The sequence below is a fragment of the Paenibacillus sp. N22P23 genome (genome assembly GCF_059383735.1).
The window spans coordinates 518,034-633,376 of record NZ_JBXENT010000001.1; the positions used below are offsets into that span (position 1 = coordinate 518,034).

General features: G+C 47.5%; 113 protein-coding genes and 1 riboswitch (2 of these 114 cut by a window edge). Of the genes, 110 read left to right on the forward strand and 3 right to left on the reverse strand.

Features of this window, described 5'->3' with window-relative positions; translation table 11 throughout:
- Positions 1-1,280, reverse strand: the 5' portion of a protein-coding gene (locus tag AC506A_RS02610; RefSeq protein WP_495459426.1) for a YifB family Mg chelatase-like AAA ATPase. Its footprint begins 277 nt before the window's first position; the window shows 1,280 of its 1,557 coding nt (coding positions 1-1,280); it begins with the start codon at positions 1,278-1,280; the stop codon falls past the left edge of the window.
- A gap of 114 nt (positions 1,281-1,394) precedes the next feature.
- On the reverse strand, positions 1,395-1,862 hold the full coding sequence (locus AC506A_RS02615) for a DinB family protein (protein ID WP_495459427.1): 468 nt from the start codon (positions 1,860-1,862) through the stop codon (positions 1,395-1,397).
- 288 nt (positions 1,863-2,150) lie between these two features.
- Between AC506A_RS02615 and sucC the strand changes: the two genes are divergently transcribed.
- The 100 genes from sucC to AC506A_RS03115 all read left to right on the forward strand — a co-directional run bounded on the left by sucC (position 2,151) and on the right by AC506A_RS03115 (position 105,115).
- The gene (gene sucC / locus AC506A_RS02620) at positions 2,151-3,311 is read left to right on the forward strand and encodes an ADP-forming succinate--CoA ligase subunit beta (protein WP_495459428.1); all 1,161 of its coding nucleotides are present in this window, start codon (positions 2,151-2,153) and stop codon (positions 3,309-3,311) included.
- A 57-nt stretch (positions 3,312-3,368) separates the two neighbouring features.
- Positions 3,369-4,298: a succinate--CoA ligase subunit alpha gene (gene sucD, locus AC506A_RS02625; RefSeq protein ID WP_495459429.1), complete on the forward strand. Its 930-nt coding sequence runs from the start codon at positions 3,369-3,371 to the stop codon at positions 4,296-4,298.
- A 177-nt stretch (positions 4,299-4,475) separates the two neighbouring features.
- The gene (gene dprA / locus AC506A_RS02630; RefSeq protein ID WP_495459430.1) at positions 4,476-5,591 is read left to right on the forward strand and encodes a DNA-processing protein DprA; all 1,116 of its coding nucleotides are present in this window, start codon (positions 4,476-4,478) and stop codon (positions 5,589-5,591) included.
- Positions 5,592-5,617: 26 nt separating this feature from the next.
- On the forward strand, positions 5,618-7,720 hold the full coding sequence (gene topA, locus AC506A_RS02635; protein ID WP_495459431.1) for a type I DNA topoisomerase: 2,103 nt from the start codon (positions 5,618-5,620) through the stop codon (positions 7,718-7,720).
- Positions 7,721-7,742: 22 nt separating this feature from the next.
- Complete coding sequence (gene trmFO / locus AC506A_RS02640) at positions 7,743-9,107, forward strand: FADH(2)-oxidizing methylenetetrahydrofolate--tRNA-(uracil(54)-C(5))-methyltransferase TrmFO (protein WP_495459432.1); 1,365 nt, start codon at positions 7,743-7,745, stop codon at positions 9,105-9,107.
- A gap of 265 nt (positions 9,108-9,372) precedes the next feature.
- Positions 9,373-9,918 carry an ATP-dependent protease subunit HslV gene (hslV, locus tag AC506A_RS02645; protein ID WP_090976555.1) on the forward strand — a complete coding sequence of 182 codons (546 nt, stop codon included), beginning with the start codon at positions 9,373-9,375 and terminating at the stop codon, positions 9,916-9,918.
- Positions 9,919-9,958: 40 nt separating this feature from the next.
- Entirely contained in the window at positions 9,959-11,365 is a 1,407-nt protein-coding gene (gene hslU, locus AC506A_RS02650) for an ATP-dependent protease ATPase subunit HslU (RefSeq protein WP_495459433.1), read from the forward strand.
- Positions 11,366-11,398: 33 nt separating this feature from the next.
- Positions 11,399-12,169, forward strand: a complete 771-nt coding sequence (gene codY, locus AC506A_RS02655; protein ID WP_495459434.1) for a GTP-sensing pleiotropic transcriptional regulator CodY — start codon at positions 11,399-11,401, stop codon at positions 12,167-12,169.
- A gap of 250 nt (positions 12,170-12,419) precedes the next feature.
- Complete coding sequence (gene flgB / locus AC506A_RS02660) at positions 12,420-12,830, forward strand: flagellar basal body rod protein FlgB (RefSeq protein WP_495459435.1); 411 nt, start codon at positions 12,420-12,422, stop codon at positions 12,828-12,830.
- Between the two features lie 2 nt (positions 12,831-12,832).
- A complete protein-coding gene (gene flgC, locus AC506A_RS02665) occupies positions 12,833-13,282 on the forward strand; it encodes a flagellar basal body rod protein FlgC (protein WP_495459436.1) in 450 nt (149 codons plus the stop codon).
- Positions 13,283-13,331: 49 nt separating this feature from the next.
- Positions 13,332-13,637 (forward strand): flagellar hook-basal body complex protein FliE, encoded by a 306-nt coding sequence (gene fliE, locus AC506A_RS02670; protein WP_495460955.1) that lies wholly within the window; start codon positions 13,332-13,334, stop codon positions 13,635-13,637.
- A gap of 43 nt (positions 13,638-13,680) precedes the next feature.
- Positions 13,681-15,246: a flagellar basal-body MS-ring/collar protein FliF gene (gene fliF, locus AC506A_RS02675; protein ID WP_495459437.1), complete on the forward strand. Its 1,566-nt coding sequence runs from the start codon at positions 13,681-13,683 to the stop codon at positions 15,244-15,246.
- 20 nt (positions 15,247-15,266) lie between these two features.
- A complete protein-coding gene (gene fliG / locus AC506A_RS02680) occupies positions 15,267-16,268 on the forward strand; it encodes a flagellar motor switch protein FliG (RefSeq protein WP_495460956.1) in 1,002 nt (333 codons plus the stop codon).
- On the forward strand, positions 16,261-17,088 hold the full coding sequence (locus tag AC506A_RS02685) for a FliH/SctL family protein (RefSeq protein WP_495459438.1): 828 nt from the start codon (positions 16,261-16,263) through the stop codon (positions 17,086-17,088). The genes fliG and AC506A_RS02685 overlap by 8 nt, the downstream gene beginning before the upstream one ends.
- A complete protein-coding gene (fliI, locus tag AC506A_RS02690) occupies positions 17,078-18,412 on the forward strand; it encodes a flagellar protein export ATPase FliI (protein ID WP_495459439.1) in 1,335 nt (444 codons plus the stop codon). The genes AC506A_RS02685 and fliI overlap by 11 nt, the downstream gene beginning before the upstream one ends.
- 9 nt (positions 18,413-18,421) lie before the next feature.
- Entirely contained in the window at positions 18,422-18,868 is a 447-nt protein-coding gene (gene fliJ, locus AC506A_RS02695) for a flagellar export protein FliJ (protein ID WP_495459440.1), read from the forward strand.
- 52 nt (positions 18,869-18,920) lie between these two features.
- Positions 18,921-19,829: a MotE family protein gene (locus AC506A_RS02700; RefSeq protein WP_495459441.1), complete on the forward strand. Its 909-nt coding sequence runs from the start codon at positions 18,921-18,923 to the stop codon at positions 19,827-19,829.
- A gap of 30 nt (positions 19,830-19,859) precedes the next feature.
- Entirely contained in the window at positions 19,860-21,359 is a 1,500-nt protein-coding gene (locus AC506A_RS02705) for a flagellar hook-length control protein FliK (protein ID WP_495459442.1), read from the forward strand.
- Positions 21,360-21,415: 56 nt separating this feature from the next.
- Positions 21,416-21,874: a flagellar hook capping FlgD N-terminal domain-containing protein gene (locus AC506A_RS02710; RefSeq protein ID WP_495459443.1), complete on the forward strand. Its 459-nt coding sequence runs from the start codon at positions 21,416-21,418 to the stop codon at positions 21,872-21,874.
- The gene (locus AC506A_RS02715) at positions 21,867-22,244 is read left to right on the forward strand and encodes a TIGR02530 family flagellar biosynthesis protein (protein WP_495459444.1); all 378 of its coding nucleotides are present in this window, start codon (positions 21,867-21,869) and stop codon (positions 22,242-22,244) included. Before AC506A_RS02710 ends, AC506A_RS02715 begins: the two co-directional genes overlap by 8 nt.
- A 117-nt stretch (positions 22,245-22,361) precedes the next feature.
- Complete coding sequence (gene flgG, locus AC506A_RS02720) at positions 22,362-23,189, forward strand: flagellar basal body rod protein FlgG (RefSeq protein WP_495459445.1); 828 nt, start codon at positions 22,362-22,364, stop codon at positions 23,187-23,189.
- Between the two features lie 56 nt (positions 23,190-23,245).
- Complete coding sequence (locus AC506A_RS02725; RefSeq protein WP_495459446.1) at positions 23,246-23,473, forward strand: flagellar FlbD family protein; 228 nt, start codon at positions 23,246-23,248, stop codon at positions 23,471-23,473.
- Positions 23,470-23,952 (forward strand): flagellar basal body-associated FliL family protein, encoded by a 483-nt coding sequence (locus AC506A_RS02730; RefSeq protein WP_495459447.1) that lies wholly within the window; start codon positions 23,470-23,472, stop codon positions 23,950-23,952. The genes AC506A_RS02725 and AC506A_RS02730 overlap by 4 nt, the downstream gene beginning before the upstream one ends.
- 45 nt (positions 23,953-23,997) lie before the next feature.
- Positions 23,998-24,999 carry a flagellar motor switch protein FliM gene (gene fliM, locus AC506A_RS02735; protein WP_495459448.1) on the forward strand — a complete coding sequence of 334 codons (1,002 nt, stop codon included), beginning with the start codon at positions 23,998-24,000 and terminating at the stop codon, positions 24,997-24,999.
- Positions 24,989-26,230, forward strand: a complete 1,242-nt coding sequence (fliY, locus tag AC506A_RS02740; protein WP_495459449.1) for a flagellar motor switch phosphatase FliY — start codon at positions 24,989-24,991, stop codon at positions 26,228-26,230. Before fliM ends, fliY begins: the two co-directional genes overlap by 11 nt.
- A 20-nt stretch (positions 26,231-26,250) precedes the next feature.
- Complete coding sequence (locus tag AC506A_RS02745) at positions 26,251-26,613, forward strand: response regulator (RefSeq protein WP_090637619.1); 363 nt, start codon at positions 26,251-26,253, stop codon at positions 26,611-26,613.
- Between the two features lie 4 nt (positions 26,614-26,617).
- Positions 26,618-27,229 (forward strand): flagellar biosynthetic protein FliO, encoded by a 612-nt coding sequence (locus AC506A_RS02750; protein ID WP_495459450.1) that lies wholly within the window; start codon positions 26,618-26,620, stop codon positions 27,227-27,229.
- The gene (gene fliP, locus AC506A_RS02755) at positions 27,226-27,984 is read left to right on the forward strand and encodes a flagellar type III secretion system pore protein FliP (RefSeq protein ID WP_495459451.1); all 759 of its coding nucleotides are present in this window, start codon (positions 27,226-27,228) and stop codon (positions 27,982-27,984) included. Before AC506A_RS02750 ends, fliP begins: the two co-directional genes overlap by 4 nt.
- 24 nt (positions 27,985-28,008) lie before the next feature.
- Entirely contained in the window at positions 28,009-28,278 is a 270-nt protein-coding gene (gene fliQ / locus AC506A_RS02760; protein ID WP_495459452.1) for a flagellar biosynthesis protein FliQ, read from the forward strand.
- Between the two features lie 11 nt (positions 28,279-28,289).
- On the forward strand, positions 28,290-29,078 hold the full coding sequence (gene fliR / locus AC506A_RS02765) for a flagellar biosynthetic protein FliR (protein WP_495459453.1): 789 nt from the start codon (positions 28,290-28,292) through the stop codon (positions 29,076-29,078).
- 17 nt (positions 29,079-29,095) lie between these two features.
- A complete protein-coding gene (flhB, locus tag AC506A_RS02770; RefSeq protein ID WP_495459454.1) occupies positions 29,096-30,187 on the forward strand; it encodes a flagellar biosynthesis protein FlhB in 1,092 nt (363 codons plus the stop codon).
- 30 nt (positions 30,188-30,217) lie between these two features.
- Positions 30,218-32,251, forward strand: a complete 2,034-nt coding sequence (flhA, locus tag AC506A_RS02775; RefSeq protein ID WP_495459455.1) for a flagellar biosynthesis protein FlhA — start codon at positions 30,218-30,220, stop codon at positions 32,249-32,251.
- Positions 32,248-33,576, forward strand: a complete 1,329-nt coding sequence (flhF, locus tag AC506A_RS02780) for a flagellar biosynthesis GTPase FlhF (RefSeq protein ID WP_495459456.1) — start codon at positions 32,248-32,250, stop codon at positions 33,574-33,576. The genes flhA and flhF overlap by 4 nt, the downstream gene beginning before the upstream one ends.
- Positions 33,576-34,445 (forward strand): MinD/ParA family protein, encoded by an 870-nt coding sequence (locus tag AC506A_RS02785; protein WP_495460957.1) that lies wholly within the window; start codon positions 33,576-33,578, stop codon positions 34,443-34,445. Before flhF ends, AC506A_RS02785 begins: the two co-directional genes overlap by 1 nt.
- Positions 34,446-34,474: 29 nt before the next feature.
- A complete protein-coding gene (locus AC506A_RS02790; protein WP_495459457.1) occupies positions 34,475-35,782 on the forward strand; it encodes a protein-glutamate methylesterase/protein-glutamine glutaminase in 1,308 nt (435 codons plus the stop codon).
- A gap of 47 nt (positions 35,783-35,829) precedes the next feature.
- Positions 35,830-37,896, forward strand: a complete 2,067-nt coding sequence (locus AC506A_RS02795; protein WP_495459458.1) for a chemotaxis protein CheW — start codon at positions 35,830-35,832, stop codon at positions 37,894-37,896.
- Positions 37,897-37,910: 14 nt separating this feature from the next.
- Complete coding sequence (locus tag AC506A_RS02800) at positions 37,911-38,372, forward strand: chemotaxis protein CheW (RefSeq protein ID WP_495459459.1); 462 nt, start codon at positions 37,911-37,913, stop codon at positions 38,370-38,372.
- A 5-nt stretch (positions 38,373-38,377) separates the two neighbouring features.
- On the forward strand, positions 38,378-38,995 hold the full coding sequence (locus AC506A_RS02805) for a chemotaxis protein CheC (RefSeq protein WP_495459460.1): 618 nt from the start codon (positions 38,378-38,380) through the stop codon (positions 38,993-38,995).
- The gene (locus tag AC506A_RS02810; protein WP_475779552.1) at positions 38,992-39,486 is read left to right on the forward strand and encodes a chemotaxis protein CheD; all 495 of its coding nucleotides are present in this window, start codon (positions 38,992-38,994) and stop codon (positions 39,484-39,486) included. The genes AC506A_RS02805 and AC506A_RS02810 overlap by 4 nt, the downstream gene beginning before the upstream one ends.
- A 1-nt stretch (position 39,487) precedes the next feature.
- Positions 39,488-39,910 carry a hypothetical protein gene (locus tag AC506A_RS02815; protein WP_495459461.1) on the forward strand — a complete coding sequence of 141 codons (423 nt, stop codon included), beginning with the start codon at positions 39,488-39,490 and terminating at the stop codon, positions 39,908-39,910.
- 4 nt (positions 39,911-39,914) lie between these two features.
- Positions 39,915-40,700 (forward strand): FliA/WhiG family RNA polymerase sigma factor, encoded by a 786-nt coding sequence (locus tag AC506A_RS02820; RefSeq protein WP_091218697.1) that lies wholly within the window; start codon positions 39,915-39,917, stop codon positions 40,698-40,700.
- Positions 40,701-40,721: 21 nt separating this feature from the next.
- On the forward strand, positions 40,722-42,128 hold the full coding sequence (locus AC506A_RS02825) for a flagellar assembly protein A (RefSeq protein WP_495459462.1): 1,407 nt from the start codon (positions 40,722-40,724) through the stop codon (positions 42,126-42,128).
- Between the two features lie 48 nt (positions 42,129-42,176).
- Positions 42,177-42,500: a hypothetical protein gene (locus tag AC506A_RS02830; RefSeq protein ID WP_495459463.1), complete on the forward strand. Its 324-nt coding sequence runs from the start codon at positions 42,177-42,179 to the stop codon at positions 42,498-42,500.
- Positions 42,501-42,533: 33 nt separating this feature from the next.
- Positions 42,534-43,133 (forward strand): hypothetical protein, encoded by a 600-nt coding sequence (locus tag AC506A_RS02835; protein ID WP_495459464.1) that lies wholly within the window; start codon positions 42,534-42,536, stop codon positions 43,131-43,133.
- Positions 43,126-43,686, forward strand: coding sequence for a hypothetical protein (locus AC506A_RS02840; RefSeq protein WP_495459465.1), 561 nt, complete (start codon positions 43,126-43,128; stop codon positions 43,684-43,686). Before AC506A_RS02835 ends, AC506A_RS02840 begins: the two co-directional genes overlap by 8 nt.
- A 203-nt stretch (positions 43,687-43,889) precedes the next feature.
- On the forward strand, positions 43,890-44,588 hold the full coding sequence (gene rpsB, locus AC506A_RS02845) for a 30S ribosomal protein S2 (protein WP_090976482.1): 699 nt from the start codon (positions 43,890-43,892) through the stop codon (positions 44,586-44,588).
- 149 nt (positions 44,589-44,737) lie between these two features.
- Entirely contained in the window at positions 44,738-45,388 is a 651-nt protein-coding gene (gene tsf, locus AC506A_RS02850; protein ID WP_495459466.1) for a translation elongation factor Ts, read from the forward strand.
- Between the two features lie 115 nt (positions 45,389-45,503).
- Positions 45,504-46,235, forward strand: coding sequence for a UMP kinase (gene pyrH, locus AC506A_RS02855; RefSeq protein WP_494819061.1), 732 nt, complete (start codon positions 45,504-45,506; stop codon positions 46,233-46,235).
- On the forward strand, positions 46,235-46,789 hold the full coding sequence (gene frr, locus AC506A_RS02860) for a ribosome recycling factor (RefSeq protein WP_495459467.1): 555 nt from the start codon (positions 46,235-46,237) through the stop codon (positions 46,787-46,789). Before pyrH ends, frr begins: the two co-directional genes overlap by 1 nt.
- A gap of 72 nt (positions 46,790-46,861) precedes the next feature.
- Positions 46,862-47,629 carry an undecaprenyl pyrophosphate synthase gene (uppS, locus tag AC506A_RS02865; protein ID WP_495459468.1) on the forward strand — a complete coding sequence of 256 codons (768 nt, stop codon included), beginning with the start codon at positions 46,862-46,864 and terminating at the stop codon, positions 47,627-47,629.
- 28 nt (positions 47,630-47,657) lie between these two features.
- Entirely contained in the window at positions 47,658-48,452 is a 795-nt protein-coding gene (locus AC506A_RS02870; protein ID WP_495459469.1) for a phosphatidate cytidylyltransferase, read from the forward strand.
- A 19-nt stretch (positions 48,453-48,471) separates the two neighbouring features.
- A complete protein-coding gene (locus AC506A_RS02875) occupies positions 48,472-49,611 on the forward strand; it encodes a 1-deoxy-D-xylulose-5-phosphate reductoisomerase (RefSeq protein WP_495459470.1) in 1,140 nt (379 codons plus the stop codon).
- Positions 49,612-49,690: 79 nt separating this feature from the next.
- Positions 49,691-50,971, forward strand: a complete 1,281-nt coding sequence (gene rseP, locus AC506A_RS02880; protein WP_495459471.1) for an RIP metalloprotease RseP — start codon at positions 49,691-49,693, stop codon at positions 50,969-50,971.
- 7 nt (positions 50,972-50,978) lie between these two features.
- Positions 50,979-52,427, forward strand: coding sequence for a proline--tRNA ligase (gene proS / locus AC506A_RS02885; protein WP_495459472.1), 1,449 nt, complete (start codon positions 50,979-50,981; stop codon positions 52,425-52,427).
- 81 nt (positions 52,428-52,508) lie between these two features.
- Positions 52,509-56,816 carry a PolC-type DNA polymerase III gene (locus AC506A_RS02890; protein ID WP_495459473.1) on the forward strand — a complete coding sequence of 1,436 codons (4,308 nt, stop codon included), beginning with the start codon at positions 52,509-52,511 and terminating at the stop codon, positions 56,814-56,816.
- 605 nt (positions 56,817-57,421) lie between these two features.
- Positions 57,422-57,883 carry a ribosome maturation factor RimP gene (gene rimP, locus AC506A_RS02895; RefSeq protein WP_495459474.1) on the forward strand — a complete coding sequence of 154 codons (462 nt, stop codon included), beginning with the start codon at positions 57,422-57,424 and terminating at the stop codon, positions 57,881-57,883.
- 62 nt (positions 57,884-57,945) lie between these two features.
- Positions 57,946-59,043 carry a transcription termination factor NusA gene (gene nusA, locus AC506A_RS02900; protein ID WP_495459475.1) on the forward strand — a complete coding sequence of 366 codons (1,098 nt, stop codon included), beginning with the start codon at positions 57,946-57,948 and terminating at the stop codon, positions 59,041-59,043.
- A 26-nt stretch (positions 59,044-59,069) separates the two neighbouring features.
- The gene (rnpM, locus tag AC506A_RS02905; protein WP_495459476.1) at positions 59,070-59,387 is read left to right on the forward strand and encodes an RNase P modulator RnpM; all 318 of its coding nucleotides are present in this window, start codon (positions 59,070-59,072) and stop codon (positions 59,385-59,387) included.
- Positions 59,368-59,703: a L7Ae/L30e/S12e/Gadd45 family ribosomal protein gene (locus AC506A_RS02910; RefSeq protein WP_495459477.1), complete on the forward strand. Its 336-nt coding sequence runs from the start codon at positions 59,368-59,370 to the stop codon at positions 59,701-59,703. The genes rnpM and AC506A_RS02910 overlap by 20 nt, the downstream gene beginning before the upstream one ends.
- On the forward strand, positions 59,696-62,629 hold the full coding sequence (gene infB, locus AC506A_RS02915; protein ID WP_495459478.1) for a translation initiation factor IF-2: 2,934 nt from the start codon (positions 59,696-59,698) through the stop codon (positions 62,627-62,629). Before AC506A_RS02910 ends, infB begins: the two co-directional genes overlap by 8 nt.
- Positions 62,630-62,636: 7 nt before the next feature.
- A complete protein-coding gene (rbfA, locus tag AC506A_RS02920) occupies positions 62,637-62,990 on the forward strand; it encodes a 30S ribosome-binding factor RbfA (RefSeq protein ID WP_091218644.1) in 354 nt (117 codons plus the stop codon).
- Complete coding sequence (locus AC506A_RS02925) at positions 62,987-63,997, forward strand: DHH family phosphoesterase (protein ID WP_495459479.1); 1,011 nt, start codon at positions 62,987-62,989, stop codon at positions 63,995-63,997. Before rbfA ends, AC506A_RS02925 begins: the two co-directional genes overlap by 4 nt.
- On the forward strand, positions 63,994-64,917 hold the full coding sequence (truB, locus tag AC506A_RS02930; protein ID WP_495459480.1) for a tRNA pseudouridine(55) synthase TruB: 924 nt from the start codon (positions 63,994-63,996) through the stop codon (positions 64,915-64,917). The genes AC506A_RS02925 and truB overlap by 4 nt, the downstream gene beginning before the upstream one ends.
- Positions 64,862-65,902, forward strand: coding sequence for a bifunctional riboflavin kinase/FAD synthetase (locus AC506A_RS02935; protein ID WP_495459481.1), 1,041 nt, complete (start codon positions 64,862-64,864; stop codon positions 65,900-65,902). Before truB ends, AC506A_RS02935 begins: the two co-directional genes overlap by 56 nt.
- A gap of 167 nt (positions 65,903-66,069) precedes the next feature.
- Positions 66,070-66,339, forward strand: coding sequence for a 30S ribosomal protein S15 (gene rpsO / locus AC506A_RS02940; protein WP_090574209.1), 270 nt, complete (start codon positions 66,070-66,072; stop codon positions 66,337-66,339).
- A 241-nt stretch (positions 66,340-66,580) separates the two neighbouring features.
- Positions 66,581-68,683 carry a polyribonucleotide nucleotidyltransferase gene (gene pnp, locus AC506A_RS02945; RefSeq protein WP_495459482.1) on the forward strand — a complete coding sequence of 701 codons (2,103 nt, stop codon included), beginning with the start codon at positions 66,581-66,583 and terminating at the stop codon, positions 68,681-68,683.
- A gap of 142 nt (positions 68,684-68,825) precedes the next feature.
- The gene (locus AC506A_RS02950; protein WP_495459483.1) at positions 68,826-69,821 is read left to right on the forward strand and encodes a polysaccharide deacetylase family protein; all 996 of its coding nucleotides are present in this window, start codon (positions 68,826-68,828) and stop codon (positions 69,819-69,821) included.
- 81 nt (positions 69,822-69,902) lie between these two features.
- Entirely contained in the window at positions 69,903-71,168 is a 1,266-nt protein-coding gene (locus AC506A_RS02955; RefSeq protein ID WP_495459484.1) for a M16 family metallopeptidase, read from the forward strand.
- Positions 71,149-71,592, forward strand: coding sequence for a dUTP diphosphatase (gene dut / locus AC506A_RS02960; RefSeq protein WP_495459485.1), 444 nt, complete (start codon positions 71,149-71,151; stop codon positions 71,590-71,592). Before AC506A_RS02955 ends, dut begins: the two co-directional genes overlap by 20 nt.
- Before the next feature lie 354 nt (positions 71,593-71,946).
- Positions 71,947-72,846 carry a dipicolinate synthase subunit DpsA gene (gene dpsA, locus AC506A_RS02965; protein ID WP_495459486.1) on the forward strand — a complete coding sequence of 300 codons (900 nt, stop codon included), beginning with the start codon at positions 71,947-71,949 and terminating at the stop codon, positions 72,844-72,846.
- Complete coding sequence (locus AC506A_RS02970) at positions 72,843-73,430, forward strand: dipicolinate synthase subunit B (protein WP_090976436.1); 588 nt, start codon at positions 72,843-72,845, stop codon at positions 73,428-73,430. Before dpsA ends, AC506A_RS02970 begins: the two co-directional genes overlap by 4 nt.
- Before the next feature lie 94 nt (positions 73,431-73,524).
- The gene (locus tag AC506A_RS02975) at positions 73,525-74,565 is read left to right on the forward strand and encodes an aspartate-semialdehyde dehydrogenase (protein ID WP_495459487.1); all 1,041 of its coding nucleotides are present in this window, start codon (positions 73,525-73,527) and stop codon (positions 74,563-74,565) included.
- A gap of 79 nt (positions 74,566-74,644) precedes the next feature.
- Entirely contained in the window at positions 74,645-75,862 is a 1,218-nt protein-coding gene (dapG, locus tag AC506A_RS02980) for an aspartate kinase (protein WP_495459488.1), read from the forward strand.
- Positions 75,863-75,990: 128 nt separating this feature from the next.
- On the forward strand, positions 75,991-76,854 hold the full coding sequence (gene dapA / locus AC506A_RS02985) for a 4-hydroxy-tetrahydrodipicolinate synthase (protein WP_495459489.1): 864 nt from the start codon (positions 75,991-75,993) through the stop codon (positions 76,852-76,854).
- 377 nt (positions 76,855-77,231) lie between these two features.
- Positions 77,232-78,911, forward strand: coding sequence for a ribonuclease J (locus tag AC506A_RS02990; protein WP_495459490.1), 1,680 nt, complete (start codon positions 77,232-77,234; stop codon positions 78,909-78,911).
- A gap of 158 nt (positions 78,912-79,069) precedes the next feature.
- Entirely contained in the window at positions 79,070-79,828 is a 759-nt protein-coding gene (locus tag AC506A_RS02995; protein WP_495459491.1) for a ClpP family protease, read from the forward strand.
- The gene (locus tag AC506A_RS03000) at positions 79,825-80,049 is read left to right on the forward strand and encodes a YlzJ-like family protein (protein WP_495459492.1); all 225 of its coding nucleotides are present in this window, start codon (positions 79,825-79,827) and stop codon (positions 80,047-80,049) included. The genes AC506A_RS02995 and AC506A_RS03000 overlap by 4 nt, the downstream gene beginning before the upstream one ends.
- Positions 80,050-80,125: 76 nt before the next feature.
- A complete protein-coding gene (locus AC506A_RS03005; RefSeq protein WP_495459493.1) occupies positions 80,126-82,768 on the forward strand; it encodes an FtsK/SpoIIIE family DNA translocase in 2,643 nt (880 codons plus the stop codon).
- A 98-nt stretch (positions 82,769-82,866) separates the two neighbouring features.
- Positions 82,867-83,649 (forward strand): spore cortex-lytic enzyme, encoded by a 783-nt coding sequence (sleB, locus tag AC506A_RS03010; RefSeq protein WP_495459494.1) that lies wholly within the window; start codon positions 82,867-82,869, stop codon positions 83,647-83,649.
- Between the two features lie 129 nt (positions 83,650-83,778).
- A complete protein-coding gene (gene yfmF / locus AC506A_RS03015) occupies positions 83,779-85,059 on the forward strand; it encodes an EF-P 5-aminopentanol modification-associated protein YfmF (protein WP_495459495.1) in 1,281 nt (426 codons plus the stop codon).
- Between the two features lie 4 nt (positions 85,060-85,063).
- On the forward strand, positions 85,064-86,350 hold the full coding sequence (gene yfmH, locus AC506A_RS03020; RefSeq protein ID WP_495459496.1) for an EF-P 5-aminopentanol modification-associated protein YfmH: 1,287 nt from the start codon (positions 85,064-85,066) through the stop codon (positions 86,348-86,350).
- 14 nt (positions 86,351-86,364) lie between these two features.
- Entirely contained in the window at positions 86,365-87,096 is a 732-nt protein-coding gene (ymfI, locus tag AC506A_RS03025) for an elongation factor P 5-aminopentanone reductase (protein WP_495460958.1), read from the forward strand.
- An 88-nt stretch (positions 87,097-87,184) separates the two neighbouring features.
- Positions 87,185-87,436 (forward strand): DUF3243 domain-containing protein, encoded by a 252-nt coding sequence (locus tag AC506A_RS03030; RefSeq protein WP_495459497.1) that lies wholly within the window; start codon positions 87,185-87,187, stop codon positions 87,434-87,436.
- Between the two features lie 153 nt (positions 87,437-87,589).
- Complete coding sequence (locus tag AC506A_RS03035) at positions 87,590-88,354, forward strand: DUF3388 domain-containing protein (protein ID WP_495459498.1); 765 nt, start codon at positions 87,590-87,592, stop codon at positions 88,352-88,354.
- 20 nt (positions 88,355-88,374) lie between these two features.
- Positions 88,375-89,298, forward strand: coding sequence for a helix-turn-helix domain-containing protein (locus tag AC506A_RS03040; protein ID WP_495459499.1), 924 nt, complete (start codon positions 88,375-88,377; stop codon positions 89,296-89,298).
- A 109-nt stretch (positions 89,299-89,407) separates the two neighbouring features.
- On the forward strand, positions 89,408-89,896 hold the full coding sequence (locus tag AC506A_RS03045) for a YajQ family cyclic di-GMP-binding protein (RefSeq protein WP_495459500.1): 489 nt from the start codon (positions 89,408-89,410) through the stop codon (positions 89,894-89,896).
- Between the two features lie 137 nt (positions 89,897-90,033).
- Positions 90,034-91,362 (forward strand): 30S ribosomal protein S12 methylthiotransferase RimO, encoded by a 1,329-nt coding sequence (rimO, locus tag AC506A_RS03050; protein WP_495459501.1) that lies wholly within the window; start codon positions 90,034-90,036, stop codon positions 91,360-91,362.
- Positions 91,359-91,934: a CDP-diacylglycerol--glycerol-3-phosphate 3-phosphatidyltransferase gene (pgsA, locus tag AC506A_RS03055; RefSeq protein ID WP_494819091.1), complete on the forward strand. Its 576-nt coding sequence runs from the start codon at positions 91,359-91,361 to the stop codon at positions 91,932-91,934. Before rimO ends, pgsA begins: the two co-directional genes overlap by 4 nt.
- A 114-nt stretch (positions 91,935-92,048) precedes the next feature.
- Entirely contained in the window at positions 92,049-93,290 is a 1,242-nt protein-coding gene (locus AC506A_RS03060; protein ID WP_495459502.1) for a competence/damage-inducible protein A, read from the forward strand.
- Positions 93,291-93,512: 222 nt separating this feature from the next.
- Positions 93,513-94,571: a recombinase RecA gene (gene recA, locus AC506A_RS03065; RefSeq protein WP_495459503.1), complete on the forward strand. Its 1,059-nt coding sequence runs from the start codon at positions 93,513-93,515 to the stop codon at positions 94,569-94,571.
- A gap of 91 nt (positions 94,572-94,662) precedes the next feature.
- Entirely contained in the window at positions 94,663-95,328 is a 666-nt protein-coding gene (locus tag AC506A_RS03070; protein ID WP_495459504.1) for a RecX family transcriptional regulator, read from the forward strand.
- A gap of 180 nt (positions 95,329-95,508) precedes the next feature.
- Complete coding sequence (gene rny, locus AC506A_RS03075) at positions 95,509-97,050, forward strand: ribonuclease Y (RefSeq protein ID WP_495459505.1); 1,542 nt, start codon at positions 95,509-95,511, stop codon at positions 97,048-97,050.
- A 71-nt stretch (positions 97,051-97,121) separates the two neighbouring features.
- Positions 97,122-97,916, forward strand: coding sequence for a TIGR00282 family metallophosphoesterase (locus tag AC506A_RS03080; protein WP_495459506.1), 795 nt, complete (start codon positions 97,122-97,124; stop codon positions 97,914-97,916).
- Between the two features lie 148 nt (positions 97,917-98,064).
- Positions 98,065-98,325 carry a stage V sporulation protein S gene (locus tag AC506A_RS03085; RefSeq protein WP_028597363.1) on the forward strand — a complete coding sequence of 87 codons (261 nt, stop codon included), beginning with the start codon at positions 98,065-98,067 and terminating at the stop codon, positions 98,323-98,325.
- Between the two features lie 96 nt (positions 98,326-98,421).
- Complete coding sequence (locus AC506A_RS03090; RefSeq protein WP_495459507.1) at positions 98,422-99,372, forward strand: dipeptidase; 951 nt, start codon at positions 98,422-98,424, stop codon at positions 99,370-99,372.
- A 190-nt stretch (positions 99,373-99,562) separates the two neighbouring features.
- Entirely contained in the window at positions 99,563-101,296 is a 1,734-nt protein-coding gene (locus AC506A_RS03095; protein WP_495459508.1) for a 2-oxoacid:acceptor oxidoreductase subunit alpha, read from the forward strand.
- Between the two features lie 3 nt (positions 101,297-101,299).
- Positions 101,300-102,166, forward strand: coding sequence for a 2-oxoacid:ferredoxin oxidoreductase subunit beta (locus AC506A_RS03100; RefSeq protein ID WP_495459509.1), 867 nt, complete (start codon positions 101,300-101,302; stop codon positions 102,164-102,166).
- A gap of 99 nt (positions 102,167-102,265) precedes the next feature.
- Entirely contained in the window at positions 102,266-102,835 is a 570-nt protein-coding gene (gene pduL / locus AC506A_RS03105) for a phosphate propanoyltransferase (protein WP_495459510.1), read from the forward strand.
- Between the two features lie 173 nt (positions 102,836-103,008).
- Entirely contained in the window at positions 103,009-104,610 is a 1,602-nt protein-coding gene (gene miaB, locus AC506A_RS03110; protein ID WP_495459511.1) for a tRNA (N6-isopentenyl adenosine(37)-C2)-methylthiotransferase MiaB, read from the forward strand.
- Positions 104,611-104,632: 22 nt separating this feature from the next.
- Positions 104,633-105,115: a YlbF/YmcA family competence regulator gene (locus AC506A_RS03115; protein ID WP_495459512.1), complete on the forward strand. Its 483-nt coding sequence runs from the start codon at positions 104,633-104,635 to the stop codon at positions 105,113-105,115.
- 55 nt (positions 105,116-105,170) lie between these two features.
- Here the strand turns inward: AC506A_RS03115 and AC506A_RS03120 are convergent, their stop codons facing one another.
- Positions 105,171-106,367, reverse strand: coding sequence for an MFS transporter (locus tag AC506A_RS03120; RefSeq protein ID WP_495459513.1), 1,197 nt, complete (start codon positions 106,365-106,367; stop codon positions 105,171-105,173).
- A gap of 195 nt (positions 106,368-106,562) precedes the next feature.
- On the opposite strand from AC506A_RS03120, the gene lepB reads away from it, so the two are divergent.
- The 10 genes from lepB to cobT all read left to right on the forward strand — a co-directional run.
- Positions 106,563-107,114: a signal peptidase I gene (gene lepB, locus AC506A_RS03125; protein ID WP_495459514.1), complete on the forward strand. Its 552-nt coding sequence runs from the start codon at positions 106,563-106,565 to the stop codon at positions 107,112-107,114.
- A gap of 2 nt (positions 107,115-107,116) precedes the next feature.
- Positions 107,117-108,121, forward strand: coding sequence for a DUF4184 family protein (locus AC506A_RS03130; RefSeq protein ID WP_495459515.1), 1,005 nt, complete (start codon positions 107,117-107,119; stop codon positions 108,119-108,121).
- A gap of 72 nt (positions 108,122-108,193) precedes the next feature.
- Positions 108,194-108,535 carry a DUF3889 domain-containing protein gene (locus AC506A_RS03135; protein WP_495459516.1) on the forward strand — a complete coding sequence of 114 codons (342 nt, stop codon included), beginning with the start codon at positions 108,194-108,196 and terminating at the stop codon, positions 108,533-108,535.
- 55 nt (positions 108,536-108,590) lie between these two features.
- A complete protein-coding gene (locus AC506A_RS03140; RefSeq protein ID WP_091218220.1) occupies positions 108,591-108,902 on the forward strand; it encodes a heavy metal-binding domain-containing protein in 312 nt (103 codons plus the stop codon).
- 145 nt (positions 108,903-109,047) lie between these two features.
- On the forward strand, positions 109,048-109,356 hold the full coding sequence (locus AC506A_RS03145) for a rhodanese-like domain-containing protein (RefSeq protein ID WP_091218217.1): 309 nt from the start codon (positions 109,048-109,050) through the stop codon (positions 109,354-109,356).
- 128 nt (positions 109,357-109,484) lie between these two features.
- On the forward strand, positions 109,485-111,689 hold the full coding sequence (locus tag AC506A_RS03150) for a heavy metal translocating P-type ATPase (protein ID WP_495459517.1): 2,205 nt from the start codon (positions 109,485-109,487) through the stop codon (positions 111,687-111,689).
- Between the two features lie 65 nt (positions 111,690-111,754).
- A riboswitch (cobalamin riboswitch) is annotated at positions 111,755-111,991 on the forward strand.
- Between the two features lie 156 nt (positions 111,992-112,147).
- Entirely contained in the window at positions 112,148-113,155 is a 1,008-nt protein-coding gene (locus tag AC506A_RS03155; protein ID WP_495459518.1) for an ABC transporter substrate-binding protein, read from the forward strand.
- Position 113,156: 1 nt separating this feature from the next.
- Positions 113,157-114,197, forward strand: a complete 1,041-nt coding sequence (locus AC506A_RS03160) for a FecCD family ABC transporter permease (protein ID WP_495459519.1) — start codon at positions 113,157-113,159, stop codon at positions 114,195-114,197.
- Positions 114,194-114,997 (forward strand): ABC transporter ATP-binding protein, encoded by an 804-nt coding sequence (locus tag AC506A_RS03165; RefSeq protein WP_495459520.1) that lies wholly within the window; start codon positions 114,194-114,196, stop codon positions 114,995-114,997. Before AC506A_RS03160 ends, AC506A_RS03165 begins: the two co-directional genes overlap by 4 nt.
- Before the next feature lie 43 nt (positions 114,998-115,040).
- Positions 115,041-115,343: the start of a nicotinate-nucleotide--dimethylbenzimidazole phosphoribosyltransferase gene (gene cobT, locus AC506A_RS03170; protein WP_495459521.1), read on the forward strand. 756 nt of this gene lie beyond the right edge of the window; the window shows 303 of its 1,059 coding nt (coding positions 1-303); it begins with the start codon at positions 115,041-115,043; its stop codon lies beyond the right edge, outside the window.

Consider the following 115,343-nt stretch of genomic DNA (forward strand, 5'->3'; position numbering starts at 1 on the left):
GTTGCTTCAAGTACAATTTCTCTCATTTGAGCAGATGTCATACCGGATGTCAGACCTTCGGTCGTCGGCGGTCTGGGTACTTCAATGTGCATGTCAATGCGGTCCAGAAGCGGTCCGGAAATCTTCGCTCGGTAGCGTGCGAGTAATAAGTCACTGCACACACAGCGATGCTCGTCAGTGTCATGTCCATAGTAGCCGCACGGGCATGGATTCATGGAAGCGGCAAGTAGAAACGAAGCTGGAAAACGGAATACGGCACGTGATCTGGCTATCGTTACTTCCCGATCTTCCAGTGGCTGCCTAAGCACCTCAAGTGATGCGCGAGAAAATTCAGGCAGTTCGTCGAGAAACAGTAAGCCTCGGTGAGCAAGCGTAACTTCACCGGGTCTCGGTATAGACCCGCCTCCAATCAACCCAGCGGATGAGATTGTATGATGCGGACTGCGAAAGGGGCGCTCTCTCATTAATGATGGAATGCCGCCTGGAAGCTTGCCGGCAGCACTATAAATCTTCGTAACCTGAAGTGCTTCTTCTTCGCCTAACGGAGGCATAATGCCTGGAAGCCTTCTTGCGAGCATGGTCTTACCTGTTCCAGGAGGTCCCGAGAGAAGAACATTGTGTTTGCCAATCGCCGAAATAAGCAAAGCGCGCTTTGCATGATGCTGTCCCAGCACATCCCCATAGTCACCGTAAGAAGCCCCGTAATCTCTGGAAACAGGGGCGGAGTTCAGATCCGTATAAACATCATATCGAAGCTGCTCCCATGTACGTTCATCAGCATTCGCTTCGACCAGCTCATGCAAGTGAGAAATGGCAAACAACTGCATACCATCAATACATGCAGCTTCAGCGGCATTGGCCTTCGGCAGCAGCACTTGGGTAATGCCGCTCAATCGTGCCTGCTCAACCATCGCAAGTACGCCGGGAATTGCCCGGAGCTCACCATTTAGTGCCAGTTCCCCTAACACTAAAACATCCTGAAACAATTTGCTCTTCAACTGTCCGCTTGAGGTTAGAATGCCTGCAGCAATTGCTAGATCAAAGGCAGTGCCTTCTTTGCGAAGGTCTGCCGGTGCAAGATTTACGGTTATCCGTTCCATTGGAAAGGTGAATCCGCAGTTTTTGACAGCTGCTCGGACACGTTCAATCGATTCTCTTACTGCCGGATCAGGAAGTCCGACCACATTGACTTGGGGAAGACCATTTGAAATATCGACTTCAACGGCAATCGATTTGCCTTCCACGCCATAAACGCTGCCGCTGCAAATCTGAGTATACATAACAAAAAACACCTCCATCGTTATCGGATGAAGGTGCTTCCTCACAGGTCCGTATGTACTATTGCTCTAATTGAATCATAGCTCAGCTGCAAAACAGCTGTCAACGAGTTCGATTTAACCTGCGATAAACCGATCGATTTCATCTAAATGCTGCCGATCATGAGAGACAAAGTCCTCTAAATAATGATGTATCGTAAAAGGGTTCCCGTCGCCATCGATATAGCTCATTTCTCTCCGCTCTTCAGAGAGGGCAGTCAGAAGCTGCCATAGTGCTTCTCTGACGGACATACATTCATCAAGCAGTTGCTCTTTGCTGATCGATTCCGCATAGGCGGCGGCACGGCGATTGAAGGTATCAAAATCCGAATGTCTCAGTGTCAACGGTCTGCCTTCGACGATAGGTTGAATCGCTTCTTGCAGAAAATGTCGATCCCACAGCATAATATGTCCGATTACGGAGCGGGTGGACCATTTGTCAGGACTAAGCGGAGCGCCCCACACCTCTTCCGATAATGAACGAAGGGAGTTGGCGAAAGGGATCAGGGATTGGAATGTTGATAGTAGAGCGGAATAGGTGTTCATCCAGCGACCTCCTAAATAAATGCATATTCACAGGATACAAGAACATATGTTTGGTGTCAATAATTAGTTAAACTTAGGTAATACTAGTCAAGTAATCCTTATTTTAGCCCATACATCTCTAAGATGCGTGCATTTCATCTATTCCATATCGATATGAGATGAAACTAATATCAAAAAAGATGGCATTTCAGGCTAAAAAAATAGGAAACACATGACGAAACGTGTTACAATACTTATGGTTTTGTGTACATACGTAGGATTTGACTGCGGATAGGAGGATTTTCGTCAATGAATATCCATGAGTATCAGGGTAAACAACTGCTTAAGCAGTATGGGGTTGCCGTACCGGAAGGTAAAGTGGCGTTCTCTGTCGATGAAGCGGTGGCAGCAGCAGAAGCGCTGGGCACACCGATTGTCGTTGTAAAAGCGCAAATTCATGCAGGCGGCCGCGGTAAAGCGGGCGGCGTTAAAGTTGCCAAAAATTTGGATGAGGTTCGCACTTATGCAAGCCAAATTCTGGGCAAAGTTCTCGTAACCCACCAAACGGGTCCAGAAGGTAAAGAAGTAAAGCGCCTGCTTATCGAGCAAGGCTGCGACATCAAGAAAGAGTACTACATTGGTCTTGTTGTTGACCGCGTAACTGGACGGATCGTCATGATGGCTTCCGAAGAGGGCGGCACGGAGATCGAAGAGGTTGCTGAGCACTCGCCGGAGAAGATTTTCAAAGAAGTTATCGACCCAGCGGTCGGTCTTCAAGTATTCCAAGCGCGTAAGCTGGCATACTCCATCAACATTCCTAACGAGTTGGTCGGCAAAGCGGCTAAATTCATGCTTTCTCTGTATGCGGCATTTGTAGAGAAAGACTGCTCGATTGCAGAAATCAATCCGCTCGTCGTAACTGGCGACGGCAATGTTATGGCGCTTGACGCCAAGTTGAACTTCGATTCCAATGCTTTGTACCGTCATAAAGACATCCTGGAGCTTCGCGATTTGGATGAAGAGGATGAGAAGGAAATTCAAGCGTCCAAGTTTGATCTGAGCTACATCGCACTCGATGGCAACATCGGCTGTATGGTTAACGGCGCAGGTCTTGCAATGGCGACAATGGATATCATCAAGTACTACGGCGGCGACCCTGCCAACTTCCTAGACGTAGGGGGCGGTGCGACCAAAGAGAAAGTTACGGAAGCGTTCAAAATCATCCTCTCCGATGAGAAGGTGAAAGGCATTTTCGTTAACATTTTCGGCGGTATCATGAAATGCGATATTATCGCAGACGGTGTTATTTCAGCGGCTAAAGAGCTCGGTCTTGACCGTCCTCTTGTTGTTCGTTTGGAAGGCACTAACGTTGAACTAGGCAAGAAAATGTTGAACGAATCCGGACTAAACATCGTGGCTGCAGACTCCATGGCCGACGGTGCACAAAAAATCGTCGCGCTTGTAAAGTAAGACTTAATTGTCGCACTTTACGCGGCATACGAATTCATTTAGGGGATGTGAGTTTCGATGAGCATTTTGGTAGGCAAAAACACAAAAGTCATTACCCAGGGTATTACTGGTGCCACAGGGTTGTTTCATGCGAAGGGCGCCCTGGAATACGGTACCCAAATGGTTGGCGGAGTTACGCCGGGCAAAGGCGGAAGCAATGTTGACATTACACTAGATAACGGAACGGTAATTTCGCTTCCTGTATTCAATACAGTTGCAGATGCGGTTGCCAAAACAGGCGCTACAGCATCCGTTATTTATGTTCCGCCTGCATTCGCAGCAGACTCCATCTTGGAAGCTGTAGATGCTGAGCTAGACCTGGTTATCTGTATTACAGAAGGTATTCCGGTTATCGACATGATTAAAGTAACACGGTACATGGAAGGCCGCAAAACGCGCCTGATCGGACCGAACTGCCCTGGCGTTATTACACCGGGCGAATGTAAGATCGGCATCATGCCGGGCTACATTCATACAAAAGGCCATGTAGGCGTCGTTTCCCGCAGTGGAACGCTCACTTACGAGGCTGTACACCAGCTGACTACTCGCGGAATCGGTCAATCCTCCGCAGTTGGTATCGGCGGCGACCCTGTTAAAGGTTCTGAATTCATTGATATCCTGAACATGTTCAATGAAGATCCGGATACTTACGCTGTCATCATGATTGGTGAAATCGGCGGCTCTGCTGAAGAAGAAGCAGCGGAGTGGGTTAAAGCGAACATGAAGAAACCTGTTGTTGGCTTCATCGGCGGCGCAACTGCACCTCCGGGCAAACGGATGGGACATGCAGGGGCGATTATTTCCGGCGGTAAAGGAACAGCAGCTGAGAAAATCGCAACACTTGAGAAATGCGGCATTCGCGTAGCACCAACGCCTTCCGAAATGGGTTCTACCCTTGTCAGTGTTCTGGAAGAGCGCGGCATGCTAGACAAGTGCAAAACGCACTAACAGCTTAAGATTACTATAGCTTTAACTAAAGGTAAGCAACCTTTCGATTTGCCCTATATGGGCATTCGGAGGGTTGCTTTTTTTCATTATTCAGAATACTTGGCTTGCATTCTCCTTGCTGCGCGGTCACAATAAGATAGAATGCGAGCCGTCACTTGAAGGGACGGTGCATTATTAATGAAGGAATACATTAAAGAGCGAGAACTGCTGCTTACTTTGCATGAGACACCGGGGGTAGGCTGGCAATCGGTACGCAAGGCTGTGGCGTATGGTGAGTGGCGATTGTATGAACGGTTTTCGCCCGAAGCATGGGTTTCATCAGTCGGATTAAAGCCGGATCAGGCAAAAGCGATTTCGAATGCGTTTTCAACAGTTAAGGTGGAGGAACGTCAGGAACGAATGTCTAAGCTCGGCATTCAAGTGATTACGTGGTTCGATGAAAGCTATCCAAAGTTGTTGCGTGAAACACCGCAGCCGCCATGGGTACTTTACGCAATGGGTCGAGTTGAACTATTGAACCGGCATGCAATTGCCCTTGTAGGAACGAGAGGACCGACTGCTTATGGCCGTAAAACAGCTTTTGACCTGTCTAGAAAGCTCTCAGAGCGAGGATTGACCGTCGTTAGCGGAATGGCGAGGGGAATTGATGCTTTAGCCCACGAAGGCGCGCTGGAGGCTTTTGGAAGCACTATCGCTGTGCTGGGTACTCCTGTAGATATAATCTACCCCTCAGAGAACCGTGGACTCTACCAACATATTGTGGGCAGAGGCTTAGTGATTTCGGAGGTTTCACCTGGCACACCGTTTCATCCGGGATTGTTTCCGCTTCGGAACCGGATCATTGCAGGACTATCTCTGGGTACCGTTGTCGTAGAAGCGGCAAAGCGGAGCGGGTCATTGATCACTGCCGACCAAGCGCTTGATATGTCGCGGGATGTATTCGCCGTTCCGGGTCCGATCTCTTCACCGAAGAGTGCAGGGACAAACGGGCTGATACGTCAAGGGGCTAAACTTATCACATCTGTCCAAGATATCTTGGAGGACTATGAGGGACTGCTCTTGCAACCGGAAATAACAAAGGCGCAAGAAGGTTTAAAGTCTGAATTGCAGGTCGTGGATTTGGATGGAAATGAAGCTGTTTTACTTCATTTATTACAGGATGGTCCTCTATCAATTGACCGTCTTCATGAGCTATCATCCTTTCCTTTTGGACTTTTGCATTCAGTTCTGATAAATTTATCTATAAAACGGAAGATTGAACAGCATCCAGGTTCCATATATAGTGTAATGTAGCATGCATTGGAGAGGAGGGCGCATCAATGGCAGATTCACTTGTCATCGTCGAGTCACCGGCAAAGGCGAAAACAATCGGTAAATATCTAGGAAGCAAATTCATCGTTAAAGCATCGATGGGTCATATCCGAGATTTGCCCAAGAGCCAGATCGGTGTAGAGGTCGAAAATGATTTTAACCCCAAATATATAACGATTCGTGGAAAAGGGAGCATCCTGAAAGAATTAAAAGACGCCTCCAAAAAAGTGAAAAAAGTCTATCTAGCGGCTGACCCGGATCGCGAGGGTGAAGCGATTGCGTGGCATTTGGCGCACTATTTGGAAATTGACGAAGGCGACTCTTGCCGCGTTGTATTTAATGAGATTACGAAACAGGCCGTGAAAGACGCCTTCAAAACACCAAGACCAATTAATATGGATTTGGTAAACGCCCAGCAGGCGCGCCGGATACTGGATCGTTTGGTTGGGTATAAGATCAGCCCGCTGCTGTGGAAGAAAGTTAAGAAGGGGCTGTCTGCGGGACGGGTACAATCCGTTGCCGTGAAGCTGATCATCGATCGGGAGAACGAAATAGATGCATTTGTTCCCGAGGAATATTGGTCGATTACAGCTCAATTGAAACAAGGATCTGCAACCTTCGAAGCAAAGTATCACTCTCTCAATGGCGGCAAGCGTGAGCTAGGCAACGAAGCGGATGTTCAAGAGGTTCTGCAAGCAATGGGCACTTCCGCATTCACTGTCAATGAAGTGAAGGAAAAGGAGCGCCTGCGCAATCCTGCAGCTCCGTTTATTACAAGCTCGCTTCAACAGGAAGCAGCACGTAAGCTTGGTTTCCGCGCTTCCAAAACGATGTCAGTCGCCCAACAGCTTTATGAAGGGGTTGACCTCGGCAAGGAAGGGACTGTCGGTCTCATTACTTATATGAGAACGGACTCTACCCGTATTTCGACGATCGCACAAGAGGAAGCCAAAGCTTATATTGAAGAGAAATACGGTGCTGCTTTTGCGCCTGAACAACCTCGTGTGTATGTAAAGAAGAACAGCAACGCACAGGATGCGCACGAAGCGGTTCGTCCAACATCCGTATTGCGTGACCCTGATACCATGAAAGAATACTTGAGTCGTGATCAATTCAGGCTGTATAAGCTTGTTTGGGAGCGGTTTGTAGCCAGTCAGATGTCTTCTGCCGTGCTGGATACGATGACAGTTGATTTTAATGTCGGCAATGGCGCAGTGTTCCGTGCAGTAGGCTCGAAAGTGAAATTCCATGGTTTTATGAAAATCTATGTCGAGGGCAACGATGATGGTACGACGGACGAAGAGAAGTTTCTTCCGCCTCTGGCTGCAGGGAATGTCGTCGGAACGGAATCGGTAGAACAGAAGCAGCATTTCACTCAGCCGCCGCCGAGATATTCAGAAGCACGTCTTGTACGGATGATGGAGGAAGTGGGCATTGGACGTCCGAGTACGTATGCTCCAACGCTTGAAACGATCCAGAAGCGCGGATATGTTGCCATCGAAGAGAAGAAATTCATTCCGACGGAGCTGGGCGAGCTAGTCATTCAAATGATGGAAGAGTTCTTCCCTGAAATTCTCGATGCAGAGTTTACTGCGCACATGGAGGATGACCTTGACCATGTGGAAGACGGGAAAGAAGATTGGGTGAAAGTACTGGCTAATTTCTACTCCTCATTCGAGAAGCGACTTGAGGTTGCTGAGGACGAGATGAAGGAAGTGGAGCTGCAGGATGAAATATCCGATGAGCTCTGCGAGAAATGCGGCCGTCATTTGGTTTATAAAATGGGCCGATTCGGCAAGTTCCTAGCTTGCTCCGGATTCCCGGATTGCCGCAATACGAAGCCGATCGTCAAGGATATCGGCGTTCCATGTCCGAAATGTGCGGAAGGGAAAATTATTGAGCGCCGCAGTAAGAAGGGACGTTACTTCTACGGCTGCGATCAGTATCCTGGTTGTGACTACGTATCTTGGGATAAACCGACTACTAAGCCATGTCCGCAATGCAACAGCTTAATGGTAGAGAAGCGGAATCGCAGCGGCGCGAAGCTTGCCTGCACGCAGTGTGAATATAATGAAGAAGTACCTGATGAGCAAGAACCGGCTGAGGGTTAAGATTGAAAGGATGGTAAGTTCATTGTCAGAATTACAACGTGTGACAGTCATCGGCGCAGGGCTGGCAGGCAGCGAGGCTGCTTGGCAAATCGCTTCGCAAGGAGTGCCTGTTACGCTTTACGAGATGAGACCGGCGACGAAAACGCCGGCTCACCATACGAATAACTTTGCCGAACTGGTATGCAGCAATAGCTTACGTGCTAATGGGCTGGCAAATGCAGTCGGTGTACTTAAAGAAGAGATGCGCAGAATGAACTCCCTGATCCTTGATTGCGCGGATCGTAATGCGGTCCCTGCAGGCGGAGCGCTTGCCGTTGATCGTGACGGATTCTCCGGCGATGTGACGAGAATTTTGAAAGAGCATCCTCTTATTGATGTGCGAACAGAGGAAATGACGGAAATCCCGACTGAAGGTATTGTCTTAATAGCGACAGGACCTCTGACGGCGCCGCGCTTATCGGCCCAAATTCAAGAGCTGTTAGGTCAAGAATATTTCTATTTCTATGACGCGGCTGCTCCAATCGTGGAGAAAGATTCCATCGATATGTCGAAGGTCTATCTTGCTTCACGATATGATAAAGGTGAGGCTGCTTATCTCAACTGTCCAATGACGGAAGAAGAGTTTGAGCGTTTCCACGAAGCTCTTACAACGGCTGAGACAGCCGAAGTGAAGGAATTTGAGAAAGAGCAATATTTCGAAGGCTGTATGCCGATTGAGGTTATGGCTAGCCGTGGCAAACAAACGGTGCTCTTCGGTCCAATGAAGCCTGTTGGTCTGATGAACCCGCACACTGGCAAGCTGCCTCACGCAGTTGTTCAGCTTCGTCAAGATAATGCTGCAGGCACTCTGTACAACTTGGTTGGATTCCAGACTCATCTCAAATGGGGTGAGCAGAAGCGGGTACTATCCCTTATTCCGGGTCTGGAAAATGCGGAGTTTGTACGTTTCGGCGTCATGCATCGCAATACGTTCATCAATTCACCGAAACTGCTTCGTTCGACCTATCAAGCGATCAGTCGCGACAATTTGTTCTTTGCCGGACAAATGACCGGTGTTGAAGGGTATGTTGAATCCGCTGCTTCAGGTCTGATTGCGGGGTTGAATGCAGGTAGATTGGCTCGCGGCTTAGAACCGCTAGTCTTCCCAGCAGATACTACGCTTGGCAGTATGGCGCAGTACATTACTACGGCTGACTTCAAGCATTTCCAGCCGATGAATGCGAATTTTGGTTTATTCCCGCCGCTTGAGCAGCGTATGCGCAGCAAGAAGGATAAGAACGATGCGATTGCTAATCGCGCGTTAGACCAGCTTGCTCGCTTTAAAGAAGAACAGCTGGGCTATCCGGCAGAGCCAGCGCCCGTTGTGGCAGAACCGGTCACGGAGTAACGATACAACCAGAACAGGCAAAAGAGCAGCGGCTTCGAATGATTCCTCGGCCGCTGCTTCCTTTTTTGCATGAATATGTTTTCCAATTTGTTTTACCGTCGTTGGCGGAAACAGCTAACTTACCTTGGAAGTTTTTGCAAAACTCAAGCTATTCGAACGAAGTAGTTTAATTATCGTTATCTGAAAGAATATTTTCTTCGCGAAACTTATGCCTATCCTTACGAAGCAGTTTCGCGTATGCGAGACTTTTAGGAGGTTATTGATAATGGAAATGCAATTTCATGCGACAACGATCTGTGCGGTTCGGCATAATGGGAAAGGTGCAATTGCAGGCGACGGACAAGTTACCTTTGGCAATAGTATGGTCATGAAGCACCATGCGAAGAAAGTTCGTCGCTTGTATCGTGGGCAAGTAATTGCTGGATTTGCCGGTTCGGTAGCCGACGCGATTGCGCTCTTCGAGAAGTTTGAAGGTAAATTAGAGGAACATCACGGCAATTTACAGCGTGCTGCTGTTGAACTTGCGAAAGACTGGCGCTCTGATCGCGTGCTTCGTAAACTGGAAGCCATGATGATCGTTATGGATGCGACCGGTTTACTGCTCATTTCCGGTGGCGGGGAGATTATTGAGCCGGATGATGGCATTTTGGCGATTGGCTCAGGCGGCAGCTTTGCGCTTGCAGCAGCACGAGCTCTCTATCAGCATGCACCTCAGCTTGAGGCAAAGGATATGGTTAAATCAGCACTTGAGATCGCTGCTGATATTTGTGTATTCACGAACCGGAATATTATCGTGGAAGAAATAGGTTAATATAAGCTTTCAAAAACGGACTCATTTGGAGGGATCGGAAATGTCAAATGAAGCTATGACACCGAAGCAAATTGTGACGGAGCTTGATAAATATATTGTTGGTCAGAAGCCGGCCAAGCGTTCAGTAGCAGTAGCTCTTCGCAACCGTTACCGGAGAAGTCGTCTTGATGAAGCTATTAGGGACGAAATTGTACCGAAGAACATTCTAATGATAGGTCCTACAGGTGTTGGTAAAACGGAAATTGCAAGACGCTTAGCGAAACTTGTAAATGCACCTTTCGTTAAAGTGGAAGCGACGAAATTTACAGAGGTCGGCTATGTGGGCCGTGATGTAGAATCCATGGTACGCGACCTCGTAGAAACATCGATTCGGATGGTTAAGCAAGAAAGAACCGAGAAGGTTAAAGATAAAGCGGAGAAGCAGGCGAACGAGCGTATTGTCACGTTGCTGGTGCCGTCCGCCGCTAAACCCAAAAGCCAAAAGAATCCGCTGGAAATGCTCTTTGGCAGCACACAAGGTACGAAAGAGCCCGATGTCGAGCCTGAAGAGTCGGCATCGGTTATCGAGCGACGCAAGCAAGTAAAGGAACAACTCGCTGCCGGTAAGCTTGAGAATGAAATGATTGAAATAGAAGTAGAGGATAACTCACCGAACATGCTGGATATGCTTGCCGGGCAAGGCAATGAAGGTATGGGAATGGGTGCCAACATGCAAGAACTGTTCGGGCAGTTGATGCCGAAGAAATCGAAGAAACGGAAACTGCCTGTTAAGGAAGCTCGGAAGGCACTTATGCAGGAAGAAGCCAACAAGCTAATCGATATGGATGATGTTATAACCGAATCGGTCAGCAGGGCCGAGCAGTCCGGCATTATTTTCATAGACGAAATTGACAAAATTGCAAGCTCCTCGCGAGGCTCAGGTCCTGATGTTTCCCGGGAAGGCGTGCAGCGTGATATATTGCCAATCGTTGAAGGCTCTACTGTGATGACAAAGTATGGTCCAGTGAAGACAGACTATGTGCTGTTTATTGCTGCCGGTGCTTTTCACATGGCCAAACCATCCGATTTGATTCCGGAGCTTCAGGGTCGCTTCCCGATTCGGGTGGAATTGACGAACTTGACCTTGGAAGATTTTGTTAAGATTTTAACCGAGCCCAAAAATGCACTGACTAAACAATATACCGCACTCTTGGAAACGGAAGGCATCACGATTACTTTCTCTGAGGAAGCGATCCGCGAGCTTGCAAACATTGCGGCTGAAGTAAATCAAAACACAGAAAATATTGGCGCGCGCCGACTCCATACGATCTTGGAGAAGCTGCTTGAAGATTTATCCTTTGAAGCGCCTGAGCTCTCTCTCGAGGAACTGGTTATTACACCGGAGTATGTCCGTGAGAAATTAGGCAGCATTGCGAAAAATCGCGATTTAAGTCAATATATACTGTAAAGGACCGGTAAGGAAAGTAGGGGGCATAAGTTAATGATTTTATTAGCAAAAACAAGAACGCTTAACCGTCTGCTGCAGCGCGCGGCAGGCGGAGCGCTCAATTTCCGTGAAATGGCAGAGGTGCTCTGCACAACGATTCAATCCGACGTGTTCGTCGTAAGCCGCAAAGGTAAAGTACTGGGCTGCGCGGCAGTGGGACCATTCCAACATGAACAGCTGCGTGCACTACCAGTCGCAGATTTGCGATTTTCAATTGAAAGCAATGAACGATTCATGAATATGCAAGAAACTGTCAATAATGTCGTTCCGGATGAAGGGATTAGTGAGTCGTTCCCAATGATGGCGGGTCAGCGTAAGATGACGGTGGTTCCGATTGTCGGCGGCCGCGAACGTATCGGAACGCTGATTTTGCTGCGTAATGCGGAGCCTTTCGGTGATGATGAGTTAATTTTGGCAGAGTATGGAAGTACAATTGTGGGCATGGAGATTTTGCGTGAACGCGCAGAAGAGATTGAACACGAAGCTAGAAGCCGCACAGTTGTGGCAGTGGCTGTTGGTTCTCTCTCGTTCAGTGAACTTGAGGCCGTTGAGCATATTTTCGAAGAGTTGGATGGAAAAGAAGGGCTTCTTGTTGCATCCAAAATAGCAGATCGGGTTGGAATCACAAGGTCCGTTATCGTCAACGCACTACGGAAATTAGAGAGTGCCGGAGTGATTGAAACTCGCTCGCTGGGAATGAAAGGTACTTACATTCGAATACTAAATACCCAGCTGCTCCAAGAGCTAAAAAAGAACAAAAATTAAAATATTAGACAATTACATTACAAATTCATTCGCAAACCAGTACAATAATCCCAATTTGAGGTCCTATCTTCGACAAAGATAGGGCTTTTTTCTTATTGTAATAAATTAGGAAAGTGAGGAAGATTAACTTGACGGAAAACTTCGACACAACTCTCTCATATTTTTAATAATTCTTTGTCGAAAGAAGGAGGAATGAGAGAGAATCTGTTGAATTAAATATATTACACAAGATGGAAAGTGGGGTTTTTCAGTGAACCTGTTGAATGGCCCGGAATTCAGTCGATTACAGGGTGCTATGAATGCTGCAGAAATGCGCCAACGCATCATCTCCAACAATATAGCGAATGTAGATACGCCGAAATTCAAGCGCTCCGAGGTTGTTTTCGAACAATTGCTGGAGCAAAGCATGGGCGGTAATAACATCCAGATTTCTGGTAAAAGAACGAATGCTCGTCACATTGCTATTGGTGCTTCATCATCTGTTCCAGGAGCACGAGTGATTACGGACGAAACAAGCGTGATGAACAACGACATAAACAATGTCGACATTGATCGAGAAATGTCGCTTCTTGCTAAAAATCAATTGAACTACAATTATTACGTTCAACAGATCAATCACGAAGTGAAGATGATGCGATTAGGCATTGAAGGGAGAGTTTGAGTATGAGGTTAACTAACGGATTTGATGCCAGTGCATCAGCATTAACTGCTCAGCGGCTCCGGATGGACGTCATTTCCTCGAATATTGCGAACGCAGAAACGACGAGAGCGAATTTTGTGAATGGCCGTTACGAACCTTACAAACGCAAACTGGTCGTGCTGGAACCGACTTCTAAATCGTTCGCGGATGTGCTAAACGGACAGCTGAACGGTAAGGATTCTTCTCCTGGCGTTAAGGCATCACGTATTATAGAAGATCAGACGCCATCGAAGCTGGTATATAACCCAAGCCATCCTGATGCAGACGAGAATGGGTATGTAAAAATGCCGAACGTCGACGTACTGAAAGAGATGGTCGATATGATCTCTGCTTCTAGGTCATACGAAGCCAACGTAACCGCATTGAATGCAACAAAAGGTATGTTTATCAAAGCGCTTGAAATCGGTAAATAGACAGAGATAAAGCGGAGGGATTCCATTGATTAACCCATTGTCATTGAATATGCTTCAATCGCAAAATGTTAAACTTTTTGATTCCGGTATAGAGAAGAATGCTGCTGCTCCGGCTTCAGCTTCGGCTTCGGACATGACGAAATCGTTTAGCGATTTCCTGAAGAACGCACTGGATGGTGTCGGTGCGCAAGAAAAGAACGTACATACTATGTCTGATCAATACTTACTAGGCAATGTGGATATATCGCAAGTTATGGTCGCTTCGCAGCAGGCAGAACTTGGCTTGCAGCTCACCTCACAAGTCCGCAACAAAGTGATAGAAGCATACCAAGAGATCATGCGGATGCAAATCTAATAGCAGCACAACTGGCATTAGAGCATAACAGTGAGGTGAAATCGTGAACGAGAAATTTGCCCAGTATCGAGCTAAGGTTGCTCAATATTGGAACGCAATGGAGAAGAGACAGAAGATTTGGCTGGGAGCCTCGGTCGGCATACTTATTCTAACAATCGTATTACTAACCATGATTTTTTCAAGAGTGAGTTATGAGGTTGCGTTTCGCGATTTGGATAGTACGGACGCCGCGGCAGTCATGGAATACTTGGATACGAACACAATTCCTTACAAGCTTGAAAACGGCGGGCAAAGCATACTGGTTCCGACGGCGGATGCCGCGAAGGTTAAAATCGAAGCGGGGTCGCAGGGGATTGTTCGTAACGGTTCAATCGGACTCGACATTTTCAATGATACGAATTCCATGTTCGGTTCAACGGATCGTGAATTCGATGTGAAATTAAGAAACGCTTTGAATGGAGAAATTCAGCAGTTGCTTAACGGTATGCAAGGCGTTCAGAAGTCGAATGTTCTCGTTACGATACCGAATGAATCTCCCTTCATGACGGACGAAGAAAAGGAACAGTCTTCTGCTGCGATTACAATGGCTTTCCGTCCGGGCTATCGCCCGAGTCAGAAAGAAGTCGACGGCTACTATAACTTAGTGAAAAGCTCTATACCTAATATCAAGCTTGAGAACATTACGATCTCAAGTCCCGAAGGTGAGCTTCTTGCATCAGATGAGATCGGCGGCGCAGCTTCAGGCGGAGATTTAATTGAGACGCATTACCAGCTGCAACGCAAATTTGAGAATGATCTAAAGCGAGAGATCCAAACGTTCCTAGCACCGATGGTTGGCATGGAAGATCTGGTTGTTAATGTTTCCAGCTCACTCAATTTTGAGAAGAAGGTTTCAGATCAGAATCTCGTGAGACCATTGGAAAACAATAATGGCAACGGGATTATTGTAAGTGAATCTCAGAGTAACAAAACCGCTACAGGAGCTGGCGGGGCAGGCGGAGTAGCCGGAACCGGCGAAACAGATGTTCCTGGATATACAGCAGATCAAGGCGCTGGCGGCACTTCTGAAGAGAATAGTCGTACAACGAACTATGAATTTGATAAGATTCATAATCAAATCGAATCAGGACCATATGCCATTAAGGACTTATCTATTAGTATCGGCGTAGAGAAGAGCAAACTTAATGACGAATCGAAAAATGATATTAATAATTTCTTAATATCTCTTATTCGTTCACAACTAGTAGAATCAGGTCAAGATGTTAATGATGACGCGTTAATGGCCAAAAAGGTTTCAATCATGGCGCAAACTTTTGTCGACAATGGCAGTGCTTCTACTTCCGCTATCTTATCGACAGGTTGGTTAACCGCTATTGGACTAGCTGCTCTTGCTATAATTGGCGGACTTGGTTATGTCGTCGTAAGACGTCGCAAGCAAGCGGCTCAAGCAGAAGAACTTGCAGCAAATCAGGCGAAAGTCGAATATCCTACAATCGATTTGGAAACCGTCCAAAACGAAAGTCAAGTACGCAAGCAGCTTGAAACACTTGCCAAGCGCAAGCCAGAGGAATTTGTTAATTTGCTCCGGACTTGGCTTGTTGATGAATAGAGGTGGCCAGGGTGGCAAGGATGCATGGATTCAGTGGTCGTCAGAAAGCGGCAATATTGTTAATTTCGCTTGGACCTGAAGTTTCCGCTCAAATCTTCAAACATTTGAGAGAAGAAGAAATTGAACAGCTGACACTTGAAATTGCAAATGTTCGTAAAGTCGATACGCTGGACAAAGAAACGATATTAAATGATTTTCATCAAATCTGTGTTGCACAAGAATATATTTCACAAGGCGGTATTACCTATGCTCGTGAAATTCTGGAGAAGGCGCTTGGCGAAAGCAAGGCAATGGAGGTCATCAATCGCTTAACTGCTACATTGCAAGTTCGTCCATTCGATTTTGCCCGCAAGGCGGAAGCGAGCCAAATTCTCAACTTCATTCAGAACGAGAATTCGCAAACGATCGCATTGGTACTTTCTTACTTGCAAGCAGAGCAAGCTTCTCAGATTCTTTCTTCGTTACCGCAAGAGAAGCAAGCTGAGGTTGCTCGTCGAGTAGCGCTTATGGACAGCACTTCACCGGAAGTTATTTCGCAAGTGGAACGTATTCTCGAACAGAAGCTTTCAGCTACCGTTACTCAAGATTACACAAGTGCTGGCGGTATTGAATCAATTGTTCAAATATTAAATGGTGTCGATCGCGGTACAGAGCGTACCATCCTGGATGCACTTGAAATTCAAGATCCGGAGCTTGCAGAAGAAATCAAGAAAAGAATGTTCGTTTTTGAAGATATCGTCAATATCGACAACCGCTCGATCCAACGCATTATCCGCGATATCGAGAATGCCGATCTGCAGCTTGCGCTTAAAGTTGCGAGCGAAGAAGTTCGGGAAGCAATCTTCCGCAACATGTCCAAGCGAATGGCAGAAACGTTCAAAGATGAAATGGAATACATGGGACCTGTCCGGCTGCGTGACGTTGAGGAAGCTCAAACGCGTATCGTAGCAACAATCCGTAGACTCGAAGAGTCCGGTGAAATCATCATCGCCCGTGGTGGAGGGGATGATATCATTGTCTAAGTTGTACAAATCTTCGCATGTCATTTCCGTAGAAGATTTAAAGCGGCTTGAATGGTATAACAAGTATATTCAAACGCCTGCTTTTGACGAACATCAAAGCGAGCCTGCAGGGCCAAGTGAGGAAACACTTACCATGCGAGATCAAATTCTTGACGATGCTGAACAATTCGCTATGCAGCGCATTCAAGAGACAGGCGAGCAGATTGAGTCGATGCACGCAGAGGCTAACGCCCAAATTGACCAATGGTGGTTAGAACGTCGTCTGCAGGACGAGCAACTGATGGAACAAATCCATCATGAAGGTTTCCAGCAGGGCTACCAAGAAGGCAAGGCACAAGCCGAAGCCGATGTGCAAGCGCAATGGGAAGTGATGCTGACTGAAGCCAGATCGATTCTCGATTCTGCCTATGAAACAAAGGAACAAATCATTCAAGAAGCGGAACCGTTCGTCGTTGCGCTCAGCACGGCAATTGCAGAGAAGATCATTCAGAAGCAATTGACGATTGATCCGAATTGGTCACTTGATATTATTCGTAAGTCGCTAGAACGGCGCAGAGAGCAGGGTGTAATCACATTGTGCGTTTCCCCTTTGCAGCTAACGTTCGTACAAGCGGCACGTGAAGAATTATCACTCGTCATCGATTCTCAAGCCGAATTACAAATTGTGCCAGATGTTTCGGTCAAGGAATTCGGTTGTGTTATCCGCTCCTCCTTTGGCAGCATCGATGCACGAATTGATACACAGTTGACTGAAATAAAACGTGAACTCATCCAATTAGCACACCAAGCGGATGAACAAGGAGCAGCTGATGACTACTAATAGGTTGGATGTAGATCGCTACATTGAACATTTACGTCCAATCGATCCCGTTCGCGTCAATGGTAAAGTCACACAGGTTATCGGTTTGACCGTTGAATCCGAAGGACCTGACGCCAGTATCGGCGATGTTTGCTTAATTTATCCGGCCAAATCTACTAAACCGCTTAAAGCGGAGGTAGTCGGGTTCCGCAATAACAAAGTAATTCTAATGCCGCTTGGCGAGCTTCAATCGATTGGCCCTGGCTGCGACGTCGTTGGTACTGGTAAGCCTTTAACTGTACAGGTTGGTTCTGATCTGCTAGGTAAAGTACTAGACGGTCTCGGACAGCCGTTAGACGGTTCTTACATCTCGAGTCGAATGCCGCATCACTCTACACATAATCTGCCGAGCAACCCTCTTTCAAGACCGAGAGTAAAGGATCCTCTCAGCATTGGTGTTCGAGCGATCGATGGATTGTTAACAGTTGGGCAAGGTCAGCGCGTTGGGATATTTGCAGGCTCCGGTGTAGGGAAGAGTACACTTCTCGGGATGGTTGCAAGAAACACTTCCGCTGACGTCAACGTGATTGCACTGATCGGTGAGCGCGGTCGTGAGGTTCTTGAGTTTATGGAGAAGGATCTTGGTCCCGAAGGACTGGCTCGCTCTGTCGTAATTGTTGCAACCTCTGATCAACCGGCTTTAATTCGTATTAAAGGCGCGCTTATCGCCACGACCATTGCGGAATATTTCCGTGATCGAGGACTGAATGTAATGCTTATGATGGATTCTGTAACACGTTATGCAATGGCTCTTCGCGAAGTAGGCCTAGCCATCGGCGAACCTCCTGCAACTAGAGGCTACACGCCTTCTGTGTTTGCAAACCTGCCTAAGCTGCTGGAACGTGCTGGAACGGGTGAAAGAGGCTCAATTACTGCATTTTACACGGTTCTGGTTGATGGTGACGATATGAATGAGCCTATTGCAGACGCTGTTCGCGGTATTTTGGACGGACATATCGTGCTCAGTCGTGCTTTAGCCCATAAAGGACATTTTCCAGCAATTGACGTGCTTCAATCGATTAGCCGGGTCATGAAGGAAATTGTACCCGAAGAGCAGCAAGAGGCAGCGAATGAACTGAAACGTTTGCTCTCCATTTATAAAGATTCGGAAGACCTTATCAATATTGGGGCGTACCAACGCGGTTCAAATGAAAAAATTGATCAAGCAATCGATTCTATCGAAAATATCTGGTCCTTTACTCGTCAGAAAACGAACGAAAAGGTTGGCTACGAGGAATCAAAAGAGAGGCTCATTCGCGATTTTTATACCTCAAACGGGAGATGAACTAGCTAGATGGCACGATTTCGCTACGCCTATCAAAAAATCGTCGACTTAAAAACAAGCGAAAAATCGCAAGCAGAATGGCAACTATCCGTCGTCGTCGGTGAACTTCAGAATGAGGAGCAATCACTCCTGAAGCTTCATCAGGATCGAGCCGAATGGAGTGACCGTTTACAGCTTTCATCGAATCAAGCTGTGACGCTTTCAGAGCTGATGGTGATCCAAGAGTACATTAATTATCTGGATATTTGTATTAAACAGAAAATGATGGATATCAAGAGAGCTGAAGCTGCCGTCGAAGTGAAACGTAATGAATTGTCTGAGCGAATGAAAGACGAGAAGGTTTGGCAGAAATCGAAGGATAATGCGCGCCAGCGTTTCCAAGCCGACATGTTGCTTGTCGAGCAGAATGAGTTAGATGAAATGGCATCTGTTCGATTCATGTACGCAGTGCACTAACAGTTGAGACGTTTTGCGAATCGGGAGCCAATACCCGAGGGAGGGACTTATTTTGGCGGATTTGGATATGGAAAAGCAAGGCTACAGCGGGTTTGAACGATTTATGTTTTTTGTAACTCCGATCTTGTTTACACTCATTCTTCTTGGAGTACTGGTCACTTTATTTAATTTCGACTTGCGAAATAAGGCACTTGAAATTGGGAATACTGTTCCATTCTTAAACAAAGTGCTGCCGGAGCCTGTGTCTGATGAGAATGCATCTGTTGTGGATGAAGGGAAAATCAAAACGGAAAATACGACTGCTAAGATTAGCGAACTGCGGGCGCAATTGACTGTTAAAGAAACCGAGCTCAGCAAGGCTGTAGATGAGAAAACAAGATTATCGCAGCAGCTTAAAGATCTACAAGCTCAAGTAGAGCAGCTCAAGCAAGATGGAACGAAGAAGGCGCTTGAGGATGCCGAGTACCAGAACCAAATTAATGAGCTTGCTGCCATGTATGGCAAGATTACGCCAAGCAAAGCGGCACCAATTCTTGAAAGCATGGAAATGGATGAAGCGGTGCTCGTGTTGGACGCCATGAAACCGGATGATCGTGTTCTAGTACTTGAGAAGATGAATCCTAAGAAAGCTGCTGAAGCCACTGTTAAGTTGAAAGATGTAAAAACAGCTAAGGATCGTCAAATTGCCGCGCTGCAAGCCAGAATCAAGAAACAAGATTCCGCAGTTTCGCAACCAGAGATCGTACTTAGCAAAGCACAGCTCAACACTACTTTCTCGACAATGGATCCAGCAAGTGCAGGTGAGTTACTTCTTAAGATGGCGGATGTGAGTCCAAGTAAAGTATTACGTATTTTAAACGCTGTAGATGATGCATCCCGTTCCAAAATTATTGCGGAAATGTCGGGATTGAACAAAGATATTACAGCACAATTAGTTTCGAAACTCATGCTTGGCAAATAATGTTATTTAATAAAGGAGGTGAAAAATAAAATGCAAATGTCAGTATCAAATGCTTCATCCAGTGCCAGTGCGCCTACTTCGGTATCAGGATGTACATCTGCTGCTAAAGGGGCGGATGGCAGTGAGTTTAACCAGACTTTAGTTCAGACACTTGCTGGTAATGGAACGGGTTCTACTCCTGCTCAAACTTCAAAAGATGGAGTCGTTGTTGCACAGTTGCCATTGAATTCCCTAACAGCTCTGCTGGGGGAAAATGTATCTTCTACTGAATTACTAACTGCTATTGAAGAGCTTCTAAAGAAGCTTGATGAAGCAGACACAGAAGAGTTGGCTCAAACGACATCAGAAAGTAGTTTAAGCGACGCTTTGGCCCAGTTAGACAATTTACTGAGTATGCTATCCGGTGTGCCTGCGGCACAACCAATACTGCCGCTTACAGGAAATCAAACAACGGACAATAGCAATCAAGGCGAAAGCGAATCAAATGGTGGTAACAACCAACTGCTTAGTATCATTGCAGGATTGAATAATGGTCAAACGTTAGTGGCCAACATTCAAAGCCAGGCGGCACAAACGACTTCAGAATCTTCGAGCGTGGAGTCAGTCAATCTGGAAGAAATCTCTGTATTGAAATCAGGTTTACTGGATGCATTATCCGATTTGCGTTCACTCTTGCAAAAGCAAAAAGGGAACGCGTCAGATCGAGACCAAAATGTATTGGTTAGTAAGCAATTGATTGCAATCGAACAATTGATCAATGGGAAGAAACTTGAGTCGGCAGCCAATTTAGGCGCACAGCCATCAGATCAATCGAATGAGATCGATTCCATCCCAGCGCTGCAAACAATGCCTGTAACAAACAATCATCTTCAGCGCATGGCACACCAGTTCCTTCATGTAGGTTTGTTGAAAGCAGTAGCCAAGCCTGTAGATGAGCAGCTCGAAGCTGATTCTATGCAGACATTATCCGAGCCAAACAGTATCAATTTAGCGCTATTAGCTGGTAATCAAGAATTGCAGCGCCAAGCACTAACATCAACGAAGCAACTGGTTCAACAACCTGTTCCAATCCAGCAATTTGCTTCGACCATTCAGAAGATGGTTGTGGGTCAGTTCAATGTAACGGCAAGCAATGGCATGTCCAATGCACAATTGACGCTATTTCCTGAACATCTAGGTCAAGTAAATGTCAACCTGTCGATGCATAACGGCACATTGACTGCGCAATTCATGACAGATACTGTATCTGCAAAGGATATGCTTGAGAATCAAATGGCACAGCTTCGTTCCGCACTGCAATCACAGGGGGTACAAGTTGAGAAGCTTGAGGTAACGCAATCGTCTGTACTGCCGAACATGTTCCAAGATCGACAAGGTCAAAGCGGACAAGACAAAGGGACTTCCAAACGTCAATCCAGCGATGAAGCGATCGGTGAAATTGATTTTGATGCCGATCTGGAAGAATTAACGATGGAACAAGCGGTTGACCGTGATCTAGGCTTAGGCCGAGGCATTCATACGAGAGCATAACCATTCACGGTTATGGATGTTAACGATGAACCTATAGATCGGAGGTGACGAGAAAAATGTCCGGTGATAATATTTCTACCCGTAACGTCTGGCCTTATTACAGCGCTAGCAATGTACAAGCAGCAGCAGAGAAGAAGGCGGACACTTCCCTTGGCAAAGATGAATTTCTGCGGATTCTTGTAACCCAGTTGAAAAATCAAGATCCCATGCAGCCTTTACAGGATAAGGATTTCATCGCGCAAATGGCTCAATTCTCATCTGTCGAGCAGTTGGTAAATATGTCAGATCAGTTAACGCTGCTCCGTCAAAACCTTGGAATGGCTTCCAGCATGATCGGTAAGGAAGTTCAGTGGTATGAATATGCCGATACAGGTGAGATGCTTGCAGTAACTGGTAACGTTGATTCCATTATTATCAAAGATAAAGCGCAATACGCAAGAATCGGTGAAAAAGATATTAAACTGGATGACATCGTATCGATCGCTGATGAAGGCGGTGAAGAATCCAATGGATGATATCTTGAAGATCGGACATTTACGATTAACCGGAAATAGTCAACTTCGTAAACCGAACCAGCAAGAAAGCACCGCAGCAAGTACGGCATCGTTTAAAGAGGTGCTGGACCGCAATGTGCTTAAATTCAGCAATCACGCAGAACTACGTATGGCGCAGCGCGGTATCACTTTCAAACCTGAAACGATATCCAAAATCGTGAGCGCAATCGATCAGGCTGCTGCAAAAGGTGCGAAGGATTCGCTCGTCGTTTATCGCGACATCGCGATGATTGTCAATGTTCCAAGTCGTACTGTCATCACTGCATTGGATGGCAACTCACTCCAAGGCAATGTATTCACCCAAATCGACAGTGCAGTCATTGTTTCTTAATCGGCTGGACCTTCTTATTGGAAGCCGAAGAGTCGTGGATCGACTGAAGCGACTCGCACGATAGACTTCTTGCAAGGCAGATTAACTGTACTTACACCACTAGGAGGTTGACAATTCATGTTAAGATCAATGTACTCTGGCGTTTCCGGCATGCGTGGTTTTCAAACGAAGCTTGACGTCATCGGCAATAATATCGCGAACGTAAATACAGTAGGTTTTAAAGCAGGCCGCGTTATGTTCAAAGATATTCTAAGTCAAACGGTTTCAGGTGTAACACGTCCTGAAGAAGGAACGACTGGCGGCGTCAATGCGAAGCAGGTAGGCCTTGGTGTTGCTATTGCTTCAATTGACACGATTCACACACCTGGTAGTGCAATGACTACGAATGTTCCTACAGACGTTCGAATTGATGGTGATGGATTCTTCGCAGTTTCTCCATCGGCGGACGGTGCTGAAGCTCCTTATCTAACGCGCGCAGGAAACTTCACGCTCGATGCAGCGGGTCAGCTCGTGAATGGCGACGGCATGTTTGTATTGGATTCTAATGGTGGACCGATTGTACTAGATCCAGCTGAGGTTAAATCCTTTACGATCTCTCAAGATGGCTCGATCATTTCGGTAGGAGCAGACGGTCAAAGCCAACCATCAGGTTTCCAGCTTGGCGTCGTGAAAGTAACAAACCCGAACGGTCTTGAGAAAATCGGCGGCAACCTTTACCGGATGACGCCAAATGCGAACGTTGACGGCGAAGTAGTTATGACTACAGCTGGTGACGCTGAAGCAGGTACAGGTGCTATTATTGCGGGTCAGCTCGAAATGTCCAATGTCGATTTGACATCAGAATTTACCGAAATGATCGTTGCACAACGCGGCTTCCAAGCTAACTCACGTATCATTACGACTTCAGATGAAATTCTGCAAGAGGTTGTTGGCTTAAAACGATAGGTGAATAACCGAGGGGGAGGCTAGCCTGCCTCCCTGCTAGTTTAAGGAGGAAGCCCATGATTGCTGTGAAGCGTTTAAACGGAAAAACATTACATATTAACGCGCTCCTTATTGAGCTAGTTGAAGAAACGCCGGATACACTGATTACATTGACAACTGGAAAAAAAATATTGGTTTTGGAGAAAGCCGATGAAGTCATTGCCTCCATACAGTCGTATCTTCGCTCAATAGGCGTTTATGCGGCTTCCATTAAGAGTGAACAATCGGAGGGACCCTCGACATGAAAAAAATGCTGCCATGGCTGATTACTATTTTACTAGCCATCACACTAATTGCTATTGTAGCCGTTATTTTATACAACTCCGTAATGGGCGGCGACGACGCGAAAGACGCTGTCGGCGAAGCGGCCAACAATGCGGAAGCCGTAAAAGTAGTCAAGCTTACTGCGGATGAGCGGGTGAAATTGACCAGTGAAATTGCGGATATTAAAACAAACCTAGCGGACCCGGAATACATCGCGGTTCTGGGGCTTGCTTTTCAACTAGATGAGAAATCGACGAAAGAAGATTTCGATAAAATTAAAGACATTCAAATCAAACCTATCATTATTCGAACGCTGTCCGACATGAAGCCTGATCAAGTTAAAGGCTCTGCCGGTAAAGACGAGCTGTGCGCGAAGCTGCTGAATTTAATCAATCAGGAGCTGCCTGAAGGCAAGCTCATTAAGGTAGAGGTAACAAACTTTATCGTGACGACGCTGTAGTCAATATTTTGCAACATGACGCATTCCTTGAAGGGGGTGAAATAATTGGTTGATGTTCTGTCGCAGAACGAGATTGATGCGTTGCTCGCTGCTCTATCATCCGGTGAAATGGATGCTGAAGAATTAAAAAAGGAAGATACGCAGAAGAAAATTCGTGTCTATGAGTTCAAACGTGCGGTCCGTTTCTCCAAGGATCATATCCGAAGCTTAACTCGGATACACGAAAACTTTGCGCGATACTTGACCACCTATTTCTCAGCGCAGCTTCGTACATTCGTTCAAATTAGTGTCGTTCAAGTTGAACAGCTGCCCTATGACGAGTTTATCCGCTCCATTCCGAAGATGACCATTCTGAATATTTTCGAGGCTGAGCCTCTAGAAGGCAGAATGGTGCTTGAGGTCCATCCGAACGTTGCATACGCTATGCTGGATCGACTACTGGGCGGGCAAGGCTTAGCGCCTTCCAAGATTAACGCACTGACTGAAATTGAAACGAATATTATGGAGCGCATTTTCAGCAGAGCGTTTGAGAGTTTACAAGAAGCTTGGAAGACTATTATTGACATTTCGCCTAGGATGGAAGCACTTGAAACGAATCCGCAGTTCATGCAGATCGTTTCACCGAATGAAACAATCGCACTGATTTCGCTTAGTACGAAGATTGGTGATACAACGGGGATGATTAATTTATGTATCCCACACGTCGTAATCGAGCCAATCATGCCAAGACTTTCTGTTCACCATTGGTTCGTGTCACAGAAGAAGACAAGGGCGCCAGAGGAAGTAGAGGTCCTGAAGCAGCGCGTAAGTAAAGCTAAGCTTCCAATCGTATGTGAGCTTGGTCAGTCCAGTATATCGATTCGTGAATTTTTAGGTCTTTCGGTGGGGGATGTCATATCGCTCAGTAAACCAATAGATCAAGGGCTTGATATTAAGGTTGGGGATAAGCGGAAATTTATCGGCAGCCCAGGGTCGATTAAAGATCGTATGGCCGTTCAAATTGATGAAATCCTCACTGAAGGAGTGGAAGAAGAGTATGACGAGTAAAGATTACTTATCACAAGAAGAAATCGATGCCTTGCTGCGTCAGACTTCCGATGAGCCCGATATGCCGGAGCCATTTAACCGGGAGCAAGAATTAAATAATTATTTGAGCTCAATCGAACAGGATGCACTTGGTGAAATCGGTAATATAACATTCGGAAGTGCAGCAACAGCACTTTCGACACTGCTTGGTAGGAAAGTTGATATTACAACACCGAAAGTATCCTTGATTAGACGCAGTGAGCTTGATGATGAATTTCCAAAGCCTCATGTAGCCGTATCTGTTAGCTATGTTGATGGTTTCCAAGGAATCAATTCACTCGTCATCAAAACGAAAGATGCTCAGACCATTGCGGATCTGATGCTTGGCGGCGAAGGGAAGCTGCTTGGTTCAGAGTTGAATGAAATCCATATCAGTGCCGTGCAAGAAGCAATGAATCAAATGATGGGCTCTTCCGCTACATCGATGTCGACCATCTTCAACCGTTTTGTAAACATCTCACCACCGGGTATCGATATTCTGGATATTCATAATGGATCAGGCGTTGAGAAGCTGCCGCCGGACGATCTCTTCATTAAAGTATCGTTCCGTTTGGCGATTGGTGACTTGATCGATTCAACCATTATGCAGCTGCTGCCGATTTCTTTTGCGAAAGAGATGGTAGACACGCTCATGGGGGGCACTTCTGCTGCTGAGCCTACACCTGCTCCAGCGCCAGCGCCAATACATACGCCTGTAGCAGCTGCACCTGTATCTGTTCCGGCACCTGTGCATACGCCGCCTCCGGCTTATATACCGGAACCGCCTGCAGCTCATATGCCGCCGCCAGCTGCCTATATGCAGCCACCGATGCCGCAATATGCAGCAGCGCCGGTTGGGCCTCAAACCTATGGTGCCGCAGCGAACCGGAATGTGAATGTACAGCCTGTGCAATTCGCTAATTTTCAAGGCGCGCCGTATGTACAGACAGATGATTCAAATTTAAATTTATTACTCGACATACCGCTTAAGGTCACAGTAGAATTAGGAAGAACTCAGAAGCAAATCAAGGATATTCTTGAATTGTCACAGGGTTCAATCATTGAGCTGGACAAGCTGGCAGGGGAACCGGTTGATATTTTGGTCAATAACAAACTAATCGCCAAAGGCGAGGTTGTCGTTATTGATGAGAATTTCGGTGTTCGTGTCACTGATATCGTAAGCCAATGGGATCGTATCCAAAAATTACAATAACACCTTAGGGGGAAGAAACAATGGCAAATCGCATTTTGATCGTAGACGACGCAGCATTTATGAGAATGATGATCCGCGACATACTTACTAAAAACGGATATGAAGTTGTAGGGGAAGCACAAGACGGTGCACAAGCAATTGAGAAATATAAAGAATTGAAACCGGATCTTATTACAATGGATATCACGATGCCGGAGATGGATGGAATCGTAGCTCTGAAAGAAATCAAGAAGATTGATGGCAATGCAAAAGTTATTATGTGTTCCGCTATGGGACAACAAGCTATGGTTATTGATGCTATCCAAGCCGGTGCAAAAGACTTCATTGTTAAACCATTCCAGGCTGACCGCGTAATTGAAGCGATCAAGAAAACGCTAGGTTAATAGAATGAAGGTTTTGAAGGGTGTTCGACTTGCTGCTATGGCTGTCTCCGGCTGGCTTTTGACAGCAAGTCTTGCGTCAGCAGAGATAAGCGGTGATGAGGATAAACCGGTAATCGGAACGAGTGTCGGGTACTACATCTGGGTCATCATTGCGCTCATGCTAGTCGTCGGACTAATCATACTCGTTATTAAGTGGCTTTCCAGTCGTAATCGTGGTTGGGGGACCAATCGGGCGCTTCGTTCTCTAGGAGGCATTCCACTTGGTCAGAATAAATCGTTGCAAGTGGTTGAACTCTCCGGCAGAGTTTATGTTGTAGGTGTTGGTGAAGATATAACCCTGCTCGATAAGATCGATGATCCAGAAACGGCATCAGCTATCTTGGAAGCTATTGAACAGCAGAACGGTCGTACATGGAACACACCGACTTTGACGGATGTTATCAGTCGATTCCGTAGAAACAACAAAGCTGAAGAGCCTGCTAGCGAGCCTTGGCAATCTGCAACTTCATTCAAAGAGCTGCTCAAAAACGGGATGATGCGTCAGTCTGATCAGAAGCAGAAGGTAGAAGAGCTGCTTAAAGAGCAAAATCAAAATGATCGGTTGTTGGATGAATGAACAAAAAACTATTACTAGCGGTTGCAGCTTTTCAATTGTTCACCCTATTGTTTCACTCCCATGCCTTTGCAGAGCCGCTGCCTAATGTCAGCGTAAGTATTGGTGGTGACAGTGGCAGTGAAACTCCTGGAACAAGCGCGCTTTCCCTATTGCTGATGATTACCGTTTTAAGTGTGGCTCCGGCCATTCTCGTATTAATGACAAGCTTTACACGAATCGTCATCGTACTCGGTTTCGTTCGAACTTCCCTCGGAACGCAGCAAATGCCTCCGAATCAAGTTTTGATCGGACTTGCGATGTTTCTCACTTTCTTCATCATGTCGCCAACCTTAAGTGCAGTTAATCAAGTGGCTCTTCAACCCTATCTCAAAGGTGAATTGACTCAAACCGAAGCGCTGAGTAAAGCCGCTGTACCGATGAAGCGATTTATGATGAAGCAAACGAGAGATAAGGATTTATTGTTATTTCTGAAATATACGAAGACAGAGAAGCCGAAGTCCATTGAGGATGTTCCAATTACAATTATGGTTCCGGCTTACGCACTAAGCGAGCTTCGAACTTCCTTTCAGATGGGATTCATGATATTCATTCCGTTTCTTATTATCGACATGGTGGTCGCCAGTACGCTCATGGCGATGGGGATGATGATGCTTCCACCAGTTATGATCTCACTACCGTTTAAGATTTTACTTTTCGTTCTGGTAGATGGCTGGTATCTGATCGTCAAGTCGTTGTTATTAAGCTTTAATCCGTAGGTTCTGTCAGGAGGGAGTACAAGCATGAGTACTGACTTCATCATCGCCTTAGCTGGACAGGCTGTATATACGGTACTGAAAGCCAGTGCGCCAATGCTCTTAATCGGACTTGTAGTAGGTCTTCTCGTTAGTATTTTCCAAGCTACTACACAGATTCAGGAGCAGACACTAGCATTCGTTCCTAAGGTGGCGGCTGTGCTGCTTTCTATCTTGTTATTCGGGCCGTGGATATTGAATACGCTGGTCGATTTCACTTACAACCTGCTGAATAACTTGTATAAATACATCGGATAGGCTGTGGGTCGATGGAGTTGTTTCTTCAAGGATTCCCTATTTTTTTGCTTATTTTTTGTCGAATAACAGCGTTTTTCGTCGTAGCGCCAATTTTTTCGACTCGAAATGTGCCGAATACATTTAAATTGGGATTCTGTTTTTTTATATCACTGCTCGTTTTCTTAACTTATGGCCTCAAACAAACGATCGTCCCCGACGCTGACTATGTATTAGCGATCATTCGAGAGATTCTGGCAGGTGCCTTGCTCGGATTTGCAGCCTATCTATTTTTTACAATTGTAAATACGGCAGGAAGCTTGATTGATATGCAGATGGGCTTTGGTATGGCCAACGTTATTGACCCAATGACAGGTGTTTCTGCTCCGCTTATGGGTAACTTCAAAGGGATGATCGCAACTCTCGTTTTCTTGTCGATAAATGGTCATCATTACTTGCTTTCCGCTTTACTTCAAAGTTATGAATGGGTTCCTCTAACGAATACGCTGTTTGCCCACGTCAGTAGCGGTAGCATATCCAGTTACTTGACCGGAATGTTCGGACAAACATTTTTGCTTGCCGTTCAGATGTCAGCACCATTAGTTGTCACGATGTTCTTAACGGATGTTGGGCTTGGATTTCTTGCGCGGACAGCGCCGCAATACAATGTGTTTGTCATTGGGATCCCGATTAAGATTTTAGTCGGCTTTCTCATGTTGGCTGTTATGATGCCAGGTCTGGTCATCCTGTATGAGCACGTGTTTGAACAGATGTTCACTGCCATGCGGAAGCTATTCGACATTTTACAAGGTCCTGCAGCTTAGGTAGGAGGGCAGTATTTATGGTTAAGTATCGTTGGACGCTCGACCTACAGATGTTCAATGGTGAGAAAACAGAGCGTGCAACACCGAAGAAAAGGCAAGATGCTCGTAAGAAAGGTCAAACGGCCAAAAGCCAAGAAATTCCGGCTGCACTGATTCTATTCTTCATTTTTCTAAGTTTTATCATGATGGGTGATTACTACAAGGTTCGACTGATGCGTATTTTTGGACTGATATTAGAACAGAAGCTCTTGATGCAAGTGACGACGGAAAACATCGTTGCGTTGTTTTCTGATTTGATGCTGCAGGGCTTGATGTTACTAGCGCCAATATTTGCGATCGCTGTACTCATCGCGATATTGGGAAATTACGCACAGATCGGAATTATGTTTACCGGTGAGCCACTCTTGATGAAATTCAGTAAAATCAGTCCATTAAAAGGTTTTAAACAAATTTTCTCTATGCATTCGGTAGTCGAGTTTGTGAAAAATATTTTGAAACTGCTTCTCATTGGATTCATGGTCTATTGGATTTTACGAAGTGAGCTTGATGTCATTATGCAGCTCGCAACAGTATCGATTAGCGGAATCTTTAGCATCATTGCAAAAATAACCATAAATCTTGGCTTATATATTGGTGCCATACTAGCCGTACTAGCCATGTTTGATTACATGTACAAGCGTTACGAGCACGAGAAGAGCTTGAAGATGTCTAAGCAAGACATCAAGGACGAATATAAGAAATCTGAAGGTGATCCGCTCATTAAAGGCAAAATTCGAGAGCGGCAGCGCCGGATGGCTCTGCAACGAATGATGCAGGATGTACCTAAGGCTGACGTCGTCATTACAAATCCTACCCATTTCGCTATCGCCATTCAGTATGAAGGTTCGAAAATGGAAGCCCCTAAAGTAATCGCAAAGGGGATGGATTATGTGGCCCTTCGCATTAAAGAGGTGGCAAAGGAAAACGGCGTAATAATGATGGAAAACAGGCCGCTTGCCAGAGCGTTATACGATCGAACGGAAATCGGCGATTCGGTTCCCGTTGACCTATTCCAGGCTGTGGCTGAAGTACTGGCATATGTATATAAGATCAAAAAGAAAGTGAAATAATCTATATTTATCTACGGAGGAGGGAACGTCATGAAGGCTAGAGACCTGACCATACTAATCGGGATCATCGGCATCGTTCTTATGATGGTCATTCCGATTCCACCAGCTTTGCTTGACGTGCTCCTAATTGTGAACATTTCAATTGCGCTTATCATTTTGCTTATCGCTATGAATACGCAAGATGCATTGGAATTTTCCATATTTCCAGCATTGCTGCTCATCACAACCTTGTTTCGTTTAGCACTAAACGTTTCAACCACGCGGAATATTCTACAGCATGCACATGCCGGTAAGGTAGTTGAAACCTTTGGTAATTGGGTAGCCGGTGGTCAAATTGCAATTGGTTTCGTTGTTTTTCTAATTCTTGTTGTTGTTCAGTTCCTCGTTATCACCAAAGGCTCGGAACGTGTCGCAGAGGTTGCTGCAAGGTTCACATTGGATGCGATGCCCGGTAAACAGATGAGTATCGACGCCGACTTGAATGCTGGCCTCATAAACGAAGTACAAGCTAGAGAGCGCCGTAAAAAAATCGAACGCGAAGCTGATTTCTACGGTTCGATGGATGGTGCCAGCAAATTTGTTAAAGGGGATGCCATTGCATCCATTATCATTCTCATTATTAACCTGCTTGGCGGATTTGTAATCGGGATGTCGATTCATGGCATGAGTTTTTCGGATTCCTTACATACCTTCTCCGTTCTAACTATCGGTGATGGACTTGTCAGTCAAATTCCTGCTCTGTTGATTTCGACAGCAACAGGTTTAATTGTCACCCGTGCTGCATCTGACGGTAACTTGGCACATGATGTTACTACTCAGCTGTTTCGTTATCCGAAACTGCTCTACATTGTAGCAGGTACAATTACACTGCTCGGAGTTGGAACGCCAATCGGACCGATTGCGACTTTACCTTTTGCAGCAATCATTTCGTATGGTGCCTATCGGATGCAAAAATCGCTTTCGAAAGAGCAAGAAGCACAAGAGCTTCTTGTGGAAGAACAGGAAATTGAAGAGGTTCGAAGCCCCGAAAGTGTAATCAGCTTGCTGCAAGTTGACCCGATTGAATTTGAATTTGGTTACGGTTTGATCCCACTTGCCGATACGCAGCAGGGGGGGGATTTGCTGGATCGGATTATCATGATTCGTCGACAATGTGCACTCGAACTTGGGCTTGTCGTTCCCGTCATTCGGATTCGAGACAATATCCAACTAAAACCGAATGAATACATCATTAAGATTAAAGGTAATACGGTAGCGCGAGGAGAGCTTCTGCTCAATCACTATCTTGCGATGAGTCCTGGATTTGAAGATGAATCCGTTATCGGTATAGAGACAATAGAGCCGGCCTTCGGTTTACCGGCCATTTGGATTGATGAGGCAACAAAAGAGAGAGCTGAGCTGACAGGTTATACGGTGGTGGATCCTCCGTCTGTTGTTGCGACTCATTTGACAGAGCTGATAAAACGTCATGCGCATGAGCTGATCGGGCGCCAAGAGACGAAAGCACTTGTGGACAATGTTAGAGAGTCATACCCTACTTTGGTTGACGAACTCATTCCGTCTATTCTAAATGTCGGTGAAATCCAAAAGGTACTGTCAAAACTGCTGCGTGAGAAGGTATCCATTCGTAATATGGTAACGATTTTCGAAGCACTTGCGGATCATGGATCCTACACGAAGGATACGGATATTCTGACCGAGTATGTTCGTCAGGCACTATCTAGACAGATTACTCAGCAATTCTCCCAGAATGGGGATATGCTTCGCGTAATAACAGTTGGACCAACACTAGAGAAGAAGATTGCTGAATCGGTTCAAAGTTCTGATCAAGGCAGTTACTTGGCACTTGACCCAGTCTCGACTCAAACAATCTATCAGAAGTTGAATGAACAGGTAAACAAACAGATTCAATCCGGCAATCAGCCGATCGTGCTCGCTTCACCTACCATTCGCATGTATTTAAGACAAATCGTAGAACGTACGATGCATGATGTCCCTGTTCTATCGTATAGCGAGCTCGAGCCAAGTATTGAAGTACAAAGCATTGGAGTGGTGAATCTATGAAGGTAAAGCGTTATGTAGTAAATGCATTACCCGAAGCGCTGCCGATGATTCGCAATGATCTTGGTGTAGATGCCATAATTTTGAATACGAAAGAAATTCGAGTTGGTGGATTTCTTGGTATGTTCGGCAAGAAGCAAACCGAGGTTATTGCGGCAGTTGAGGCGGGGGGTAAAGTAGCTGCTTCTCCTAAGTTACCGGCTCGCACTCAACCGACTATGCAGCCAGTGGTTTCTCCGGCAACAATGGCTTCAATTGCTTCAATGGCATCAGCAGCTGTCGCAGAGCGTGAGACCGCAAGAGAAGCAATGGTAAGACAGGCAGCTACAGTTACTATGGTGCCAGAATTGCTGGAGCTGCCTCGGGTATCACCGGCATCCATCTATGAAACAAGATCACAAGTACAGCAATCAAGTGTTGAAAAACCGAAGCCTCTGTTGACAGAAGAGGAATTGATTTCTGAGATCCGAGATATGAAGCAATGGATTGTAAGAATGTCGAAACAGCAGAAGCTGGAAACAAGGCCTGAAGCATTGCAAGCTTTACAGGATCGGCTATTGGATCAAGAAGTCAGCCAGAAGTTGATTGACAAATTAATTGAGCAAATAGAAGAAAAGCTGGAAGCTTCTGATTTATCGAGTCAAACGACTGCAATTGATCGATTGACCGTATGGCGTATTGCCGAGGAGACACTTCTAGATTGGCTCAAAGAATTTGAAGCCAGTGTTATTGGAAGAGATACGCAGGTTATCCATTTCGTAGGTCCAACTGGCGTTGGGAAGACGACATCTATTGCTAAACTGGCTGCTGAACAAACGTTGAAATCAGGTCGTAAGGTAGGATTCATCACATCGGATACTTATCGAATCGCCGCGGTCGATCAATTGAGAACGTATGCTACGATTTTGAATGTACCTCTGGAGGTAGTATTCTCGCCATCGGAAGTTGCTAGAGCTTTCAAACAGCTTGAAGATCGCGAACTAATATTTATGGATACAGCAGGGCGTAACTTCCGCAATGAGCTTTATGTGTCTGAAGTAAACAGTTTGCTCCAATCCGATCGTCGCTCGGAAACGTTCCTCGTACTCAGCCTAACCGGCAAATTTGCCGATATGTCGAGCGTTGCTGAGAATTTCGCCAAATACGGTATTAATCGAGTGCTTTATACCAAACAGGATGAGACGAACGCAAGTGGAGCCATTCTCAATTTGGCTATAGAACAAGGACTCCGTCCTACATACATTGCATACGGTCAAACGGTTCCTGATGATATTACCACATTCAAGGTTTCTAGTTATGTTTCGCAATTGCTGGGGGATTCCCAATGATAACTGACCAGGCGGAAGCACTGCGAAATTTAGTGCGCAATCAAGAACAGAAGAATGAAGGACGCACTACCAAAGTCATAACGGTGACAAGCGGCAAAGGCGGCGTTGGTAAATCTAACTTTAGTCTGAATTTCTCGCTTGCACTGCAGCGGGTAGGACAGAAAGTTCTCATATTCGATGCCGATATCGGCATGGCCAATATCGATGTGTTAATGGGTGTGTCGTCGCCCTATAACCTCTATCATCTCTTAAAACAAGAGAAAACGATTTGGGAGATCATACAAGAAGGGCCGCAAGGTGTTCATTTTATTGCAGGCGGGTCGGGATTTAAAGATCTTCTTGATTTATCTGCTGCGCAGCTGGACTACTTCGCTGAACAAATTAGCCGACTGCATGGTCAGTATGATGTTATTTTGTTCGATACCGGGGCTGGGCTCTCAAAGGAAACGGTGAAGTTCATCACTGCTGCCCAAGAAACCATCGTCGTTACGACACCTGAGCCGACCTCGATTACGGATGCTTATGCACTAATTAAGATGGTCACGGCAATGGAACATGATGTCAAATTTAAACTGATTGTGAATCGGGCAATCGATAACAAGGAAGGCAACGCAACCGCAGACAAAATCGGTCTCGTGGCACAGCGTTTTCTAAATATTGAACTGCCGGTGCTTGGCATTTTGCCGGATGATCCCAATGTAACAAAGGCTGTAAAGAAACAAATTCCTTTCGCTATAGCATATCCGAGTACTGAAGCGTCGAAGTCGATCTTGGAAATTGCCAAGCGATTCGTTGACGTTCCTCAAACTCCTGCCGCCGCGAATAGCGGTGTCAAAGGATTTCTACATAAGATGTTCAGACTATCATAATAATCCTTTGAATCGAGGAGGGCACATCGATGAATGCGATTTCGCGTGTATTGGTTGTAGATGATTCTGCTTTTATGCGGAAAATTCTGTGTGATTTGATCGCTGTTGATCCCCAATTTGACATTATTGCAACAGCTAATAATGGCCGCGAAGCAATCGAGGCTGTACGGACGCTTAAACCGGATGTCATTACGATGGATTTAGAAATGCCGGAGATGAATGGGCTAGAGGCGTTGGAGCGTATTATGCGAATTCATCCGGTACCGATTATCATGCTCTCCAGCATAAGCGATGATGGAACTAGAGAGACCATTAAAGCACTGCAGAATGGCGCTTTTGACTTTATCCGCAAGCCTTCTGGGCCAATGTCTCCTGATATTCATACCGTCGGCGAGCAATTGCTGGAGAAACTTCGAATCGCTGTACTCACGAATAGACATTCTTACTTATTCCAGCCATCGAAACCGGCTCCGGCACCGAAAAAGCCAAGTATCGCTAAGGCGAAGCCGACGACAGTCAGCTTTGAATCAGCACCTATGTTAAAGGACGAGCTTTCGCTGAAGCCAGTACAACCGCAATTGGAAGAGTTTACAAATCTTCGTGAAATGAAGCCTGTTGCCAAAGATAAGGTTGAGAAACCAAAGCCTTCGATTGAGGCAAACAAGCGCGCCATTAAGAAGGAAGCTGAACCATTCTTGTCAACAGTGGATCAAGAAATGGAATCGGCCATTAAGCCGAATAAACCTGTGAGGTCCAGAAACTTCAAGCATTTAGTCGCGATTGGAACTTCTACTGGTGGACCACGTGCCCTTCACGAAGTCATAACGACTCTGCCTATCGACTTCCCGGCTCCTGTACTGGTTGTTCAGCATATGCCTCCTAAGTTTACTCGATCATTGGCACAACGGCTCGATACGTTTAGTTCGCTGCATGTTACAGAGGCTGTACATGGCGAACGTGTTGAAGCTGGCGTCGTTTACATTGCGCCGGGCGGTTATCATATGGAGCTTGTCAAAGAAAGCGGAGGCTATTCGATCAAACTATCCGAAGAAGCACCGCGCGGCGGACATCGACCTTCCGTCGATACAATGTTCGAATCCTGCGCTGCATTCCCGGAATTGCGCAGACATGCGGTCATTATGACTGGCATGGGGAGCGATGGAGTAAAAGGGATGAAAGCTCTTAATGATAGCGGAGCAGAAACTGCTATTGCCGAATCGGAAGAGACTTGTGTCGTCTACGGAATGCCGCGTTCCGCAGTAGAAGCAGGCGTCGCAAAGTCTATTGTGCCGCTTAGACAAATAGCAAACGCAATAAACCATGCCGTCAGAAAGTAAAGCATACATTTTCGCATGGCAACCATTTATACAGGAGGTGCATGAAAATGGATATGAACGCTTATCTATCAATGTTTATCGATGAATCAAATGATCATTTGCAGTCATTAAATGAAAATTTATTGAAACTTGAAAGCGCTCCGGAAGACATAAGCGTCGTTCAAATCATTTTCCGCTCTGCCCATACATTAAAAGGCATGTCAGCGACCATGGGCTTCGAAGATCTCGCGTCGCTAACGCATGAGATGGAGAATGTACTTGATCTTGTCCGCAATAACAAGCTCAAAATGGATAATTTCATTTTTGATACGTTGTTTAAGAGCCTTGATGCACTTGAATCTATGGTGCAAGACATTATCGGAGGCGGTACGGGTAAGGCAGATGTTACAGCCATCGTTGCTTCGTTGCAAACCATCGTGAAAGCTGATTACAAAAGCGAGCAACACACTTCCGCTTCTGCGGCGGCAGCAGGTGGCAGCAATGGAGATGGAACGGTCTTAGATGAGTTCCAAAGCTCTATTCTTCTGCAATCTATCGATGCGGGTCATTCTGTCTATCATGTCGTCGTGACTGTTCGCGAGGATTGTGTGCTAAAAGCAGCACGGGCTTATATGGTATTTGACTTCTTGGAACGAAGCGGCGAAATTGTTAAATCCACGCCAAGCGTACAAGAGATCGAGCAAGAAAAGTTCGATCGCTCATTCACCGTATTTACAATCGCCAGCATCTCGGAAGACGAATTGCGTAAAGGAATCGAATCGGTTTCTGAAATCGAAGGTGCAGCAATTACACAGCTGGATCGTGAATCGTTGCAGCAACTGTGCGGAGCAGCAGCTCAGAGTGCGTCTGTTGCTTCAGCGAGTCCGGTTCACGCAGCCCAAGGTGAAGTGAATGCCGCTAGATCGCAGACAGCAGCAGCGACAACAGCACCTGCGCAGGCAGCAGCAGCAACCGGTGGAAATGTTTCTCGCACGATTCGTGTAGATATCGAGCGGTTGGATGCATTGATGAATCTATTCAGCGAGCTGCTGATTGACCGAGTAAGGCTCGAACAACTTGCAAGCGAGATCCGCCGTAATGAACTGACCGAAACTGTAGAGCACATGACTCGTGTTAGCAGTGATTTACAGAATATTGTATTGAAACTGAGAATGGTTCCGGTGGAATCCGTATTTAATCGCTTCCCTCGGATGATTCGCGATCTTGCCAAGACGCTTGATAAGAAAGTGGATCTCATCATATCAGGTGCAGATACAGAGCTAGATCGTACTGTTATCGACGAGATAGGTGATCCACTCGTTCACTTGCTTCGTAACTCGCTGGACCATGGCATCGAACCGATTGCAGATCGTATTGCAGCAGGGAAGTCGGAAACGGGCATTGTTCATCTCCGTGCTTTCCATAGTGGCAATCATGTCTTCATTGAAGTAGAAGAAGACGGCCGCGGAATTAATAGAGAGAAAGTGAAACAAATTGCCATTAAGAACGGAGTTGTTTCTGCTGAGGAAGCAAAACGTTTAACAGACAGCGAAATTAACATGCTGATCTTCGCAGCAGGCTTCAGTACGGCAGATAAAATTTCCGATATTTCCGGTCGTGGTGTTGGACTTGATGTCGTGAAATCTAAAATTACTTCGCTAGGCGGTCATGTCAGTGTAGATTCCGAACCTGGTAAAGGTACGAAATTTTCGATACAACTACCTCTTACGCTTTCGATCATTTCTGCCATGCTCGTTAAGCTAGGATCGGAGAAATATGCAATTCCGCTTTCATCCATCGTTGAAACGGGAATCGTTCCACGGGAGCAAATCCGTAAAATTCACGGTAATCGCATGATTGATTATCGCGGATCACTTATTCCTCTCATCTCTCTTAGTCAAGTACTGGATGCAAAGTCCTTCTTAGAGGAAGAAGAGCATGAGACGGAGATTGTCGTCATTCGTAAAGGCGATAAAACTTGCGCAATTACGGTGGACGAATTTATCGGTCAAAGTGAGATCGTATTAAAGTCGCTCGGCAAATATTTAACGAATATAGAAGCAATCTCCGGTGCAACCATTCTTGGTGATGGACAAGTTGCCTTGATCGTCGATCCAAACGCGCTCATTAAATAAAGGAGGGATTACGTATGGCTGAGGAAATTAAGGTTATCGTATTTGGCCTGGCACATGAAGAGTATGGAATTGAAGTAGAAAAGGTACGCACGATTGAGCGTATGATGCCGATTACACGCGTTCCCAAAACACCGTCTTTCATAAAAGGTGTCATTAATCTACGAGGTGTTGTTCTACCTGTCATCGATCTTCGCGGTCGCTTTAGCTTGCCGGAATCAGAAGAAACAGAAAGCTCTAGAATCATCATCGTTGCCGTCGATGATTTGGAAGTCGGATTTATTGTGGATTCGGCAAACGATGTCATCGATATCGATCCGGATGTTATCGATTCGCCTCCAGAAGTTGTAGGTGGCATAAAGGCTAAGTACTTACGTGGTGTAGCAAAAATCGGAGACAGCCGATTGCTTATCATGCTTAACCTTTCCGAAGTGCTCAATAAGAGCGAAATTATTCAACTGGAACAGCAAGAGGTTTAAGCAGCGTGAACCCATTAGATTCGCTAGAAGCATTCAAGCTTGATGTATTGAAGGAAGTCGGGAACATCGGTGCGGGCAATGCAGCAACGGCGCTTTCTAGACTTCTGGACAAGCCTGTCGATATGAATGTTCCCACTGTCAGTTTAATCCCCTTCGAGCAGGTTGCTGATCGAGTAGGCGGATTTGAACAAGTCGTCATCGCTGTGTTCCTTCGGGTTGAAGGTGACGCACCGGGTAATATGTTCTTCTTAATAGAGGAGCATTCTGCGAAGAAATTATTACGTAATTTGCTTTCCATCCCAGTGTCAGAAGAAGGATATTCCGAAATGGAATTTTCCGCACTAGCTGAGATCGGTAACATACTAGCAGGTTCTTATTTATCATCTTTGGCCGATTTCACGCAGTTGTACATGTCACCAACTGTCCCTGCCATCGCAATCGATATGGCTGGTGCTATCTTGAGTTATGGACTTGTTCAATATGGTGAAATGGGCGATTCCGCGCTGTTAATCGATACCACGTTTCTTGAAGGTCGGGAGGAACTTGCAGGTCATTTCTTCCTTATTCCGGATCCGGAATCGTTTGGTAAAATATTTAGCGCTTTAGGAGTGCCTAACGAATGATGCAGGAAAATCTCGTGAAAGTGGGCATGGCTGACCTTCAGATTGCACTGAATGGTGCAATCTTGAAAACAACGGGTCTTGGGTCATGTGTAGGCTTGACTTTGTTTGACGAACGCTCGAAGGTGGCAGGCATGGTGCATGTGATGCTGCCCTCCTCCGAGATTGCAAGAGAGGCTCCGATCAATATCGCAAAATATGCAGATACCTCGGTTCCTCATTTGATTGGGCTAATGAAGCAAGCAGGCGCTGAACCGAGAAGACTCGTTGCCAAAATGGCAGGCGGCGCGCAAATGTTCGCTTTCACAACAAACAGTGATTCGATGCGGATTGGTCCGCGTAATGTCGAGTCCTGTAAAGAGATGCTGCGTCAATTTTCGATCCCGCTTTTGGCGGAAGATACCGGAGCAAATTACGGTAGGACGATTGAATTTAACAGTCTAAGCGGTGTACTAGTAATACGCAGTGTGCAGCAAGGAGTAAAGGAGATTTAGCATGGTAGGGTCTTGGCGCTGGAATGTCTTCCTTGGAGTAGGCGGCAGTTTACTTACATTATTATTCTCGCTTGGCAGCAATGGGATGGCGGTGACTAGCCTCCGATGTTTATACGCTTTTCTAACCTTCTTTGTTCTTGGCTTTCTATTTCGCGCTTTAGTGGCACTTATTATGACTCCAAAGGTTCAGGCTTTTTCACAGTTAGACGGTGACGAATCGAAGGGGAATTCAGTTGATTATGCAACACCGGATCAAAGTGATGAGTTGAACAGTTTGTTGAGAAGTCAGTTGGATGGAAACCAAGTGCTTGAACCAAGCGAAGGTGCGATCTTTCAACCGCTGACACCTCCCAAATTAGTATCAACTCAGAACCGAGAGCCTGAAGAATTGGCTAAAGCAATACGTCACCTAACAGGAGGGTGAGAAGATGATTGAGCCGAAAGCGCCTCATTTGTCTAACATCGAGATTTGGCAGAAGTGGAAAGAAGACGGGGACATTGAAGCGAAGAAACTGCTGATTGAACAGTACTTAACGTTGGTTGATTATGTAAGTAACCGTATGGCTATCGGTTTGCCTAAGAATGTTTCCAAGGATGACTTGGCAAGCAACGGGGCTATGGGGTTAATTGACGCGATTGAGAAATTCGATTATAGACGTGGTCTTCAATTTGAAACCTATGCTTCTTGGAGAATTCGAGGCGCCATAATTGATGGGTTGCGTCAGGGTGACTGGGTTCCACGATCGGTTCGTGAGAAAGCAAAGCGTATCGAAGAAGCATATCAATTGCTTGAGCAACAATATATGCGTTCTGTGACGGATGCGGAAATCAGCGGTTATTTGGATGTTTCGGAGAAAGAGTTTGACGTTATGCTGCAAGAAATTGCAGTTACGACGGTTTGTTCACTTGAGGATCCAATTCGTGAAGAAGAGTCTGAGACGCGTTTGTCACTGCTGATCGATGAGAAAGCAAAGAATCCAGATTATAAGGTACATGAGTTTTTCCTTAAAGAATCGCTGATTCGTGGTATTGATCGTCTGACTGAGAAAGAGAGGACGGTAATTTCACTCTTCTATTATGAGGAATTATCGCTTAGCGAAATTGCTGAAGTCATGTCATTATCGCCTTCAAGGATTTCTCAACTGCATTCAAAAGCGATTTTGAGACTACGAGGTGCATTAGAAAAACAAAAGGATCAATTAATGCAGCATTAATGTAATAAAGGGGGGCCAGTTTTGTCTACATCTGAAGCATTACAATCATATCTCGTTGTTCAGCTTGCACCTGATAAACTGACCGCTACGATCCAATTTAATGTTGCGGATGAGCAGTTCTCATGTACGGAAGAGCAGCTTGAAGAGTTTTTGAAAAGCCACGGGGTCTGTTACGGAATAAGTCGTGACATGCTTCGAAATATCGCGCAGCGACCGAGTGCCTATTTCTATAGTCAAAATGTCATTGCTCAAGGGGATCAGCCCAGTCATGGTGAGGATGGCTACATCCGTTTCTCCCACGATATGAATGAAGGCGAGTACCGTCCGGTAGAACTCGAAGGCGGTAAAATCGATTTTAAAGAAGTTACACAACTAAGAAATGTGAAGCGTGGTCAGTTGATTGCCGAGAAGGTTCCGGCTAAACCGGGAGTGGATGGCAAATCAGTATTCGGTGATGCGATTGTTTGCAGAAACGGGAAAGAAGCGTATTTCAAGATCGGCAAAAATGTCGTTTTGAATCCTGAACAAACAGCCATGTACGCCTCTATAGACGGACTTATCTCACTTACAGATAAAAGCAAGATCAACGTGTTCCCGATTTTTGAAGTAAATGGAGATGTCGATTACAAAGTTGGCAACATTGACTTTGTAGGCACTGTGGTCATTAGAGGTAATGTTTTAACAGGCTTCAAGGTTAAGGCTTCCGGCGATATTCGAGTAATCGGCGGTGTTGAAGGTGCCATACTAGAATCAGACGGCTCTATCGAAATTACCGGGGGTATACTCGCAAGTAATAAAGGCTACATAAAAGCGAACCGTAACGTGAAAAGCTCGTTTATTCAAGACAGCAATGTCACAGCGGGTGAAGATGTACTCGTTTCACAAAGTATTATGCATTCTCATGTTCGTGCAGGCCGCAATGTCATTTGCAGCGGACCTAAGGGGCTCGTGGTTGGAGGGAATATCCAAGCAGGCGATCGCGTTGTGGCAAGAACGATTGGGAATACAATGTCTACGGCTACAACGCTTGAGGTCGGTGTGCGTCCGGAACTGAGAGCGGAACTAACCGAGCTTCGTTTGCAGATCAAGCAAAGCGCAGATAATCTAGACAAAACAGAAAAAGCACTGAAGCTGCTCGACCAGCTAGCTGCTGCTGGCCAACTGACACCGGATAAAATGGCGATGCGCATTAAACTAAGTTCCTCCAAACGCGCAGCTACGGAAGAAATCGGATTAGCAAAGGCACGTGTTCTCGAGATCGAGAGGTCTCTTGAAGATACCGACCGCGCTAAGATTGATGCCGTAAATGTTGTATATGGTGGTACCAAGATCGTAATAGGCCGCTATACGCGATTTGTCAAAGACGCAACGCAGCGTGTATCCTTCCGCTATTATGAAGGTGACATTGTAATGGCACCTTACGTCTAGCACCTTATACTTACTATGTGATAGGTTTGAAGTTTAGGAGGAAACAGAATGCCTTTTAAACCGATAGATTTCCAAATGTCTATACCTCGTACGCCGGATAACAGTACGCATCAACAGCAGTTAAATCAGAGGCCAGTCGCTGAACAAATGCGATTAGAGACGGATACGGCTAAACTAACCGAACAACTGCGGAATCGCAATACCGCTGTTGAGCAGAACATAGACACTAAGATTAAAGACAACCGTGAGCGGGAATCCCAGAGCAGGCAGAATCGGAAGAAGAAGCAGGATGGCGAAGCTGGGGCTGATGCGCAAAACGAGCAAGGACAGAAGCATCCCTATAAGGGAAAGCATATCGACATTTCAATGTAACTGATTGTTAAACCGAATTGCAGGTGAATGAAGATGGAATCATGGCAAACGATCATGCTAATAGGCGGTATTGTTGTAGTCTGTGCAGCTGTTCTGCCTCGTAGAACGGCACCACAGGGTAAGCAGGAGCAATCGACACAAACCGTTCGCAATATGGAGACGGCACTGGAACAGTTTATGGAGAATATGGAAGCGGACAATCGAGAGCTTGTAGAGCTTGTCAGCAAATCCACACAAGATACACAGTTTCAGTCCAAGAAGCGCGATGAGCGCATAGAGGGGCTTGAGAAACGCTGTGCTGAACTTGAGCTGCTTCTAGTTGAACAAACCAAGATGCATGCTTCTGCAATGGCGCTCCAGACTGTGGTGAACTCGAATCCAATCGTTCACGTACCGGCAACGAATGCAGCTCCAGCTGCGTTTCAAAATCCATTTCCAGCGGTTGCGACAGAAGTGGAAGTGGACGTAGAAGAACCCATTTTATCCATACGCGACCGATATTCCGACTTATTTGAGATGTATCAAAGCGGAAAATCCATTGATTCAATAGCTAAGAAACTCGGCAAAAATAAAGGGGAAGTCCAGCTTATTCTTCAGCTATCGAAGCAGGAGGAAGCAGCACGTCATGAATAAACGTACATTTCTCTTTGGCATAGGTATCGGAATTATTATTGGCGCAGCTCTTCTGCAACTCATGCTGATTGGAGAGAATCAAGTGAACAGCATGGAAGAGTCGGTCAAGCAGGAGACTACAGAGGCAATCGGTTATTCGAAGGCAGAACTGGATCAAGCTGTTGCCGATGAGCGTAAACGGGTAGAAGCTGAGTATAAAAAGAAAGAAGCTGACAAGCAGGCAAAACAGGAGCAAGTGAAGCAAGATGCCGCGGCCGCAGCTAAGAAAGATAATAACGACAAAGAGACAGCAGCGGCATCTGAGAATCCAGCTGTCTCTAAACCTATTGTAGTGCGCATTCCGCCGAACTCTAGTGTTACCGAAACAGCAGATATTTTGAATTCTAGCGGCGTCATAACGGATAAGAAAGCCTTTATCAGCCTGATGCGTACAACGAAGATACGAGCAGGTTATTTTGCTTTTAAAGGCGATTTATCTCTGCAGCAAATTGGTGTTATTATAACGAGTAAACCGAATGCTTCTTCGTCTGACCTGCCTTCATCCGACCGTTAATTCGGTGTCTAGCGAAATAGGAGAAGGAAACCTGTCAATTGCGGTTGCATAGGCACATTCAGATGTGGTATAGTAATTGACGGTGTTAAAAACACACGCCGATTAATTTCGTTATTGGTGCTTCGACCCGGTCGAAGTGATGACGGAAAATGATATTGGCGGAGGTAACCACTAAAAACCATTTAACAGGAGGTGTGTAAGAGATGGCGGTAATTTCCATGAAACAGCTTCTAGAAGCTGGGGTACACTTCGGTCACCAAACTCGTCGTTGGAACCCAAAGATGGATCGTTATATCTTCACAGAACGTAACGGGATTTACATCATTGACTTGCAGAAAACAGTTAAGAAAGTCGAAGAAGCTTACAACTTCGTACGTTCGATCGGCGAAGAAGGCGGCACTATTCTCTTCGTAGGTACTAAGAAACAAGCACAAGATTCGGTGAAAGAAGAAGCAGAACGTTGCGGTAACTTCTACATCAATCAACGTTGGCTCGGCGGCACGCTGACTAACTTCCAAACCATTCAAAAACGTATTGACCGTCTTAAAACGCTTGAGAAATGGGAAGAGGACGGCACTTTTGAAGTTCTTCCTAAGAAAGAAGTTATCATTCTCCGTAAAGAGAAAGATCGTCTTGAAAAATTCCTCGGCGGTATCAAAGGCATGAGAGGTTTGCCAAGCGCATTGTTCATCATCGACCCACGCAAAGAGCGTATCGCGGTTGCTGAAGCACGCAAACTTGGTATCCCAATCGTAGGTATCGTTGATACAAACTGTGATCCGGATGAAATCGACTACGTGATCCCAGGTAACGATGATGCAATCCGTGCAGTAAAATTGCTGACAGCTAAAATGGCTGATGCAATTGTTGAATCGCGTCAAGGCGAAGTAACAACTGCTTAATAGAGTTTACGATACGTCACGAAAGGGTGGTCAGAAGGTGCATAACCTCTCACCGCCCTTTTTTCGAATGTTCACGCTGATTGTTTTGATTGGACTGTTTGTTCGTTCAGCAGTCAGTGATACTTAACTAAATTCAGGAGGTTTCCAACATGGCAGTTAGTGCTAGTGCAGTAAAAGAATTGCGTGAAAGAACAGGCGCAGGTATGCTTGATTGTAAAAAAGCGCTTGATGAAACAAATGGTGATATCGCGAAAGCAATCGACTTGCTTCGTGAAAAAGGTCTTTCCGCAGCAGCAAACAAAGCGGGTCGTGTAGCTACTGAAGGTACAGTAGAATCCTACATCCATGCTGGCGGCCGTATCGGCGTATTGGTTGAAATCAACTGCGAAACTGACTTCGTTGGTAAAACGGATCAATTCCGCGAGTTCGCTCGTGATATCGCAATGCAAATCGCTGCTGCAAACCCTAAGTTTGTTAGCCGTGAAGAAGTTTCCACTGAAGAGCTGGATAAAGAGCGTGAAATCCTAAGAGCTCAAGCGCTGAACGAAGGCAAACCAGAGAAAATCGTTGATAAAATGGTTGAAGGCCGCATCAGCAAATACTACGAAGAATACTGCTTGCTTGAGCAGCCGTTCATCAAAGATCCAGACAAAACAATCCATACGTTGCTGAAAGAGAAAATCAGCACAATTGGAGAGAATATCTCTATCCGCCGCTTTGCTCGTTTTGAGCTTGGTGAAGGCCTTGAGAAAAAAGAAGACAACTTCGTTGCAGAAGTTATGTCACAAGTTAAATTGTAAACCGAACGCACAGGCGGGGCGGGGCGTTCGCCCCGCCTATTTCCTATAATTAGGTCTAAATTTTCAAGTCCGTATACGGCCTTTTAAACAAAGTTGAAGATGGAGGTATACCAAGTTGCAAAGTCCCGTGTACAAACGTATAGTGCTGAAGGTGAGCGGCGAATCGCTCTCGGGTAACAATGGTTTTGGAATTGACTCCGCAATGATTTCCTCAATTGCAGAGCAAGTGAAAGAAGTCGTCAAATTGAATGTAGAAGTCGCGATCGTATGCGGCGGTGGAAACATCTGGCGCGGAATTGCCGGATCGGAAAAAGGTATTGACCGTGCTACGGCAGACTATATGGGCATGCTGGCAACCGTGATGAATTCTTTGGCGCTTCAAGATGCGCTTGAGCAAATCGATGTGCCAACACGTGTGCAAACATCAATCGCCATGCAGCAAATCGCTGAGCCTTACATACGCCGCCGGGCGATCCGTCACCTGGAAAAAGGGCGCGTCGTTATTTTCGCGGCAGGCACAGGCAATCCGTTCTTCTCGACAGATACGACTGCAGCTTTACGCGCAGCTGAAATCGAAGCAGAAGTTATCCTAATGGCGAAAAATAAAGTGGACGGCGTATACTCCGCAGATCCATTTAAAGACGCGACAGCGGAGAAGTTTGAAACGCTGACGTATATGGAAGTCCTGAACCGCAATCTAGGCGTCATGGATTCAACCGCTTCATCGCTGTGCATGGACAACAATATTCCGCTTGTCGTCTTCAACATTACCGAACAAGGGAATATCAAACGTGTTGTCCTTGGTGAGAAAATCGGTACTATTGTGATGAAAGGTAGTGTGAACTAATGCCACAAGCAATCAAGAAAAGCGCAGAAGATCGGATGGAGAAAGCGATCGGCGCACTTAGACGTGATCTCTCAACACTTCGTGCCGGCCGTGCTACTCCGGCGCTGCTTGACCGTATCCAAGTTGAGTATTATGGGGCAATGACGCCGGTAAATCAATTGGCTAACGTCAATACGCCTGATTCTCGCACGCTAATGATCCAGCCTTGGGATAAATCCTCCCTGTCTGCGATTGAGAAAGCGATCATGAAATCGGATCTAGGTTTGACACCATCGAACGATGGCGCAACCATTCGCCTCAGCATCCCAATGCTGACAGAAGAACGCCGCTCGGAGCTCGTCAAATTGACGAAGAAGTTTGGCGAAGAAGCGAAGGTAGCCATCCGTAACGTTCGTCGTGACGCGAATGATGACATTAAGAAACTCGAAAAAACCGAGATTTCTGAAGATGAGTCCCGCCGTCATCAAGATGACGTTCAGAAAACTACGGATAAATTTATCGCAGAAGTGGATAAAGTACTCGCTTCGAAAGAGAAAGAAATCATGGAAGTATAATGCAAGCTCTCCGGCCCCTCCAAATGGTGGGGTTTGTTGCATAAATCAACGTTAGCGTGGGAGGACGAGCATGTGTTACAACGATTGAAGGCTTTATTCGGTAGAGCGTCCGCGAAACCAACTTCGCCGACGCTTGATTCGGATGGCATCCCCAATCATATTGCCATTATTATGGACGGCAACGGCAGATGGGCCAAGAGCCGCGGTTTGCCTCGCATGGCCGGCCATCACTCTGGCATGAAGACGGTCAAGCGAATTACAATGGCAGCCGATCGACTTGGTGTCAAATACTTGACGCTGTATGCCTTCTCCACGGAGAACTGGAAGCGACCCAAAGCTGAAGTGGAATTTCTCATGAAGCTGCCACAGGAATTTCTGTCTATTGAGCTTAAGGATCTGATTGATAATAACGTTCAGGTTCGAATGATGGGATATAAAGGTGATTTGCCGGACTATACGCTGAAGGCTGTCGAAGAGGCAATCATCAAAACGGCTAATAATACGGGTCTTGTTCTCAATTTCGCCTTAAATTATGGAAGTCGAAAAGAAATGATCGAAGCGGTACGTACGATCGGTCAAGCTGTTCAAGATGGCAAGTTGTCTCCGGATGATATCGATGAATCGATGATGGAAGCGAATTTGCTATCAGCCGGTGTTCCTGATCCTGATTTACTTATTCGTACGAGTGGAGAGCTTCGTTTGAGCAACTTCATGCTCTGGCAGCTCGCATACAGCGAGATGTGGTTTACTGACGTCTATTGGCCAGAGTTTACAGAAGAGCATTTCTTTGAAGCTGTTCGAGAGTATCAGCGTCGCGGCCGCCGCTACGGCGGACTGTAAATCGGCCTTACTGGAGAGTGTCAAACAGGTGAAACAACGTATAATTACCGGCTTAATTGGCGGCGCAGCATTTATTTTTCTGACTGTACTCGGCGGATGGTTTTTCTTTGCACTCCTCCTATTACTAGCTGTTATTGGATTTATGGAATATACACGGATGAACGGTGTTTCAGCTAAACATCCGTTGTCTTTAATCGGGCTGGCGGGCATGCTGGTCTTATTTATTCCTTGGGAAGACTTCGGACTAGACTCGCCTGCAGCGATACATACAATATGGTTATTGCTATTCTTATTGCTCACGGTAACGGTTCTGACGAAAAATGTCATAACCATAGACGGTGCAGCATTAATGCTGCTTGGTGCATTATATGTAGGCTATGGGTTTCATGCGATGTACGAAGTACGTAACGCGGAATTCCATGGTTTGCTTACGACGTGCATGGCTTTCGGCGCGATTTGGGCTTCTGATATCGGAGCTTATTTCACCGGACGAGCATTCGGTAAACATAAACTTTGGCCATCCATCAGTCCAAATAAAACAATTGAAGGTTCGATCGGCGGTATTGTGCTTTCACTTGCCATCGCAGCCGTTTTTGCATTGATTTACCCGGATATCATCAGTATCAGCAGGGCGCTGCTTATCGGTCTAATTGCAGCCGTTGCAGGGCAGCTTGGAGATCTTATTCAATCGGCTTACAAGCGGATTCGCGGCATCAAAGATACGGGATCGATTTTGCCCGGTCATGGCGGTGTGTTAGATCGTTGTGATAGCTGGTTAATCGTGTTTCCATTGCTTGTTATGACCGAGCTGCTCCCCCTCTGATTGAAGGAGGCTCCTTAGAGTGAAGAAAATAACGATTCTCGGTTCTACCGGTTCTATAGGGACGCAAACCTTGGATATTGTCAGCCATGAGCCTGATCGCTATCAGGTTGAAGGCTTGGCCGCAGGCAACAACCTGCAATTACTTATTCAACAAGCCAATCAATTTAAGCCGAAGAGCGTTTGCTTGTCGACTAAGGCGTTAGCCGAAGAAGCTGCTCCACATCTGCCGCAGGGCACAAAGGTGCTTTACGGCAAAGAAGGTTTGATTGAAATTGCTGCTGATAATGAATCTGATACTGTTGTGACCGCAATTGTTGGCAGCCGAGGACTGCAGGCCACACTTGCTGCCATTGATGCCGGTAAGCATATCGGACTCGCAAATAAGGAAACACTCGTAACAGCAGGACACATCGTGATGCGAAGGGCTGCCCAGAAAGGCGTTTCCATTCTGCCGATTGACAGCGAGCATTCTGCGATCTTTCAATGCTTAAACGGCGAACGGCGCAGCGATGTACGCAAAATTACGATTACGGCTTCGGGAGGCTCCTTCCGAGATCGTACACGTGCCGAATTACATGGTGTAACGGTTTCAGAGGCGCTCAATCATCCGAATTGGTCGATGGGCGCTAAGATTACAATCGATTCCGCTACGATGGTAAACAAGGGATTAGAAGTAATAGAAGCTCATTGGTTGTTTGACCTTCCTTACAGTCAAATCGGAGTAATTATTCATCCTGAAAGCATTATTCACTCTTACGTTGAATTTGTGGATCATAGTATTATAGCTCAGCTTGGCATGCCGGATATGCGTGTACCCATTCAGTACGCACTCACTTATCCAGAGCGCAGGCCAACACCAAGCGAACCGCTCGATTTAGCCAAAATGGCGACATTGCATTTCCGCGAGATGGATTTCGAACGTTATCCTTGTCTCCGTTTTGCATATGAAAGCGGTCAGGCAGGCCAATCCGCGCCTACAGTATTCAATGCAGCGAACGAAGTGGCAGTTGCTCGTTTCTTGGCAGGCGAAATAACATTCCTTGATATTGAATCGGTTATAGCAGGCGTGCTGGATCGACATCAACTAGTGGATGTGCCTGACGTCGAGGCTATCACTGAAGTTGATGCCTGGGCTCGAAGAGAAGCGGAAAGCATCTAACCGGGGGTTCTCTTGTATCGAACGGGAGAATAATGATAATCTAAGTACAGGCCGTTACGAACAGGAGGCAAGGGGAACGATGCATACGATTCAAGTCGTCTTTTTGACGGTAATGGTCTTCTTCGTCATTGTGACCATTCACGAGTGGGGTCATTTTTATTTTGCGAAGCGCGCCGGAATATTGGTTAGAGAGTTTGCGATCGGGTTTGGTCCAAAGCTGTTTTCCATTAAACGTGGTGAAACCAGATACACGCTGCGGCTTGTCCCGGCAGGCGGTTTTGTCCGAATGGCCGGTGAGGATCCTGAGTTAGTTGAGATTCATCCCGGACAGACAGTTGCGGTAAGGGTGAAAGATAACGCCGTTACCCGTATTTACTTAGACCGCTTGGATGATCGCAGCAATGTGATTCGCGGTGAAGTTGAAACGATCGATATCGAACGTAAACTTAAGCTTGCTTTGAGTGCGGACGGAATCACCGATTCCTACGATGTACATCCGCAAGCGCTTATGATCAGTAAAGGAAAAGAAACGCAGATCGCACCGGTCGATCGTCAATTTGGCAGCAAAACGGTCGGTCAACGGGCCCTCGCCATCGTTGCGGGTCCTGTCATGAACTTTGTTTTAGCTTTTGTGTTGTTTGGCCTGTATTTCCAAATGGCTGGCGTTCCGATGGAAAATCCGGATCGTTTGTTAATTGGCAGTGTAGTTGAAGGAATGCCGGCATCACAGACAGATCTTCGTGTAGGCGATGTGATTGATTCGGTAAATGGAGAGAAAATCGGCGGAGATTCGAATAAGATGATCGAGCTGATCAGTAAATCGGTCAATGTGCCGCTTGTATTTAACGTGCTGCGAGACGGAAAGCCGATATCTTTCAAGATTACACCGAAGAAGGATCCCACAACAGGTGTCGGTAAACTCGGCATTTCAGCTGCGGTACCTACGCGTTCGGTAACTTTTGGCGAAACATTCACTTATGCCGGTAAAGCGATGAAAAACATGACCATCATGATCTTTGATGGATTTAAGAAGCTAATTCTCGGTGACTTTAAGATGGAGGATCTTGGCGGCCCGGTTCGGACTGCTCAAGTGACTAGTCAAATCGCCGATGAAGGCCTGGTACAGTTGACTTCATGGGTTGCGGTTCTTAGCCTGTATTTAGGTATCTTTAACCTGCTGCCGATTCCGGCACTGGATGGAAGCCGTTTGGTTTTCCTCGGATTTGAAGCTATACGAGGCCGTCCGGTTGATCCAAACCGGGAAAGCATGGTGCATTTTATCGGCTTTGCAATGCTGATGCTGCTCATGCTGGCGGTTACTTATAATGATATTTTGCGATTGGTACGAGGGGAGCACTGAGTCGGTCATGTCGAAGGATAAGCAATTCGTGACGGAAATTACGCCGCAGAACGAGGATTTCTCGCGGTGGTACATTGATGTAATTAAGAAAGCGGAATTAATGGATTATTCCCCGGTGCGCGGTTGTATCGTATTCCGTCCAGAGGGTTTTGAAATTTGGGAACATATGAAGGATGAGCTGGACCGCAGATTCAAAGAAACCGGTCACCGTAACGCTTACTTCCCGATGTTCATTCCGGAGAGCTTCTTCCTCAAAGAGAAGGAGCATGTAGAAGGCTTTAATCCGGAGCTGCCTTGGGTAACCGAAGCGGGCGGAGAGAAGCTTGAAGAACGTTTGGCGATCCGTCCGACATCCGAAACGATAATTGGCCATATGTACTCCAAATGGATTCAATCCTATCGTGATCTGCCAGTGCTGATCAATCAGTGGGCTAACGTTGTTCGTTGGGAGAAACGGACGCTGCCTTTCTTGCGTACAACTGAGTTCCTATGGCAGGAAGGCCATACCGCGCATGAAACGGAAACCGAAGCGCGTGAAGAAACGAACCAGATGCTTGATATTTATCGCGATTTCTGTGAGAACTATTTGGCTATTCCGGTCATCATGGGGCAGAAGACACCATCAGAACGTTTTGCCGGAGCGGTAGATACGTATTCCATCGAAGCAATGATGAAAGACGGCCGTGCCGTGCAGGCAGGTACGTCGCATTACCTTGGTAATAAATTCGCAGTTGCGTTCGATATTAAGTACTTGGACCGCGAGAATACACAACAATTTGTTCACACCACCTCATGGGGGGTATCGACACGTCTGCTAGGTGCGTTGATCATGGTGCACGGTGACGACCGTGGTCTTGTGCTTCCTCCGAAAGTAGCACCGACACAAGTCATCATGATTCCAATCGGCCCGGCGAAGACACGTGAGCAAGTGGTTGGACGTGTGGACGAGCTATTCGCTGAGCTGAAGAAAGCAGGCATCCGTGTGAAAGTGGATGACCGCAGCGACGTGAGTCCAGGCTGGAAATTCAATGAGTATGAAATGCGCGGCGTGCCCATTCGTCTTGAGCTTGGACCTCGTGATATGGAGAATGGACAGGTTGTTCTCGTGTCGCGTATTACCGGGGAGAAGCGGATTGTCCTGCAAAGCAATTTGAAGGAAGAAATTGAGGGTATGCTGATTGAGACTCATAATGATATGCTTGAGCGTGCAAAACAATTCCGTACGGAACATACCTACTCTGTAGAGACGCTTGATGAGATGAAGGCACTTTTCGAAGAACAGCGCGGCTTCGCGCTTGCCGGATGGTGTGGATCAGATGCATGTGAGCGTCAAGTGAAGGAAGAAACGGGTGCAACGAGCCGTAATATTCCGTTTGAGCCTGCAGAGCACAAAACAGTTTGTCTCGTTTGTGGAGAGAAATCCGAGCATTCCGTCGTATTCGCCAGAGCTTATTAATAGCAACAAGAGTAAAAAAGGAATAAACGGCTGTATTCGCTGAAAGGCGGCGACAGCCGTTTCGTCTTGGGGGAGGACAAAATGAACCAAACCGGGGGAAAGCGTCAGCGGTTCGAGCTGCTCTTAAAGCAGGCGGAACTGCCGCAACAATTGGTCGATGAGCATTTTGCAGATGGATATATAGAGAAAGTAATCGTAAGCCGGAGTAACCGGGAATGGACGTTTTGCATAGCCAAAACGACTGTGGTTCCTTTACCGGCTTTTGGTGTTTTTTGTCGTGCAGTCGTTGCGAAGTATGCCCATATTGCCCAAATCTCGTTTCAGTTTCAGTATGGCAGCGATGTACCGAAGGATGAGCTGATTCAAGAATACTGGCCAGCTTTCGTAGAATGGCTGCAGAAGAACAACCCTTCCGTTAACGGCTGGATCAGTAAATCGAAAATGATTGCTGAGGGCGACCTGATTACGCTTCATTTGATGGATGAGATGGGCCTGGAGCTAGCCAAGAAGAAGAAGATTGATGAACTTGCAACCGATTTCTTCAAGCAGCAATTTGCTACAACTTGCCGGGTGAAGATGATCGTCGGTGAATCTAATCAAGAGGTTTATGAACAGTTCGCACAAAAGCGGGATCAGGAAGAGCGCGAAGTTATTGAAGCGATGATGACTTTCACTCCTTCCGAAGAGCCGGTTGTTGACGAAGGTGAAGTTCGCCTTGTCGTTGGTTACGACATTCGAGACGCACCAGTGCCGATTATGAATATCATTGAAGAAGAGAAGAAGGTCACTGTACAAGGTGCGGTATTCGGACTCGATGAGAAGGAGCTCCGCAATGGCAGCACATTATTTACGTTCAATGTAACTGATTTCTCTGATTCGATTGCAATGAAGATGTTTGCCAAGACGAAAGATGATGTCAAAGTACTGAAGCAGTTAGCTAACGGCAAATGGATTAAGGCACGTGGACGCGTCGAGTACGATCGTTTCATGATGGAGCCTGAGTTAGTTATGATGCCTTCTGATTTGCATGAAGTTATAGCGCCTAAGGAAACGAAAGATGATGCCGAAGAGAAGCGCGTCGAATTCCATTTGCATACGACGATGAGCACCATGGATGCTGTTGCTCCGGTTGATGCCTACATTAAGCAGGCTGCCAAATGGGGCCATAAAGCAATAGCGATCACGGACCATGGCAATGTGCAGTGTTATCCTGAAGCGGCCAAAGCGGCTAAGAAACATGGCATTAAAGTGTTGTTTGGCTTAGAGGCGAACGTAGTCAATGACGCTATTCCGATGGTTTTGAATGCGCGCGAAGAAGCGATGCAATCGGCAGTTTACGTTGTATTTGACGTGGAGACGACGGGACTATCGGTTGTGAACAACAAAATTATCGAGCTAGCCGGCGTGAAAATGCATGAAGGCAAAGAAATTGACCGTTTCTCAACGTTTATTAACCCGCATGAGAACGTTCCTTATCACATTCAACAGTTAACGAATATTACGAACGAAATGGTCGAAGACGCACCGGAGCTCGGTCCGAAAATCCACGAGTTTATTGAATTTATTGGCGATGCGGTGCTTGTTGCCCATAACGCTCGATTTGATATGGGGTTCCTTCAAGCTGCTTGTAAGCTTCATGGTCTTCCGGAAGTGAAGAATCCCGTTCTAGATACACTTGAATTTGCGCGATTCCTGCATCCGACGATGAAGAATCACCGTCTAAATACCCTTTCGGATAAATATAAAATCAGTCTCGAAAATCATCACCGTGCGATTGACGACTCCATTGCACTCGGCGGCGTTCTATTTGGACTCATTAATGATGCAGCTGCTCGCAACATAACCGGTTTACAAATGCTGAATGACTACGTTGGACTTGACTTATCGAACATGCGTCCGTTCCATTGCTGTATTTACGCGCTCAATGGTGCGGGCAAGAAAAATTTGTTCAAGCTGATTTCCAAATCGCATACGGAACATTTTAAACGCGTCGCCACTATTCCTAAGAGTAAACTGACCGAATTTCGTGAAGGCTTGCTAGTCATCTCGGGTTGCGAGAAAGGCGAGTTCTTCGAAGCGGTAATGAATAAATCGGTGGAAGAAGCGGAGGAAGTCGCGCATTATTACGATGTGCTGGAGATTCAACCGATCGACTTCTATATGCATCTTGTTGAGAAAGGTTTTGTCGCAAGCCGTGCTGAGATTGAGCAGGCGATTCGCCGCGTATGCGAGATTGGCGATAAGCTCGGTAAACCGGTCATCGCAACAGGCAATGTGCATTACTTGCTGCAGCGTGACAAGTTGTTCCGTGATATTACGATCCATGGTATTACAGGCTTTAGTCCGCTAAAAGATATCCGCAAGCCGGATGCTCACTTCCGCACGACGAAAGAAATGCTGGAGGAGTTCGCTTTTCTCGGTGAAGCACGCGCGTATGAGGTTGTAGTCAAGAATACTACAGAGCTTGCTGATCGATTTGAACCTTTTGATATGTTTCCACCGAAATTATTCGTTCCTATTATTGAAGGCGCCGATGATGAAATGCGCAATACGTGTTATGACACTGCACGTCATCTATACGGTGAGCCTTTGCCAGATGTCGTCGTACAGCGTCTTGAGAGAGAGCTTGTTCCGATAACGAAAGCCGGTTTCGCGGCCAACTATCTCATATCTGCGAAGCTTGTGAAGAAGTCTAATGAAGATGGGTACCTGGTCGGATCACGGGGTTCGGTAGGTTCGTCCATCGTAGCAACGTTCCTCGGGATCTCTGAAGTTAATCCATTGCCTGCGCATTACACTTGCTTAAATGAAGCATGTAAGTTTAGTGAATGGTTCCTTGACGGAAGCTATCCAAGCGGATTCGATTTACCTGATAAGACTTGTCCGAACTGTGGTAAGCCGCTTAAAGGTGAAGGGCAGGATATTCCGTTCGAGACCTTCCTTGGTTTTAAAGGGGATAAAGTTCCCGATATCGATTTGAACTTCTCCGGTGAATATCAAGCGGTAGCTCATAACTTCACGAAAACGATGTTCGGAGCGGAAAATGTATTCCGTGCAGGTACAATCGGTACGGTTGCGGAGAAAACTGCTTACGGGTATACGAAGAAATATGAAGAAGATCACGGGAAAAAGTGGCGCGGCGCAGAGCTTGCAAGGCTCGCGAGCGGCTGTACCGGTGTGAAACGAAGCACGGGCCAGCATCCAGGCGGTATCGTCGTTGTACCGGATTACATTGAGGTTGAGGATGTAACACCTGTGCAGTATCCGGCCGATGATCAGAATGCCGAGTGGAAAACGACCCATTTTGACTATCATGCCTTTGAGGATAACCTCTTGAAGCTCGATATACTGGGGCACGATGATCCGACTATGATGCGCATGCTGCAGGATCTTACCGGTATCGATCCAACAACCATTCCGATGAATGATCAGAAAGTCATGAGTATGTTCAGTTCTACGGATGCCCTTGGCGTCACACCGGATAAAATCCGTTCCTCAGTTGCGACCTACGGCGTGCCGGAGATGGGAACCAAGTTCGTACGTCAAATGCTTGAAGAGACGAAACCGGCGACCTTTGCCGATTTGCTGCAAATTTCGGGGTTGTCTCATGGAACCGGGGTATGGCTGGGCAATGCGCAAGAGCTGATTAAGAACCGTACTTGTACGATCAAAACCGTTATCGGTTGTCGTGACGATATTATGCTCTTCTTAATTTATAAAGCAGGTATGGATGCAGGACTTGCCTTCAAAATTACCGAGAGCGTTCGTAAAGGTAAAGGTCTGACTGCAGAGTGGATCGAGGAAATGAAACGCTGTAAAGTACCGCAATGGTACATTGATTCCTGTCTTAAAATCGAGTACATGTTCCCGAAAGCCCATGCGGCTGCTTATGTTATCTCGGCTGTACGGACAGCGTACTTCAAGCTGTATCATCCTATTGCGTATTATGCGACTTACTTCTCCATTCGTGCTGAGGACTTTGACTTGGAGCTGCTTTGCAAGGGATATGATGCCATCTCGAAGAAGCTGGTCGAAATCGAACAAAAAGGCTTCAATGCAACGCCGAAAGAGAAGAACAGCGTCTCCTTGCTTGAGATGGCGCTGGAGATGACTGCTCGCGGCTTCTCTTTTAAGCCGGTTGACCTCTATCGTTCAGAAGCTACGCGATTCATCATTGACGGAAACTCGATCATCCCACCATTCGGCGCAATCAGCGGGATCGGCGAAAACGCTGCGAAGAACATTGCGGGAGCACGTGATTTCGGCGAGTTCTTGTCTATTGAAGACTTCCAGCAGAAATCAAAAGCAACCAAAACCATTGTCGAGGTGCTGACGACAATGGGCTGCTTCCGCGGTTTGCCGGAATCGAACCAGTTGTCATTGTTCTAGGATAAAGTTCACTGTAGGTGGACAAGTCCCCCGAAGGGGGCGACTGCTCAATGGGTTAAGCTCTTAAAGTTCACCGCAGGTGGACAAGTCCCCGAAGGGGGCGACTTTTTTTAAAGTTTTTCTTCTGGGGTTTATGGTAGTTAAAGGTGGATGGGTTCACCGAAGTTGCCGGAGGACATCGGCAACTTCGGCTCTGCCCTTAAGCGCTGGTAAGCGAGGGGAAGGAGTGGAGTTCGGGGTGCAGCCGAAGAGTTTACGTGCCGCCTTTGAACTCGGGATGCCACCGCGAAGCCGTCTAATCGAGCATCCCGAGTTCAACAGCGGCCGCTGGCGCACCCCGAATGCAGCGACTCACCATGAGCGAACCCTCCAGCGCCGTATTGTCACCACATCATGGTTATGTTATAATCTTTCTGGTAATGCTGATGATACGACCTTTTCGCAGAAGAGTGGGGAAACCCACTCTTTACGTTTTGTCTGCACCTTTTTACATATACGATGAGACATAAGCAGGTTCTGCAACAGGTGCATTTCAGCTGAAAAATTAAACTGACCGTACGCCGCCTATGTTGTGGCGCACCGCTGCAGTGGGAGGTACATTGTTTTTGAGCACATCCACAATCAAAACCGCTGTCGAAGAAATGGTTCGACCTTTCCTCGATGAAAATGGATTTGAACTCGTTGACGTAGAGTATGTCAAAGAAGGAAGCAACTGGTTCCTTCGTGTCTACGTGGACAAAGAAGGTAACATCGATATCGATGAATGCGGCCGGATTAGCGAATATTTAAGCGAGAAGCTGGATGAGAATGATCCGGTATCTGACGCTTATTTTCTTGAAGTATCCTCTCCGGGTGCGGAACGTCCGCTTAAGAAGCCCGAAGATGTTAAGAAATCGGTCGGCAAGCATGTGTTTGCAACGACCTATGAGCCAATTGGCGGCTTGAAAGAATTCGAAGGCAAGCTTCTTTCTTTTGATGGGGAAGAGATCGTCATTGAAATCGGTAAGAAGAAACACACCATACCGTATGCGAAAGTTGCAAGTGCCCGTTTAGCCATTGTTTTCTAAGGAGAAGGCAGCGGCATGATTATAACGTTAGGGAACCAGTTGAAAGGGGGAACTCATTTCCAATGAGCATGGAATTTATTGAAGCACTGACGGAAATCGAAAGAGAGAAGGGGATCAGCAAGGATATTTTGCTGGAAGCCATTGAAGCAGCCCTGATATCGAGCTACAAACGCAATTTTAATACCGCCCAAAATGTACGTGTTGATATTAACCGGTTTACCGGAGTCATTAAAGTGTATGCACGCAAAGCCGTTGTGGAGGATGTGCTGGATCCTCGACTCGAAATCTCGGTTGAAGCTTCCCGTGAGATCAACCCGCATTATCAGCTTGACGATATCGCGGAAATCGAAGTGACGCCTCGTGATTTTGGCCGGATTGCGGCTCAAACTGCAAAGCAAGTCGTTACGCAACGTATCCGAGAAGCAGAACGCGGCCTCATTTACAATGCCTTCATTGATAAAGAGGAAGACATTGTGAATGGTATCGTGCAGCGTCAAGATGTGCGCAACCTGTTTATCGACCTTGGCAAAGTAGAAGCGGTGCTGCCGCTGACAGAATTAATGCCAACGGACAAATTCAAACATGGAGACCGTGTGAAATCGTTCATCACGAAAGTGGAGAACACGACGAAGGGACCGCAAATTTTCCTTTCCCGTACGCACCCGGGCTTGTTAAAGCGTCTATTCGAACTCGAAGTGCCTGAGATTTATGATGGCGTAGTCGAAATTCGTTCAGTCGCACGAGAAGCGGGCTTCCGTTCCAAAATCGCAGTTTACTCCCGTAATGCCGAAGTTGATCCGGTTGGATCGTGCGTAGGTCAGAAAGGGATGCGTGTGCAAACCATCGTTACGGAACTCAAAGGCGAGAAGATTGACATTGTCCGCTGGTCCGAGAGCGTTGAAGAATATGTTGCAAATGCGCTTAGCCCTTCTAAAGTCATCGAGGTAATCGTATACGAGCAAGAGAAGATGGCACGCGTTATTGTACCTGATTACCAGCTCTCGCTGGCAATTGGTATTAAAGGTCAGAATGCTCGTTTGGCTGCGAAGCTGACGGGTTGGAAGATCGATATTAAGAGCGAAACGCAGGCGGAGCAAGAATTTGGTCGTCCAAAGTCGCCGATGAGCACAATGCATCAGGATTCCGTCTCCATCGACTAAGGGCTGATGTTCAGGGGGGATGAACGGTGAGACCAAGAAAAATTCCACTGCGTAAATGTGTAGCTTGCCAGCAGATGATGGCAAAGAAAGAGCTAATTCGCGTCGTTCGTACGCCTGATGAATCGGTTCTGATCGATTTGACGGGGAAAAAAGCAGGTCGCGGTGCTTATCTTTGCGGGAAAGTTGCTTGCTTTAAGCTAGCCAAGAAGAGCAGAGCACTTGATCGGGCTTTGAAACAAACGGTTGGCATCGAAATATATGACCAGCTCGAGCAAGATTTTATCGCTGTCGAGGACACGTTTAACGCGAATAAGGATGAGATCGATGACGAAGACGAAGCATAAATCGCTTAACACGCTTGGCATGGCGATGCGGGCCGGTAAGCTTGTTACCGGGGACGAAATCGTATTGAAAGCAATCCAGCAGGGAAAAGCGAAACTTGTCATAGTTGCCGGTGATGCATCAGATAATACGAAGAAGAAGTTTCGGGACAAATGTGCCTCCTACAATGTTAAACTCGTAGAAGCATTCGACCGAATTACGCTTGGGGAAGCAATCGGCAAGTCAGAGAGGGTTCTCCTTGGTGTAACCGACTCAGGCTTTTCTAAAAGCATTGCACAGAGCTTAATTGAACCTACGGAGGTGGAGTATATTGACTAAACAACAAGACAAAGATAAAACGCGCGTTTATGAATACGCGAAATCCTTAAATATGAGCAGCAAGGAAATCATTACGATCCTAAAGCGACTCAATCTTCCCGTTAACAATCATATGAGCGTCATGGAAAATGAAATGGTTTCGAAGGTGGAAGGTTTCTTCCGCGATATTAAAGCGAATGCAGCAGCGAAACGCGCCCAGGAGAGCGCGACCGTCTCTGCAGCAGCTCAATCGTCTAATCGCCAGCAACCGCAAGGTCAGCCTGATCGCAAGGCTCAATCAAGCACGAATGCTCCAGCGCAAGGACATGGACAGGTCAACAAAAATACTCAGGAACAGCAGGGGAATATGAATACAACAAATACGCAAGCACCTAGCACGAATGCAGCTCCGACTGCGAACGCAGCACCACAGCCGGCAAGTACACCAACACCGGCAACAAGCGTAACAGCGGGCACGACACCGACGACCTCCACTCAACAGCCTACAACAGGCCAACCGCAAGGCAGCTCGAGCTCCAATCCGCGTCCGCAAGGTCAAGGCGGCTATCAAGGCAACCGTCCGCAAGGTCAAGGCGGCTACCAAGGCAACCGTCCACAAGGCCAAAGTGGTCAAGGTGGTCAAGGTCAGCGTCCACAAGGCCAAGGCGGCGGGTATCAAGGCAACCGTCCACAGGGTCAAGGCACCGGCTATCAAGGTAATCGTCCTCAAGGTCAAGGTTCCTCTCAAGGTGGCCAAGGTCAACGTCCGCAAGGCCAAGGCTCCTCGCAAGGTGGCCAAGGTCAACGTCCGCAAGGTCAAGGCGGCGGTTATCAAGGCAACCGTCCTGCAGGTCAAGGCGGCGGTGGCGGCGGTTATCAAGGCAACCGTCCTGCAGGTCAAGGTTCGAATACCGGCGGCGGCCAAGGTGGCGGATTCCGTCCTTCGACTCCGCGTCCAGATCAATCGAGTCAACAACCGAATCGCAGCAGCGCACCAGCTCGTACATTCGAGTCGCGCAGCACGACTTCCGATGATCATGCAAAGAAAAGAAACAATCCGAAGGCAGCGAACAGCAACTTCGGTGCGAATAAACGTTTTGAAGATTCCCGTTCGGGTAACTTCAAAAACAATCGCGGCGGTAAGAACAACCGCGGTAAAGGACAACAGCAAGAACGCAAAGAGAAAATCGACAATACGCCGAAGAAAATTATTGTACGCGGTACAGTAACGGTTGGCGAATTTGCTAAATTGCTTCATAAGGATGCCTCTGAAGTTATCAAGAAGCTCATCACGCTTGGTGTAATGGCTACCATTAACCAAGAAGTTGATTTGGATACCGTTCAACTAATATCGACTGAATATGGCGTTGAGGTTGAAGTGAAGATCCCTGTTGAGGAAGATGCATTCGAAACACTGGAAGAGAAGGACGAAGAGGGTACACTTGAAGCTCGTCCACCGGTTGTAACGATCATGGGTCACGTCGATCATGGTAAAACAACGCTTCTTGATGCCATCAGACACACTAGCGTAACCAGCGGTGAAGCAGGCGGTATCACGCAGCATATCGGTGCTTACCAAGTTGAAATCAACAATAAGAAAATTACGTTCCTTGATACACCGGGTCACGAAGCGTTTACGCTTATGCGTGCTCGTGGTGCTCAAGTAACGGATATTACAATCATCGTTGTGGCAGCTGATGACGGTGTTATGCCTCAAACTATTGAAGCGATCAACCATGCTAAAGCAGCAGGCGTTCCAATTATCGTTGCCGTAAACAAAATCGATAAACCAGGCGCAGATGTTGATAAAATCAAACAAAGCATGACTGAATATGCACTCGTTCCGGAAGAGTGGGGCGGCGATACGATCTTCGTAAACGTGTCCGCTAAGCAGCGCACTAATCTTGAGGAACTCCTTGAGATGATTCTGCTGGTTGCCGAAGTGAACGACTACCAAGCGAACCCGAACAAACGTGCACGCGGTACGGTGATCGAGGCTGAACTTGACAAAGGTAAAGGTCCGGTTGCTCGCGTTCTCGTTCAGCACGGTACGCTTAAGATCGGTGACGCATTCGTTGCGGGCAACTGCTTCGGCCGTGTTCGTGCGATGGTTAATGATAAGGGCCGCCGTCTCAAAGAAGCGGGACCTAGTACGCCAATCGAGATCACAGGTCTGACGGAAGTGCCGCAAGCGGGCGATCCGTTCCTCGTGTTCGAAGACGAGCGTAAAGCGCGTGCAATTGCAGATCGTCGTGCAATTAAGCATCGTCAATCCGAACTTGGTGCAAATACACGAGTAACGCTCGAAGATTTGTACAATCATATTAAAGAAGGCGAGATAAAAGATCTGAACGTTATCATCAAAGCTGACGTTCAAGGCTCCTCCGAGGCCCTTAAAGGATCTCTTGCCAAAATCGACATCGAAGGCGTACGCGTTAAGATCATCCATAGCGGTGCCGGCGCGATTACAGAATCCGATATCAACCTTGCAGCAGCATCAAGCGCAATCGTCATCGGCTTTAACGTTCGTCCAGAGCCGCAGGCGCTTGCAACAGCAGAGCAGGAGAAAGTCGATATTCGTTTGCACAGCATCATCTATAACGTGATTGACGAAATTGAGCATGCTATGAAAGGGATGCTTGATCCAATCTTCAAAGAAGTTATTATGGGTCAGGCTGAAGTGCGTAATATTTTCAAAGTTACCAAAGTCGGCGTTATTGCGGGCTGTATGGTTACTTCCGGAAAAATTACACGCAGCGCGAAAGCTCGCTTAATTCGTGCCGGTATTGTGGTCTTGGAAACGGAAATCGAATCGCTTAAACGGTTCAAGGACGATGCAAAAGAAGTGGCGCAAGGGTACGAGTGCGGCATAACGCTCGATAAGATGAACGACCTTAAAGAGGGAGACATTATCGAGGCTTACGTTCTGGAAAGTGTAGAGAGGTGATTAACCTATGGCTAAAGTCCGTGTAGGACGTGTAGGTGAACAAATTAAGAAAGAATTGAGCCAAATCATTCAGACGGAGCTCAAAGATCCGCGTATCGGTTTCATTACGGTTACCGGTGTTGATCTTACGAATGACTTGTCGCAAGCACGCGTGTATTTAAGCGTGCTTGGAAGTGAAGAGCAGAAGGAAGAAACGCTTAAAGCTCTTGCACGTGGCACAGGTTTCATTCGCTCTGAGCTCGGGAAACGAATTCGATTCCGCCATACACCGGAGTTGCTGTTTAAATTCGACAGCAGCATCGAGTACGGCAGCAAGATCGAAGCGTTACTGCATACGATTAATGGCCGGAGCGGCGAATGACCGCGGCGAAAGCTGCGGTTTTCTCGGCCGCTTATAAAGAACAGCTGCAAGCGGCGCTTGACTTCATACGAGACGGCAATCGGTTTCTTGTCGTCTCGCATGTTCAGCCGGACGGAGATGCAATCAGCTCGACAGTAGTTGTCGGCTGGATTCTTCGCCAATTGGGCAAGCAAGCTGTCCTAATAAACGAAGGTGCAGTGCCGATTCGGCTTCAATTTTTGGAATCATCTGCATCGATCATTCATTATAGCAAGCAGCCATTGGAAGAAACATTCGACCGCATCATTGCAGTTGATTGCGCGGACTTCCGCCGAATCGGGCAGGTGAATGAAAGGTTTGCCGAATCAGCTCAATTGCTTAATATCGATCATCATCCTACGAATGATGCTTTCGGCACAGCTAACCTGATCCGAATCGATGCGGCTGCAACGGTCGAAATTTTATATGATCTTATCGAGTATGGGGCCATTTCACTTGATCGTGAAGTTGCTACCGCCATTTATACAGGTCTTCTAACCGATACTGGTGGATTCCGTTACTCCAACACTACTCCTAGAGTCATGCAGGTTGCATCGCGCATGCTCGCTGAAGAAGTTGAAGGACATTGGATTGCCAATCATTTGCTGGAGCAAATGACTAAACCTCAGTTACTTCTTTTGCAGCGTGGACTTAATCGGTTAACGTTCTCGGAAGATAACCGGATTGCATGGTTGTATGTTGCTTTCTCCGATATGGCAGAAACCGGTGCAGTTGGTGATGACCTCGAAGGTCTAGTCAACTACGCAGTAAATGTGGAAGGCGTTGACGTGGGCATCTTGTTCAAAGAAACCGAGAATGGCGATGTGAAAGTTAGCATGCGTTCCTCCGGTAAAGCAGATGTAGCAGCAATTGCGCAAACGTTTGGCGGCGGCGGACATGTCCGAGCAGCAGGCTTTCGAATGGAGCTAGGGTTGCAAGAAGCAATCAGTAAAGTCGTGCAAGCAGCAGGAGAGGCGCTTAACCTATGATGGATGGCATTTTGGCAGTCTGGAAGCCGGCTGGCTGGACCTCGCATGACGTGGTCGCGAAAGTCAGAGGCATTGTAAAAGTCAAACGAATCGGTCATACCGGTACGCTTGATCCTGCCGTAACCGGTGTGCTGCCGCTTTGTATCGGTCGGGCGACGCGCGTAGTGGAATATGTGCAGGAACGGCCTAAATGTTATGAAGCGGTGATGCAATTCGGCATTGCGACAGATACGGAAGATTTAACCGGAACTGTGCTCGAAGATTTGCCTGCGGTAACGTTGACTGAAGGGGATATTCGCCGCGTCTTGTCTTCATTCATTGGCGAGATCGAGCAGGTGCCTCCGATGTATTCAGCCGTTCGCGTTGACGGTAAACGGTTATACGAATTAGCGCGCGAAGGTCAAGTCATTGAACGGAAATCCAGACCGGTAACGATCTATGCCCTGGATTTGCTGGATATGAAGCTGGATCAGCCGCATCCGACGATTCGATTCTCCGTTTCCTGCTCCAAAGGCACTTATATTCGCACGCTATGTGTAGATATTGGACAAGCCCTTGGCCTACCTGCTGTCATGGCAGAGTTAATTCGAACCATGTCCGGAGGATTTACAAAGGAGCATTGCTTCACGCTTGAACAAATTGCGAAGCTCCAAGCTGCCGGCGAACTTGAAGAGAAGCTGACGCCAGCTGATGAAGCGATTGATCATTTTCCCCGTGCTACAGTTAGTATGGAGAATGTGCAGCGTGCATTCCAAGGCAAGCGGATCTACTTGAACGCTATGTTTGATCATGGAGACTATCGTACGGATTCCATCATTCGCCTCTATGGTGTAGATGGCTCATTCGTCGGATTGTTTACTCCGGATGAAGAAACAGCAACGCTTAAAGCTGTTAAGGTATTTACCAAAACAGCAGATTAGTGAAGAACATAAAGCAGGTGTGACTGCAGTGGAAATCATCTCTTTACAATATCCGATTGTCTCGTCTCAAGCAGCGCTTACCGCGAAACCGAAAACGCTGGCAATCGGTCATTTTGACGGCGTACATCGCGGCCATCAGAACGTGATTCGGCATGCGATGGAATCTGCCCGTGCAGAAGGTCTGCAGGGGGCGATTATGACCTTTCATCCACACCCGAAGGAAGTGCTTGGTCAGAGCGGCCAATATACAACCAGTTTAACTCCCCTTGATGAGAAGGTAGATCGCTTTCGCAAATTGGGTGCTCAGGTCGTATATATCGTGAACTTCGATTTGAACTTCGCCAGCGTTACGCCGGCTGATTTTGTCGAGTACGTGCTGCGACCGCTTCAAGTGAAGAAAGCGACGGTGGGCTTTGATTTTACTTTTGGAGCCAAGGGTGCAGGTAAGCCAGAAACATTATGGGCACTTGGTGAGCCTGATATCGAGGTGGAAATCGTGGATCCGTTCATGCAGGATGGGGATAAAGTAAGCAGCACGCTGATTCGTGAAGCACTTTCTGAAGGGCGGCCCGAAGCAGCAGAGCAGCTTCTCGGTGAACCGTACCAAGTACGAGGTGTTGTAATACATGGAGAAGGCAGAGGACGGACGATTGGTTTTCCGACAGCGAACATTAAGCAAGAAGCAGCCTACGTTATTCCAAGACAAGGCGTTTATGCTGTAATGGTTCAGGTTGACGAGAAGCGATTGCCGGCTGTTCTCAACATTGGCGTGAAGCCGACTTTCCATGAGAAATTGCCGGAACCTGTTATGGAGGCGCATCTGCTCGATTTCAGCGGTGATCTGTATGATAAATCCATCTCGGTGCAATTTATCTCTTTCTTGCGAAGTGAGAAGAAATTTGGCTCCATTGATGAATTGATCGCTCAGATCAAATCAGATGCCGAACAGGCGAGTTCTGTTCTGGCTGCTTACAATAAGAATTAAGCTCGGCATTTACTTCTTATAGGCAGATGTGGTATACTCTATTTCGTTGCGTAATCATATTCTGTTCTCACTACGCGCAGCTTAACAGAACCTTAGCTTGGCCAGTTCGTTTTTCACCGGGCGACGGCGAGGCTAACGGCGATTATGATAGAAGGAGGTGAACATGGATGGCACTTACACAAGAGCGTAAACACCAATTGATCGACGAACACAAAACCCACGCGAACGATACCGGTTCTCCGGAAGTTCAAATCGCTATCCTGACGCAAAACATCGTCAACTTGACAGATCATCTTCGGACGCACAAGAAAGATCATCACTCGCGTCGCGGTCTGCTTAAGATGGTTGGTCAACGTCGTAAACTGTTGGCTTACTTGAAAAACAAAGACGTAAAACGTTACAGCGCATTGATCGAAAAACTCGGCCTTCGCCGATAATAGATGCGGGGATAAAAGCAACCTGGTTGTTAAGCCGCCTGGGATTCCAGGCTCAGCTGCACTGGGTTGCTTTTTGTAAATGAACCATACATAATGTTTTTGAGCAGCTCCATTAGGAGCTTTTCTTATAGGTACTTTTTCAGCAGTTTTTGGTATGTAAGTACGCGTTTGGAAATTAATGAAACCTGACAGCCGAGCATTCCGGGTGGAATGTAGCGGCTTGCGGTTAAGGAGGAATAATATGCTGCATCGTGTAGAAACAACGCTTGGCGGCCGACCGTTCATTCTTGAGACGGGTCGTCTGGCTAAACAAGCAAACGCAGCAGTAACCGTGAAATACGGTGAAACTGTAGTATTATGTACAGTCGTATCGTCTAGCGAACCGAAGAATCTAGACTTTTTCCCACTGACAGTCAACTATGAAGAACGTCTATATGCAGTAGGTAAAATTCCGGGCGGCTTTATCAAACGTGAGGGACGTCCAAGCGAGAAAGCAATTTTGGCGAGCCGTTTGACAGATCGTCCGATTCGTCCGCTATTCCCGGATGGCTTCCGTAATGAAGTTCAAATTGCTAATATCGTGATGAGCGTTGATCAAGACTGCACACCGGAAATCGCAGCGATGATCGGTACGTCAGCGGCTTTGACGTTGTCGGATATCCCGTTCAACGGACCGATTGGCGGCGTTATTGTCGGCCGTATCGATGGTCAATTCATTATCAACCCAACGGTTGAGCAGGAAACGAAGAGCGATGTCTACGTTGTAGTCTCAGGTACTAGAGATGCGATTATGATGGTAGAAGCGGAAGCAAACGAAGTACCGGAAGATGTTATCCTTGAAGCGATCATGTTTGGTCACGATGAGATTAAACGTATCGTCGCAACAATTGATGAACTCCAAGGTCTTGCAGGTAAGCCGAAGGTTGAAGTGAAATTGAAAAAGGTAGATGCTGCTGTCAATGAGGCTGTTCGCGCGTATGCGAAAGCACGTCTGGATGAAGCGGTAAGCATTGTGGAGAAGCATGCCCGTCAAGAAGCGATTGATGTCGTGAATGCGGACACGATTTCCCACTTTGAAGTGGAATATGCGGAAACGCCTGAACTGCTTGGCGATGTGAAGGAAGTCCTTTACGATATCGTGAAAGAAGAAGTTCGTCGTTTGATCACGCATGATAAGGTTCGTCCGGATGGACGGGCTCTAAGCGAAATTCGTCCAATCGAGTGCGATGTCGCATTGCTGCCGCGTACGCACGGTTCTGGCTTGTTCACACGTGGACAAACACAAGCACTAAGCATCTGTACGCTTGGCGCGCTTGGCGATGTGCAAATTCTTGACGGTATTGATTTGACTGAAACGAAGCGTTTCATGCATCACTATAACTTCCCTCCGTTTAGCGTAGGGGAAGCTAGACCGCTGCGTCCTCCGGGCCGTCGTGAAATCGGACACGGTGCTCTCGGTGAGCGTGCGTTGTCCAAAGTCATTCCGAATGAAACTGAATTCCCATATACGATTCGCCTTGTTTCTGAGGTGCTCGAATCGAACGGCTCCACGAGCCAAGCAAGTATCTGCGCAAGCACACTTGCGATGATGGATGCAGGCGTTCCGATTAAGGCACCGGTTGCTGGTATCGCGATGGGTCTGATCAAAGACGGCGACCATTTCTCGATCCTTTCAGATATTCAAGGGATGGAAGATCACCTCGGCGATATGGACTTCAAAGTTGCGGGTACGGCTGCAGGCGTGACTGCGATTCAAATGGACATCAAAATCGATGGTATCGATCGTGATATTCTTTCGCAATCCTTGGAGCAAGCACGTGTAGGTCGTTTGCACATTCTTGGTAAAATGAATGAAGTGATGCAAACACCTCGTACGAGCCTGTCGCAATATGCACCGAAAATCGTCATTATGAAAATCCATCCGGACAAAATCCGTGATGTTATCGGCTCCGGCGGTAAAATCATCAACAAAATCATTGATGAGACCGGCGTAAAAATCGATATCGAGCAAGATGGAACAGTCTTTATTGCGTCTTCCAACGCGGAAGCCAATGAGCGTGCGAAACAGATTATTGAAGGAATCGTTCGTGAAGTCATCGTAGGCGAGGTATACCTCGGTACAGTGAAACGGATCGAGAAATTCGGCTGCTTCGTTGAAATTTTGCCAAACAAAGACGGTTTGGTTCATATTTCGCAAGTTTCTACAGAGCGCGTTGCTAAGGTTGAGGATGTCTTGAAAATTGGCGATCAAATTACAGTTAAAGTAACGGAAATCGACCAACAAGGCCGCATTAACTTGTCCCGCAAAGCGGTTCTTACTCCAGAGGTTCCTGCTCAGCAGTAGTCCTAAGGTATACCCCGAATAGACATAAAGTAGAGACAGATTATAGATCTGTCTCTTTTTTTGTTGCATTGTAGTCCTTCGCTTCTTCTCATAAAGTGGGCCGAGCCATAATATGATGAAGGAGAAGGGTGGGACAGCTCATATGAAGCTGAAGAAAGCAATTGTTATGGCACTAGTCATGTGCACGCTGTTATTGGTTGTAAGGCTTTATAGTCCGCTCTCTGAATACGTGATGGCACTTAAAGGTGGTAACCGCGGAGCATCTGTAGCCACCCTATACGCATTTTCTGGGATCAACTCAACCTTGATGGATACGATTCGATTAGAGGCAGAGAAGAAGCGTATTGCATCGGTTGACGCGAGAGTGGACCGTGTATGGAAAGCGATTCCGGGTTATAACGGGTTGGAGATCGATGTGGACAAAACGTATCGACTCATGGAGAATGCACCCGAGAGTGAGCCAATTCGGTTTGTATATAAAGAAGTAGAGCCCAAAATCAGTTTGGATGATCTCGGACGGATTCCAATCTATAAAGGCAATCCAAATAAGCCCATGGTAGCGCTAATGATCAATGTCGCTTGGGGAAATGAGTACATTCCATCCATGCTGAACACGCTGAGAAAGGAAAATGTAAAAGCGACTTTCTTCTTTGACGGGTCATGGCTAAAGAAAAATACCGATGTGGCCAAACTTATTCAAGCTGAAGGACATGAAATCTCGAATCATGCCTATACACATCCTAAGATGAGTCAACTTGATCGGCGTTCTGCATATAATCAAATTGCAAAGACCGAAGCCCTTCTTAAATCAACTTTGAATGTCACGAACAACTGGTTTGCGCCGCCTTCAGGTGATTTTAATCAAATGACGGTTGATGTCGCAGCGGAGCAAGGGCTCAAAACAGTCCTATGGACGCTCGATACGGTAGACTGGACGCATCCGCCTGCCTATTCGATCATTCGCAAGGTGCGCACCCGCGTGGAGCCGGGATCGCTCATTCTGATGCATCCGACGGATTCATCAAGCGCTGCTCTTCAAGGTATCATTACCGCCATCAAGCAGAAAGGGCTTATGCTCGGTACGGTAAGTGAGACGCTCTCCTCCAAGAGAGCTTCGTTAGTTGAGGCAAGACCATAATTTTGTTATAGTGAAGTCATTGTATTTCTGCTAGTTGAAGATGTAGAAATAAGCAGCAGAAAACGTGTAGGAGGAACCGAATTGAATAACTATACCCTTAGCAATGGTTTACGCGTCGTAGTAGAATACATACCGACATTCCGATCGGTGGCCTTTGGGATCTGGGTCAAGACGGGCTCGCGAAATGAATCGCCTGAGAACAATGGGATTTCCCATTTTATCGAGCACATGTTGTTTAAAGGAACGGAACGTCACAGTGCCAAGGATATCGCAGATTTGTTCGACGGTATCGGCGGTAATGTAAATGCGTTTACAGCCAAAGAATACACCTGTTATTTTGCCAAAGTATTGGATCAGCATTTGCCAATTGCCGTGGATGCGTTAGCGGATATGTTCTTCAATTCGCAAATGGATGCTGCGGAATTGGCAAAAGAGAAAAATGTCATTCTCGAAGAAATTTCGATGTATGAAGATACGCCTGACGATAAGGTCCATGATGAAGCGTCACGTGCTGCTTACGGAGATCACCCGCTTGCTTATTCCATTCTCGGTCTTGAAGAGCGGCTAAGTGCCATGAATGGCGATTCACTGCGTGGCTACATGAAGAGTCAATATCGCATTGATAACACCGTCATTAGCGTGGCTGGCAACGTTGAAGAGAAATCACTGCTGGAGCTGCTGGAGAAGCATTTCGGTGAATTCCAAAATAACGGTACGGAAACAGCCGTTTCCACACCAACTTTTAGCGGGCAGTACCTGTTCCATAAGAAAAAAACAGAACAAAATCATATTTGTATCTCATTCCCGGGTTGTTCCATTGCAGACCCTCAGCTGTATGCGATGATTTTGCTGAATAACGCAGTAGGTGGGGGCATGAGCTCCAGACTATTCCAAGAAATTCGTGAGAAACGCGGTCTTGCTTATTCGGTGTATTCCTACCATACGTCTTATGCTGACAGCGGATTATTTACCGTTTATGCAGGGACAGCGCCTAAACAAACCAAAGAAGTGTTGGAGCTTACCATGGCGCAAATGCATGATTTGGCTGTAAAAGGTCTAACAGATATAGAATTGCACCGTGGTAAAGAGCAGCTTAAAGGAAGTTTGATTCTTAGCCTTGAAAGTACTTCGAGCCGCATGAACCGACTTGGCAAAAACGAGCTGATGCTCGGACGCCACTATACGCTTGATGAAATGCTGAAGCGTATTGACGATGTCGATATGAAGGACATTCAAGATGTAACGAAAAAAATGTTATCCGTTCCTTTTGCTGTGGCGATGGTCGGCAGCAACGATAAAGCAGCAGCGTCAATCGGGAGGGATTCACTTGTTTCAAGTACTCTTTAAACGACTGCCTGGCAATGAAGAAATCGAGCTGCCGCGCAAGATGTCAGAGCTTGCAGCGGGATTCGATCTTCAAGCAGCAGTAAACGAGCCTGTCATCTTGAACCCGGGAGAGCGCAAGCTCATCCCGACGGGTTTCTCGATGGCAATGCCCGCAGAATTGGAAGCTCAAATCCGTCCTAGAAGCGGGCTTGCGTATAAGCATGGTATCACGTGCTTGAATTCGCCTGGGACGATCGATGCTGACTACCGCGGCGAGGTAAAGGTGCTGCTCGTCAATTTGGGACAGCAGCCATTTACGATTGAGCGCGGGGAGCGAATCGCGCAAATGCTGTTTCAGATCGTGCCTGACGTAGCGATTACTGAGGTGGATGAATTGCCGGATACCGTACGCGGTGCAGGTGGATTTGGCCATACGGGAGTATAGCCTGAAACAGGTAGGAATTATTTATTAATTGTGCGAAGAGCACCGGGGCAGAAGCCTCGGTGCTCTTTTGTGTTTTATGACGCATGAATTTCATTTTCACCCCGCTCTGGGCGGGTGCATAAGATGGTCTATAACCAAGTGCGCATACTGTCATTTGGGTTGCCTTGACGGAAGGCGCTGGGGCAGTTACAGAGGTGCTGCTAACCGAGCCGCGATGCTTACGTGTCTAACGGTTACAGTAGGACTGCTAACCGAGCCGCGATGCTTGCGCGTCTAACGGTTACAGTAGGACTGCTAACCGAGCCGCGATGCTTGCGCGTCTAACGGTTACAGTAGGAAAGGAGTGATACCCTTATGTTGACAGGGGTTCAGGTCTTGCTTCTTGGCGGTGACGCTCGGGGGCTTGAGGTCATCCGGAAGCTGACCGAGCTCGATGCATCGGTAACGGTTGCGGGCTTTGATCAGCTGCATTCCTCACTGGACGGAGCGGTACGCGCCGAGATCAGCGAGGATTTATTTGCGACTGCGGATGCGCTTGTGCTGCCGGCTGTCGGAACGGACGATGACGGCAAAATCATAGCTGTTTTCAGTGACCGCGAATTAGTGTTGACTGATGAATACGTGGCACGATTACCAAAGCATTGCACCGTATATACGGGGATGGCAAAACCATATTTGCGGGATTTATGCGCTAAATATGCAATCCGGCTTGTCGAACTGTTCGACCGTGATGATGTCGCCATTTATAATTCCATCCCGACAGCGGAGGGGGCTGTCATGATGGCGATTCAGAATACAGATATCACCATTCATGGTTCATCCTGCATGGTGCTCGGTATCGGCAGAACAGGATTTACATTGGCACGAACATTGCAAGGACTTGGGGCAAAAGTGAAGGTTGGCGTGCGCCGCGAGGAGCATTTTGCAAGAGCGTATGAGATGGGGTTCGAACCCTTCTATATCAAGCAATTACAGCAGTTTGTAGGGAATATTGACTTGCTTTTTAATACAATTCCGACTATGATAGTCACAGCGCAAATTATAGCAAATTTGCCATCGCGAGCGGTCATAATTGACCTCGCTTCGAAGCCCGGCGGGACGGATTTCCGCTTTGCGGAGAAGCGCGGAATTAAAGCGTTGCTCGCCCCCGGCCTACCAGGAATCGTCGCACCCAAAACCGCTGGACGTATCATTGCGGATTGTCTAAGTCGATTGATTGAGGAAGATTTCAGGCAACGGGGGAATGAGCAATGAAATGGCAAGGCAAAACGGTGGGCTATGCGCTCTCCGGTTCTCACTGTACGTTTGCAGAAGTCATGCCGGTCATTCAGCGGTTTGTTGATGAGGGAGCGAATGTAGTTCCGATCGTGACGCAAACACTGATTACTACGGATACGAGGTTTGGAACTGCGGCAGAGTGGCAGCGGCAGCTGAAGTCGATCACTGGCAATGAAATTATCTCGACAATCGTCGATGCTGAGCCCCTGGGGCCGTCTAAACTGCTCGACGTTCTTGTTATTGCACCTTGCACGGGCAATACGACAAGTAAACTCGCCAATGCGATGACTGATAGCCCTGTTCTCATGGCTGCGAAAGCGCAAATGCGCAATCAACGTCCGCTTGTTCTCGCAATCTCGACGAATGACGGTCTCGGCTTAAACGCCGCTAACATTGCAAAACTTTTAGTTTGTAAAAACGTTTATTTTGTACCGTTCGGGCAGGATAATCCCATCCAGAAGCCCAACTCGCTTGTCGCCAAAATGGAGCTGGTACCGGAGGCTTGTGAAGCCGCCTTACTTGGTAAACAGCTGCAGCCTTTATTGATCGAACGTTCTTAATTTGTAAGTAGAAAAGTCTCAATTTTACGAATTTAGATGTATTTGGAGAAATCCTTGACTTACGTTCTTTTTTTGAGGGGAGACAACAACCAGCATGTCAAATCAGAAGTTGTTTAACGTCGCAGTAGTTGGAGCGACAGGCGCAGTAGGAGAACAAATCATTGGTTTGCTCGAGAAAAGGGATTTTCCAATTGCTGAGCTGAAATTGTTGTCTTCCGCTCGTTCAGCAGGTACGACGATCATGTTCAAGGGAATAGAGATTACGGTGGAGGAAGCTACACCGGACAGTTTTAAAGGAATCGAAATCGCCTTGTTCAGTGCGGGCGGCGATGTGACAAAGGCACTTGCCCCCCACGCTGTCGAGCATGGCGCTGTATGTATCGACAATACGAATGCTTATCGGATGGATCCGGATACACCGCTTGTCGTACCTGAGGTTAATATCGATAAGGTAAATGACCACAAAGGGATCATTGCCAATCCGAATTGCTCGACGATCCAGATGGTTACTGCATTGAAGCCACTGCAAGACAATTACGGCATTTCTCGTATTATTGTCTCTACTTATCAAGCCGTTTCCGGTGCAGGCAGCCGTGCAATCGACGAAATGCTGCGTCAAACTCGTGAAGTTTTGGATGGGAATGACGTGAATCCGGATATTCTGCCAGTTGGCTCGTTACCGGTGAAGCATCAGATCGCATTCAACGCGATTCCGCAAATTGATAAGTTCCAAGACAATGGGTATACGCTTGAAGAAATGAAAATGGTTCGTGAAACAAAGAAAATCTTGGATGATGAGTCCATCGACGTAACAGCGACATGTGTTCGTATTCCTGTCGTTTATGGCCACTCGGAATCCGTATACGTAGAGCTTAAAAAAGATTATGAACTGGAAGACGTCAGGACGCTCTTAGCCGAAGCTCCGGGTATTGAACTTGTCGACGATCCTGCAGGTCAACGTTATCCACTCGCTACTGAAGCGGCTGGCAAACCTGAAGTGTTCGTTGGACGACTTCGCCGTGATTTAGGCCATGCACGCGGTTTGAATCTGTGGATTGTTTCCGATAATCTGCTCAAAGGTGCAGCATGGAATGCTGTGCAAATCGCAGAATACATCGCCATTGAGAAGGAATAGACATTTTAGATTAGAGGCAGGTTGTTCAGGAAGCTAACGATTCGGCGACGTTATTCTCGTTCGGATACGGAGGCTTGTAATGCGCATCCTCGTTCAGAAGTTCGGCGGGACATCATTGTCCTCGGACGAAGCTAGACAATTAGTAATCGGGCATATTGATCGGGAACGGCAACGACAGTACGGACTCGTCGTTGTCGTCTCTGCAATGGGGAGAAAAGGCGATCCCTATGCAACGGACACGCTTCTCTCGCTTATTCGCAATCATGGTGATTCATTGCCTGCTAAAGAACGCGATATGCTGCAGGGTTGCGGAGAAATCATCTCCGCCGCTTTATTGTGCAGTCTATTGCGTGCCTCTGGGATCTCAGCGATCGCATTGACCGGCGGAGGTGCAGGAATAATAACGGATAATCAATATGGGCGTGCCCGCATTATTGAAATTCGGACGGCAGCCATTCACAAAGCACTTGAGGATGGCCAAGTTGTAATCGTTACCGGATTTCAAGGTGTGACAGAAGCAGGGGATATTACGACGCTCGGCAGAGGTGGCAGCGATACTTCGGCAACTGCTTTAGGAGCTGCTCTCCGCGCAGAGCGAGTCGATATTTATACAGATGTGAATGGCATTCTAACCGCAGATCCTAGGATCGTGAAGGATGCTCGGCCATTATCCGTTATCAGCTATGCTGAGATCGGCAATATGGCAAGGCAAGGAGCGAAAGTGATACATCCACGAGCGGTAGAGATTGCTCAGCAAGCTCGAATTCCGCTTCGTGTACGTTCGACCTTCTCAGAAGAGGAGGGAACGCTTGTGACGGACACGTTCGATGCCGCTGCAAAAGCTTCATCGGTCCGTGATCGTCATGTCACAGGAGTGGCTCATGTCAGCGGCGTTACGCAGATTACCGTACAGGCGCAGGACGGTCACACCGACGTACAACTGCAAGTGTTTCAAGCTATGGCTAGACATCAAATCAGCGTAGATTTTATTAACGTAAATCCTGGTGGAGCGGTGTATACCGTATTTGATCATGATGCGGATAAAGCAGTTTCGGTTCTGCATGATATCGGATATGCACCTCGAGCAGTAAGCGGATGTGCCAAAATCTCCGTCATTGGCGGTGGAATGAACGGTGTTCCCGGCATCATGGCACGTATTGTGGAAGCGCTGACGGAGCAAGGCATTCCGATTCTACAATCAGCAGATTCCAACACCACAATCTGGGTGCTGGTCAGTGAGAAATATATGGCCGGCGCACTGCAAGCCTTGCACACTAAGTTCTCATTACATGAGTAGGAATCGTAAATAGTCATTACAATCATGCAATTCGAAATGCGAAACCAGATTACGAAGTCAAGCTTTGCGGAGCAGGACAACGGACAGCGCTGTTTTGCTTCGCAGACCTTTTTTAGGAGGAATCATATATGGATTTCGGAAGAATAATTACGGCAATGGTTACCCCGTTCCATGCGGACGGATCGATTGACTGGGAAACGACAGGGCGGTTAATGGACTACTTAATCGAGGATCAGCAGAGCGACAGCATCGTCGTTTCCGGGACGACCGGTGAATCTCCGACGCTCACCGATGATGAGAAAATCGCTTTGTTTACTTATGCTGTAGAGCACGCTCGTGGACGCTGCAAAATTATTGCAGGCTCCGGAAGCAATGAAACGGCACATTCCATCCATTTGACTCAAGTGGCTGAGAAATGCGGAGTTGATGGTGCATTATTAGTCGTGCCTTATTACAACAAGCCCACGCAAGAAGGGATTTTCCAACATTTCAAAGTTATTGCTGAAGGCACTAAACTGCCAATTATGGTCTATAACGTTCCTGGACGTACGATTGTCAGTATGACTGCCGAGACTACGCTTCGTCTTGCTCAAATTCCAAATATCGTCGCTACTAAAGAGTGTGCATCCCTTGAGCAAGTGACAATGATCGCTTCGCAAGCACCAGCAGATTTCCGTGTATACAGCGGAGATGACAGCTGTGCGCTGCCTGCGGTTGCAGTAGGGGCACACGGTATTGTCAGTGTGGCCAGCCATATCATTGGCAAGCAGATTCGTGAAATCATCGAGTCTTATCTGAAGGGTGATGTTGCGCAAGCCTACAAAGTGCATGCTGCTTCGCTGCCAATTTTCAGAGGGCTGTTTGATCTTCCGAACCCTGTTCTTGTGAAAGCGGCACTGAACCTGAAAGGGTTGCCTGTTGGCGGCGTTCGTTTGCCTCTGGTTGATGCGAATGAGTCGGAGTTAGCTGCGCTGCGCAGCATTTTGAACTAATATAGCATTCACTGCTCGTGGTACTTCTTTCCGCAGTCGCCACAAACCGGTGCGCTTGCATCGGTTTTTTGTTTGTACATAGAGAAGGTCATTCTGGACTGGACATTTTCTCCTTTACTTGTTTTTCGTATTTTCAATCATGTATAATGAAAGCAAGTGACGGTGTGCGGCAAAATATTGAAAATGTGTAACGCCTAGGGTGGCGTTGAACAGCACTAGTTATTACTTGTATGAGCACGTTCCTGCGGGAGGAACGTCCAGCCATACAATTTGGACAACTATTATATAAGTTCGATCAGATTAGCTTCGGTTTCTGTCGTTTCGGCAGTGATGAGGTCTGGTTTGTTTCGTAAAACTATTAGGAGGTACGGATACACTTGTCTAAGAAAAACATCCAGGATAAGCTGCTTATTTTCGCACTAGGCGGCGTCGGTGAAATCGGGAAGAACATGTATGTCATTCAATATGGAAATGATATCGTAGTCGTAGATGCAGGTCTTAAATTCCCGGAAGAAGATATGCTCGGAATTGATATTGTTATCCCAGACATTACGTATTTAACAGAGAATCGCGATAAAGTCAGAGGGATTTTGATTACGCATGGTCATGAGGATCATATTGGCGGTTTGCCGTATGTATTGAAGCACCTGAATGTGCCGATTTACGGTACGAAATTAACACTTGGTCTTATTGAAGGCAAATTGAAGGAAGCGGGCTTGCTTGGCGAGACAAAACGCATCCTAATCAATGCTGATTCTGAAGTTCAACTGGGATCCATGAAAGCGTCGTTCTTCAGAACGAACCACAGTATTCCGGATTCAGTTGGCGTATGCTTAGATACACCGGAAGGAACAGTCGTACATACGGGCGACTTTAAATTTGATCATACTCCCGTAAATAATCAATACGCAGACTTGCAGCGTATGGCGGGAATCGGTGCGCGCGGCGTTCTGGCCTTGCTTTCGGACAGCACGAATGCTGAGCGTGCAGGATTCACACCTTCGGAGAGCATGATTGGTGCTGAGCTTGAAGATATTTTCCGTAAAGCAACACAACGTGTCGTTGTTGCAACATTTGCATCCAACGTTCACCGTATACAACAAGTTGTGAACGCTGCAATCGCAACAAAGCGTAAAATCGCTGTTGTTGGACGCAGCATGGTTAATGTTGTGTCGGTTGCCTCTGAGCTTGGCTACTTGAATATTCCGGAAGGCACGATTATCGAGCCTGAAGAAATCAACAAAATGGCCGCTGACCGCGTTGCAGTCCTTTCGACAGGCAGCCAAGGCGAACCAATGTCCGCTCTTACGCGCATGGCGCGTTCGACGCATCGTAAGGTTGATATTATGCCTGGCGATACAGTTATTATTGCAGCAACTCCAATTCCGGGTAACGAGCGCTATGTTGGCCGTACAGTAGACGAGCTGTTCCGTCTCGGAGCAAACGTTATTTACGGACCAGGGTCTGTTTCCGGCGTTCACGTTTCCGGTCACGGCAGCCAAGAAGAATTGAAGCTGATGCTTAACCTCATCAGACCGAAATATTTCATTCCGATCCACGGTGAATACCGTATGCTTCGCCAGCATGCATTGCTTGGTGAAGCTGTCGGAATCGAGCGCGAGAATATTTTCGTGATCGATAACGGTGATACAGTTGAGTTCCAAGGCGGAGTTGCCCGTAAAGGCAGCAAAGTGCCTGCAGGTAACGTTCTGATTGATGGACTCGGCGTAGGCGATGTAGGTAATATCGTACTTCGCGACCGTAAGCTTCTGTCCCAAGACGGCATTCTGGTTGTCGTAGTAACGCTGAGCAAGCAAGATGGCGCGATTTTGTCCGGTCCGGACATCATCTCCCGCGGCTTTGTTTACGTTCGCGAGTCCGAAGGGCTGCTCGAAGAAGCGAACCGTATCGTAACTTCAACCTTGCATAAGCTGATGAACGACAAAGTCAATGAATGGGCATCGCTCAAAACAAATGTGAAAGATGCACTCGGACGTTTCTTATATGAGCAAACGCGCCGTCGCCCAATGATTTTGCCAATCATCATGGAAGTATAAATTGTCTTAAGCAATAGGAAGCGGTCTCCGAAGAGCATTATGCTCAATTCGGAGGCCGTTTCTTTTTGCCCGAAATTGCATAATTCTACAGGCAGATTCCATACTATGCAGAGCCGACCATAAGCAGTCTAGGTGGAATGTTGAGGAGGACAAGGCATATGTTTGAAGATCAACTAGTATATAAATCGGAGCAGCCGGAGCCACCGGCACCTGATCGCAAACCGAGCACGAATCCGATCGTGGAAACGATTCAGCAACTGGGTCAGACGGCAACACCGCAATCGGAGTCCAACATATTTTGCATGACGATTATCGGGCAGGTGGAGGGGCATCTCGTATTGCCTCCGCAGAACAAGACGACAAAGTACGAGCACTTGATCCCACAGTTAGTGGCAGCAGAACAAAATTCCAAGATAGAAGGCATTATGATTGTGCTTAATACGGTCGGCGGGGATGTGGAAGCGGGACTCGCGATTGCTGAAATGATCTCTTCGCTAACCAAACCAACGGTAACCCTCGTTCTTGGTGGAGGCCATTCAATCGGGGTGCCAATAGCTGTTGCCGGAAACAAATCGTTTATCGCTGAATCCGCGACGATGACTATTCATCCGATCCGGTTGAACGGACTCGTTATTGGGGTTCCGCAAACGTTCGAATATCTGGACAAAATGCAAGAGCGGGTCGTTCGTTTCGTCACATCCCATTCCAACATAACTGAAGCCAAATTCAAGGAATTAATGTTCAAGACAGGCGAATTGACCCGGGATATCGGGACGACTGTCATTGGTTCGGATGCGGTGAAGCATGGTTTGATTGATGCGGTAGGAGGAATTGGGCAAGCGCTGCGGGATCTGAATTTATTGATTGATCAGCGTAAGCAAGCAACAGCTGCCGGGGCAGGAGGGCTGACACAATGACAATCTATTCAACAATGCCACTTGAGCTTGTCTATGACGGAATCAACCATCAGCCGGGGCCTTATGTGTCCATCAAGATTGGAGATGTACAGCTGCAAATAGAATCGGTTACGCCTGGCGTTGGCCGTATCGTTCGATTGCTGGACGGGCCGTTAGATGCCTATTTACGTCCGGAGCTATCGCCGGGAACGTTGATTGCTTTTGGGCACGCATCCTCGTAGAAAGCCCGCCCTTGCTGGATAATAGTAGCACAACCTATGGTCTCCTATGGTATAATGACTACCAGAGGTGACCATTTTGGCTAAGAAAAAGAAGAAGCGTAAGAGCTCAATTGGGACGAGCCTTAAATATGAAGTATATGGTATTTTACTCATAACCGTATCCGTAATCGCGCTGTCGGGTGAAGCAACGGTTGGCCGTTCCTTGTCCAAATTATTTGGTTTATTGCTGGGTAAGTTTTATTTTGTCCTTCCGCTTGTCGGCATTTATGTCGGGCTAATCGTCATGATGAAACGCGCCTGGCCTACCGGCTGGTCGACTCGTAAGACTGGCTTTCTACTCGTTGTGCTTGCTTGTACCTTATGGAGTTCGGTAGCTGTAATGGATTTGAAAACAGAGCCGACAGGCGGGCTGTCAGCATCTTACATACTAACGCAACTTGGAAGCGATATCCGCGGGTCACTCATGAACTCTGCACAACAGGCACAAGCGGAAGGTGTCGTTCATCCTGTCAGCGGCGGGTATGCGGGAGCGATTCAATATACGCTTCTTTATTGGCTGTTTGGCTATTTTGGCGCTAAGTTCGTTATGATCGTCATGTTTGCGATCTCAGTTATGCTCATGACTGGCAAATCGTACGTAGATTTATTGCGAGCGGGCCGTATCAGAGGCGGTCGTTTCTGGTCGCTGCTGCGCATGAAGTTGTTCTCGAAGCGGCAAACTCTGGCGTCTACAGGCGCAAAAGCGGCTTCGGTTAAAGGCAATGTCGTTACATTGGATGACCTTGATGACGATGATGACGAGAACTATGCGCCGGTGCATAACCCGCGTGCGAAGAAAAGCAGATTTCCTATTTTCTCTTGGTTTAATGAAGTCCCCAAGACAAACGAGGATGCTCATGATACCGAGTGGCAAATGGATGATGGACACAGGGCGGATGCTAAAGGTCAAGCAGGGCGTATGCCTTGGCAAGACGACGAGGATGCCGACGAGCTTGGTTGGCAGGCGAATGTACTGGAGCAAATTGAGGCTCGGACTGAGAAACCAAAGGAACAGTCAACTGCAACAGCTGCATGGGAACTACCTTACGATGCTGATAAGGGTCTTGACGACGAAGTCGATGTTCTAACTGATTTAGGGCCGCAAGACGATCTGGCTGAGGTGGAAGAAGACTTACCTGAGGATGATTTCGAAGTCGTGTCGTCTGCTGCAGTTATTCCGACAAGTCCGGCTATTATGCCTGATGACCCTGATTCTTTGGAGGGCACTGTCCATGTAGTGAAGCGTCCAACGGAGAAGCCATATGTATTACCGTCGATGGCACTCCTGCAGAAGCCAAGCGGACTTGGTAAAACAGGCGAAACGGCGGATTCATTGGAGTCCAGACGCAAACTGGAAGCGACGCTGGAGAGCTTTGGCGTAAGAGCCAAGGTACTTGATGTTGTACGAGGTCCAGCAGTGACACGGTATGAAGTACAACCAGCAACAGGCGTCAAGGTTAGCCGGATTGTCGGTCTGACCGATGATATTGCGCTTGCGCTTGCAGCGAAAGATATTCGGATGGAAGCACCGATTCCAGGTAAATCGGCAATCGGAATTGAGGTTCCGAATACGGAAGTATCGGTTGTTACGATGCGTGAAGTGATGGAGACGCCTTCTTTCTTAAATGCCAGTTCGAAGATGTCGATTGCCTTCGGGCGAGATATTTCCGGTCAACCGATCGTCGGTAATTTGGCGAAAATGCCGCATTTGCTTGTAGCAGGTGCTACGGGTTCCGGAAAATCTGTCTGTATCAACGGGATTATTACAAGCATTCTGTACAAGGCGCGGCCAGATGAAGTGAAACTGCTTATGATCGATCCGAAGATGGTAGAGCTCAACATGTACAATGGGATACCTCATTTGCTGGCGCCGGTTGTTACAGATCCAAGACGCGCTTCACTAGCACTGAAGAAGATTGTCGTTGAGATGGAGAAACGTTATGAACTGTTCTCCAAGTCAGGCACACGAAATATTGAAGGTTATAACACGCTTATGGCGGAGAACCCGGCAGCGGTTCTGCCTTATATCGTTGTTATCGTGGATGAGCTTGCTGATTTAATGATGGTTGCCGCTAACGATGTAGAGGATTCCATTTGCCGGCTTGCACAGATGGCACGTGCATCGGGTATCCATCTGATTATTGCCACGCAGCGTCCGTCCGTTGACGTCATTACAGGCGTCATCAAGGCAAATATTCCTTCACGTATTGCTTTCGGCGTTTCATCGCAAGTCGATTCACGTACCATTCTGGATATGGTGGGTGCGGAGAAATTGCTCGGTCGAGGCGATATGTTATTCTTGCCTGTTGGCATGTCCAAACCGATTCGGGTGCAAGGCGCATTCCTTTCCGATCAAGAGGTTGAGGCTGTTGTAGCTTATGCACGTGGTCAAGGCGAAGCCGAGTACAAGGAAGACTTGGTACCGGAGATTGATGATACCGTCACTGAGAATGAAGAGATCCTGGATGAACTGTACGATCAGGCGGTTCGTATCGTACTGGAAGCGAAGCAGGCATCGGTTTCGCTGCTCCAAAGACGGATGCGTATCGGGTACACGCGTGCTGCAAGGTTGATCGATCAGATGGAAGCGCGTAGTATTGTCGGACCATACGAAGGCAGTAAACCTCGTGAAGTGCTGCTCACTATGGATCAGTATGACGCAGGAAAGATTAGCTCTTAAGCCAAATTCATGCATAATCGTATCCTTGATTTCTCATACTAGGAATATGCTTCGCTTGCTTTGCAAATCCATTTGCAAGAGAAAGGCAGATTCTAAAGATGAGAAATCGTTTAATTACGGTGACCATCGTCATCGTCCTTCTGTTGTTCGGCGCCTTCACATTGAAGCATGCCTCGTTCGGTAAAACAACCGAAACGTTCAGCAGCGCTACACTCAAAGTCGGGTCATCAGGAAAAGATGTCACGGAGCTGCAAGGCCGTTTGAAAGCACTAGGCTACTTCGACGGCAAAGTTGACGGAGTTTTCGGGACCAACACGAAAAAAGCAGTCACATGGTTTCAATGGAAGTTCGGCCTCAAATCCGATGGGGTTGTCGGGGCGAAGACGAAATTGAAGCTGTGGGAAGCAACAAAGAATTGGAAGCCGACCGCAGGTACAAGCAGCGGCGGCAGCAGCAGCGGAAGTGGATCAAGCAGTAATAAGAACACATCGGGATCGGATGTAAATAAGTCCAATAACCTTGGCCTATCTGCGAACGATCTGAAGCTGATGGCCAATGCAGTGTACGGTGAATCACGCGGAGAACCGTTTATCGGGCAAATAGCAGTGGCAGCTGTTATTTTGAATCGTGTGAAGTCACCAAGCTTCCCGAATACGGTTTCCGGTGTTATTTTTCAGCCGGGTGCTTTTACGGCGGTAGCTGATGGACAAATTTGGTTAACGCCGAATGAGAATGCGAAGAAAGCGGTCCAAGATGCCATTAACGGCTTAGATCCTACCGGCGGGTGTCTCTATTACTTTAATCCGGTGACTGCAACATCTAAATGGATTTGGTCACGTCCACAAGTGAAAACGATCGGAAAACATATTTTCTGCATGTAGTAATTTGAGGAGCAGCCTGCTTATCGACGCGGGTTGCTTCTTCCATTTCCGATCGGGTAGAATGGAATAGATCCTTGGAAATTGGAATAGATTGACTTTATAAACTTGAGCGGAAGGGGGTCGTGTTGCGTGAGCAACTCTCCATTTCAACGAGGACAGCTGAATCGAATTCGATTGCATGTTCTGCCCACACAGCGCTTCAAAACATTTTCCATTTCCTTGTACTGTGGTCTCCCGCTGACGGAAGAGACCGTTACTCCGATCGCGCTGATTCCATTTGTGCTGCGCCGGGGAACAGCTTCAACGCCAGAGACAATCGAGTTCCGCGAACGTCTAGATGAATTATATGGCGCAGGCTTCGGTTTCGACGTCTACAAACGCGGTGACGCACAAATCGTCCAGTTTAGAATGGACGTCATCAACGATCGGTTTGTTTCGTCCGAGCAGCCGCTGCTCGGCGAATCATTGAAATTGCTCGGTGAAGTGCTGACCGAGCCGACATTAGAGAACGGGCATCTTCGCGCGAAATACGTAGAAGCTGAGAAGGAAACGCTGCGTAAGCGACTAGAGGCGATCATTAATGATAAAATCCGGTATGCGGCGGAGCGTTGCTTAGAGGTTATGTGTGAGGATGAACCCTATCGGCTTCACCCACTTGGTAAACTCGAAGACATTGCAGGTTTGACACCTGAATCTGTAACAGCAGCCTATCGCAAATGGCTGTCCAATGCAGCGTTTGATTTGTATGTGGTCGGAGACACTTCGCTGGAAGAAGTAAAAGCGCTCGTTGCGGAAGCGTTCCATCATAATGAGGGGGCTCCAGCCGATTATAATCTGCCGGAAATTCGCAAGCCGATTAGTCAGGTTCAGACGGTTGTGGAGCAAATGGACGTGAGTCAAGGGAAGCTGAATTTGGGACTGCGTATCAATACGGCTTATGGCGATGATGATTACCCGGCCGCTCTGCTCTATAACGGTATACTTGGCGGCTATCCGCATTCCAAGCTGTTTCTTAACGTTCGTGAGAAAGCTAGCTTAGCTTATTATGCTTCCTCTCGCTTAGACGGACATAAAGGCATTTGCACGATACAATCCGGCATCGAAATCGCCAATTATGACAAGGCGACTACGATCATTAAAGAGCAGCTGGAGAGTATGCGAAGCGGTACGTACAGCGACCTAGAAATGAACCAGACGAAAGCAATGATCGCCAATCACCTGCGGGAGCTTCAAGATTCCGCTAATGAAATGATCGGCTTCGATTTTAATGCGATTCTGTCCAAGCGTGAGCGTTCCGCTGCGCAGCTTCTGGAGCAAGTACAGGCCGTTACAGCTGAACAAATTGCAGCAATCGCACACAAAACAGAGCTCGATACGATCTATTTCCTGCGTGACAGGAAGGAGGGCTAAGCCTATGGAAACGTTAGCTTACCCAGGCGTTCAAGAAACGCTGTACCGTGAAATATTACCCAATGGCTTAGAAGTAGTTGTGCTGCCCAAAGAAGGGTTCAGCAAGACCTATGCAACATTCTCAACGCGTTACGGATCGATTGATAATCGGTTTGCCGTAGGCGACCAAGCCCCCATCTCAGTTCCGGACGGCATCGCTCATTTCTTGGAGCACAAGATGTTCGAGGAGCCGACTGGCGATATTTTCGCAACATTTGCATCCCAAGGGGCATCGGCGAACGCGTATACCAGCTTCGATCGAACAGTGTATCTCTTCTCGGCTACGGAGCAAATCGATGCCAATTTGGAAACCTTACTCGACTTTGTGCAAAATCCTTACTTCACCGACGAGAACGTCGAGAAGGAGAAAGGGATTATCGAGCAGGAAATCAATATGTACCGTGATAATGCGGATTGGCGCGTTTATTTTGGACTGATCGATGCGCTTTATCACAAGCATCCGATACATATCGACATTGCCGGTACAGTCGATTCTATCCGTCAGATCACTAAGGAGACGCTGTACAGCTGCTATGAGACCTTCTACCACCCATCCAACATGTTCTTGTTTGTTGTAGGCGGGGTTCAAGCAGATGCTGTTATGAAGCTGGTACGGGAGAATCAGGCACGCAAAACCTTTGAGCCGCAAGGCCCAATATCCAGATTCTTCGATCCGGAGCCGGATACGGTGAAAATTCCGCGCAAAACAGCAGCTTTACCTGTTTCCATGCCCAAATGCATGATCGGATTCAAAGAGGATCGAGGCGCTTTGAAGCCGGAGGAACTGCTTCGCACAGAGCTTGCAACTAAACTGATGCTCGAAGCGTTATTAGGTTCGAGTGCGCCAATTTATCATGCTTTGTACGATGATAATCTCATTTCCGATTCCTTTGGGCACGAGTTCAACAGCAGTGAGGATTACGCCTTCTCCGTTGTGGGTGGTGAAACCCGCGATCCGGATGAGCTTATTCGCAGGCTTCGTGCTGCAATTGATGAAGCACAAACAGTAGGATTAAACGAAGAAACATTCGAACGGACCAAACGTAAAAAAATCGGCGGATATCTTCGTATGCTCAATTCCCCTGAAGCTATTGCCGGTGAATTTACACGCTATCGATTCCGTGGTGCAGATTTGTTCAAGCTGCTTCCTGTCTATGAGAGCATTACGCTCGAAGAAGCAAATGAACGGCTGCGCAGTCATTTTGACTGGAATCGAATGGCAGTATCCATTGTAGCGAAAGAATCCATTTGAAAACATTAAAAGAAATGACGGTGCTCGTGACCGGGGGAAGCCGTGGGATCGGAGCGGCCATTGCGCGCCGCTTCGCCGCGGAGAACATGAACGTCGTCATTCATTACAATCAAGCCCATGAAGCCGCCAATGAGACGGCTCGTAGCTGCATGCGGCTGGGTGCAGCCAATGTGCTGACCGTCACAGCGGATATTCGTTCCAAGGAACAACTCATTCGTATGCGTGAGAAGCTCGAAGCTAGAGGGATGATGCCGGATATCGTCGTTAATAATGCCGGAATTGCCCATTACAGCATGTTAGAGGACGTTACGGAAGATGCTTGGGACGAAGTCATGAATGTGAATTTAAAGGGTATGTTTCTCTGTACGCAGCTCTTTATGCCCGCAATGATTTCACAGCGTTTCGGGCGCATTATTAATGTCTCGTCCATTTGGGGAATGTCCGGTGCCTCCTGCGAGGTGCTGTATTCCACCAGTAAAGGCGGCATGAATGCCTTTACGAAAGCATTAGCCAAGGAACTGGCGCCATCGGGAGTTACCGTTAACGCGGTGGCACCCGGGGCCGTCGATACGGTCATGCTGGACAACCTTAATGCTGAAGAAAAATCGGCTCTGGAATCTGAAATTCCTGTTGGGCGTTTTGCACAGCCAGAGGAAATCGCTTCGCTTGTTTATTTCTTAGCATTGCCGGAGTCCGCCTACATCACAGGCCAAATCATTAGTCCAAACGGCGGATGGCTGACTTGATGTCCGAATCTGAATAAGATTTCTCCTTTGCGTGTACAATACGGGTGTTGCCGTATAACGGCTAACATGTGAAGGAGGAACAGAAACAATGTCAACTGTCCTTTCTAATTTCGAAACATGGAAGCATTTCTTGCACGATCGCGTGGATCAGGCCAAAGGAATGGGATTGAACGAAGACACCATTTCAAACCTTGCCTATGAGATCGGTTCATTCCTTGGAGAAAAGGTCGATCCCAAAAATGAGCAGGAACGCGCAATCAAGGAACTATGGGATGTCGGCGACGAGCAGGAACGAAAAACGATTGCTGGCCTAATGGTCAAGCTTGTACAAAATTCGTAAACCTTCCACGAGAAAAGCCTCCCGAAACGGAGGCTTTTCTGTAATGTTCGCCGGAGGTTGCAGGATATTGACGAATATTGTAGAATAATCTTTTATCACACATGAATTATTATCATATTATTACCTATTCCTCCACAAACACGAGGTGTCATAATGGAATTCAAACAATGGTACATGGAATACAGAATACATAAGAACCGTCCGGGCTTGCTTGGCGATATCGCTTCCTTGCTCGGTATGCTTGAAGTCAACATTCTTACGATTAATGGTGTTGAGAACCGTACACGCGGCATGCTGCTCCAAACGAATGACGATGAGAAGATTGAAATTCTCGGACGCATGCTTCAGAAGGTCGATAACATTACAGTGCTTAAACTGCGCGAACCAAAACTCGTAGATATACTGGCTGTTCGCCATGGCCGCTATATTGAACGTGACTCTGATGATCGCAAAACGTTCCGTTTTACGCGGGACGAGCTTGGGATGCTGGTTGATTTCCTTGGCGAAGTGTTTAAACGAGAAGGTAGCCAATTAATCGGACTGCGTGGAATGCCGCGCGTCGGCAAGACGGAATCCATTATCGCAGGCAGCGTTTGCTCCAATAAGCGCTGGACATTCGTTTCTTCCACGCTGCTCAGACAAACGGTGCGCAGTCAGCTGTCGGAAGAGGAAATGACGCCGAACAACATTTTTATTATTGACGGGATTGTCAGCACAATTCGTTCGAATGAGAAACATCATGCGCTTCTGCAAGAGATCATGGCAATGCCATCAACGAAAGTTATCGAGCATCCGGATATTTTCGTGAAAGAATCGGCGTATGAATATAGTGATTTCGATTATATTATCGAATTGCGCAATACACCCGACGAGGAAATTTCTTACGAATCGTTTACGATGGGTTTTAACGATTTTTGATGAATTAAGGAGGTGTGGTCATGTCGGATTTGGGTGCCTTGCTTCAGAAGGCGAGGGAACAGCGAAGGCTGTCCCTGGATGACATCCAGGAGTTGACGAAAATTCGCAAACGCTATCTTGAAGCGATTGAGGAAGGCAATTACAGTGTGCTTCCCGGTTCATTCTATGTGCGTGCGTTTGTAAAGAATTATGCAGAAGCCGTGGGGCTTGATGCTGATGAAGTTCTTCGATTGTACAATAAAGAAATTCCCTCGAACGTTCCAGAGCAAGTGGTGGAGCCGATCCAACGACCACGCCGTTCCCAAACGCAATCCAACGATCGATGGGGAAAATGGGGATTCCGTACGCTGATGTGGTCGTTTCTGCTCTTGATTGTCGTGGTTGTCTATATTTATGCGATCAAGCAGCCGAACAAAGATAATGTGGATACGACAGATCAGACGAAGATGACGGATCAGACGAAAGCGCCGGAGACCAATCCGGATAAGGATACGGTCAAAAATAATGATAATGCTTCCACGAACGAATCCGTCGGCGGCGAAGATACTGTTCCGGTTACGCCACCGCCTACACCTGAGGAAACGGAGGAACCCGTTGTGCCAGCTACAACGCTGACACTGGATCGTTCATCCGGCTCCACGGATTATTACAAAGTTGCACCTGCAGGCGCGCACAAAATCGTGTTCAATGCGACAGGCCGTGCTTGGATTGGGGTTAAAGAGAAGAATAAGAGCGGGAAATATATTTTGCAGCATCAATTTAATAAAACAGGCGAAACGATTGAACTTGATATAAACGGCCCTGCTTATATCAATGTCGGACGTGCAGATTTAGTTGAAGTGACTCTCGACGGCGTTGCGATGGAAGATGGAAATGCCGCAAATCCACATCGGATGCAGCTGGATATGGTTGAAGAAGAAGCGGCTGATAAGCCTGCGGAGTAGCACACAGAAGGCATTCATCCTGGGAATAGCCGGGAGGGATGCCTTTTCTTGCGGAGTAAGATGCGTTATAATACGTGACAATGAAAAAGTAAAGGAGCTGCAATGAAAGATGGCTGAGAATTCATTTGATATCGTATCGAAGGTCGATATGCAAGAGTTGAACAATGCAATCACACAAGCGGAGCGGGAGATTGAAACACGTTTCGATTTCAAGAACAGCAAAAGCAGCATTGCGCTGGAGAAAGAAGATATCGTCGTTGTGTCGGATGACGAGTATAAACTGAAGAGCGTCGTTGATATTTTGCAATCCAAAATGATCAAACGCGGTGTTCCTATCAAGAACATGGAATTCGGTAAATTGGAGCCGGCTTCGTCGGGTACGGTAAGACAGAAGATTAAGCTGAAGCAAGGAATCGAGCAGGATATTTCGAAGAAGATCAACATTCTGATTCGGGATTCCAAGCTTAAAGTGAAAAGCCAAATTCAAGGTGATTCCATTCGCGTAACAGGCAAGAGCCTCGATGATTTGCAAGCTGTTATGGCCTTGCTGCGCGGTGCAGATTTGCAAATTGATCTGCAATTTACGAACTACCGCTAAGCAAATTAAGTACATAAGAGGAGTCCTGGCCCACTGGAAAAGTCGCGGTGGCTGGGACTTTTTCGTATTTTGACACTGAATATGCCTTGTATTATACTTGTTAGGATAGCTTTACGGAGGGGTTTGGGGGATACAAAATGACAGAACGAGTGAAAGTTGTAACATTGGGCTGTGAGAAGAATTTGGTCGATTCGGAGATTATGTCCGGTCTAATCGATCAACGCGGCTACCAATTGGTGGATCAAGCAGATGATGCCACCGTGATTATCGTGAATACATGTGGATTTATTGATGCGGCTAAGGAAGAGTCCGTTAATACAATTCTGGACATGGCCGAATTCAAGCAAACAGGCCGGCTTAAGGCGCTTATCGTCTCCGGTTGTTTGACGCAGCGCTATAAGAAGCAGTTGATGGAAGAAATGCCTGAGATCGATGGTATTGTCGGAACAGGGGATTTCCATCATATTACGGATATTGTCGATGAAGCGCTTCGCGGTAAACGTCCAGTGAAAGTCGGAAATCCGGTATTTGACTACGATCAGAAGCTCCCGCGTCTTGTTACAACGCCGCGATACACCGCTTATGTGAAAATCGCCGAGGGCTGTGACAACGCTTGTACATTCTGTTCGATTCCTATTATGCGCGGTAAGTTTCGCAGCCGTTCGATGGAGTCCATTGTAGCCGAGGTTGAGATGCTGGCTAAGCAAGGCGTGAAGGAAGTCAGCTTGATCGCACAGGATTCCACGAACTACGGTACGGATCTGTATGATAAGTTTATGCTTCCAGAGCTGCTGAATCGCGTGAGCGAAGTGGACGGCATTGCATGGGTGCGTCTGCACTATGCATACCCGGGCTTCTTCACGGACGAGCTGATTGATACCATCGCAGCAAATCCGAAAGTGTGCAACTATATTGATATGCCGCTTCAGCATAGCGAGGATTCCATTCTCAAGAGAATGCGCCGTCCAGGACGCCAAACGGACACTCGTGCTCTAGTGCAACGTATTCGTGCACGTATTCCGGATGTAGCGCTTAGGACTTCAATTATTGTTGGGTTCCCAGGCGAAACCAACGAGGATTTCGAGCGACTTTGCGATTTCGTACGTGAGATGAAATTTGATCGTTTGGGTGTGTTTACGTACTCAGCAGAAGAGGATACGCCGGCGGTTCGTTTACCGGATGCTGTTCCAGATGATGTGAAAGAGTGGCGCTCCAATACACTCATGGAAATTCAGCGTGAAGTATCCAAGGAGCTTAGCGGCAAACATGTCGGCAAAGAGATCGACGTGCTGGTAGAACGCTATGACGGCCGCAGTGATGTATACGTTGGCCGCTCGGAATACGATGCACCTGAGATTGACGGTGAAGTGTTTATCTCGAAATGTAAGGCCGCAATCGGCGAAATTCAAAGGGTGCGAATTACGCACGCTTACGAGTTTGATATGTCCGGGGAGGGGCTCTCGTGAATTTAGCCAACCGCATTACGCTTGTCCGCATCTTTTTGGTGCCCATAATTATGGTGCTGCTGCTGATCAATGTTGATCTAAAGCCGCTCACCTACGATGATTTTTCCATTACTTGGAATCAGATTTTGGCCGCGCTGGTCTTTATCGTTGCAGCGAGCACGGATGGACTTGACGGCTATATTGCGCGCAAGAACAAAATCGTCACTAATTTGGGCAAGCTGTTAGATCCGCTGGCAGACAAGCTGTTAGTTGCGGCGGTGCTTATTTCGCTTGTCGAAATGGCTAAGCTTGATGCTTGGATCGCGATCGTCATTATTAGTCGTGAGTTTGCAGTCACCGGCCTTCGCCAGATTGCGCTGCTTGAAGGCTCTGTTCTGGCTGCCAGCACGTGGGGCAAATGGAAGACGGCCGTTCAAATTACGATGATTATCGCGTTATTGCTTAACAATTTCCCGTTTGCATTTCTGGATTTTCCGTTCGACCTTATTTCTAGTTATGCGGCGGCACTCATCACGGTTTACTCCGGCATCGATTATTTCGTCAAAAATAAAAATCTCATTCCGGTAGCATAAACCGGCTTAAACAAGCAGCATCACTCCTTCTGTTCGTCAGGAAGGGGTGATGCTTTGCTTTTCCTTGACCGATTCCGCCCGAATTCAACTTATACATAGATTGGAGCTGTTGTTATGCGTGCTGAAATTATTGCGGTAGGTACGGAATTGCTTCTTGGTCAGACCGTGAATACGAATGCCACTTATTTATCTCAAGGGCTTGCGGAGCTGGGTGTCGATGTTTACTTTCAAACCGTCGTTGGCGATAATGCAGGCCGAATTCGCCAAGCGATCGAGCTTGCGCGCACAAGAGCCGATCTTATTCTCTTTACCGGCGGGCTTGGGCCGACGATGGATGACTTAACGAAGGATGCGCTGGCGGACTACTTGAATCGTTCCATTGAGATTCATCAGCCGTCTATGGACAAAATTGAAGTGTTGTTCAGCTCGCGCGGCATTCATATGGTGGAGAGCAATCGCCGACAGGCTCATCTGATTGAAGGCAGCGATCCGCTGATGAATGATGCGGGGTTAGCTGTAGGAAATGCGCTAACGGTAGAAGGAACGAGCTATGTCCTGCTTCCAGGGCCGCCGCGTGAAATGAAACCGATGTTCGACGGACCCGCTAAAGCGTGGATTAGATCCGTTATGGGAGAGGAGCGTAAGCTGTTCTCTCGTTTGCTGATGTTCGCCGGAATCGGTGAATCCAGCTTGGAGCAGGCCATCATTGATTTAATTGAGGGACAATCCGATCCATCCATTGCGCCGTATGCCAAAGAAGGCGAAGTCGCCATTCGGATTTCGACGAAAGCTTTGAACGAGCAGGAAGCAGAAGCACGTCTCAAATCGGCTGAAGAGCAAATTCTTGCACGCGTTGGTACGCATCTGTACGCGCGTGAGGACATTCCGCTCGAGGAAGCTGTCATAAGGCAGCTTCGTGCTACCGGACGCTCACTAGCCAGTGCAGAGAGTCTCACAGGCGGTCTGTTCGCGCAGCTCGTGACACAGGTGCCCGGAAGCAGCGGAGAGTTTGTTGGCGGCGTCGTAACGTACACCAACTTAATGAAACATAAATTGCTGAGCATCCCGATGTCGCAGCTCGAGGGGACAGATGCGCCCGGAGCTATCAGCGAATCGACAGCGGCGCTCATGGCGGAGCGGGTACGCGAACTCGCAGGCAGCGATTTCGGCGTCTCGTTAACAGGCGTAGCCGGCCCTGCCGAGTCCGAGGGGAAGCCGGTCGGACTTGTGTATTTCGGACTTTCGGAGCGCGGGAAGCCGACGCAGGTGTTCACGGCGCATCTTAGCGGCAGCAGAGGCATTATTCGACTGCGTGCAGCAAAGTCGCTTCTTTATCGGCTGTGGCAGGCACTGTAAACTAGAATAAATTGTTAATTTAGGCTTGTCAGATGATATATTTTCGACTATAATCGACATTAGTTAGCGGAAGAACCGTGGCGAAGATTACTTTGCTGCGGTTCTTTTTTTGTCATTCTATTTGGCCAAATAGAAAATAAGAATATATGTTCGTAAAAATGCTTGTCAAAGTACTAGAAACAAGGTATCATGAAAGTATAAATTATAAGGGATGTGGATTCGTTGGCAGATCGTAAAGCCGCATTAGAAATGGCATTGCGTCAAATAGAGAAGCAATTTGGTAAAGGCTCCATCATGAAGCTTGGTGAATCAACTCATATGCAAGTTGAAACAGTATCCAGCGGTGCACTTGCATTAGATATTGCACTTGGAATTGGCGGCTTCCCACGCGGCCGGATTATTGAAGTATACGGGCCGGAATCTTCCGGTAAAACAACAGTTGCGCTTCATGCGATCGCAGAAGTACAACGTGCTGGTGGACAAGCTGCATTTATCGATGCGGAGCATGCACTTGATCCTGCGTACGCAAGCAAACTTGGCGTTAACATTGATGAATTGCTTCTGTCGCAGCCGGATACGGGTGAACAAGGCCTAGAGATCGCGGAAGCACTTGTTCGCAGTGGCGCGGTAGACATTGTCGTTGTTGACTCCGTTGCGGCGCTCGTGCCGAAAGCGGAAATCGAAGGCGACATGGGAGACTCCCACGTTGGTTTGCAAGCACGTTTGATGTCGCAAGCACTTCGTAAGCTTTCCGGTGCGATCAGCAAGTCGAAGACGATCACGATCTTTATTAACCAGCTTCGTGAGAAGGTCGGCGTTATGTTCGGTAATCCTGAGACAACGCCAGGCGGTCGCGCACTGAAGTTCTACTCCACAATTCGTCTTGATGTTCGTCGTATCGAGTCCATTAAGCAAGGGAACGACATTGTCGGTAACCGGACACGTATTAAAGTCGTTAAGAACAAAGTCGCTCCTCCATTCAAACAAGCTGAAGTCGACATTATGTATGGTGAAGGCATCTCTAGAGAAGGAAGCATCGTGGATATCGGCGTCGAGCAGGATATCGTTCAGAAGAGCGGTGCTTGGTTCTCTTATAACGGCGAGCGTCTTGGGCAAGGCCGTGAGAACGCGAAGCAATTCCTTAAAGATCATAAGGACATTGCGGCTGTGATCGAGAAGCAAATTCGTGAAGCCAGCAACATGGCTGCTGCAGCTGCGGCTGGAGCTGCGTTCAGCGAGGACGAAGAGGACGAGGACGAATTGGATTTAGATGTGGAATAAACCGGTTCTGATGATCGGTTACCCGGAGAAGCACCTGTAAAGGTGCTTCTCTATTTATTAAGCGAGTGTGCGAAGTGGGGGAGGGACTGAGGTGCTAGTAATTACCGGCGTTGAGCAGGACCGGAAGTCCAAGCAGCGCTACCATCTGTTTGTCAATGATTCGCGAGAACCGTACACCAGCGTACATGAAGACCTACTGATTAAATTTCGGCTGCTTAAGGGCAGAGAAATTCATGCGGATGAGCTGAAACAAATTGTCGAAGAGGATACTCGGCACCGGGCCTATATTCTTTCTCTATCGTACTTAGGAGCAAGGCAGCGGACGGAGAAGGAGATTTTGCGGTATTTGGCACGGAAGGAAATTGATCCCGAATCTGCTGAGAAAGCGATAGAGCGTCTGACACAAGAAGGTCTGGTAAATGATAAGCAGTATGCCAATATGTACGCTTCCGAACGGATGCGGACTCAGATGAAAGGGCGCCGCTTATTGCAACAGGAGCTCGTGCAGCGAGGAATCTCCAGAGATATGGCTAAGCAGGCCTCTCAGAAGCTGAATGAGCAATCAGAGACTGAGATTGCCATCCGTGCAGCACATAAGAAATGGCCTTATGTTAAAGGTGAACTTCGTGAGAGGAAACAGAAATTAGCTGTGTTTCTCCTGCGCCGCGGGTTTCCGATGAATACAGTTAGAGAAGCGGTAAAGGCAGCTGTTCTCGGAATGGAAGATGATGAGGATGGGCATATGCTTGACAATTGATTTTCACAAAAGATAAAATAAGTTTGTATTCTTTATTCTAGAATCGATTTTCCTTCCAAAAATTGATTCGAAACGATTATTTTCGTCAAATTTAGTTATGTTGATCGGGTTAAAAACCGGCTAGAAAACCAAATACTGTCCCAAGCGTTTGCTTAGGTGAGCAACGAGGAGGTGAGAAAGATGCCAGTAGTGGTATGGATCCTGATCATTCTCGTTGTTGGTGCAATTTTCTTTGGTGTCGGTTATTTTATTCGCAAATCGATCGCCGAGGCCAAAATTTCAAGCGCCGAGCAGGCCGCTAGTCAGATTGTTGACAATGCGAAGAAAGAAGCCGAAGCGCAGAAGAAAGAAACGGTTCTCGAAGCGAAAGATGAAGTCCACAAGCTCCGTACCGAGGCTGAGAGAGATATTCGCGAACGTCGCAATGAGGTACAGCGTCTTGAAAGACGACTTATTCAGAAAGAAGAGTCGTTGGATAAAAAAATAGAAGCGCTGGAACGCAAAGAAGAACAAGTTGCCAACAAAGAGAAGCGGATCGAGGAAACACAGGAACAAATCGATACCCTTTACAAACAACAGCTTCAAGAGCTTGAGCGGATTTCGAACTTAACGATGGAAGATGCGAAACAAATCATCTTGAACAACGTTGAGCAGGAAGTTCGTCATGAAACTGCACAAATGATTAAAGAAATCGAGCAGCAAGCGAAGGAAGAGGCAGATAAGAAAGCACGTGATATTATCTCGCTTGCTATCCAACGCTGCGCAGCGGATCATGTGGCTGAAACTACGGTTTCCGTAGTAGCATTGCCAAATGAAGAGATGAAAGGCCGCATTATCGGACGTGAAGGCCGCAACATTCGCGCACTGGAAACGTTGACCGGTATCGATCTCATAATCGACGATACACCGGAAGCGGTCATCTTGTCTGGTTTCGATCCAATTCGTCGTGAAATTGCTCGTACATCACTCGAGAAGCTTGTAGCTGATGGTCGTATCCATCCTGCACGTATCGAGGAAATGGTTGAGAAGTCACGCAAAGAAGTGGATGAACGTATCCGTGAATACGGAGAACAGGCGACTTATGAAGTTGGTGTGCATGGCTTACATCCAGATCTCATTAAGATTTTAGGTCGTCTCAAATATCGTACAAGCTATGGTCAAAACGTGCTCAAGCACTCCATGGAAGTCGCTTATTTGACCGGCTTGATGGCTTCTGAGCTGGGTGAAGACCTTACGCTTGCAAGACGTGCCGGATTGCTGCATGATATCGGCAAAGCGCTCGATCATGAAGTGGAAGGCTCACATGTCGAGATCGGCGTAGAGCTGGCGAAGAAGTACAAAGAGCATCCTGTTGTTATCAACAGTATCGCGTCCCACCACGGCGATTGCGAAGCAACATCTGTTATCGCAATGCTTGTTGGTGCGGCAGATGCCTTGTCGGCTGCAAGACCGGGTGCACGCAGAGAAACACTTGAAACGTATATCAAACGGCTGGAGAAGCTGGAAGGCATCTCTGAATCGTTCGAGGGAGTTGAGAAATCATACGCGATTCAAGCAGGCCGCGAGGTTCGCGTTATGGTTCAACCAGACAAAATCGACGATACGGAAGCGTTCCGCCTAGCACGTGATATTACGAAGAAAATCGAGAGTGAGCTCGATTATCCGGGGCATATTAAAGTAACGGTCATTCGTGAGACACGTGCTGTAGAATATGCGAAATAAGTAAATAGCAAGTTACCTAGAAAAGTGGCTGCTTGCAGCCACTTTTCTTTCACTAGAGAGGTTATGGTGTCATGAACGTATTGTTTATTGGGGATATCGTCGGTAATGTGGGACGCAATGCGGTCAAGAAGGTGCTGCCGGCACTGAAATCCAAATACAACCCGCACATTATTATTGCCAATGGCGAGAATGCAGCAGCAGGCAGAGGTATCACATCAACCATTGTGAAAGAGCTGCTCGAGGCTGGTGTACACGGCATTACGATGGGCAATCATACATGGGATAACAAAGATATCTTCGAATGGATCGATGATCAGCCTCGTATGGTTCGCCCAGCGAACTACGTGGAAGAAGCGCCTGGTCAAGGTGCAACGGTCATTAAGGCAAACGGCAAAGAACTGGCGATCATTAATCTGCAGGGAAGAACGTTCCTGCCGCCAATCGATTGCCCATTCCGTAAAGCAGATGAGCTGATCGAAGAGATGCAGCAGCAAACGAGAAACATCCTGGTCGATTTTCACGCCGAAGCCACTTCGGAGAAAATCGCGATGGGCTGGTACTTAGATGGACGGGCATCCATCGTAGTCGGTACACATACACATGTGCAAACGAATGATGATCGCATTCTGCCGGGAGGCACGGCTTATTTGACGGATGTAGGTATGGTTGGGCCTCGAGATGGCGTGCTGGGCATGGAACGGAATGCAGTGCTGCATAAGTTCTTGACGCAGCTGCCGACACGGTTTGTGGTGGATGAGGGTGATTGGCATCTCCATGGCATCGCGGTTGAGATTGATGAATCAACTGGGGCTGCAACGAAAATACAGAAAATACGACTTACAGAAACAGATTGGCTGCTCATGTAGCGGCCAATCTGTTTTTTTTATAACTAGTTCTATGAAAATTCTCATTATTCAGAATATATTGCAATGTGAAAGAAGGAATTATTTCACCTCTCACGAATATCTATCTAAATAGCAGTATTCATCCATCATTCCCGAGGAGGTACTATCCATGGATGTCTTAAAAGTTTCAGCAAAGTCCAATCCAAATTCTGTTGCAGGGGCGCTGGCCGGCGTGTTACGCGAACGCGGGGCAGCTGAATTACAAGCAATCGGGGCTGGTGCGTTGAATCAAGCGGTAAAGGCGGTGGCAATTGCAAGAGGGTTTGTAGCGCCAAGCGGTGTAGACCTGATTTGCATTCCGGCATTTACAGACATCGTAATAGACGGCGAAGATCGTACAGCGATAAAGCTAATCGTTGAGCCGAGATAGAGTCCGCAAAAATAATTCCATCTGAACTCTTCGACCTGTTTACGCTGTAGGCAGGTTTTTTTGCGTGAAAAATAGGCGATACAGGAGGGGTTGTCCATGCCGAATTTAAGAAGTGTGGATTTTCATTGCGATGTGCTGTGGAAGCTGCTTGAAGATCAGTCTTTGTCATTTGAGCAGGATACCACAAACAAACTCGATGTCACGTTACCGCGGCTTAAACAGGCTGGTGCTGTTCTTCAGACCTTTGCCATTTACGTTCCTGAACGGATGGAGAAATCAATGACTCCCATTCTACATAGTATTGATTTGTTTCATCGAAAAGTACTGTCTGTGCCGGAAATGACCTTCGTTCGGACTTCTGCTGATGCGGCCAGTCTCATGAATAACAGCAATTCAATTGGAGCGATGTTGTCACTCGAAGGCGCAGACGGTCTGTATGGTGATCTGGCGATGCTGCGCATCCTCTACGAGCTCGGGGTGAGGGCGCTGGGGTTGACATGGAACTATGCGAACTGGGGCGCTGACGGGGTTATGGAGCCGCGTGGAGGCGGTCTAACAAAAAAAGGCCGATCCCTCGTAAAAGAATGTGATAGATTGGGTATACTGTTAGATGTGTCTCATTTGAGTGACAACGCCTTTTGGGAAATGATACAGGTTTCAACAAAGCCACTGATTGCATCGCATTCAAATTCCCGGAGTCTGTGCGCGCATCCCCGCAATCTCGCGGACGAACAGCTTACAGCGCTTATTGAACGGGGAGGAATGATTGGGATTACTTTCGTGCCGCAATTTGTTGCGTCTCAACATGCAGCGGCAATTGCTGACGTGCTGCGTCACATAGAGCGAATATGCGAGCTTGGCGGAGAAGAGCAGCTGATGTTCGGATCGGACTTCGATGGAATTGAAGCCCATGTACAAGAGTTGACGCATCCAGGAGAGTTGTACAATCTGCAGAATGCACTGCTTGCACGATATTCCGAAGAGCTGGTGGATGCATTTTTCGCCGGAAATGCATTACGTTTTCTGGTAAAGCATCTACCAAGCTGAACGATCTGGGGATTCCCATCTCGCTGTGATATGGGTATAATCGAAAAGAACTATGTGATGAAAACGCATTTACACCTTGCATTTTAGTACTTTGAGTCATAAAATTTATTTGACTGTTAAAAAAATTTAATTATCATTGTTAGAAGATGTCGAAAATATTGCAGGTTCTTCAAAAGAGGAGATGGACGTTTTGATTAGTCAATTGTCTTGGAAAATCGGGGGACAACAAGGGGAAGGCGTTGAAAGTACCGACCGTATTTTCTCGACAGCTCTTAACCGACTTGGTTACTACTTGTATGGTTACCGTCACTTTTCTTCACGTATCAAAGGCGGTCATACCAACAATAAAATTAGAATCAGCACCAAACCGATGCTTGCCATTTCAGATGATTTGGACATTTTGGTTGCATTTGACCAAGAGAGCATCGACTTAAACGCACATGAACTGCGTGCAGGCGGCGTAGTTGTTGCTGACGCTAAGTTTAATCCTGTTCTGCCGGAAGGCATTAATGCACGTCTATTTGCAGTACCGATCACTTCGATTGCTGAGGATCTGGGTACTTCCCTAATGAAAAATATGGTGGCGTCCGGCGCGTCTTGGGCGCTTCTTGGTCTGCCAGTTGATGTCTTTAATAAAGCAGTAGAAGAAGAGTTCGGCCGTAAAGGAGCTGCTATCGTAGAGAAAAATATCGAAGCGGTTAAACGCGGTTCGGACTATGTACTAGAGCTAGCCGGCGGTCCATTGGAAGAGTTCCAGCTTGAGCCGGCAGACGGCAAACAGAAGCTGTTCATGATCGGTAACGAAGCCATCGGCCTTGGCGCTGTCGCAGGCGGCTGCCGCTTGATGTCGGCATACCCAATCACTCCGGCTTCTGAAATTATGGAATACCTGATCAAGAAGCTTCCTAAGTTCGGCGGAACTGTTATTCAAACCGAAGATGAAATCGCGGCTGTAACGATGGCAATCGGTGCGAACTATGCAGGTGTTCGTACGATGACTGCTTCTGCAGGCCCTGGTTTGTCTCTCATGATGGAAGCCATCGGTCTTGCAGGGATGACAGAGACGCCGCTTGTAATCGTGGATACGCAGCGTGGAGGCCCTTCTACAGGCTTGCCGACGAAACAAGAGCAATCCGACCTTAACGCAATGGTTTACGGGACACATGGTGAAATTCCGAAGATCGTTATTGCGCCGGCTTCCCTCGAAGATTGCTTCTACGACACGATTGAATCATTCAACTTGTCGGAGCAATATCAAGTACCTGTTATTCTAATGACTGACCTTCAGCTTTCGCTAGGTAAGCAATCCTGTGATGCGCTGGATTTGAATAAAGTGCCAATTAATCGCGGTAAGCTCGTTCGTGACTTGCCTGAGCTTGAAACCAATGAATTGTTCAAACGTTATGAATTAACGGAAGACGGCGTATCCCCGCGCGTTATTCCGGGCGACAAAGGCGGTTTGCACCATGTAACGGGCGTTGAGCATGACGAGACAGGACGTCCTTCGGAAAGTGCCATCAATCGTAAGAAAATGATGGATAAACGCCTTACGAAGCTTGACGGCATGTATATCCGTGATGCTGTACGCGCGGATGCTCCTCATGCAGAAGCTGATCTACTCATCATCGGCATGGGTTCAACCGGCGGTACGATTGACGAAGCTCGTCTACGTATGGAGAGTGACGGTTTGAAAACAAACCATATTACGATCCGTCAAATTCACCCGTTCCCTTCGGAGCTTGTGAAGCCTTACCTGCAAAGCGCTGCGAAGGTTGTGGTGCTTGAGAACAATGCAACCGGCCAACTGGCTGATCAAGTGAAATTGCATGCAGGTTACGCGGACAAAATCAAGAGCGTTCTGAAATACGACGGTAATCCGTTCCTGCCTTCCGAAGTGCACAAAGCCTGCAAGGAGTTGGTCTAAGAGATGGCTACATTTAAAGAGTTCCGTAATAATGTAAAACCGAACTGGTGCCCAGGCTGCGGAGATTTCTCCGTTCAAGCCGCTATTCAGCGGGCTGCTGCTAACGTTGGGCTAGAACCTGAAGGATTAGCTGTTATTTCCGGGATCGGCTGTTCCGGTCGTATCTCCGGTTATGTGAATGCTTACGGTCTTCACGGTATTCACGGCCGTGCATTACCGATCGCGCAAGGCGTGAAGCTTGCTAACCGCGAACTGACGGTTATCGCTTCCGGCGGAGACGGTGACGGCTTCGCAATTGGTATGGGCCATACCGTTCATGCCATTCGTCGTAACGTTGATCTTACGTACATCGTTATGGATAACCAAATCTACGGTCTGACGAAGGGTCAAACTTCGCCGCGTAGTGCGGAAGGCTTCAAAACCAAATCAACACCGGATGGTTCGATCGAAACAACGTTGTCGCCGCTTGAAATTGCAATGTCCGCAGGCGCTACGTTTATCGCGCAATCGTTCTCCAGCGATCTGAAGCAGTTGACTGCACTGATCGAAGCGGGTCTGAACCACAAAGGTTTCTCGCTCATCAACGTATTCAGCCCATGCGTAACGTTCAACAAAGTGAACACTTACGACTGGTTCAAAGAACATATCGTAAACCTGGATCAATTCCCGGATTACGATCCGACGAACCGTATCGCGGCTATGAACAAAATCATGGAAACGAACGGCATGCTTACAGGTCTTATCTACCAAAACAAAGAGCGTAAATCGTATGAGGATTTGGTGAGCGGCTTCCAGCCGGAAGGTCTGGCAAACCAAGATCTATCCTTGTCGCAAGAACAATTCGAGAAATTGGTAGCGGAATTTAAATAATCGCAACGTCCAGCCCATATAGAAGGCATACAGTTCATCTCTTGAGCTGTATGCCTTTCTTATCGACCTGACGCGTTATAGAAGGGTGTTAATAAGCATATGAAAATGGTTCCGGTTGGCGTATCCGCCAGACATATTCATCTTACCCAGGAACATGTAGAGGCATTATTCGGACAAGGTTCCGAGTTGACCGTCTTTAAGCCGCTTTCTCAGCCTGGCCAATATGCGGCTAATGAAACGGTAGAGGTTATTGGACCGAAGGGGAGCTTCGGCAAAGTCCGGATTCTAGGTCCTGTACGTAAACGGACGCAGCTGGAAGTATCTCGTACGGATGCGTTCACGCTCGGCATTAATCCGCCGGTTCGCGAATCCGGAGATATTGCCGGATCAGCGGGCATCACGATTAAAGGTCCAGCAGGGGAAGTAACAATCGAGGAAGGCGTAATCGTTGCAGCGCGTCACATTCACTTCCATACGAGTGATGCGGAGCGTTTCGAAATTGCGGATAAGCAGCGTTTGACAGTACGATTGCAAGGTGAACGCGGCCTTGTACTTGAGAACGTCATTGCCCGCGTCTCACCGGAATTTGCGCTTGATATGCATATCGATACGGATGAGGCGAATGCGGCAGGTGCGTCCACAGGCGATCAAGCGGAGATCATTGGGTAACCTTCTATAACCGTTAGCTAGAATGAGACAGTTGCTCGCAAGAGTGAATTGTCTCTTTTTTGTTACATTTTGAACGGCTCCGGTATGTACGACGGTTCATTTTTCTTTATAATCGTGATGGGGTTTGCTATAATATTGGAATGGACACGTATGGAGGAAGGGCGTGAAGGTTTGTGAGTAAGGAGACGCATGACGCGGCTGCGGGCAAAGCAAAGTCCGTGAACGGCGAAAAGGACTTCTCCAAGTATTTTGACTTCACTGGTGCGAAAGTACTGAGGGAAGAAGACGGGAAAACAACCTACCGGATTAACGGTCGAGATATAACGGTGAACGCTGCGCCTAACTATAAGGACGAGAAGCGTAGAGGGAAGGAAGCCATTCAGGTTCACTATGAATCTGCGACGCCTCCGGAACTATTGCAGCTTGGCAAAGGCAAGCTCTATCATATTACGACATACGGCTGCCAGATGAATGAGCATGATACGGAAGTTATGAAGGGTATGTTCGAGCTAATGGGCTACCTGCCGACGGATGACCGGAATCTTGCGGATGTCATCTTACTCAACACCTGTGCGGTTCGCGAGAACGCAGAGGATAAAGTATTCGGCGAGCTTGGGCATTTGAAACATCTGAAGCTGGAGAAACCGGGATTGATTCTGGGTGTGTGCGGATGCATGTCACAGGAAGAATCGGTTGTCAGCCGAATTATGCAGAAGCATAGCTTCGTAGATCTCATATTCGGTACACATAATATTCATAGGCTTCCTTACCTGCTGCAGGATGCGCTGTTCAGCAAGGAAATGGTAGTAGAGGTATGGTCCAAGGAAGGCGACATCATCGAGAACCTGCCTAAGAAGCGCGAAGGGATGCGCGGCTGGGTAAACATCATGTATGGCTGTGACAAGTTCTGTACGTACTGTATCGTGCCTTATACACGCGGTAAAGAACGCAGCAGACGTCCGGAGGATGTGATCGCTGAGGTTCGCGAGTTGGCTCGCCAGGGCTTTAAGGAGATTACACTGCTGGGACAGAATGTTAACGCGTATGGGAAAGATTTTGACGATCGTGAGTATCGGTTCGGCGATTTGATGGCGGATATGGCCAAAATCGACTTGCCTCGCATTCGGTTTACGACGAGTCATCCGCGAGACTTTGATGATCACCTAATTGAAGTGCTGGCAACACGGGGCAATCTTGTAGAGCATATTCATCTGCCTGTACAATCCGGGAGCACGGAGGTGCTCAAACGGATGAGCCGTAAATATACGCGAGAAATGTTCCTGGAGCTTGTAGCCAAAATCAAACAGGCGATCCCGGATGTATCGATGACTACAGATGTCATTGTCGGTTTCCCCGGTGAAACGGACGAGCAGTTCGAAGAAACACTCTCCCTTATGAGGGAGGTCGGTTTTGCATCTGCTTACACCTTTATCTACTCACCGCGTGTGGGAACACCTGCTGCAGATATGGAAGATAACATTCCGGAGGCGGTCAAGAAAGCGCGGCTCGCGCGGCTGAATGCAGTCATTGCAGAGCTCAGCCGTCAAAGCAATGAAGCCGCGATTGGCCAAGTTGTCGAGGTTCTGATTGAAGGCCAGAGCAAGAACAATGCACATGTATTGTCCGGACGTACGCGTACGAACAAGCTGGTTCATATCGAAGGACCGGCTGAGTGGATTGGACAATTCATAGAAGCAAGAGTGACCGATGCTCAAACTTGGTATGTCAAAGCAGAGTCCATCATGGAATATACGAAACACGAAGCGGTATCTTAACAAACTAGAGGAGCTGGAACCATTGGCAAAAGAGCAGACAGCGAAACACGATCATAAACATGACCACGACCACGACGCAAATTGTAACGTTCCTAAATTCAACACGGAAGACATTATCGTGCGTGCGGATATCATGGCAAAGACGAAAGAGCTTGCAACGATGATCTTCACTTCGGAAGAGGTTCAACAGTTCCAACGCGCGGAGAAACAAATTCAAGGCAATGATCGCGTTCAAGGTTTGATCGCGCAAATCAAGAAGAAGCAGAAGGAAATCGTAGCTTTCGAGACAACGTTCAAGAACGCAGATATGGTTGCTAAGATCGAAAAAGAAATCGAAGTGCTTCAAGATGAGCTGGACGGTATTCCGATCATTACGGAGTTCCAACAAAGCCAAGCGGATATTAACTATCTGCTGCAAACCGTCGTTTCTGTTATTCGCGACACGGTTGCCGAGAAGATCTCGATCGAAGATGCTCAGGTTGAAGATCCGGAAGAGTGCATGTAGTTAGAGGCAATTAGAAAAACCTGCCGCGCGAGTCGAGCGGCAGGTTTTTCTGTTGTTAAGCGGATTGTGACGCCTGACCGCGTCGCCAGAGGATGGTGAGGGCCAGTGCAGCCAATGCGAAGAGGCCGCCAAGCCAGAATCCGTAATCGCGGCCGAAGGCTTCGTTAATGAAACCGGCTAGGAAAGGGCCTGCGAACATGCCGATGGAGTACACGGCTTGGTAGAAGCCCATCGCCGTTGCACGTTTAGAGGACTCAAACGGCTGTATCGCGAGCCCTAGCAGCAAAGGCAGGTGCATGCCTTGTGCAAAGCCGTTAAGCGCCTGCGTAAGTGCCAGCCATCCCAGAGAAGGCGAGTAAGCAATGGCAATCGTACATACTGCACTAAGTGCGAAGCCTATTGCGATGACTTTCCGGCTCCCATAGCGCGGTGCAAGAATTCGTCCTGTCAGCAAGGAAGCGATGGCATGCGGGACCATGAAGGCAATGACGATTAATGTGAGCTGGCTGCTTGATGCCCCTAAGGATGTGGCTTTCAGCGGCGTGAAACCAAACATCGTAATAAACAGTACGCAGTGAGCCAAGATCGACAGCGTCGATACCTGTATGAGTGAAGGCGTTCGAACGACTTCACGCAGATGCTGCAGCGAGATTGGCGGACGTTCGACACCTTCGCGAGGCTCTTTAACTGCAAAGGAGAGCAGCAAACCGGCGATGCCGAGTCCAATTCCAGCGATAAAAGCAGCATTCCAGCTGTAAGCACCGGCAAGCCAGCCGCTCAGTGTCATCCCGATTAGTTGCCCGGAGACAGTCATGAAGCTGATATTACTCATTGCTTTCGTAGCTTCGGAGGAGGCATAGTAGGCTGCGTACAGCACAGTGAAGGCTACCCACGCGGAAGCGCAAACGCCTGACATCATTCGCCCCGCTAACGGCCAGAGCCAAGAACCGGGAATCGTGAACAATACGCAGCTTAATGCACCGCTGACCATGCCCAGCATAAGGAACGGCTTGCGCTTATGAAGCTTATCAGAAGCGAGCCCAAGCGGGAAACGGACGAGCATCTGCGTGAAGCCGTAACTGCCAAGTACGATGCCGATCAACACATCGGCATACCCGCTGCTTTTCATAAACGGAGGAAGTATCGGGACATAGACATAAAGAGTGGACCAGTACAGTAATGTGACAATGATAAATATGACATGGTCGGATCGGGTAGTAGGTATAAGTGCAGCCTTGGCATCAGCGGACAACGAACATTCACTCCCTTGGAAAAGTTGCATTAATCTCCTAACTTTATCCTACCAGAGTGTGGACGGGCAATGCTTTTTACAAAAAGCTGTTTTCAAAGAAACTATTTGATGGTTAAATTCGTAATAGTAATAAGAAAGTTTAACTAGAGAACGAACTGCAAAACCGAAAGCTGTACGAGTAGGAAGGAGAAGGAAATGGAGAAACCGGAAATTACACCTACACATAAGAAACCGTGGGCGAGAGAGATAAGGGACTGGATTCTCACGCTGGGAGTGGCTATGGTAGCCGCGCTGCTGATCCAGAACTACGCATTTGCCCAAACCGAAGTAAGGAATATTTCAATGCAAAAAACATTAGTTGAAGGACAACGTTTAATTGAGGATAAAATCAGCTACAGGTTCGAATCTCCGCACCGGGGAGACATTGTCATCATCAATGGACCTGAAAGTGACAAGCGACTAATCAAACGCGTGATCGGCTTGCCGGGGGATGTCCTAAACATTACCGGAGATGGTCATGTGATTCTTAATGATAAACAGCTGGATGAGCCGTACATAAAAGGTCTCACCTTCTCAAACGGACTGGAGATGCCCTACACCGTTCCGTCTAATACCGTATTTGTAATGGGCGATAATCGAGAAAACAGTCAAGACAGCCGCGTATTAGGCCCCATCGCCTTATCCAGTCTGGAAGGTCGAGCTGTTTTTCGTCTATGGCCTTTAAATAAGTTCGGCGGGTTGGAATAGCCGTGCCTTTTACATTTGCGCATCCGTTCTTTGCAGTTCCGCTAAGACGGATAAAGCCTAAATGGGTAAGTGTTACCGGACTTATCCTAGGGAGTATGTCGCCTGATATGGAGTATTTTGTGGCGATGGAGCCCTATCAGAGTATTGGACATTCGATATTAGGTTTTTTAATACAAGGGTTGCCCTTGTGTATTGCTTTCGCATTCGTGTTTCATTATTTGATCAAGCCGGTGCTGCCCAAGTTTCTTCCATCTTTGGGGAGAATGGATCAGTTTGTCAAAAGTTTGTGCGTGGATTGGAAGCTAGACTCGGTCCGCGCATGGATCGTTTTTCTCGGTTCATTATTAATTGGGTATTGGACCCATATGTTCGTCGATGCTTGGACACATGCTGGCGGTATATTTGTCGAGTCGTTCGATTTCCTGCGCGTACTTCATGGCAGATCGCCATTGTATGCACAACTGCAGATTGACTTCTCGTTAGTGGGGCTGTTAATACCGGGACTCATGCTCCTGTATCGATACTTTCGCTTCATAATCATGACTCGTAAAACAGGGAAAGAGAAGCTCGCTGCTTCAAGCACGAAAATCTCCTTATGGATCGTGCTGCTGATCACAACTATGATTATTTATAAGATTAAAATGATGGTTATCCATAGGCATGATTTTGTCAGTACTGTTGTTGTAGCACCGTTGTCTTCCGTTTTGTTTGGATTCTTTGTTGCTTCTCTGCTTTACTGGGCCGTGAAGAAGCGACAAATATGGCATGCGCTAGGATCGCTCTCACTTATCGCAGCCGCTATTATCGCGCTTCGAATCGGTTCCAACATTAGAGACATTCTGCTCACTGACGGCATACCTTATGAGTTTCTTCACCCGCCTAAAGGAGCATTCGACCCGCTTTGGAATGGTTTTCTATGGTGCTGGAGTGCAGCGCTGCTGCTGTCATGTCGTGTCGTGACTAAAAATCATCGTGTGATCAAAGGTTCAATCGAATTGAAACAATAAGCTCATGTATGAATGCATGATTGAGATAAAAATGGGGAATTCTACCATCGCCTAGACTATGGAGGTGGAAGAATGAGACCCTTAATTATTCTAATGATGACTTGTATGACGTTGTTCTATGCCGTAACGTCTGTTTCCGCGGAACCGCCGTACGCCAAATGGGGCCGTCTCGCGATGAAGGAGACCATGCACCGTTATCATGCTGAAATCGTGGATTATAAGCATGTCGGCAGGAAAGTGGAGGAAGCGGGACTGATGTCGGAAACGTTTCGTCTGCTGCTGCACAAAGGCTCCCGAAAGTTCGAAGTTACCGTTCGAATCTGGTTTGAGCAGCATAACGAGAAAGTCGTTCGCATTCAATTCATGGAAGACGGAAAAGTGGACGGCTTGCCTGCCTTTTCGTCCATGATTTGAATCCATTGTCTGTCTTCTTGCGTATGACTCACTATACCGATTAGGAGGGATTTCAATGATCGTAACGACTACGCCTACAATTGAAGGACATCCGATTCAGCAATACCTTGGCGTTGTAACTGGGGAAGCGATTATGGGTGCGAACATCATGCGTGATTTGTTTGCCAGCATTACCGATATTGTCGGCGGGCGTTCAGGTGCTTATGAGACAAAGCTGAAGGAAGCGCGTGACGTCGCATTTAGCGAAATGCAGAGTCAAGCATCGAGGCTGGGCGCAAATGCGCTTGTCGGCATCGACATCGATTATGAGGTCGTTCGTGAAGGTATGCTGATGGTTGCAGTCAGCGGTACAGCGGTTCGCATTTAACGACATGCATGGAGAATAAGGAGCAGCTTTCGCAGGGAGTAGCGGATGCTGCTCCTTCTTTTGTCGCTGAATGGACATTAGGCAAGGCAGAGGAGTAAAATGCAAGTATAGGATACAATTTTAGCGTTAAGGAGCGATTTGGGAAATGGGAGAAATAACAGCAAGTGAACTGGAAACTCGGCTTCGGGAAGGCGAGAAGCTGAGCGTTATCGACGTTCGTGAACCTGATGAGTGGGAATCCGGTCATATTAAAGAAGCGGTGAGCATCCCGCTCTCCGTCTTTATTGAACGACTTGGCGAATTGAATGATTTCGAGGAGCCGCTGTACATGGTTTGCAGAAGCGGCAATCGCAGCGGTAAAGCTTGTGATTATTTGGCTGCGCAAGGGTATGAGGTTGTTAATGTGCTCGGCGGCATGCTGAGCTGGCCCGGGGAAGTTGCTACCGGGGAATAGTGTTGTTTAAGAGAGTACTTTCGCGCTTGCTGCGCGAAGGTGCTTTTTTTGTTTGTATCATGAGTCGAACAACCCTGCCATATAGTGGAGAGTAGGACAGCTAGTTTGCTTGATTTAGGAGGTTCCATATGCAGCAGCAACGCGGAGACCAAGCACTTGATTTGCGTATACACGGCATGAGCTGTACAGCCTGTGCAACCCGCATCGAACGGGCGGTCGGCAAGCTGGACGGCGTATCCGGTGTATCGGTTCATTATGCGGCCAAATCAGCTTACATCACCTTCTCACCGGAACATACGACGCCGACGTCTATTATAGAGCGAATCGGTCAGCTTGGCTTTCATGCTTTCCTCTACGGGAAGGAAGGAGACGGACCATCTGAGCTGGATTCGCTCAAGGTGCGTGTCTTCGTGGCAGTGTTATTCACGATCCCGCTGTTATGGACGATGGTTCATCATTACGCCTGGCTGGAAGCCATTCCGGTGCCTTTAATTATTCAGGAACCGCTGCTTCAGTTTGTGCTTGCGGCAATCGTGCAGTTCTTTATCGGGATGCCTTTCTACTTCGGAGCTTTCTATGCCCTACGAGAGCGAACGGCGAATATGGATGTGCTCGTAGCGATTGGGACTACGGCTGCATTTGCTTACAGTTATATCTCCATGATGACCGGAGGAGCGTTATATTTTGAAACGTCAGCAGTAGTCATAACCGCTGTGCTGCTAGGTAAGCTGCTGGAAGCCTCCGCATCGGAGCGGGTCATGAAGGAAAGCGACAGCTATGCGTCACTTCAGTCTAATGAAGCGACCATCATCCGAGGCGGCAGCAGGGAGAAGACTTCGCTTGCAAAAGTAAGGATCGGCGATCAGCTAATTGCAGCGATTAATGAACCGCTTCCGACGGATGGCATTATTGTTGAGGGACATTCCACGATGGATGAATCATTCTTAACCGGCGAAAGTGCGCTTGTAGTGCGGTCAGCCGGAGATCAAGTATATGCGGGTACAATCGTTCGCGGTCAAGAGCTGCGAATTCGGGTCACGGCGACAGGGAAGGAGACGATGCTAAGCCGAATTGCAGCGTTGACGCGCCAAGCACAAGCGACGAAGTCCTCAATCGGGAGAAGAGTGGATCGGTTATCGGCTATATTTGTCCCTATCATGATGCTGCTTTCCGTGGCAACTTTAATGCTATGGTTAGTTTGGCTCGAGCCGGGCGATTGGGGAAAGGCTTCACTGCATGCGCTCGCTGTCCTTCTGGCCGCTTGTCCATGTGCGCTTGGTTTGGCGGCGCCGATATCGCTCGTTTTGGCCACCGGAAAGCTTGCCCGGCGCGGCATTGTCATGAAGGAAGCAGGCGCGCTGGAGCGTCTGGCTCAATTGGATACGATCGTACTGGATAAGACCGGCACGTTAACGGAAGGCAAGCCTGCATTAACGGAAGTATCAGCATTGTCCGGCTCACCAAGTGCATTGCTGCGCTTAGCGGCATCTGCAGAGGCAGACTCGCAGCATCCTTTCGCATCAGCCATAAAGGCGGCGGCCAAGCGGGCGGGGCTTGTCATCCCGGAATCGACAGCTTATCTCGCGTTCCCAGGCAAGGGGATTGAAGCTGTAGTCGAGGGCAAGCGGGTCGAAGTAGGAAATGCAGGATTTGCCGCTGAGCGAGACTGGAAGATGAATCGTGTCTTGCTTAGTTTCGTCAATCGTAAAGAAGAACTCGGAGAGACGGTCATCTATGCCGCGATCGACGGTGAGTGTGCCGGCGCGTTTGCCTTCACCGATCAAGTGAAACGCTCCTCGACAGATGCGGTGTCCGCGATGGCAGCCGAAGGGATCCGCGTCTTGCTTGCAACAGGCGATCATCCGTCAGCGGCATTGAACGTAGCCGGAATCACGGGTATCGCACGTGATCACGTTCATGCTTCTATGTTGCCGGAGCACAAGGCTGAGCTCATTCGGAAGCTGCAAGCAGAAGGAGGAGTCATTGCAATGGCTGGTGACGGCTGGAACGATGCTCCTGCACTTGCAGCCGCAGATGTAGGTATCGCGATGGGCGGTGGGACGGAAGCGGCGCTTGATGCCGGACATATGACGCTGCTTCGCTCGCGCCTGACAGGTATATATGAGGCGCTGCAAATAAGCAAACTGACGGTCCGGAATATACGCCAAAATCTTGGTTTTGCGCTGCTTTATAACTCCATTGTGATCCCATTTGCAGCAGTAGGCGGCATAGAGCCTTGGATGGCCGGAACGGCTATGGCGCTCAGCTCTGTATCTGTCGTCTTTAATGCCTTGCGTTTAAACGGTCAAATGAACAGGTTTCTCCGGAAGTGAAGCCGCATGTAGACATCCTATATGGGTGATGGTATATTTACTCAAGCACAATTTCATAGTTTAAGAACAGGTGCTAAGCGTATGCGGTTGTTTCAGTGGGTTGGAACACGCAAGCTTAGCTTAAAAGGGAAGACCGGTGCAATACCGGCACGGACCCGCCACTGTAAGAAGCGTCGATAGGGATGGATGATTTGCACGTCCATCACAATAGTCGACAATGCATCAATGATAAGTCACTGAACGATGATGTCGTTTGGGAAGACGTTGATGACAGAAGCTTCGAGTCAGGATACCTGCCTGTTTCAGAATGAACGCTACCTACGAGGACTTAGGGAGGTGTTAGAGATGGGCAACGTTATTTTGCCCGCTGATGTTCTACGGAACGTAAGCATTTCTGACGCTCAAAGTCGGAAATGCTTTTTTTTTGTGATTACTAGAATAGGGAGAGTATGAATCAAATGAAATTAAAATTAATGTCATTAACTAAGGTTGCATTAACACTAACCATGGCGGTACTGATGCTGATTACAGCTGCTTGCGGTTCAGGCGGTAATAACACAAATCAAGCTGCTGCCAACGAGGGCAACGCCGTCAATACAGCTAATACATCTGATCAAGCAGCGAATAACTCGGCACAACATTCCGTATACCCACTGACGTTGAAGGACGTAACGGGAACAGAGCTTACATTCCAGTCGGCGCCTGCGCGCATCGTTTCATTGCTGCCTAGTGAGACGGAAATCGTCTATGCGATAGATGCGGGGGCTTCTCTGGTCGCAGTCGATAATTACTCCAACTATCCGAAGGAAGCGGAGAGTTTGGCGAAGATCGGTGACATGGACGCGGATATTGAGAAAATCGTATCGCTTAAACCAGACCTTGTGCTCGCCTCATACACCATGGGGAGTGCCGTTGTCGATAAGCTTCGCTCGCTCCAAATCCCGGTATTTGCTACAGATCCAAAGACGTATGATGCGGTCATGGAGAAGGTGAAGCAGATCGGTGAAATTTTGGATAAAAACGATCAAGCAGCAGAGGTTACGGCTCATATGGAGCAAGTTCGCGAACAGGTCATTAATGCCGTTAAAGATGTGCCGAAGCAAAATGTGTATTTGGAATTTGCGCCGGGCTGGACCGTCGGAAAAGGAGAGTTCTTGGATGAGCTCATTACTCTTGCAGGGGGTGTTAATATTGCGAAGGAGCAGGGTTGGTACGAGATTGATCCCGAGTCGGTCGTGAAATCGAATCCGGATCAGATCATCTACGCTTCTATGACGCTCGCTGAAGGTGAGAAAAATCCAATTCTGACCGGAATTGAAACTAGACCTGGCTGGGCAACAATTAATGCCGTTAAGAATGAGCGAGTGTTTGAAGTGGATCAGGATCCATTGACCCGAGTAGGGCCTCGACTTGCTGAAGGGCTGCTGGAGGTAGCGAAGAAGCTGCATCCGGATCTGTTCAAGTAAGATGAGAAAAAAGCTGTATGTTTATGGAGGAGCAGCGATGCTCCTTCTTGCTGTATCTGTCGTCGTCAGTTTGTCTATTGGCTCATCGAGATTGCCTTTATTGCGTGTATGGGGAATTCTGATTCACCAGCTGCCATGGATGGAAGATACGAGTGGTCTCTATGATGCCAGCGATATCGCTATCGTGACACAGCTAAGATTATCCAGAGTCGTATTGGCTATGCTTGTCGGAGCATGTTTGGCACTTGCTGGCTCCGGATTTCAAGGTGTGCTGCGCAATCCGCTTGCCGATCCGTTCACATTAGGTGTCGCAACAGGATGCTCTGTAGGCGCGGCCTTCATGATCGTCTTTGGTTATCAGACGGTAATCGGCTTATGGACTGTCCCAATCGTCGCGTTTACAACAGGAATCATTACACTCCTTATTGTATTTGCGCTCTCGCGTGCAAGGGGCGCAATTAATGTCGAGACGTTAATCTTGTCCGGCGTTATTGTTCAAGCTTTTCTCGGCGCTTTCGTAACGTTCATGGTGTCGATGTCGCAAGGCGTTATTAACGAAGCTTTGTTCTGGCTAATGGGCAGCCTTAGCGCACGAAGCTGGGAGCATGTCCAGTTGATCGTGCCGTTCCTCATCGTCGGACTGCCGGTGATGATTCGTTATGGACAGCATCTCAATTTATTCGTGCTGGGTGAGCGCCATGCCGCGCATCTAGGAGTAAACGTCGAAGGTACGAAGCTGATCGTACTTATCATTTCAACTTTATTGACTGCGGTTGCGGTTTCCATTGCGGGCGTTGTTGGATTCGTTGGCCTGGTTGTGCCTCATCTCCTTCGATTACTGGTCGGTCCTGACTATCGCTTGATTATTCCGCTTTCTGCCGTAGGTGGCGCTATTTATCTCTTATGGGCGGACACGCTCGCCCGGACTGCACTAAGTCCGAAAGAAATATCGCTTGGCGTGGTGACAGCGCTAATCGGAGCGCCATTCTTTGCCTATTTGCTCTACCGGCGTAAAGTGCTGCAGGGAGGGTCTCAGGCATGATCGAAGTAAGACGATTATCCAAAGTGATTGCGGACAAGCCAATATTGCGAGAGATTAGCTTCTCCATGCAGGAAGGTCGGATGTACGGCATTATCGGTCCTAATGGCGTCGGTAAATCAACGCTTCTGCAGCTGCTGACAGGAATGGATCCGCCGACTTCAGGCGAAGTACTGTTAAGGGAGCGGTCTGTTGCAGCATATAAGCGCAAAGATCTGGCCAAATGGGTTGCCGTACTGCAGCAAGGCGGACTTCCGGCGGTTGGTTTTACCGTTCGAGAGGTTGTCACGATGGGACGTTTTCCCTATCAGAACTGGCTAGGCGAGGAACCTTCCGGCAGCGGTGATGTTGTCGATGAGGCACTAGGAGCAATGGGGCTGCTTGAGCTGCAGCATCGACGGATCGATCAGCTTAGCGGAGGCGAGCGCCAGCGTGTTGCCTTGGCAAAAGTAATGGCCCAGGAGCCCGAACTGCTGCTTCTCGACGAGCCGACCACTTATCTGGATATCGGATACCAGGTTCAACTGCTTGATACGGTGAAGAAGTGGCAGCGTGAACGGGGACTGACGGTCATCGCCGTACTGCATGATTTGAATTTGGCCGCTCATTACTGTGATGAGCTGCTCGTTCTGCACGATGGAGGCATTGAGGCTTTTGGACCTCCTTCGACTGTCATTCGTCCTGAGCTCATTCAAACGGTGTTCGGTGCCAGATCCATCGTGATGCCGCATCCGGATACCGGCGTACCGCAGATATTGCTGCAATCCGCGGTGCAGCCAGGTGAATACGTCCGAGGCGAATAAAGATGGTATAGATGGATTCGCGAACAGGAGAGGGAGAGTTAACATGAATGATGAAAACTATTTAATGGGGTTAATAGACAGAATTCAACCGCTCGATGCGGAACAAATAGAAGCAGCAAGGCTGCATTTGGACAATTTGACGAAACCTCCCGGCAGCTTGGGGAAATTGGAGGAGATCGCGAAACAAGTATCCGGCATCACAGGCGAAATTTCGGCTGATTTATCGAAGCGAGCCGTCATCGTGATGGCCGGCGATCACGGTGTTTGCGAAGAGGGAATAAGTGCTTTCCCCGCTGAAGTTACTCCGCAGATGGTAATGAATTTTCTCTCGGGCGGTGCATGTGTG

Coding starts and splice junctions, on each gene's coding strand:
- AC506A_RS02615 (WP_495459427.1), bottom strand. CDS start 1,862: ATGAACACCTATTCCGCTCTACTATCAACATTCCAATCCCTGATCCCT.
- sucC (WP_495459428.1), top strand. CDS start 2,151: ATGAATATCCATGAGTATCAGGGTAAACAACTGCTTAAGCAGTATGGG.
- sucD (WP_495459429.1), top strand. CDS start 3,369: ATGAGCATTTTGGTAGGCAAAAACACAAAAGTCATTACCCAGGGTATT.
- dprA (WP_495459430.1), top strand. CDS start 4,476: ATGAAGGAATACATTAAAGAGCGAGAACTGCTGCTTACTTTGCATGAG.
- topA (WP_495459431.1), top strand. CDS start 5,618: ATGGCAGATTCACTTGTCATCGTCGAGTCACCGGCAAAGGCGAAAACA.
- hslV (WP_090976555.1), top strand. CDS start 9,373: ATGGAAATGCAATTTCATGCGACAACGATCTGTGCGGTTCGGCATAAT.
- hslU (WP_495459433.1), top strand. CDS start 9,959: ATGTCAAATGAAGCTATGACACCGAAGCAAATTGTGACGGAGCTTGAT.
- codY (WP_495459434.1), top strand. CDS start 11,399: ATGATTTTATTAGCAAAAACAAGAACGCTTAACCGTCTGCTGCAGCGC.
- flgC (WP_495459436.1), top strand. CDS start 12,833: ATGAGGTTAACTAACGGATTTGATGCCAGTGCATCAGCATTAACTGCT.
- fliE (WP_495460955.1), top strand. CDS start 13,332: ATGCTTCAATCGCAAAATGTTAAACTTTTTGATTCCGGTATAGAGAAG.
- fliG (WP_495460956.1), top strand. CDS start 15,267: ATGCATGGATTCAGTGGTCGTCAGAAAGCGGCAATATTGTTAATTTCG.
- fliI (WP_495459439.1), top strand. CDS start 17,078: ATGACTACTAATAGGTTGGATGTAGATCGCTACATTGAACATTTACGT.
- fliJ (WP_495459440.1), top strand. CDS start 18,422: ATGGCACGATTTCGCTACGCCTATCAAAAAATCGTCGACTTAAAAACA.
- AC506A_RS02705 (WP_495459442.1), top strand. CDS start 19,860: ATGCAAATGTCAGTATCAAATGCTTCATCCAGTGCCAGTGCGCCTACT.
- AC506A_RS02710 (WP_495459443.1), top strand. CDS start 21,416: ATGTCCGGTGATAATATTTCTACCCGTAACGTCTGGCCTTATTACAGC.
- AC506A_RS02715 (WP_495459444.1), top strand. CDS start 21,867: ATGGATGATATCTTGAAGATCGGACATTTACGATTAACCGGAAATAGT.
- flgG (WP_495459445.1), top strand. CDS start 22,362: ATGTTAAGATCAATGTACTCTGGCGTTTCCGGCATGCGTGGTTTTCAA.
- AC506A_RS02725 (WP_495459446.1), top strand. CDS start 23,246: ATGATTGCTGTGAAGCGTTTAAACGGAAAAACATTACATATTAACGCG.
- AC506A_RS02730 (WP_495459447.1), top strand. CDS start 23,470: ATGAAAAAAATGCTGCCATGGCTGATTACTATTTTACTAGCCATCACA.
- fliY (WP_495459449.1), top strand. CDS start 24,989: ATGACGAGTAAAGATTACTTATCACAAGAAGAAATCGATGCCTTGCTG.
- AC506A_RS02745 (WP_090637619.1), top strand. CDS start 26,251: ATGGCAAATCGCATTTTGATCGTAGACGACGCAGCATTTATGAGAATG.
- AC506A_RS02750 (WP_495459450.1), top strand. CDS start 26,618: ATGAAGGTTTTGAAGGGTGTTCGACTTGCTGCTATGGCTGTCTCCGGC.
- fliP (WP_495459451.1), top strand. CDS start 27,226: ATGAACAAAAAACTATTACTAGCGGTTGCAGCTTTTCAATTGTTCACC.
- fliQ (WP_495459452.1), top strand. CDS start 28,009: ATGAGTACTGACTTCATCATCGCCTTAGCTGGACAGGCTGTATATACG.
- fliR (WP_495459453.1), top strand. CDS start 28,290: ATGGAGTTGTTTCTTCAAGGATTCCCTATTTTTTTGCTTATTTTTTGT.
- flhB (WP_495459454.1), top strand. CDS start 29,096: ATGGTTAAGTATCGTTGGACGCTCGACCTACAGATGTTCAATGGTGAG.
- flhA (WP_495459455.1), top strand. CDS start 30,218: ATGAAGGCTAGAGACCTGACCATACTAATCGGGATCATCGGCATCGTT.
- flhF (WP_495459456.1), top strand. CDS start 32,248: ATGAAGGTAAAGCGTTATGTAGTAAATGCATTACCCGAAGCGCTGCCG.
- AC506A_RS02790 (WP_495459457.1), top strand. CDS start 34,475: ATGAATGCGATTTCGCGTGTATTGGTTGTAGATGATTCTGCTTTTATG.
- AC506A_RS02795 (WP_495459458.1), top strand. CDS start 35,830: ATGGATATGAACGCTTATCTATCAATGTTTATCGATGAATCAAATGAT.
- AC506A_RS02800 (WP_495459459.1), top strand. CDS start 37,911: ATGGCTGAGGAAATTAAGGTTATCGTATTTGGCCTGGCACATGAAGAG.
- AC506A_RS02810 (WP_475779552.1), top strand. CDS start 38,992: ATGATGCAGGAAAATCTCGTGAAAGTGGGCATGGCTGACCTTCAGATT.
- AC506A_RS02815 (WP_495459461.1), top strand. CDS start 39,488: ATGGTAGGGTCTTGGCGCTGGAATGTCTTCCTTGGAGTAGGCGGCAGT.
- AC506A_RS02820 (WP_091218697.1), top strand. CDS start 39,915: ATGATTGAGCCGAAAGCGCCTCATTTGTCTAACATCGAGATTTGGCAG.
- AC506A_RS02830 (WP_495459463.1), top strand. CDS start 42,177: ATGCCTTTTAAACCGATAGATTTCCAAATGTCTATACCTCGTACGCCG.
- AC506A_RS02835 (WP_495459464.1), top strand. CDS start 42,534: ATGGAATCATGGCAAACGATCATGCTAATAGGCGGTATTGTTGTAGTC.
- AC506A_RS02840 (WP_495459465.1), top strand. CDS start 43,126: ATGAATAAACGTACATTTCTCTTTGGCATAGGTATCGGAATTATTATT.
- rpsB (WP_090976482.1), top strand. CDS start 43,890: ATGGCGGTAATTTCCATGAAACAGCTTCTAGAAGCTGGGGTACACTTC.
- tsf (WP_495459466.1), top strand. CDS start 44,738: ATGGCAGTTAGTGCTAGTGCAGTAAAAGAATTGCGTGAAAGAACAGGC.
- frr (WP_495459467.1), top strand. CDS start 46,235: ATGCCACAAGCAATCAAGAAAAGCGCAGAAGATCGGATGGAGAAAGCG.
- rseP (WP_495459471.1), top strand. CDS start 49,691: ATGCATACGATTCAAGTCGTCTTTTTGACGGTAATGGTCTTCTTCGTC.
- proS (WP_495459472.1), top strand. CDS start 50,979: ATGTCGAAGGATAAGCAATTCGTGACGGAAATTACGCCGCAGAACGAG.
- AC506A_RS02890 (WP_495459473.1), top strand. CDS start 52,509: ATGAACCAAACCGGGGGAAAGCGTCAGCGGTTCGAGCTGCTCTTAAAG.
- nusA (WP_495459475.1), top strand. CDS start 57,946: ATGAGCATGGAATTTATTGAAGCACTGACGGAAATCGAAAGAGAGAAG.
- AC506A_RS02910 (WP_495459477.1), top strand. CDS start 59,368: ATGACGAAGACGAAGCATAAATCGCTTAACACGCTTGGCATGGCGATG.
- rbfA (WP_091218644.1), top strand. CDS start 62,637: ATGGCTAAAGTCCGTGTAGGACGTGTAGGTGAACAAATTAAGAAAGAA.
- AC506A_RS02925 (WP_495459479.1), top strand. CDS start 62,987: ATGACCGCGGCGAAAGCTGCGGTTTTCTCGGCCGCTTATAAAGAACAG.
- truB (WP_495459480.1), top strand. CDS start 63,994: ATGATGGATGGCATTTTGGCAGTCTGGAAGCCGGCTGGCTGGACCTCG.
- AC506A_RS02935 (WP_495459481.1), top strand. CDS start 64,862: ATGAAGAAACAGCAACGCTTAAAGCTGTTAAGGTATTTACCAAAACAG.
- rpsO (WP_090574209.1), top strand. CDS start 66,070: ATGGCACTTACACAAGAGCGTAAACACCAATTGATCGACGAACACAAA.
- pnp (WP_495459482.1), top strand. CDS start 66,581: ATGCTGCATCGTGTAGAAACAACGCTTGGCGGCCGACCGTTCATTCTT.
- AC506A_RS02950 (WP_495459483.1), top strand. CDS start 68,826: ATGAAGCTGAAGAAAGCAATTGTTATGGCACTAGTCATGTGCACGCTG.
- dpsA (WP_495459486.1), top strand. CDS start 71,947: ATGTTGACAGGGGTTCAGGTCTTGCTTCTTGGCGGTGACGCTCGGGGG.
- AC506A_RS02970 (WP_090976436.1), top strand. CDS start 72,843: ATGAAATGGCAAGGCAAAACGGTGGGCTATGCGCTCTCCGGTTCTCAC.
- AC506A_RS02975 (WP_495459487.1), top strand. CDS start 73,525: ATGTCAAATCAGAAGTTGTTTAACGTCGCAGTAGTTGGAGCGACAGGC.
- dapG (WP_495459488.1), top strand. CDS start 74,645: ATGCGCATCCTCGTTCAGAAGTTCGGCGGGACATCATTGTCCTCGGAC.
- dapA (WP_495459489.1), top strand. CDS start 75,991: ATGGATTTCGGAAGAATAATTACGGCAATGGTTACCCCGTTCCATGCG.
- AC506A_RS02995 (WP_495459491.1), top strand. CDS start 79,070: ATGTTTGAAGATCAACTAGTATATAAATCGGAGCAGCCGGAGCCACCG.
- AC506A_RS03000 (WP_495459492.1), top strand. CDS start 79,825: ATGACAATCTATTCAACAATGCCACTTGAGCTTGTCTATGACGGAATC.
- sleB (WP_495459494.1), top strand. CDS start 82,867: ATGAGAAATCGTTTAATTACGGTGACCATCGTCATCGTCCTTCTGTTG.
- yfmH (WP_495459496.1), top strand. CDS start 85,064: ATGGAAACGTTAGCTTACCCAGGCGTTCAAGAAACGCTGTACCGTGAA.
- ymfI (WP_495460958.1), top strand. CDS start 86,365: ATGACGGTGCTCGTGACCGGGGGAAGCCGTGGGATCGGAGCGGCCATT.
- AC506A_RS03030 (WP_495459497.1), top strand. CDS start 87,185: ATGTCAACTGTCCTTTCTAATTTCGAAACATGGAAGCATTTCTTGCAC.
- AC506A_RS03035 (WP_495459498.1), top strand. CDS start 87,590: ATGGAATTCAAACAATGGTACATGGAATACAGAATACATAAGAACCGT.
- AC506A_RS03040 (WP_495459499.1), top strand. CDS start 88,375: ATGTCGGATTTGGGTGCCTTGCTTCAGAAGGCGAGGGAACAGCGAAGG.
- AC506A_RS03045 (WP_495459500.1), top strand. CDS start 89,408: ATGGCTGAGAATTCATTTGATATCGTATCGAAGGTCGATATGCAAGAG.
- rimO (WP_495459501.1), top strand. CDS start 90,034: ATGACAGAACGAGTGAAAGTTGTAACATTGGGCTGTGAGAAGAATTTG.
- AC506A_RS03060 (WP_495459502.1), top strand. CDS start 92,049: ATGCGTGCTGAAATTATTGCGGTAGGTACGGAATTGCTTCTTGGTCAG.
- rny (WP_495459505.1), top strand. CDS start 95,509: ATGCCAGTAGTGGTATGGATCCTGATCATTCTCGTTGTTGGTGCAATT.
- AC506A_RS03080 (WP_495459506.1), top strand. CDS start 97,122: ATGAACGTATTGTTTATTGGGGATATCGTCGGTAATGTGGGACGCAAT.
- AC506A_RS03085 (WP_028597363.1), top strand. CDS start 98,065: ATGGATGTCTTAAAAGTTTCAGCAAAGTCCAATCCAAATTCTGTTGCA.
- AC506A_RS03090 (WP_495459507.1), top strand. CDS start 98,422: ATGCCGAATTTAAGAAGTGTGGATTTTCATTGCGATGTGCTGTGGAAG.
- AC506A_RS03100 (WP_495459509.1), top strand. CDS start 101,300: ATGGCTACATTTAAAGAGTTCCGTAATAATGTAAAACCGAACTGGTGC.
- pduL (WP_495459510.1), top strand. CDS start 102,266: ATGAAAATGGTTCCGGTTGGCGTATCCGCCAGACATATTCATCTTACC.
- lepB (WP_495459514.1), top strand. CDS start 106,563: ATGGAGAAACCGGAAATTACACCTACACATAAGAAACCGTGGGCGAGA.
- AC506A_RS03135 (WP_495459516.1), top strand. CDS start 108,194: ATGAGACCCTTAATTATTCTAATGATGACTTGTATGACGTTGTTCTAT.
- AC506A_RS03140 (WP_091218220.1), top strand. CDS start 108,591: ATGATCGTAACGACTACGCCTACAATTGAAGGACATCCGATTCAGCAA.
- AC506A_RS03145 (WP_091218217.1), top strand. CDS start 109,048: ATGGGAGAAATAACAGCAAGTGAACTGGAAACTCGGCTTCGGGAAGGC.
- AC506A_RS03150 (WP_495459517.1), top strand. CDS start 109,485: ATGCAGCAGCAACGCGGAGACCAAGCACTTGATTTGCGTATACACGGC.
- AC506A_RS03155 (WP_495459518.1), top strand. CDS start 112,148: ATGAAATTAAAATTAATGTCATTAACTAAGGTTGCATTAACACTAACC.
- AC506A_RS03160 (WP_495459519.1), top strand. CDS start 113,157: ATGAGAAAAAAGCTGTATGTTTATGGAGGAGCAGCGATGCTCCTTCTT.
- AC506A_RS03165 (WP_495459520.1), top strand. CDS start 114,194: ATGATCGAAGTAAGACGATTATCCAAAGTGATTGCGGACAAGCCAATA.